This is a genomic window from Burkholderia sp. AU38729, assembly GCF_020419725.1.
Classification (GTDB): Bacteria; Pseudomonadota; Gammaproteobacteria; order Burkholderiales; family Burkholderiaceae; genus Burkholderia.
The window spans coordinates 688,655-803,997 of the sequence record NZ_JAIZQO010000002.1 but is presented as its reverse complement, the minus strand read 5'-3'; the positions used below and the strand labels follow the sequence as shown (position 1 = coordinate 803,997).

Sequence of the window (115,343 nt, the reverse complement as noted above, 5' to 3'; positions counted from 1 at the left end):
TGACAATGTCCACCTCACGCGCGATTCCTGCACGGGGGGATTTTATTCGGACGGAAATGCGGCCAATATGTCGGTTCGACCAAGGTCCGTCGCGTGAGACGGCGAGCCGGCGCGATACCAACGCGAAGCGGGGAACAACGATGGTTGCTAGGTCACCTGACGCAAACGGGCATGCGGTGCCCGAGATGTCGCATGTGTCCGTCACCGCGCCCGAGGACGGACGCAAGCTGTTCGTGATCATGCGTTCGCCCGATGAGCCGTTGCTTGCGCAACTGCGCGGTCTCGGCTGGGAAATCGCCGTCGCGAAGACGGCCGGCGCCGCGCAGAACATGACCTCCGGCGTAAGCGTCGCCGCCGGTCTGGTCGATTTCACCGGGTTCACGTCGCGCGACTATCCCGCGCTGAAGGCGTGCCTGAGCCAGCCGTCGATCGGCTGGATTTCCATCGCGCAGGCCGGCATCACGATCAGCCCCGCGGTGCGCGAACTGATCCGCAGCTATTGCTTCGATTACGTGACCCTTCCGTTGCCCTACGAATGGATTTCGCACGTGCTCGGCCATGCGCGCGGGATGGCCGCGCTCGATCGCGTCGATGGCGCGGCCTATGCGGCGTCGATCGGCGAACACGGGATGATCGGCAACTGCGAGGCGATGCAGCAGCTGTTCAGCACGATCCGCAAGGTCGCGAAGACCGACGCGAGCGTGTTCATCTCGGGCGAGTCGGGCACCGGCAAGGAGCTGACGGCGCTCGCGATTCACGAGCGCTCCGGCCGCGGCAAGGGGCCGTTCGTCGCGATCAATTGCGGCGCGATTCCGCATCACCTGCTGCAGTCGGAACTGTTCGGCTACGAGCGCGGCGCGTTCACCGGCGCGAACCAGCGGCGCGCGGGCCGGATCGAATCGGCGAACGGCGGCACGCTGTTTCTCGACGAAATCGGCGACATGCCGGTCGAAAGCCAGGCAAGCCTGCTGCGTTTCCTGCAGGAAGGGAAGATCGAGCGGCTCGGCGGGCAGGAATCGATTCCGGTCGACGTACGGATCATCTCGGCCACCCACGTCGATCTCGACGGCGCGGTCGAGGCCGGGCGCTTCCGCGCCGACCTGTATCACCGCCTGTGCGTGCTGCGCATCCACGAGCCGCCGCTGCGCGCGCGCGGCAAGGATATCGACATCCTCGCGCACTACGTGCTGCAGAAATTCAAGTCCGACAGCGGCCGCAAGATCAGCGGCTTCACGTCGGCCGCGCTCGATGCGATGCGCCGCTACGAATGGCCGGGCAACGTGCGCGAGCTGATCAACCGCGTGCGGCGCGCGATCGTGATGGCCGAGAGCCGGCTGCTGACGCCGCACGATCTCGGGCTCGAGACGCCGGGCGAAACCGAACCCGTGACGCTCGAACAGGCGCGGGCGCTCGCCGAGCGCACCGCGATCGAGAATGCGCTGCTGCGCAACGATCACCGCATCAACAAGGCCGCGGCCGAACTCGGCATTTCACGCGTGACGCTCTACCGGATGATGATCGAGCACGGGCTGAACGATCACGACAACAACGGCGGGAACGGCGACAACGGCGGCCACGACGGCACGCCGTCCGGCGACGCGGGGCATCAGCGGGTCGGCTGAGCGGCGCATGCGTGACGCGCGAGCCGGTTCAGCGATAGGTCCAGAGCCGGTGCAGCACGAACGTGACCGGCGGCACGCACAGCACGACCGCGACGATGCTCCACGCGCGGGCGAGGCCGAGCGTCTCGGTGGCGTGCGCCAGCAGCATCGTCATGCCGAGGCCGGCCAGCGCGACGGCGAGAAAGCGCACGAAGTTGCCCCACGTCACCGGCGACGAAAAACTCCACAGCGTGTTGGCGAGATACGAGAACGCGGTCGAGCACGCGAACGCGACCGCGTTCGCGCTCACCGGCGTCGCGTCGAACAGCGCGAACATCGCGGCCGCGATCAGCGCATGCAGCGCGGTCGAGCCGACGCCCGACACCCCGAAGCGAATCAGCCTGGCGCGTTCGGCGGTATAGAGGGTGCGGATCATCGGGGGCGGTCGTTCGGGTGATGGGGCGGCGTGTGGGGCGGTGTCGTGAGGTGCGTCACGCGCCGGCGAAGGGCGCCGGCGCAAACATGACGCGCGCCGGTTTCGCAGTATAGCGATGCCGTCGGCCGATGGATGTGCGGACAACCTGCGGCTCCCGTGCCGCCTGCGCCATGTAAAGCGCATGAAACATTTTCGCCTCGGCAGTCACGCAAATTGGCGCGGCAAATCGGGGTGAACGGCCGGCTACCCGTCGGTAAAAATGTCGCGGCGCATTGTTCAGCCTTATCCGGCAAGGCAGCGCCGCGACACGGCCAGCGCAGGCCGCGCGCCGTGTGTTTCAGTTTCGTAACTTCCCGCCTTCCGCACCCGTTCCGGCCACCACGCTGCCGGGTCAACCCCTTGTCCGGACGGGCTCGCGCGACGCTGGCCCGCTCCTTGCAATAGTGAGCGTGCGAAAGTCGACGATGCACGGTCCGTCCGGTTCGGCAGCGAACCCTGTCAGTACCGGCCTGGACACGGTCCGCGGGGATGCGGCGGCGGAGCGCGGCACGACAGCTGCGTTCCGGCGAGCACGGCGTGTCGTCGCCTGATCGTCGGGGCACCGGTCTCGTCCGGTTGCCGGAACAACCATCAGATTGAAACGGGGAAGAAAAATGATCGATCGCCACACGCCGCGGCCGGCAGGCCGCGATCGCAGTGAGTCGGAGCATCGCCGGTCGAACGCCGTTCTTGCAGCCGGCCGGCATGCATCGACAGGCCATCTCTCCGCGCCCGGTGCGAGGCGGATCCGGCTGATTGCCGGTCATCCGCGCCGGGTCGGCACTTTCCTGCACCCGAACCCGATTCGCAAGGGCATGTGCACACGGGCGCCGGTCCCTCGACGCCCGGTCTTCGCCTACTGACTGAAGCCGCACGATATCCGTTCGCGCGAGGCATCGTCCCCGTGAACGATCGATCTGCAATCCGAATGAAATGCGCAGCGTCGTGCGATGTGTGCGACGGATGAAGCATTCGATGCGACGGCAAACGGTGTAGCGCCGGTGCCGTCCGGTGGTGAGGGGAGGGGCGGTCGGACGCGCGCGACGGGAGTGGCGCCCGTACGCGCGCGACGCCGTTTCAACCGCCGTAGATGTCGAAGTCGAAGTACTTCGACGCGAGCCGCTTGTAGGTGCCGTCCTTGACCATATCGAGGATGGCGCCGTCGATCTTCGCCTTCAGGTCGGTGTCCTCCTTGCGCAGCCCGATGCCGGCGCCGATGCCGAGCACCTTCTCGTCGACGAGCTCGGGGCCGACGAACGTGTAGTTCGCGCCGCGCGGCGATTTCAGGAACCCGATGGCCGCCTGCACTTCATCCTGCAACGCCGCGTCGAGGCGGCCCGACGTCAGGTCCGCGTACACGCCGTCCTGGTTCTGGTACGACACGACGTTCGCGCCTTGCTTGCCCCAGTACGCCTTCGCATACGTTTCCTGCGTCGTGCCCTGTTCGACGCCGATCGATTTGCCCTTCAGCGATTCGGCCGTCGGCAGCAGCGGCGAACCCTTCTTCACGACGAGCCGCGTCGGCTGGTTGTAGATCTTCGTCGTGAAGCCGATCTGCTGCGCACGTTGCGGCGTAATCGACATCGACGACAGCACCGCGTCGAACTTCTTCGCCTTCAGCGCCGGAATCATCCCGTCGAAATCGTTCTCGAGCCACACGCACTTCGCCTTCAGGCGCGCGCAGATCTCGTTGCCGAGGTCGATGTCGAAGCCGACGAGCTTGCCGTCGGGCGCCTTCGACTCGAACGGCGCGTAGCTGGCATCGGTGCCGAAGCGGATCGTGGTCCAGTCCTTCGCGACGGCGGGGCCTGCGGATACCGCGAGCAGGGCGATCGAAACAGCGGCAATCAGTCTCTTCATGGTGCGTTCCTTGGCGGGGTGCTTCCGGTTTCTGTGCGACACGGTTTCACGGATACGAACCGCGTCTGCGCGCGGTGTCCGCACGGCCATTAACGCAGAAAATAAAATAAGAGTCCAGAATGGACAAAAAATATCGTTTGGTCGGAGGAGCGGATCGATCGGCGGTCTCGACCCTTGCAAAAATACGAAAATGGACTAATCTTGTTAGTAAATTCGTTTCGAGACTAACGATCATGTCACAGCCCGCCTATGAATCGCACTCCGCCCCGCCGCAGGCCTCGGTCGCGCAGATGTCGGCGGCCGGCCTGCGCGCGTTTTTCAACATCGCGCGCGACTGGGAACTGACGATCGACGAGCAGATCGTGCTGCTCGGGTCGCCCGGCCGTTCGACGTTCTTCAAGTGGAAGGCCACGCCGGAATCGGCGCGGCTGCCGCGCGATACGCTCGAACGGCTATCGCTGTTGCTCGGCATCTACAAGGCACTGCAGATCCTGCTGCCGCAGCCGGCCGCGGCCGATGCGTGGGTCAAGCGGCCCAACGACGCGGCGCCGTTCGGCGGCAAGCGCGCACTCGACCGGATGCTCGCCGGCAACGTCGGCGATCTGGTCGCCGTCCGGCAATATCTCGACGCGATGCGAGGTGGCTGGGCGTGACCATGCCGATCCAAGCACAACAATGGCCCACGACCGCGGTCGACTGGGCGCCAGCCTATCGTGTGATCCCCACCCGTTTCCCGGCGATCAACCTCTTCGACCGCGTGGCCTCGGCGGACGATTTCGACGCGCTTTACGCACTCGAATCGCTGACCAACGACCGCATCCGCAACGAAGTCGGCACGCTCGACCTCGTGCCGCCCGCCGAGCGCCGCTACGGGCAGGGCTGGGGACCGATCATGGCCGCGTTCACGCATCTGAATCCGCAGGGCAGCCGCTTTTCCGACGGCAGCTACGGCGTGTTCTACTGCGCGCGTTCGCGCGATACGGCGATCGCCGAAACGCGGTATCACAGCGCGTTGTTCCTGGAAGCGACGAGGGAGCCGCCGATGCGCCAGCAAATGCGGCTCTATACGGTGATCGCGCAGGGCGACGTGGCCGACATACGCGTGTGGCCCAAACGCGATCCGGCGCTGCTGCATCCGCTCGATTACAGCGCCGGGCAGGCGCTCGGTCGCGCGGTGCGCAATGCGGGCGGCGCGGGCATCGTCTATCCGTCGGTGCGCGACCCGCGCGGCGAGTGCCTGGCGGCGTTCCGCACCGCGCTGCTGCGCGACTGCCATCACGCGGCCTACCTCGAATACAACTGGAACGGCTCGGCCGTCGATGCGGTGTTCGAACTGAACCAGGTGGGCTAGGGCCTGCTCGCGGGCGTCAGCACCTATTAGCATCTATCAGCGCATATCAGCCGCCTCAAGGCAGCGGCCAGTCGCCCGCATGGCGCTCGCGTGCCTCGGCCTGCGTCATCGACCAGGTGCGCCCGGTGCGCGGCTCGGCGAGCGTGAGCCGCCCGGCCGGTGCGAACGCGCCCGTGTCGATGAACCACTGCGCGCCGATCCGCTGTGGCGCGCGCACCGGCGTGTGCCCGGTGCAGGTCAGCGACAGCCCGGCCTGCCGCGCCGGATCGGCGAGCCCCTGGACGAGATCGCGGCCCCAGATCAGCCGCTCGCGCACGTCGTGCGCATAGCTGCCGGTGTCGAGATCGGCGTCCGAGCCGAAGAATTCCGCGTGCAGTACGTTGAAGCGCCCGGGGCCGTCGCCGATCACGCGCACCAGTGGCAGCGCGTCGATGCGTGCCGCATGCGCGTGCAGCCGTTCCGGCGGCAGGTCGGCACCCCAGTCGCCGCCGATCCCGCGCCACGCGTCGGGCGACAGCTTGCCGCGCGCCACGAGGCTCAGCACTTCCTCGTGATTGCCGCGCACGACGTGGCACCACGGGCGGTCGAGCAGGTCGAGCGTGGTTTCGGAGGCCGGGCCGCGGTCGACGAGGTCGCCGACCGAGAACAGGCGGTCGCGGGCCGGATCGAAGCGGATGTCGTGCAGCAGCGCGCGCAGCACATCCACGCAGCCGTGCAGGTCGCCAACGACGAAGTCGCGGCCGACCGTGTTCGCCGGATGGCGGCAGAGGGGGGCGATGGCAGTCATCCCAATATCTTAGGCGCTTGCGTCCCCATCGCCACGTCACGATGGAATGGCGATAATCGGGACAATACCCGCCGGTGCGGCGCGGCGGGCAGTCCCGCGCGCCGGCCGAACCCTTTCCATTTGCTTTCGGAATCACATGATGACGATTTATCCGCAGGTATTACGCAACCGGCCGCGCATGGTCGCGGCGTTCGTCGCCGGCTTGCTGTGCGCGGTACTGCTGCCGTTTCCGCTGCGTCCGACCGTACGGGCGCTGATCGGCTGGGATTGCGCGGTCTGGCTGTATCTCGCGCTGATGTGGGTGCGCATGGTCACCGCGCATCATGACCAGGTGCGCGACATCGCGATTCGCGAGGACGAAAACGCGACGACCGTGCTGACCATCGTGTCCCTTGCGACCGTCGCGAGCGTGGCCGCGATCGCGATCGAGCTCGCGACCGTCAAAAGCGTCGGCTTTCGCGCGGGGCTCAGCCACTACGCGATCACGGGCGCGACGCTGTTCGGCGCGTGGTTCATGATTCCGACGATTTTCACGCTGCACTATGCGCGCCTCTATTACGGCTCGCCCGGCAACGACCGCGCGCTTCGTTTCCCGGACCGGAGCCCGGAGCCCGATTACTGGGATTTCCTGTATTTCGCGTTCACGATCGCGGTCGCGTCGCAGACGGCCGACGTGTCGATGACGAACCGCTCCGCGCGGCGCTCGGTACTCGCGCAGTCGATCCTGTCGTTCTACTTCAACATGGCCGTGCTCGGGCTGTCGATCAACGTCGCGGCGGGCCTGCTGAGCTGATGCAGGCCAGGGCGATTCGCCGCGTTACTTGAGCAGGTCGTACGGGCCGCCGCGTTCCAGCGCCCGCTGGTACGCGGGCCGCGCGTGGATCGCATCGAGGAAACGTGCGATTGCCGGATAGCGGCTGCCGCCCCCGCGCGCGGTCGCGGCTTCGAGCGGAAAGCTCATCTGGATGTCGGCTGCGCTGAAACCGTCGCCGACGAACCAGCCAGTGCGGCTCAACGTGTCGTTGACATAGCCGAGATGCAGCGCGATCTGCGGATCGACGAAGCTCGATTGCAGCGTGTCGGCGATCTTGCGTGCGATCGGCCGTGCGAAGAACGGCATCGGCGCGTGTGCGATCCGCAGCGCGACGAGCTTGAGCAGCAGCGGCGGCATCGCCGACCCTTCCGCGTAGTGCAGCCAGTACGTGAAGTCGTGCCGCTCGGGCGTGCCGGGCGGCGGCGCCAGGCGCCCGTTGCCGTAGCGTTCGACCAGGTATTCGATGATCGCGCCCGATTCGGCATACGTGCGGCCTTCGTCGGTGACGACCGGCGACTTGCCGAGCGGATGGATCGCGCGCAATTCGGGCGGCGCGAGCATCGTTTTCGGGTCGCGCGCGTAGCGCACGATCTCGTACGGCACATCCAGTTCTTCGAGCAGCCAGAGCACGCGCTGCGAGCGCGAGTTGTTCAGGTGATGGACGGTGAGCATGTCGACGCTGGGAGTGGGGGCGGGAACGACATCATACCCAGCGCATAGGGCGCGTACGCGAAACGCGCCGCGCGCCGTGACGAACGGCGTCTAGACGACCGCGTCTGGTCAGCCGCCCCGCACCGCGATCCAAGCACCCCAGAACAGGCTCGCGAAAAAGCGCAGCGGCGCATCGAAGCCCGCATCGCGCAGCAGGCCGAACACGGCTTCCTCTGACGCGGGCGGATCGGCGCCCTGCAGGATCTTCGCGAGTTGCGCGCGCACCGCGTCGGGCGTCGTACCTTTCATGCGCCAGCGCTGCTGCCACGCGCCGAGCAGGCGAGGGTGGTCCGCGTAGCGGCGATGGTTGCCGGCGAGCACGAGCGGCGCGCCGGGTTTCAGGCGCCGCGCGATCGCATGCAGCAGCGCCGCCTTCGCTTCGTCGCCGGGGACGTGGTGCAGCACGCCGATCAGCGTCGCGCCGTCGAACGCGGGCGTGTCGGGCAACGCCTCGACGCTGTCCTCGACGAATGCCGTGCGTGCGCCGAAACCCGCGGCCTCGACGTTCGAGCGCGCGAGCGCGAGCATCGGCGCGGACGGGTCGACGGCCGTGAATTGCCAGCCCGGCTCGAGCGCGGCCGCCACGCAGATTTCCTGCCCGGTGCCGCCCGCGCCGGCGACGAGGATTCGCGCGTCGGGCGCCGCGATCGCCGACGCGAGCATGCACGCGGTGAGTTCGTGGCAGGCATCGTAGCCGGCGAGTGCGATGCGGGATTGCTCGGCGTATTCGTGCGCGCGTGCCGGATCGAATTTGGCGGCGCTGGCGGGAAGCGACATGGCGGGTTCCTCGGGTCGGGCGCGGACGTCGTGTCCGCGAGCATGGCGCAGAGCGTAAGCGTGCGCGGCCGGTGCAACAAGGCGAGCAACCATTCCGGTATGGCGGCTACCCGACTCGTCGGGACCGGCGGGATTGCGGGTTTTCCCGGGGTCGATTCGTATTTAAAAATGTCCGGGCGCGATGCATCGCGGTAGCGAATCCGGCGCATACTCGTTTCTCTCCCCCCGCCTGGCCGTCGCATGCCGGGCCCCGATGCGCCGCGCCCCGCTGGCGCGGCCATGCCGCTCGGCACGCACGAGGAGTGCATGATGTCCGATTGTCCGCACGATCCGTATGCGCAGCACTACATTCACTGCTTGCCGTTCGGCGCCCAGCCCTGTGGCGCGCTCTGCGCGACGCCGCGCACGCATTTTCGCGTGTGGGCGCCGGGCAGCACGCAGGTCCAGCTCGAACTCGATACCGGCTTCGGCCCGTTGCTCGTCCCGATGACGGCGGCCGGCACGAACTGGTTCGAAGTCTTTGCCGATTGCGGTGCGGGTGCGCTTTATCGCTATCGCCTCGACGATGCGGTATCGATTCCCGATCCCGCGTCGCGCTCGCAACCCGAAGGGCTCAACGGCCCGAGCGAGGTCATCGATCCGCGCGCGTTCACGTGGCGCAACACGTTCTGGCACGGGCGCGCATGGGAAGACATCGCGCTCTATGCGATTCGCCCGCACGCGGTGGGCGGCTTCGACGGCGTGCGCCGGCGCCTGCCGCAACTCGCGCGGCTCGGCGTGACCGCGCTGGAGCTGCTCGCGTCGCCGCACGACAGCCTGCCGTTCGCGCCGCTCGCGGCGGAAGGCGGCCCCGACGCGCTGAAGGCGCTGATCGACGACGCGCACGGCTACGGTCTCGCGGTGCTGCTGGAGCTCGATTACGCGCGCTTCGGCAGCGGCACCGAGGCGCTGCGCCACTACGCGGCGCCGTTCTTCCATACGCGTGACGATCCGCTCCAGGCGCCGCCGCTCGCGCTCGATCATCCGGAAGTCTGCGATTTCTTCTGCGACAACGCGCTGTACTGGATCGACGAATACCGTTGCGACGGGCTGCGCCTGCGCGAAGCCGACCGGATCGGCGTGTCCTGGCTGCGCGAGATCGCGGATCGCGTGCGCGCGGCCGTGCCGGCCGACCGCCTGATCCATCTCGTCCTCGGCAGCGAGCGGCATCCGGCGCATCTTGCCGATACCCATTTCGATGCACAGTGGAACGGGTGCGGCGAACGCGCGCTGCACCGGCTGACGGGGCGCGATACGTCGGCCCACGAAGGCATTTCCACGCACCAGTCGATCCACACGCTCGCCCGCGCGCTGACCGCGGCCGGAGCCGCATTCCAGCCGGCCGGGTCGGGGGAAGGCATGGCCGCCGACGGCGGGCTGTCGTTGACGTCGCTGGTGCTGTCCGATGGCGCGTGGCGCGACTGCGGGCAGGGCGACCACGGGCAGGCGGCCGGTCTGGCCGCACTGGCGCTGTCGCTGCTCACGCCGCAGATCCCGTTGATATTCGACGAAACCGCGCGCGATGCCGATCGCGCGCATTTCGTGCAGTCGGCGCTCGCGGTGCGCGCGAAGCTGATCGCGCCGCGATTGTCCGATTGCCGGCCGCAGGAAGCGCGTGCGCTGAAGTCGGACGGCGACGGCGATGCCGACGCGCTGCTCGCATCCTGGCGGCTCGCCGACGACGAGACGCTGACGATCGCGTTGAACCTGTCGCCCGACGCGGTGCCGTTCGATGCGCCGAGCGGGCGAGTCGTGTTCGAGACGCCGGCGCGTGCGCGCGACCGGGTCGATGAAGGCGTGTTGCCGCCGTATGCGCTCGTCGCGTGGCTGACGGGTGACGTCAACCGGTATGCGCTCACGCACGACGCGCGTCGCATCGATGACGGTGCCTGGCGCGGCATGCGTCCGAACTTGAACGCATGACGACGTGAGCGGGCAAGCGTTTGAGCAGCCGGGCGCATCTGCGCCCGGCTGCACCGCAGGGCAATCTCCGAACTACCAGAACCCGCGAATGCCTGCGATGCCGTAGGCGCCGTGGCGGCGTGCATCGTCGAGGTGGAGACGTGTCATGCCGCCGAGCGCGAAGACGGGCATGGCGGCCTCGGCGGCCAGCGCGCCGAACCGTGTCCAGCCGAGCGCCGGCGCACCGGGATGGCTGAGCGTCGGCAACACGGGCGACAGCGTGACGAAATCCGCACCGGCGCGCGCGGCCAGCAGCAGATCGTCGCGCGTGTGACAGGCGGCGGACACCCATCTTCCGGCCGGCAACGGCCGCTGCGTGGCCGCGCGCAACGCGGTGCCGTCGAGATGCCAGCCGGCGCCGCCGAGTCGCATCACGCCGGCCGCATCGGTTGGCCCGTTCAGCATCAGGTGCGCGCCGGTCGCGTCGCAGCGCGCGAGCGCTTCGGTGGCGAGTCGCGCGAACGCGGCTGCATCGAGCGACTTCACGCGGAGTTGCACGAGCGTCTCGCCGCGCGCGAGCACGGCCGACAGCCGGTCGAGGAACGCCGCGCAATCGGCCGCCGACGCGGACGCCGGCTCCGGCGTGATCACGCAGCAGCGCGGCAGCGTGGCGTTCATCGCGTGCGGCGCAGCGCGGCCGTCATTCGTCGGCCTCTTTCGAGATCTTCGGGTAGACGCGCACGAGCACGATGCGCGGCCCGTTCATCTTCTTCACGACGACGTCGAAGCGGTCGAACGACACGCGCTGCCCTTCGGTCGGCAGGTCGCTGAGCGCCTGGATCACGAGGCCGCCGACCGATTCCGCGCGGCCTTCGTCGATGTCGATGCCGAGCGCCTGCTCGAGCGACACGACGGGCAGGCTGCCCTTGCCCATCAGCGTGCCGTCGTCGAGGCGGCTCCAGTCGGCGTCGCCCTGGCGGAATTCGTCGTGGATCTGGCCGACCAGCGCGCCGAGCAGGTTGTCGAGCGTCAGGAAGCCGATCGGCTTCTCGCCCTTGTTGCCGACCAGCGCGAAGTGCGGCGCGCCCTTGCGGAAGCGGCGGAACAGGTCGAGCGCGGGCGTGTCGGGCCGCACGTACTGCACGGGGCGGACGTAGTCCGACAGGTCTTCCAGCGCCGCGCCCGCGTGACGCGCGAGCAGCAGGTCCTTCAGGTGGATCAGCCCGCTCACCTGTTCGCGCGACGCATCCTCGAACAGCGGATAGCGGCTGAAGCGGTGCCGCGCGACGATTTCCATGTTGTCGGGCAGCGGCAGGTCGCGGCGCAGGCCGATCATTTCATGGGCCGGCCGCATCAGGTCCGACACCGTCATCGACGAAAAGTCGAGCGAATGCGCGAGCGTGTTCCATTCGTCGTTGCTGTACGTGCCGCGCGCCGGCTGGGCCGGATTGCCGGCCGTGCTGCGGCGGCTGCGCAGGATCAGCTTCAGCTCGTCGGTCGAGTAGTGGGCGTCGCTGCCGTGGTCGGCGGACAGCCCCGCGAGCCGCAGCACCGCGTTGGCGCTGTTGTTGAGCACCCAGATCGCCGGATACATCGCCCAGTAGAACGCATAGAGCGGCAGCGCGACCCACAGGCCGATCTTTTCCGGCTGGCGGATCGCCATCGATTTCGGCGCCAGCTCGCCGACGACGATGTGCAGGAACGAGATCAGCGAGAACGCGAACACCAGCGAGATCAGGTGCACGACGCGTTCGGATTCCACGCCGATCAGGTCGAGCAACGGGCCGAGCAGTTGCGCGAAGGCCGGTTCGCCGACCCAGCCGAGGCCGAGCGACGCAAGCGTGATGCCGAGCTGGCACGCGGAAAGATACGCGTCGAGCCGGCCGTGCACGATGCCGAGGATGCGGCCGCGCAGGCCGTGCTTGCGGGCCAGTGTCTTGACGCGCGTGGCGCGCAGTTTGACGAGGCCGAATTCGGCCGCGACGAAGAACCCGTTCAGGGCCACCAGGAACAACGCGCCGATGAGCGCGAAGATCTGTAACAAAGAAGCACTCCGGTTATGACAGGCCCGTCAGTATAGAGCCAGAAAGGAATTTGTAATGTGTCGGGCGGCCGATTGCTTACACCGGCGCCTCACCGGAAACGGAGAGCGTGATGGCGGCCGTGGCGCCATCGGCGAACGCGTCGTGCGCGAACGTGCCGCCGTGCGCGAGCGCGACGCGCTGGCAAAGCGCGAGCGTCCAGGCGACGCGCTTGGCGTCGCGCTCGCGCAGCATCTCGCGCCGCGCGAACGATTCGAATGCATGCGGTTGCGCGGGATCGGCGAGCGCGTCGGCGTTGACGGTACACGTGGCGCGCGCGGTGAACTGCAGGCCGTCGCGCGCGCACGCAAACGTCACGCGGCTGCCGGCGGCGCTGGCTTCGACCGCGGCCGTGAGCATCGTCCAGAGCGCCTGTGCGATGCGTTCGCGGTCGGCGGTCAGCGGCAGGTCGCCGGCCGGCAGCGTCGCGTCGAGCGCGACCTGCCGGGCGTCGGCGAGCGTGAAACGGGCGAGCGCGATCGTGTCGTCGAGCAGCGCGCGCAGCGCGAACGGCTGCGGCCTGACGGCGAGCGTGCGCGTTTCGGCGCGCGGCGCGTCGAGCACGTCGTCGATCAGCGCAACCTGCTGGTCGATGCCCGTGCGGATCCCCGCGAGCGCGCGCTGCAGGTTCGGATCGGCGTTGGCGAGCTGGCGCTCGAGCACGTACGCCCAGCTATGCATCGCGTTCAGCGGGCTGCGCAGGTCGTGCGACGCGGTGGAGAGCGCCTGGTCGCGCAGGAACAGCGCCGCCTGGGTGGCGTAATGCGCTGCGCGTTCGCGCAGCAGGTCGGCGGCGGGATCGACGGTAGTGGACGTCACGGAGCTGGCCTGTCGGAAGCGGTTGGCGTGGAAGTCACGCGAACCGTCATTATAGGGACGGTGCGTGTCACGCCGGCAGCGCGTCTTCGTCCTTTTTCCGGGCGTCGCCGTTCGGCAGCAGCTGGCACGCGAGCAGGCCGGCCAGCATCAGCGCGCAGCCGACGAGCGCGCGCAGCGTCAGCGTTTCGCCGAGCGCGGCCCAGCCGGCGATCGCCGCGAACACGCCTTCCATGCTGAAGATCACGGCCGCGTGCGCGGGCGCCGCGTCGCGTTGCGCGACGACCTGCATCGTATAGCCGACCCCGACCGACAGCAGGCCGCCGTACAGCAGCGTCGGCAGCGCGTTGCGCAGCATCGTGCCGCTGACCGGCTCGATGACGAGGCCGATCGCGAGGCACGCCGCGCCGCACACGACGAACTGCATGAACGCGAGCACGAGCGGATTGTGGCGCTTCGCGAAATGGCCGACGGCCATCACGTGCGCGGCGATGATCACGGCGCCGGCGAGCTGGAACCAGTCGCCGTACAGCACCGAGAATTGCTCGTTGATGCTGAGGAAATACAGGCCGATCGCCGCGAGCAGCGCGCCGAACCACGTGCCCGGGCCGATCCGGTGACGGGCGAACACGCCCATCAGCGGCACGATCACGACGTACAGCGAGCTGATGAAGCCCGCGTTGGCGATGCGCGTGTACTGCAGGCCGATCTGCTGCAGCGAAATCGATACCGCCAGCAGCCCGCCGAGCGCGAGGCCCGGCAGCAGCAGCGTCGGCTCGCGGCGGATCGCCACGAGTTGCGTGCGCGACGCCGTGTTCAGCATCAGCAGCGGCACCAGCACCAGCGCGCCGAGCAGGAAACGGAGCCCCGTGAACAGGAACGGCCCGATCACGTCGAGACTCAGGCGCTGGGCGACGAACGCCGAACCCCAGATCGCGGCGGCGGCGAGCATCAGCAGGTTGGCGCGGAGGTGCTTGCGGGCGTCGGGCGTCATGGAATTCTTCTGGAGATTGCGGGCGGCGAAACCCGTTAGTTTACGCCGAGATTGCAAGGCTGTCGGCAAACCTGCGCAATGCGGCGCCGGCACGTGCGTCGCGTACGCGCGAATACAGCACGACCTGCGACAGCGGCAGCGGCGGCAGCCCGAATTTCGCGCCGACGTCGACCAGCGTGCGCGGCGCGACCCGCCGCGCCAGCGGGCAGACGGCGAGCCCCGCGGCGGCGGCGGCCGTGACCGCCGCCACGCCGCCGCCCGTAAAGCGCTCGCGCCACGGCCGCCCCGCATGGTCGAGCGCGCGCAGCGCGGCGGCCCGCACGCCGCACGGGCCGGCCAGCACCGCGAGCGGCAGCGGCTCGCCCGCGCGCGGCACCCAGTCCGGCGCGGCGAGCCAGGCCAGCGGTTCGGAAAACAGCAGCGTGCCGTCTTCGCGCGGCGGGTCTTCGCCCGGCTCGTGCCGCACGATCACCGCATCGAACCGGCGTTCGTCGTATTGCGCGAGCAGGTTCGTCGACGTGCCGAGATGCATTTCGAGCGACAACCCGGGATCCTGCCGATGCAGGCTCGTGAGCACGGCCGGCAGGTCGGGCACGGCGACGTGCTCGCTGACGCCGAGCGACAGCCGGTGCGTACCGGCCGAGATCGCGCCCAGCGCGTGATCGTGCGCATCGAGCAGCGCGCGGGCGGCCGGCAGGAAATTCTCGCCGTCGGCGGCCAGCTTGACGACGCGCGGCGTACGCGCGAGCAGCGGCTTGCCGAGGTGGGCCTCCAGCCGCTTCAGCTTCAGGCTGACGGCCGATTGGGTGGTGCCGAGCGCATCGGCGGCGCGCGTGAAGCTGGCGAGATCGGCGACCAGCACGAACGCACGGACGGCATCGAGATCAAGGACTTTCATTTTCGATGTAAATGGATGAAATATTCATCGATGACTGTTCATTATAGTTCGGCGCGCCTAACCTGACGCTGTGTTTCCGTTCTTCAACGTCAACTTCACCGACAGGAGCAGGACCATGCCATTCACCCGTATCGCAGTGCGCGAAGGCAAGCCGGCCGCTTATCGTGCGGCGCTCGTCGACGGCGTGCATCGCGCGCTGATGCACACGTTCAACGTGCCCGAGGACGACATCTTCATGGTCGTCACCGAGCATGCGGCCGAGAACTTCGTGTTCGGTCGTCACTACCTCGATATCGAACGCAGCGACAATCTCGTGATGATCCAGATCACCGCGAACAACACGCGTACGCTCGAGCAAAAGCGGGCGCTGTACCGGGCGATCGCGGACAACCTCGCGCAGCAACCGGGCGTGCGGCAGCAGGACGTATTCATCAGTCTTGTCGAGGTGCTGAAGGAGGACTGGTCGTTCGGCAACGGCCTCGCGCAATACGCCGTTTGACCTGCGACAGCACGACAGGGCCGGATCGTCGCCGGCGAGTTTGGGCGACGTGTACTATGGAAGCAGCTTCACGGTCGACGCCGGCGCGGATGATGCGCCGGCGATTCTTCATGTGCAGGAGCCTCCATGTCGCGTGTGCTGGAAATCGTGTTGTCGCTGTCGCTGGAAGGGTGGCCGGTCAAGGCCGCGAGTCGCGCCCGCGGGGCGCAGCGTGATTTCGGCGCCGAACTCGTGCGGGCGTGGCGGATCTGCCCGCAGGTCCGGATGCGTCGCGGCCATGAGCGTGTGACGATCGAGCCGTGCCAGATCGAGGAGGCCGAGTCGAGCCCCGGCGCGAGCTGGTGGACGTGGGTCGAGTCGAATGCGCACGGCAGGCGGGTGGTCGCGTCGCGCACGACGGCATTTGCGCCAGGCGTCACGGCGCGCGAACTGTTCGACGCGGAGCATGCGGGTATCGCCGTCGCGATGCCGCTGCCCGTGCCCGCGGCGGCCGCTGCCGCCGCCGCCGATGCACCGGCAGATGAAGTGGATGCCGTCGCGCCCGACGCCGCAGTGCCCCCGGCCCCGAGCGTGCAGCCGGAATCGTCGGCGCTGCGTGTCGTCAGCGAACGGCGGCGCGGGCGCTGGGCCGACGACAGCGGCGTCGTGGTCGAGATGACGCTCGACGACGTCACGCTGCATCGCGGCAGCGAGCCGCCGCGCCGCTTCGTCGAGCTGCGCCTTGCGGCGCCCGACTGGGAGACGCTGCCCGCGCGTACCGCCGCGCTGCATGCGCTGTTTGCCGCGGCGCGCGAATTGAGCGGCGCGTGGCCCGCATTCGTGCAATTGACGAGCGTGATCGATCGCGCATGCGCGGCCGAGCCGGCCGCCGACGGGCCCGTCAAGGCCAAGCCCGTCGACCTGACCGGCGTGCGCTCGCAGCGCACCGCGCTGTTCGCGCTGGCCGGCGACATCACCGCGCAGTGGCTCGGCAACGAGGGCGGGGTGCTCGAGCACGACGATCCCGAATTCGTGCACCAGATGCGTGTCGCGCTGCGCCGCCTGCGTACGCTGATGCGCTTCTTTCCGCGCTTTACCGACCGCCAGTGGCGCGACACGCTCGGTGTCGACCTGCGCTGGCTTGCGTCGCTGCTCGGCACGGTGCGCGACTGGGACGTGTTCGCGACCGAAAGCCTGCCCGCGCTGATCGCGGCCGACGGCGGCGACGGCGAGTGGAACGGTACGCTCGACGCCGCGCGTGCGCAGTGCGCGGCCGCGCGGGCCGAGTTGCGCCAGGCGCTGCATTCGGCTCGCTATGCGCGGCTGACGCTCGGCTGGCTCGAGTGGCTGAGCTCGCTTGCGCTGCCGCCGGCCGAGGACGGCGACGCGCCTTCGCTGCGGCGCCACGCGACGAAGCGCGTGCGGCGGCTGTTCGGTCATCTGTACGCGTCACCGTCGCTGACGTCGCTCGACACGGCCGCGCGCCATCAGGTGCGGATCGATGCGAAGCGGCTGCGCTATGCGCTCGAATTCTTCGCGTCGCTGGCGTCGCGCCGCACGCGCACCGACACGGTCAAGACACTCGCGCGCGTGCAGAGCGTGCTCGGCGAAGCGAACGACACGATGGTCGCGCTGCAGCACCTCGAAAAATTGGCTGCGCCGCCGTACCAGCTCGGGTTCGTGCGCGGCTACGGCGCGGCGCTCGAGCAGCGCGCGGCGCGCGACGCCGAGACGTTGCTGGCCAGCCTGCGGCCGCCGAAGCTCGACGGCAAGCCGGGTTGAGCCGCACGCGCTGACTATAATGGCCGCCCGATTTCCCTACGCATCCCGATGACCGACGCACCGCATTCCTTCCCGTCCGCCGAACCGCTCGAACTGGGCGGCGAGCTGTGGCTGCGCGCCGGCGAGCAGACGCTCGGCGGCGCCACGCGCATCGCGTTGCTCGCGGCGATCGGCGACACCGGTTCGATCACGCGCGCGGCGAAGGCCGTCGGCCTCAGCTACAAGGCCGCGTGGGATGCGGTCGACACGATGAACAATCTGGCCGGCGAACCGCTCGTCGCGCGCTCGACGGGCGGCAAGGGCGGCGGCGGTACGACGCTGACGCAGCGTGCGACGTCGCTGATCGCCGCGTTCCGCACGATCGAGCGCGAGCACCGCCGGTTCATCGAGGCCGCGAGCGCGGCCGTGGCCGGGTTCGACGTCGACTGGGCGCTGATCGGCCGGATCGGGATGAAGACCAGCGCCCGCAACCAGTGGTTCGGCAAGGTCGCATCGATCGTGCGCGGCACCGTCAACGACGAGGTCACGCTCACGCTGCCCGGCGGGCAGCCGATCGTTGCCGTGCTGACGCACGAGAGCGCCGATGCGCTCGGCTTGCAGGTCGGCGCGGACGCCTGCGCGCTGGTGAAGGCATCGTGGGTCGTGCTCGCGGTCGACGATGGCGAACCCGAGTTGAAGGTGTCCGTACGGAACCAGTTGCGCGGCAGCGTGGAAACCGTCGCGGCGGGCGCGGTGAACAGCGAGGTGACGCTGGCGCTCGACGGCGGCGGGACGCTGACGGCCGTCGTGACCAACGACAGCGTCGAGGCGTTGCAACTCGACGCCGGCGAGCGGGCGATCGCGCTGTTCAAGGCGTCGAGCGTGATTCTTGCGGTGACGGGCTGACGAAGCAGGCCGGGCGGCGCGCATCGACGATCGTGTGACGGGCGGGGCGAAGCCGGCATCGCACAGCGCCTGCACGGCACCGGCTTCGTTTCCGCTTTCAACCTATGCCGCTATGCGCGGCTTCTCCCAGGCTCCAACCTGCCTGCCACGACCACGGCCTCGCGCGCTCAGGTGACGCGCGTCGGCCACTCGGCGTGCGGCGGAGTCGCCTGCACGCGTCCTTCGCTCAACTGCACGACCTGGTCGCCGAACGCGGCGACGTCGTCGGGGTCGTGCGAGATCAGCACCATCGGGATATCGAGCCGCGCCTGCAACTCGGCGAGCTCGTGACGCATGCGCTGGCGCATGGCGCCGTCGAGCGCCGCGAACGGTTCGTCGAGCAGCAGGATCCGCGGTTGCGCGACCAGTGCGCGCGCCAGCGCGACGCGCTGTTTCTGCCCGCCCGACAATTGCGACGGATACTGCCCCGCGAGCGCCTCGAGATCGAACGCCTGCAGCCAGTACGCGACTTCCGGCGGCACCGTCTTCGCGCGCGGGTTGCGCAGCCCCGACGTGAGCCCGAATGCAATGTTCTGGCGCACGTTCAGATGCGGAAACAGCGCGTAATCCTGGAACAGGTACGCGACGCGCCGCTCGCGGGTCGGCACGTCGATGCGGCGCGCGGCGTCGAACAGCGGCTCGCCGTTCAGCGTGATCGTGCCTTCGTCGGGCGACAGCAGGCCGGCGATCGCCTGCAGCGTCATGCTCTTGCCCGCCCCGGACGGCCCGAACAGCACGACGCGCTGCGTCGTTGCCGTGAACGACATGTCGAGCGTGAAGCGGCGCTCGGCGTTCGCGTAGGTCTTGCGGATGTCGACGACGAGGCTCATGCGTGCCTCCGTCGAAGCCGCCCGATAACGAAAGACGATGAACGAGGCGAGTGCATCATGTCAGCTGGCCCCGCCGGGCACGCGACGGCACGAGCCAGCCGGTCGCGAGCAGCACGAGCACGCAGGTGATCGACGTCACCAGCACGAGGAAGTTGGCCGTATTGTCGTCGCCGGCCTGGACGGCCGCGTAGATCGCGACCGACAGCGTCTGCGTGCGGCCGGGCAGGTTGCCCGCGATCATCAGCGTTGCGCCGAACTCGCCGAGCGCGCGTGCGAACGCGAGCAGCGCACCCGCGAGAATGCCGCGCGTGGCGAGCGGCAGCGTCACGCGGAAAAACACCGCGACTTCGCCGAGCCCGAGCGTGCGCGCCGCGCGTTCGAGGTGCGGATCCACACCTTCGAACGCCGCCCGTGCCGACTTCAGGATCAACGGAAACGCGACGACCATCGACGCGATCACCGCGCCTTGCCACGTGAAGACCAGTTCGATGCCGAGCGTGTCGAGCCACGCGCCGAACACGCCGCGCCGGCCGAGCAGCACGAGCAGGTAATAGCCGAGCACCGTCGGCGGCAGCACGAGCGGCAGCGTCAGCACGGAATCGACGACGTCGCGCAGCGGCGAGCGCCAGCGCGCGAGCATGAACGCGGCCGCGACGCCGAGCATGATGTCGAGCGCGGTTGCCCAGCCGGCAACCTTCAACGACAGCAGCAGCGGTACCCAGGCGTCTTGCATCGCGCTACGCTCACTTGCCCGCGGGCTTGAAGCCGAACGTCGACAGCACGGCCTGGCCCTGCGGCGACGCGACGAAGTCGATGAACGACTGCGCCTGCGCGGCGTGGCGGCTGTCCTTGACCACGGCGATCGGATAGGTGATGGCCGTCTTCGTCGGCACCGTCAGCGCGACCTTCACGCGGCCCGGCATGATCGCGGCGTCGGTGCCGAACACGAAGCCCGCATCGACTTCGCCACGCGCGACATAGTCGAGGCTCTGGCGCACGTTGGCGGCCAGCACGCCCTTCGCGCTGACGGCATCCCACACGCCGGCCGCGCGCAGCGCGCCTTCCGTGTAGCGGCCGACTGGCACCGATGCCGGGTCGCCGTACGCGATGCGCTTCACGCCGGGCGCGGTCAGGTCGTTCAGCGCCGTCGGCGCGGCGGCCTTGCTGTCCGCCGGCACGATCAGCACGAGCGAGTTCGCCGCGAAATCGCGACGCGTGGCGGGCACGATCACCTTTTCGTCCGCCGCGCGATCCATCGCCTTCTGGTCGGCCGACGCGAACACGTCGGCCGGCGCGCCCTTGGCGATCTGCTGCATCAGCACGTCCGACGCGCCGAAGTTGAACAGCACCTTGGTCTCCGGATGCTGCTTCTCGTACGCGTCACCGACGGCCTTGAACGCGTTCGTCAGGCTGGCGGCGGCCGACACGACCAGTTCGTCGGCAGCGGAAGCGGGCGCGCTGAACGCGATACCGGCAGCGGCAAGCGTGGCGATCGGCAGCAGGCGAAGCAGGGTGCGGCGAAGCGGACGGACGGTTGAGCGCATGGTGGATTCGTTTTGAATGGGTGGAAACCGTAATCGTAATATAGGGCGGGTTATAACGCTCGACATACCACTCATGCGACGGCGCGCATGGAATGGTCAGACGTGAAAAGTGGCGAACGCGACGGCCGGGTGGCCGGTCACGTACGGAGCGTGTGCGGCGACGATTGGGTGCGCTGCAGCGACGACGGCTGCGAAGCAGGGCGGTAGTTCGGGTTGGCCTTCCAGCGCGCGCGGACGAACGGACGCTCGTGGCCCGACAGTTGCAGCGCCACCTTGGTGACCCAGCGATGTGACGGCACCGTGATGCCGTGCAGCGCCACGGTCACGAGCGCGAGGCTTGCGACGACCGCGGGCACCGACCAGCGGTGCGGCACCGCGCGCCACGAACCGGCGATGAACGCGATCGCGGCGATCGCGCCGACGATGCAGCCGGTGATCGATTCGGACGGCGAATGGGCGTCGAGCGCGACGCGCGACACGCCGACCGCGACGCCGGCTGCGAGCCCGAGCGCGATGCCGGCGAGTCGCACCGGTGTGCGGGTGCGGATCAGCGCCAGGAAAATCGCGACCGGATAGACCGACGTCGACAGCATCGCATGGCCGCTGAACCCCGTGAAATCCCACTTGCGGATGCCGATCCCCCAGCCGAGGAACGCGATCTTCGTGAGCGCGACCACGCCGATCGCGGCCGCGAGCACGCCGAGCCACGCGGCCGCGCGCTCCCACGAATAGCCGAGCGCGAGCCAGACGGCGATCGTGATCGCGAGCGGCAAGGTCAGGCCGGCGCCGCCGAACGCGGTGATCATGATCCACAGGTGAGACGACAGGTCGAACATCGGGAAGGGGACGAACGAAGGCGGGAGGATGCTTAAATCAACGCGCGAGCCGGAAAGAACGACTACAACGGATACAAGCGGCGAAGCCCCAGTATAGCGCCGCGTGCGCACGAGCCCCGTTTTTTGCGCGGCCGGGAACGATCCGCATGCAGGAAAAGTCCGAGAAACAATGTTATGGTGCATTGCACAAAGACGAACGATGCATCCGCTGTGGTGCCCCTATTTTTCCTGACTGCGAGCCCGATCGATGACCAAAAGTCTGACCAAGGTGTGGCTGGGCGGCATGAAACGCATGCTGTCTCCTGCCGCCAAGCGCTCGGCGCGCGATGCGCAGCGCATCACACGCGATGCACTCGAGGCCGCGGCCTCCGCCGCCGTACCCGATCCGTCCCCGCCGCGCGAATCGCGCGTGCGACCGCGCGCGGCCGCATGGGCGGCCGGCGAATGGACGCGCGGCGAACATCCGATGGCGCCCGCGCTCGGGCGCCTCGTCCAGAATCTCGCGTACGGCCTTTATGTGCCGCCCGGCCGCCGGCGTGGCGCGATGCCGCTCGTGGTGATGCTGCACGGCTGCCAGCAGTCCGTCGACGAATTCGTGCAAGGCACGCGGATGAACCTGCTGGCCGACAAGCACGGCTTTGCGGTGCTGTACCCTGAGCAGTCGCTGCGCGCGCACGCGCACGGCTGCTGGCACTGGTATGAAGACACCGACCGCGCGGGCCGCGGCGAGGCGAACGCGGTGGCGTCGCTCGTCGACGCCCTCGTCGACGAACACGGTTTCGACGCGTCGCGTGTCTATGTCGCGGGGTTGTCGGCCGGCGCGGGTCTCGCGTCGCTTCTTGCACTGCACCATCCGGATCGTTTCGCGGCGGTGGCGCTGCATTCGGGCCCGGCGCTCGGCGAGGCGACCTCGGGCATTACCGCGATGGATGTGATGCGGCGCGGCGTGCGCCAGAACCCGGCGGCGGCCGTCGACGCGCTGGTCGATGCCGCCGCGTATCCGGGCATGCCGGCGCTGGTCGTCCAGGGCGACGGTGACCACGTGGTCGCGCCGAAAAATGCCGACCAGCTGACGGTGCAGTTCATGCGCCTGAACGGGCTTGCCGACAGCCGCGGCGCGTTGCGCGGCGGCGAACGGGTCGAGACGCGCGACGCGGGCGCGCAGATCACCGATGTCTGCCGCGACGGTGAGCCGGTCGTCCGGCTCTGTCATGTGAAAGGGCTCGACCATGCGTGGGCCGGCGGCGACGAAGCCGTGCCGTTCCACGCGGCGGTCGGCCCCGATGCGAGCGCGATGATCTGGGCCTTTTTCGAGACCCAGCGCCGCACTGTGGCGACCGAACGACGCACCGTCTGATCGACGCTGGCCAAAGCCTAGGGTTTTCCCTATAATTCGGGAAAACCCTAGTCAAAGAACCTTTGGATTGCGAGATCAACCATGTACCTGCTGAGCCACCTCTTCCTGATGCTGACCAAGAACGCTGAAAAGGCCTCGAAAGAGCGCGCCGACGCGTACCTGGCCGAAGCCACCGACATCTATGATCTCGAATTCCGCATGCGCAAGATCGATCGCGAAGCGGCGATGAACCGCCCGTACACGTTCGGTTCGCGCTAAGGAGCGCAGGGCGGGCAGTCAGGTCCGCCGCTCCGGCGAGTCACGCAGCAGAAAAGGGCGCGTGCGGCACCATGCCGCACGCGCCCTTTTTGCATTCCAGGCCGTGTGTCGCGTCAGACGACCGTCAGGCGCACCGGCACGTTGTTGCGCGTCGCGTTCGAATACGGGCACACGTGGTGCGCCTTTTCGACCAGCGCTTGTGCGTCGGCCTTGTCGAGCCCCGGCAGCGATACGCGCAGTTCGATGTCGAGACCGAAGCCGCCTGCGTCATTCGGGCCGATGCCCACTTCCGCCGTGACCTGCGTGTCGGCCGGCAATGCCTTCTTGTCCTGGCCGGCGACGAATTTCATCGCGCTCAGGAAACAGGCCGAGTAACCTGCGGCAAACAGCTGCTCCGGATTCGTGCCTTCCGCGCCCGTGCCGCCGAGTTCGCGCGGCGCGGCCAGCTTCACTTCCAGCTTGTTGTCAGCGGATACCGCGCGGCCGTCGCGGCCACCCGTGCTCGTGGCGCTGGTCTTGTACAGAATGTTCATCGTGCAGCTCCTGTCTGGAAAAGGGAGGAAAAGCGGCCCGGTCGAACGGGGTGTCGCCGGCCACGCACAAACAATAGAACACAAATCATTTGTGTGCAAATGAATTTTTGAAGAAAAGGCCCGACAGTGCCGGGCCGGTTGATCGAGGCTCGGCCGTCAGCGTTCGTTGGCAGCCGACAGTGCGTCGCGCAACTGCTGAAGATCGGCGCGCAGCCTGACCAGGAAGTCGGGCGATTGCTGCATCGCGCAAAAGAGATCGGCGGGCACGGAGCGCGCGCGCTCCTTCAACGCACGGCCTTCCGGCGTCACAAGCACGTTCACGATGCGTTCGTCGGCTGCGCTGCGCACACGCTCGACGTAGCCGAGCGCCTCCAGCCGCTTCAGCAGGGGCGTGACCGTGGCCGGGTCGAGGTCGAGCCGCGCGGCGATGTCCTTCACGGCGATGTCGTCGCGTTCCCACAGCACGAGCATCGCGAGATATTGGGGATAGGTCAGCGACAGCTTGTCGAGCAGCGGCTTGTACGCCTTCGTCATCGCGTGCGAAGTCGAGTAGAGCGCGAAGCAGAGTTGCTCGTCGAGTGTCTGAGGCAGCGGAGGCAGGCGGTCCATGATTCGGGCGGCGCGGCGAACGCGCGAACAATTTGTACGCAAATTATTTTGCGCGCAAAAGATCCGGATGAACAGGGGCGAGCGGGGGCTGCCGGAGGCGGGGGAAGGGCGGGGGCGCCGGGAGGCCACCCGCTGCGGAGAACGGCGGGCCGGCGCCGCGCGCCGGCCGGAGAGACTTCAGCGACCCGACGTGGTGGTCGTCGCGCCGGGTTCCTGTACGCCGAAGCAGCCGCGATAGGTCGCGTAGAACGAGCAGTACAGCATCGTGACGATGATGATCGTCACCGGCATCATGATCGTCAGCGCATAGGCGCCGGCGCCGAGCGCCTGCAGCAGCAGCGACAGCGCGAGCGACGTGCCGAGCGCGACGGCGAACCACAGCACGCCGTACACGACGAACGCGCCGCGATTGCGCCAGCAGCTCACGACGCTGAAGAACAGCGCCTTGGCGGGCGGGACGTCATGCCACGCGACCAGCACCGGCGCGAACCAGAACAGCATCGCGACCGGCAGGTACAGCAGCGTCGCGAAGAATAGTGCGCCGAGCGTGCCTTGCGCGGCAAGCGCTTCCGGCGTCGTGCTGGCTTCGTCGGCCGCGCCCATCATCACGTGGAACAGCGCGCCGCCGTCCACGAACGACGAAGCGGCGAACACGAGCACCATCGACGCGACGTAGATCACGCCGAGCACGAGCAGCCGCTGGGTCGCGACGGTGCCGTACGAGCGGAAGCCGTCGACGAGGATCGTCGGCATCACGGGCTTGCCGGCCACCGTGTCGCGGCACGCGGCCATGAAGCCGACCGCGACGCCGGGAATGAATACCAGCGGCAGCGCGGAGCCGATCACGGGCACCATCGATATCAGCGTGATCGCCAGCAGGTACGTGAAGAACAGCGTGATGAACGCGAGCGGGTTCCGGCGGAACAGCCAGACGCCTTGACGGAACCAGACATAGCCCGTTTTGGCGGGCACTTCGATCAGTTGCATGCGGTGTGGATCTCGGGAAGCGCGGGCGTATGCGCGATACGCTCGCGCAGGATGCGTTCGAAATGGCCGGGGTCGTGCGGCTTGAGCATCTCGGCCGCGCGCGGCAGGTAGAAGTCGTACAGGCGCGACACCCAGAAGCGGTACGCGCCCGCGCGCAGCATGTCGCTCCAGTGGCGGCGTTCCTCGGCCGTGAACGGCCGCACGGTCTGGTACGCGCGCAGCAGCGCGTCGGCGCGCGCGACGTCGAGCACGCCGGTCGCGAGGTCGACGCACCAGTCGTTGACCGTGACCGCGACGTCGAACAGCCACTTGTCGCAGCCCGCGAAATAGAAGTCGAAGAAGCCGCCGAGCCGCACGGCGTGGCCGGTGCCGGGCGCCGCGTGCGCGAACAGCACGTTGTCGCGGAACAGGTCGCAATGGCACGGCCCGGCCGGCAGCGCCGCGTAGTCGTCCGACGCGAAGAAGCTGGCCTGGTGCGCGAGTTCGCCTTCCAGCAGCGCGCGCTGCTCATCCGTGATGAACGGCACGATCGCCGGCACGTTCTCCTGCCACCACGGCAGGCTGCGCAGGTTCGGCTGGTTGCGCGGATAGTCGCGGCCGGCGAGGTGCAGGCGCGCGAGCATCTGCCCGACCTCGATGCAGTGTTCGACCCCCGGCGCCAGTTCGGCCGAGCCGTCGAGCTTCGTGACGATCGCGGCCGGCTTGCCGTGCAGCATGCCGAACAGCGCGCCGTCGTCGCGCGGGACCGGATCCGGCACCGGCACGCCGTGGCCGGCCAGATGGCGCATGAGGTCCAGGTAGAACGGCAGCTGTTCCGCCGTGAGCTTTTCGAAGATCGTGAGGACGTACTCGCCGCGCGTCGTCGTCAGGAAGAAGTTGCTGTTCTCGATACCGGACGGAATGCCGCGGAACGCAAGCACGTCGCCCAGTTCGTAGTGGCGCATCCATTGCGCGAGATCGGAGTCGGAAACAGCAGTGAAAACGGCCATGCGGGATGCGTCAGGTCAGGGTGTCGGCACGCGGGCGGCGTGCGTCGCGACATCGGGTGAAGGGAGGCGGCGCGCGGCGTTCGGTGCCGCGCGCCACGGAATCAGTAGCGCAGGTTCAGCGACGGCAGGCGCGTGATCGGGATGCCCGCGTCGTGCGGCTTCGGCGACGTGTCGGGCGTCGAGCTCATCTGGTAGCGCGTGCCGAAGTTCGACTTCACGTCGATCTCGACCGGCTTGCCGCGATCGCGGTACTCGGTGACTTCGGTGCCGTTCTTGCTCTTTTCGTGAAAGCTCGGCGTGCGGCGGATGTCGGCGAAGTCGACTTTCGACGTGACTTCGGCGCCCGGCCGGTTGATCTTGCGGAGATCGGGCAGGCCGGCGGCCTCGTTGGCCTCGGCCCGAGCCTGCGCGTCGGCGTCAGGCGTGCCGCCGGCGGCGTAAGCGGCGCTGGCGGCGGCAAACGCGGCGGCAGCGACGACGAGAATGAGCGGCTTCATGATGAGTCTCCAGTGAACCCACCGATTTTAGCAAATACTGCGCCCCATCCGGCCCTCGCGTGCGTAGGGGCAGCCATAAAGGCGACCGGGTTCCGTGGTAATGTCGTCGGATCAGACGAGGTAATCAAAATGAAGAACGACTTGAGCCGCCGGCACCGTGTGCTGACGCCCGAAAGCCCGTCGGTCGAGGCTTTCGACGATCCGATCGCCGCCGTCGCGCGGCTGTCCGCCATTTACGACACGAACACGGGCTTCCTGCGCGACGCATTCGCGCGCTATCGCCGCCACGAATCGATTACCGAGCACGTGCGCGCGTGCTACCCGTTCGTGCGGATCCGCACCGACGTCAACACGCACGTCGATTCGCGCCGCTCGTACGGTTTCGTCGCGGGCCCCGGCGTATTCGAGACGACGGTCACGCGCCCCGATCTCTTCGCGAACTACTATCGCGAGCAACTGCGCCTGCTGGCGAAGAACCACCATGTGAAGATCGAGATCGGCGTGTCGTCGCAGCCGATTCCGATCCATTTCGCGTTTCCGGAAGGCATCCATCTCGAGGGCGAGCTCGACCGCGACCGCCTGCTCGCGATGCGCGACATCTTCGACACGCCCGACCTGTCGTATCTCGACGATCGCATCGTCAACGGCACGTTCGAGCCGGCGCCGGGCGAGCCGCATCCGCTCGCGCTGTTCACGGCCGCGCGCGTCGACTTCTCGCTGCACCGGTTGCGCCACTACACGGCGACGTCGCCCACGCATTTCCAGAACTACGTGCTCTACACGAACTACCAGTTCTACATCGACGAGTTCGTGAAGCTGGGCCGCACGGTGATGACGGAGAGCGACGATCCCGAGGTGCGTGCATACCGGAGCCAGTACAGCGCGTTCGTCGAGCCGGGCGATGTCGTCACCTACAACGCGAACCTCGGCAGCGAGCCGGCCGAGGGCAACGCGCCGCCGCGCCTGCCGCAGATGCCCGCGTATCACCTGAAGCGCGCGGACGGCAGCGGGATCACGATGGTCAACATCGGCGTCGGTCCGTCGAACGCGAAGACGATCACCGATCACATCGCGGTGCTGCGTCCGCACGCGTGGGTGATGCTCGGTCACTGCGCGGGGTTGCGTAATACGCAGCGTCTCGGCGATTACGTGCTCGCACACGGTTACGTGCGCGAGGATCACGTGCTCGATGACGACCTGCCGCTGTGGGTGCCGATTCCGGCGCTGGCCGAAGTGCAGCTCGCGCTCGAACGCGGGGTGGCCGAGGTCACGCAGCTCGATGGCGTCGAACTGAAGCGCGTGATGCGCACGGGTACGGTCGCGAGCGTCGACAACCGCAACTGGGAGCTGCGCGATCATCGCGAACCCGTGCAGCGCCTGTCGCAGAGCCGCGCGATCGCGCTCGACATGGAAAGCGCGACGATCGCCGCGAACGGCTTCCGCTTCCGCGTGCCGTACGGCACGCTGCTGTGCGTGTCGGACAAGCCGCTGCACGGCGAGCTGAAACTGCCGGGCATGGCCGACACGTTCTATCGCGGGCAGGTCGACCAGCATCTGCAGATCGGCGTGAAGGCGATGGAAATCCTGCGCACGAACGGGCTCGACAAGCTGCATAGCCGGAAGCTGCGGAGCTTCGCGGAAGTGGCGTTTCAGTAACGTCGACGGCATCGCGCCGCGGCACCCGCAACGGCAAAGGCCGCACGCGAATGTGGGTTCGCGTGCGGCCTTTTGTTTTCTGCCAGTGCTTCAGTGCCGGGCTGAACGGCCCGGCGATCATGCGCTCAGCACTCACCCTTCTTCGCGTGTCCCGGCGGGCAGTGATAGCCGCGATCGCCGTGGCCGCGATGACGCTGATAGTCTTCCCACTCGCGGCGTTCCCAGTAGCGGCGGCCGTCCCAGTAGCGGTCGCCATGCCAGCCGACGATCACCGCGGGTGCCGGGGCGACCACGACGGGCGCGGGCGCGACGACGACCGGTGCGGGCGTGCCGATGTTGACGTCGACATTGACGGCGTGGGCGAGGCCGGACAGCGAAAGGCCGAGGCCGGCAAAGGCAAGGGCGATCAGCGAGCGTTGCATGTTCTTTTCCGTGGTGTCGTTATAAAAGGCCGGCGCGACGCGATGGAAGCGAGGGGGACCGTTCCACCGGGGGAACGCCGCACCGACACATGCAGTGTGCTGGCGCGCGACGGAAAATGCGAGGCGGGGTTGTTACGGAGGATTGCGGCCGGCAGGCGCCGGACGCGGGCGTCGGGCCGTGTCATTTGACAATGGCGGCCTTCGTGTGCGGATGACGGCGCGCCGCACGGCACCGGCTGCGCGGATTTGACATTCGGTGGCGCGCGGCCACGAAGCGCGATTAATGGCGCGTTACAAAGTGACACGCGGCAGGTGGCGGAATCGCCACGTCTGCCGCGCGGGAGGGGCACGCCGGCCGTCGGGCCGGCGGTCGTCATGGATGGATTACAGGTAGAACATCCGGTCTTCTTCGGGGCGCGGCGGATGGCCGTCATCGTCCGAACCTTCTTCCTCGCCACTGTCCTCGTAGAACGCGAGCACCGCGTCGAGCACCTGGTCGGGATCGTCGATCACCTGCATCAGATCCATGTCTTCCGGATTGATGAGGCCCATCGGAATCAGCTGGTCGCGGAACCACTGCAGCAGCCCCTTCCAGAACTCGCTGCCGACGAGAATGATCGGCACGAGGCGCGACTTCTTCGTCTGGATCAGCGTGAGCACTTCCGACAGTTCGTCGAGCGTGCCGAAGCCACCCGGCATCACGATCACCGCATCCGAATTCTTCACGAACGTGACCTTGCGCGTGAAGAAGTGGCGGAAGCGCAGCGAGATGTCCTGATAGTGGTTGCCGGCCTGCTCGTGCGGCAGCTCGATGTTCAGGCCGACCGACGGTGCTTTACCGGCGTGCGCGCCCTTGTTCGCCGCTTCCATGATGCCGGGGCCGCCGCCGGAGATCACGGCGAAGCCGGCGTCGGACAGCTTGCGTGCGATCTGCACGGCGAGCTTGTAGTGCGGCGTGTCGGGCTTGAGGCGGGCAGAACCGTAGATGCTGACAGCCGGGCGGATCTCCGACAGGTACTCGGTCGCCTCGATAAACTCTGCCATAATCGTGAACATCTGCCACGATGCGCGCGCCTTCTTGGCCGTCGCGCGTTCTTGATCTGCGAGCGAACGCAGACTCGGAATCACTTTTCTCTTGTTCATAATGCCTGAAGAACGAAATCTGGAAGGTAAGACCCTGCTATTGGTTGACGGTTCGAGCTATCTGTATCGGGCTTACCATGCGATGCCTGATTTGCGTGGCCCTGGCGGGGAGCCGACCGGAGCGCTCTACGGAATCATCAACATGCTGCGCCGTATGCGCAAGGAAGTCAGTGCAGAGTATAGCGCTTGCGTGTTCGATGCAAAGGGCAAGACGTTCCGTGACGACCTTTATGCCGACTATAAGGCAAACCGTCCGTCGATGCCGCCCGACCTCGCATTGCAGGTCGAACCGATCCACGGCGCGGTGCGCGCGCTCGGCTGGCCGCTGCTGATGGTCGAAGGCGTCGAGGCCGACGACGTGATCGGCACGCTCGCGCGCGAAGCCGAGCGGCACGGGATGAACGTGATCGTGTCGACCGGCGACAAGGATCTCGCGCAGCTCGTCACCGACCACGTCACGCTCGTCAACACGATGACCAACGAGACGCTCGACCGCGACGGCGTGATCGCGAAGTTCGGCGTGCCGCCGGAGCGCATCATCGACTACCTCGCACTGATCGGCGACACCGTCGACAACGTGCCGGGCGTCGAGAAGTGCGGGCCGAAGACGGCCGTGAAATGGCTGGCGCAGTACGACAGCCTCGACGGCGTGATCGAGCATGCGGGCGACATCAAGGGCGTGGTCGGCGACAACCTGCGCCGCGCGCTCGACTTCCTGCCGCTCGGCCGCAAGCTCGTGACCGTCGAGACGGCCTGCGATCTCGCACCGCATCTCGAATCGATCGAGGCGTCGTTGAAGACCGACGGCGAGGCACGCGACCTGCTGCGCGACATCTTCGCGCGCTACGGCTTCAAGACCTGGCTGCGCGAAGTCGACAGCGCGCCAGCGGAAGGCGGCGGCGCCGATGCGCCGGAAGGCGAGCCGGCGCCGGTGGTGGCGGCCGACATCGTGCGCGAATACGACACGATCCAGACCTGGGAGCAATTCGACGCGTGGTACGCGAAGATCGACGCGGCCGAGCTCACCGCATTCGACACCGAGACGACCGCGCTCGACCCGATGCTCGCGCGGCTCGTGGGCCTGTCGTTCTCGGTCGAGCCGGGCAAGGCGGCGTATCTGCCGGTTGCGCATCGCGGCCCCGACATGCCCGAACAGCTTCCGCTCGACGAAGTGCTCGCGCGTCTGAAGCCGTGGCTCGAGTCGGCCGATCGCAAGAAGGTCGGCCAGCACCTGAAGTACGACGCACAGGTGCTCGCGAACTACGACATCGCGCTGAACGGCATCGAGCACGACACGCTGCTCGAATCGTACGTGGTCGAATCGCATCGCACGCACGACATGGACAGCCTCGCGCTGCGTCATCTCGGTGTCAAGACGATCAAGTACGAAGACGTGGCCGGCAAGGGTGCGAAGCAGATCGGCTTCGACGAAGTCGCGCTCACGCAGGCCGCCGAATACGCGGCCGAAGATGCGGACATCACGCTGCAACTGCATCACGCGCTGTATCCGCAGGTTGCGCGCGAACCGGGCCTCTTGCGCGTGTACCGCGACATCGAGATGCCCGTGTCGCTCGTGCTGCGCAAGATGGAGCGCACGGGCGTGCTGATCGACGACGCGCGGCTGCAGGCGCAGAGCACCGAAATCGCGACGCGCCTGATCGAGCTCGAAGCGCAGGCGTATGAACTGGCGGGCGGCGAATTCAATCTCGGCTCGCCGAAGCAGATCGGGCAGATCTTCTTCGAAAAGCTGCAGTTGCCGGTCGTGAAAAAAACGCCGAGCGGTGCGCCGTCGACCGACGAAGAAGTGCTGCAGAAGCTGGCAGAAGACTATCCGCTACCGAAGCTGCTGCTCGAGCATCGCGGGCTGTCGAAGCTGAAGTCGACCTATACGGACAAGCTGCCGCGCATGGTGAACCCGTCAACGGGCCGCGTGCATACGAACTATGCGCAGGCCGTCGCGGTCACGGGCCGCCTGGCATCGAACGATCCGAATCTTCAGAACATTCCGGTGCGCACGGCCGAAGGCCGGCGGATCCGCGAGGCGTTCATCGCGTCGCCGGGCCACCGGATCGTGTCGGCCGATTATTCGCAGATCGAACTGCGGATCATGGCGCACATTTCGGGCGACGCGTCGCTGCTGCGCGCGTTCTCGCAGGGTGAGGACATCCACCGCGCGACGGCCGCCGAGGTGTTCGGCGTGACGCCGCTGGAGGTCAATTCCGACCAGCGCCGCATTGCGAAGGTGATCAACTTCGGGCTCATCTACGGGATGAGCGCATTCGGGCTCGCGTCGAACCTCGGCATCACGCGCGATGCGGCGAAGCTCTATATCGACCGCTATTTCGCCCGCTACCCGGGTGTCGCGCAGTACATGGAAGACACGCGCGCGGTTGCGAAGGAGAAGGGTTACGTCGAAACCGTTTTCGGCCGCCGCCTGTGGCTGCCCGAGATCAACGGCGGCAACGGCCCGCGCCGCCAGGCGGCGGAGCGCGCGGCCATCAATGCGCCGATGCAGGGCACGGCGGCCGACCTGATCAAGCTGTCGATGATCGCGGTGGACGACTGGCTCACGCGCGACAAGCTCGCGTCGCGGATGATCATGCAGGTGCACGACGAACTGGTGCTCGAGGTACCCGACGGCGAGCTGTCGCTGGTGCGCGAGAAACTGCCCGAAATGATGTGCGGCGTGGCGAAGCTGAAGGTGCCGCTGGTGGCCGAGGTGGGCGCCGGCGCGAACTGGGAAGAGGCACACTGACGCACCGTTGCGCGGTTCCCGATTCCTGCGGCATATTGTTGCAGGGATGCTGAATATCGAGATGGTTTGCTTGTGGTCAACGCGCAAGCTCCCGGACAATGCATGTCATTGACACGGGGGCAGCGCGCCCCGCGTTCCGGATTGGGCGCATCGAAGTGCTTCGAACTGCACATCGATGATGTCCGAACCGGTTAATCCACCGGGTCGCGCGAATGCATCGCGTTCGCATCGTCCGGCGGCAGCAGTTTCGAATCGCAAAGGGGGGAACAGATGCATCGGATCATCATCGTAGGTGGAGGCGCGGGCGGCCTGGAACTGGCGACGCGGCTCGGCGACCGTTACGGCGCACGCGGCAATCGTCCCGCGCGTGCGCTTGTCACGCTCGTCGACCGCAATCCGACCCACATCTGGAAACCGCTGCTGCACGAGGTCGCGGCCGGCAGCATGGATCCGTTCACGCAGGAGCTCGAATATGCGGCGCAGGCGCGCTGGCATGGCTTCGAGTTCCAGCAGGGCGGGTTGACCGGGCTCGACCGCGCGGCGAAGCGCATCACGCTGTCACCCATCAACGACAGCGACGGCGAGGAGTTGTTGCCGGCGCGCGAGCTGGAATATGACACGCTCGTGATTGCGATCGGCAGCACGACTCACTTCTTTGGCGTACAGGGCGCAGCGGAAAACGCGATCGCGCTCGATACCGTTGGCGAGGCCGAGCGCTTCCGCAAGCGGCTGATCGCCGCGTGCATGCGCGCCGAGCATCAGGCGCCGGCGCCGACCGCGCCGGGTGAAGCGGCCGAGCCGCGCATCCAGGTCGCGATCGTCGGGGGCGGCGCGACCGGCGTCGAGCTGTCCGCCGAACTGCGTAACACCGCGCAGGTGTTGTCGGCCTACGGGCTGCACAAGCTCGACCCGCGGCACGACGTCGGCATCGTGCTGATCGAATCGGGGCCGCGGATCCTCCCGGCGTTGCCGGAGCGCGTGTCGTCGGCGACGGCCGAACTGCTCGAAAAGATCGGCGTGCGGCTGATGCTCGCCGAGCGCGTGACCGAGGTGGCGCCCGGGGCCGTCCATACGGCGAGCGGCAAGACGGTGCGGGCCGACCTGACGGTCTGGGCCGCGGGCATCAAGGCGCCGGCCGTGCTCGCCAATCTCGATGGCCTCCAGGTCAACAAGCTCGGCCAGCTCGACGTGCGCCGCACGCTGCAGACCTTCACCGATGACAACGTGTTCGCGCTCGGCGATTGTGCGGCATGCGCATGGCCCGGCAACGAGCGCAACGTGCCGCCGCGCGCGCAGGCTGCGCACCAGCAGGCGAGCTTCCTGCTGAAGGCAATCGGCTGTCGACTCGATGGGCGCCCGCTGCCCGAATTCACCTATCGCGACCTCGGCTCGCTCGTGTCGCTTGGCCATTTCAGCGCGGTCGGCAACCTGATGGGCGGGCTGATCGGCGGCAACATGCTGATCGAGGGGCTGTTCGCGCGCTTCATGTACATGTCGCTGTACCGGATGCACATCGCCGCGCTGCACGGCTATCCGCGCATGATGCTCGACACGGTCGCGCACTGGCTGCGGCGTACGACGCTGCCGCGCGTCAAGCTGCACTGAGCGCGCGTTCGCGCGGGAAGCGGGCGGAGAGTGCGCATGTCGTGCGTGGTCTCCGCCCGTTGTTCCTTGCGAGTAGTTGGGCAGTCGGGCCCTCGTGCCGGTGTGTGACGGGCCAAATCGACCGCGTGTTGTTCGTTTCAATCGGCAAGCATCCGACCGCGCAACGGTGATCGGCATGCGGCCTGTTGCATCGCATTTCGACGGGTCGCCCACGGTGCTTGGCGTGACGATCGACGGGCCGAATCAACACGCCGTAATCGAGTCTTACATATCCGACAGTTGACGCGACAACGGATTATTGGGCATCTTGTCCGGGTTTCCGTTCGCGGCGGGGTGCCAACCGCCGCGACATCCGCGCTGCACGCCGGCGCGATGCCCCGTCATGCCGAGTCCGTGATCGTGACGGCGGCCCCCAATCGAGGAGTGCATTCATGTTGAAACCCGAAGTCGACAGCCTGGTTCCCCACGTTCCGTTCTCGCGCCGCAAGTTCATGCAGGCCGCGCTGGGCGGTGCCTTCGCGGCGGCCGTGCTGCCTGTGTCGGCACAGACGGTCACGACCGACAGCGAAGGGCTGGACGTCGACACCGTCGAGATCCGCTCGGGCGACGCGAGCGTGCCCGCGTATCGCGCGCAGCCGAAGGACAAGACGAACCTGCCGGTCGTCATCGTGATCCACGAGATCTTCGGCGTGCACGCGCACATCGCCGATGTCTGCCGCCGCTTCGCGAAGCTCGGCTATCTCGCGATCGCGCCGGACCTGTTCGCGCGGCAGGGCAATGCGGAGAAGTATCCGACGATCAAGGATCTGGTCGAGCACATCGTCAGCAAGGTGCCGGACCGGCAGGTGACCGAGGATCTCGATGCGACCGTCGCGTGGGCCGGCAAGAACGGCGGCGACCTGTCGCGTCTCGGCGTGGTCGGGTTCTGCTGGGGCGGCCGTCAGAGCTGGCTGTATGCGGAGCACAATCCGCACGTGCGTGCGGCCGTTGCATGGTATGGGTTCGTCGAAGGCAAGACCGACGAGATGACGCCGTTCAACCCGGTCGATCATGCATCGTTGCTGAAGGTGCCCGTGCTCGGGCTGTATGGCGAGAAGGATGCGAACATCACGCAGGCGTCGCTCGCCGACATGCGCAAGGCAATCCAGACGAGCGATTCGAAGCTCGCGCGCGAATCGGAGATCGTCGTGTACCCGGATGCCGGTCACGCGTTCTTTGCCGATTACCGGCCGAGCTATGTGAAGGCCGATGCGGAGGAGAGCTGGAAGCGCGCGATCGCGTGGCTCCGTAAGTACGGCGTGATGTAAACGGCAAGCGGCGGCATGGGCCGCCGCTTCGTTGCGACTGCGCCGTGCCGGCGCTTACGGCGTCGGGCCGGTTGCGATCGGCCGCGACGGATCGGCGCTCCATTCGCTCCACGAGCCGGGATACAGCGATGCGCCGTGCAGGCCTGCCACTTCCAGCGCCAGTGCGTTGTGGCATGCGGTCACACCGGAGCCGCATTGGAGGATCACGCGGTTCGGTTCGGTGCCCGCCAGCACGGCGGAAAACGCCTCGCGCAGTTCATGGCCGGTCTTGAAGCGGCCGTCGGCGGTCAGATTGTCCTTGAAGAAGCGGTTACGCGCGCCGGGGATGTGGCCACCCACGCGATCGATCGTTTCGTTTTCGCCGCGGTAGCGATCGGGTGCGCGCGCATCGATCACGACACGCGTGGGTGCGTTCACGTTGGCGAGCACGGCTGCCGCGTCGACCGTCGATTCGAGCGGCGCGGCCGCACGGAAATCGCCGGCGGCCGGGTGCGGTACGTCGGCCTTCAGCGGCTGGCCGGCCGCTTCCCAGGCCTGCAGGCCGCCGTCGAGCACGGCAACCGAATCATGCCCAAGCCAGCGCAGCAGCCACCACAGGCGCGCCGCATAGGCGCCGCCTTGCGCATCGTACGCGATGACCTGCTGGCCCTGCTTGAGGCCGCGGCTCGCGAGCAGCGTGGCGAGTGCGTCGCGGGTCGGCAGCGGATGGCGGCCGTTGGTGCCCGTCTTGCGGCCTGACAGGTCGCGGTCGAGATGGAGGTATTGGGCGCCGGGGATGTGGCCTGCCGCATACGCGGCTTCGCCGGCAGCGGGGTCGACGAGATCGAAGCGGCAGTCGAACAGTGCGACGCTGCCGGGCGCCGCCGCCAGGCGCTCGGCGAGATTGGCGGCGGAGATGAGCGTGGTGTAGTGAGTGTGTGGCATGACGGCTCCCTGGAGTGCGAATGGCCTGACATTCCAAGTCTAAACAAAAAAAGACGGGCCGAAGCCCGTCTTTTCGTCTGCCGGATACCGTGCGGCGTCAAAGCGCCGCACCGGTTATCAAATGTCGCCGAGGTGGCGGCGCAGGAACTCGTGGAAGTGCTGCATGCCGTCTTCCATCGGGCTCTGGTACGGGCCGACCTGCGACTCGCCGCGTGCCATCAGCGCACGGCGGCCTGCGTCCATCCGCATGGCGATCTCGTCGTCCTCGACGGCCGTTTCCATGTAGGCGGCGCGTTCGGCCTCGACGAACTCGCGTTCGAACAGCGCGATTTCCTCGGGGTAATAGAACTCGACGATGTTGGTCGTCTTTTGCGGGCCTTGCGGAATCAGCCACGACACGACGAGCACGTGCGGATACCACTCGATCATCAGGCCCGGGTAGTAGACCATCCAGATCGCGCCGAACTCCGGCGGCACGCCGTTGCGGAACTTCAGCACCTGCTCGTGCCATTTCTGGTAAGTCGCGCTGCCCGGTTTCGCGAGCGCGTTGTGCACGCCGACCGTCTGCACGCTGTACCAGTCGCCGAACTCCCACTTGAGGTCGTCGCACGACACGAAGCTGCCGAGGCCCGGGTGGAACGGGACGACGTGGTAATCCTCGAGGTAGACCTCGATGAACGTCTTCCAGTTGTAATCGCACTCGTGCACTTCGACGTGATCGAAGTGGTACTCGGAGAAGTCGAAGTGATGCTTCGTGCCGAGGTGGGCGAGGTCGCGCGCGACATTCCGGCCTTCGGCCTCGAACAGCAGCCCCTGCCAGTTCTGCAGTGGGCTCTTGCCGAGGTTCAGGCACGGCTTGTCGGGGAAGTGCGGCGCGCCGAGCAACTCGCCTTCCAGATCGTACGTCCAGCGGTGCAGCGGGCACACGATGTTCTGCGTGTGGCCGCGCCCATTGAGCATGATCGCCTGCCGGTGGCGGCAGACGTTCGACAGCAGTTCGATCTGGTTCGCCTGGTTGCGGACCAGCACGCGGCCTTCCTGCTCGGACGGCAGCGCAAAATAATCCCCCGCCTCGGGCACCATCAATTCGTGCCCGACGTAACGAGGTCCTTTCTTGAAGAGGGTTTCGATCTCGCGCTCGAGTAGCGCCTCATCGAAGTATGCAGTGACTGGAAGCTGGCTGTGAGCCGACTTCAACTGAAGCGCATCGCTCAGATTGGACATTCCCACTCCCGGTGTTAGCGTGAAAGCAGTGAACAACCCAACCATCGAAAAATCGATTTAGGGAAACGGGGAATTATACCCGGTTCGCCTCGCAAGGCTAGGATTAAGTGCCTGATTTGTGTCAATTTTTTGTCGGGCGACAATCGGCAGGCGCACAATGTGTGTCGAAGGTGGGGCCGGAATATGTACCCACGTGCCACGACGGCAGGTCGGAAAATTCTCTTTTGCCGTAGAATGTCCGACTTGTTTTGAAATTTGACACCCTCGTCCATGGCGAAAACCGCATCCCCAGGCGCCACGCCGCCCGGCAATGGTACCGAACCGTTGCCGGACAATTACGAAACGGCGCTCGCGGAACTCGAGACGCTGGTTGCCCGGATGGAAGGCGGCGCGTTGAGCCTCGAGGATTCACTGACGGCATATCGCCGCGGTGCGACCCTCGTTGCGTTTTGCCAACAGCAGCTCGAGAAAGTGGAGCAGCAGGTTCGCGTGCTCGACGGCGCGACGCTGAAGCCGCTTTCGTCCGGAACGGCCGCCACGGACGGCGAAGACGACGATCTATGACATTCGAACAATGGATGCGGTCCGTGCTTGACCGTGTCGAGGACGCACTCGGCCACTATTTGCCCGCTGAAACCGCGGTGCCGGAGAAACTCCACGAGGCGATGCGCTATGCGGTCCTTGGCGGCGGCAAACGCGTTCGCCCGCTGCTGTGCCATGCAGCAGGCGAACTGACCGGCGCGACCGAAGCGGCCCGCAATGCGGCGGCGGCCGCACTGGAGATGATCCACGTCTACTCGCTCGTGCACGACGACATGCCGTGCATGGACGACGACGCGCTGCGTCGCGGCAAGCCGACCGTGCACGTGCAGTACGACGAGCCGACGGCACTGCTCGTCGGTGACGCGCTGCAGTCGCAGGCGTTCGTTGCGCTGACCGATGCCGCCGCGCTGTCGCCGGTGCAGCAGGCCGCGCTCGTGCGCGAGCTGGCGCTGGCAAGCGGCTCGATCGGCATGGCCGGCGGGCAGGCGATCGACCTGGCGAGCGTCGGCCTCAAGCTGACGCTCGAGCAGCTCGAGACGATGCACCGGAAGAAGACGGGCGCACTGCTGCGCGCGGCCGTGCGGATGGGCGCGCTGGCCGGCGAGGCGCCGTCCGCGGAAACGATGGCGGCGCTCGATGTATACGCGGGGGCCGTGGGTCTGGCTTTCCAGGTCGTCGACGATATTCTCGACGTCACGACCGATTCGGCGACGCTCGGCAAGACGGCCGGCAAGGATGCGGCGAACGACAAGCCGACCTATGTATCGATCCTCGGCCTCGACGCGTCGCGCGAGCTCGCAGCACAACTGCGCGCCGAAGCGCACGACGCGCTGAAACCGTTCGGCGCGCGCGCACAGCGTCTGGCCGAACTTGCCGACCTGGTAGTGAACCGGGTCAGCTGACGCGAAAGCCCGCCGCCGCGCACATGCTACGGTGCGTGCATCAGAATGCGGGCGCGTTTGATTTCCTACAATGGAACGACGATGTACGACTTGCTGAAAACCATCGACGACCCGGCGGATTTGCGCCGCCTCGATCGTCGCCAACTGCAACCGCTCGCGGATGAACTGCGCGCGTTCGTGCTCGACAGCGTGTCGAAGACGGGCGGCCATTTGTCGTCCAACCTCGGGACGGTCGAGCTGACGATCGCGTTGCACTACGTGTTCAACACGCCGAACGATCGGATCGTCTGGGACGTGGGCCACCAGACCTACCCGCACAAGATCCTGACGGGCCGCCGCGACCAGATGCATTCGCTGCGCCAGCAGGACGGCATCTCGGGCTTCCCGCGCCGCAGCGAATCCGAATACGACACGTTCGGCACCGCGCACTCGAGCACGTCGATCTCGGCCGCGCTCGGCATGGCGATCGGCAGTCAGCTGAACGGCGACGACCGCTTCTCGATCGCCGTGATCGGCGACGGCGCGATGACGGCCGGCATGGCGTTCGAGGCGATGAACAACGCGGGCGTGTCGGAAGATGCGAAAGTGCTCGTGATCCTGAACGACAACGACATGTCGATCTCGCCGCCGGTCGGCGCGCTGAATCGCCATCTCGCACGCCTGATGTCGGGCCGCTTCTATGCGGCTGCGCGCGCAGGCGTCGAGCGCGTGCTGAGCGTTGCGCCGCCGGTGCTCGAACTCGCCCGCAAGCTCGAAGAGCACGCGAAGGGCATGGTCGTGCCGGCTACCCTCTTCGAAGAGTTCGGCTTCAACTACATCGGCCCGATCGACGGTCACGATCTCGATTCGCTGATCCCGACGCTGCAGAACATCCGCGAACTGCGCGGCCCGCAGTTCCTGCACGTGGTGACGAAGAAAGGCCAGGGCTACAAGCTCGCCGAAGCCGATCCCGTGCTCTACCACGGCCCCGGCAAGTTCAACCCGGCCGAAGGCATCAAGCCGTCGACCACGCCCGCGAAGAAGACGTACACGCAGGTGTTCGGCGAGTGGCTGTGCGACGAAGCCGAGCGCGATACGCGCGTCGTCGGCATCACGCCCGCGATGCGCGAAGGCTCGGGCATGGTCGAGTTCGAGAAGCGCTTCAAGGATCGCTACTACGACGTCGGCATCGCCGAGCAGCACGCGGTGACGTTCGCGGGCGGCATGGCAACCGAAGGCCTCAAGCCGGTCGTCGCGATCTACTCGACGTTCCTGCAGCGGGCATACGACCAGCTGATCCACGACGTTGCGCTGCAGAACCTGCCGGTCGTGTTCGCGATCGACCGCGCGGGCCTCGTCGGCGCGGACGGTGCGACGCACGCGGGCGCGTACGATCTCGCGTTCATGCGCTGCATCCCGAACATGACGATCATGGCTGCGTCCGACGAGAACGAATGCCGCCAGATGCTGCACACGGCGCTGCAGCAGCCGAACCCGACCGCGGTGCGCTATCCGCGCGGCGCGGGCACGGGTGTGCCGACGGTGAAGGAATTCACCCAGATCCCGCTCGGCAAGGGTGAAGTGCGTCGCCAGACGTCGCAGCCGGAAGGCAAGCGCGTCGCGATCCTCGCGTTCGGCACGATGGTCGCGCCGTCGCTCGCCGCGGCCGAGGAGCTCGACGCAACCGTCGCGAACATGCGCTTCGTGAAGCCGATCGATGCGGCGCTCGTGCGCGAACTCGCCGAGACGCATGACTACCTCGTCACGGTCGAGGAAGGCTGCGTGATGGGTGGCGCGGGCTCGGCCTGCGTGGAAGCCCTGATGGAGAGTGGGGTTATCCGACCCGTACTACAATTGGGCCTCCCTGACCTGTTCATCGATCACGGCGACCCCGCGAAGCTGCTGTCGCAATGCGGCCTCGACGGCGCGGGTATCGCGAAATCGATTCGCGAACGCTTTCTGAATCCGGCGGCCGACGTCGCCGGTCAGGCGAAGCGCGTCGCATAAGCTGGCGCCGCCCGCGGGCGATGTCGGTGCGACTGGCGCAACCGGTCTTCATTGATGCGGAAAACATGGGCCTGCGGGCCCATGTTGCTTTTCCGGCTGCCGCATGACGCGGCGTGCGCGTCGTCGAACGCGCGGCTTACAAGGATTGAACAAGATGAACCAGATGAATCCCGCCTTCGTGATGCCCGACGTGCAGAGCACGGTGGATACCCGCCAGATTCCGATTCAGCGTGTGGGCGTGAAGGCGGTCCGGCATCCGTTGACGGTGTGCACTGAAAGCGGCGACGTGCAGCCGACCGTCGGTGTCTGGAACCTCGATGTCCGCCTGCCGGCCGACCAGAAGGGCACGCACATGTCGCGCTTCGTCGCGCTGCTCGAAGAGAACCGTGCACCGCTGACGGTCGAGCGTTTTCGCGCGATGCTCGCATCGATGCTCGAGAAGCTGGAAGCCGAAGCCGGTCGCATCGAAGTCACGTTCCCGTACTTCGTGAACAAGACGGCGCCGGTGTCGGGCGTGCAGAGCCTGCTCGATTATGAAGTGACGCTCGCGGGCGAAAGCCGCAACGGCGATACGCGCCTGTTCCTGAAGGTGCTCGTGCCCGTGACGAGCCTGTGCCCGTGCTCGAAGAAGATCTCGCAGTACGGCGCGCACAACCAGCGTTCGCACGTGACGATCGACGCGGAGCTCGCGGCCGACCTGCCGGTCGAGGCGCTGATCCGCATCGCCGAGGAAGAGGCGTCGTGCGAGCTGTGGGGCCTGCTGAAGCGTCCGGACGAGAAGTTCGTCACCGAGCGCGCGTACGAGAACCCGAAGTTCGTCGAGGATCTCGTGCGTGACGTCGCACAGCGTCTCGATGCGGACGAGCGTGTGGCGGCATACGTGCTCGAAGCCGAGAACTTCGAGTCGATCCACAATCACAGCGCGTATGCGCTGATCGAGCGCGACAAGCGACAGGCTGCATAACGCCGCGGCGTTTTGTCGCGTCGATGAAGAAAGGCCGCTCAAAAATGAGCGGCCTTTCTGTTTGCCGGTGCGACGTTGCGTCGCGTGCGCGGCGCGGCTCAGCGCGCGAGCGACGCGAGATCCCAGCGCGGCTTCACCGTGAATGCGTAGTCGGCATTCGCCTGCTCGGGCCAGCGGCCGAGCCGCAACGCGCCCGCGAGCGCGATCATCGCGCCGTTGTCGGTGCAGAGCGCGAGATCGGGGTAGTGCACATCGAAGCCGCGCTTGGCCGCGGCGGCCGACAGCGCAGCGCGCAACTGGCGGTTCGCGCCGACCCCGCCCGCGACCACGAGGCGCTTGAGCTTCGTCTTCTTCAGTGCGGCGAGCGACTTGGCGACGAGCACGTCGACGGCCGCATCGACGAAGCCGCGCGCAAGGTCGGCCTTCGCGCGTTCGAGTGCTTCACCTTCGAGCCTGGCCGCTTCGAACTTCTTCATCTGCGTGAGTACGGCCGTCTTCAGGCCGCTGAAGCTGAAGTCGAGGTCGCCCGAATGCAGCATCGGGCGCGGCAGCACGACCGCACCCGGCGTGCCGGTTTCGGCGAGCTTCGACACTTCCGGGCCGCCCGGGTAGCCGAGGCCGATCAGCTTGGCCGTCTTGTCGAATGCTTCGCCGGCCGCGTCGTCGAGCGTTTCGCCGAGCGTCTCGTACACGCCGACGTCGGTCACGCGCATCAGTTGCGTGTGCCCGCCGGACACCAGCAGCGCGACGAACGGGAACGGCGGCGGCTGGTCGACGAGCAGCGGCGACAGCAGGTGGCCTTCGAGGTGGTGGATGCCGACGGTCGGCTTGTTCCAGGCGAGCGCGAGCGCATTCGCGATGCTCGCGCCGACCAGCAGCGCGCCGGCGAGGCCGGGGCCCTGTGTGAACGCGATCGCGTCGATGTCGTCGCGGCGCGTGCCGCTTTGCGCCATCACTTCCTCGAGCAGCGGCAGCGCGCGGCGGATGTGGTCGCGCGATGCGAGCTCGGGCACGACGCCGCCGTATTCGCGGTGCATGGCGATCTGCGAGTGGAGCGCGTGCGCGAGCAGGCCGCGCTGCGTGTCGTAGAGCGCGAGGCCGGTTTCGTCGCAGGAGCTTTCGATGCCGAGAACGAGCATGGGTACGGGCAGGGCACGCCGTATCGGGCGCGCCGCGGGAAGGTCAACGTAACCAGAAAGTATAGCAGGCGAGGGCCCGCCCCCGCTGGCAGCGGCCCGGGCCGCATGCCGGGCAGGTACAATCCGCGCCATGGAAACTTATGACATCGCCGTGATCGGCGCGGGCGCCGCCGGAATGATGAGCGCCGCGGTGGCCGGGCAACTCGGCCGCCGCGTCGTGCTGATCGATCACGCGCCGCGGCTCGCCGAGAAGATCCGCATCTCGGGCGGCGGACGCTGCAACTTCACGAACCTGTACGCCGGCCCCGACAACTATCTGTCGTCGAATCCGCATTTCGCGCGCTCGGCGCTGGCGCGCTATACGCCGCGCGACTTCCTCGGGCTGCTCAAGCGCCATCACGTGACCTGGCACGAAAAGCACAAGGGCCAGCTCTTTTGCGACCACGGCAGCGACGCGATCATCGACGTGCTGAAGCATGAGTGCGACGCGGGCGGTATCGCATGGCGTCGGCCCGTCGTCGTCGACGCGGTGCGCCACGCGCCGTCCGACGGCTTCACGCTCGACACGCAGCAGGCCGGGACGATCGGTGCGCGCGCACTGATCATCGCGACCGGCGGCCTGTCGATCCCGAAGATCGGCGCGACCGACTTCGGTTACCGGATCGCCAAGCAGTTCGGTCACAAGCTCATCGATACGCGGCCCGCGCTCGTGCCGTTGACGTTCGCGCAGCAGGACTGGGAGCCGTTCGCGGCGTTGTCCGGCGTGTCGCTCGAAGTGCGCGTCTCGACCGGCGACAGGAAGCGCGGCGGCGAATTCGTCGAGGATCTGCTGCTGACCCATCGCGGCCTGTCCGGGCCCGGGATCCTGCAGATCTCGAGCTACTGGCAGCCTGGCGACCCGATTCGCGTCGACCTGCTGCCGCAGCGCGACACGGTGGCCGACCTGCTCGACGCGAAACGCACGTCGAAGCGCCAGATCGGTTCGCTGCTCGCGGACTGGGTGCCGTCGCGCCTCGCGCATGCGTGGCTCGACACGCATCGCGTCGCGGCCGACGCACGGCTCGCGGATCTGCCCGACAAGACGCTGCGCCAGATCGGCGATGCGCTGTCCGGCTGGACGCTGACGCCGAACGGCACCGAGGGCTACAAGAAGGCCGAGGTAACGAAGGGCGGGGTCGATACGCGTGATCTATCGTCGACGACGATGATGAGCGCGCGCGTACCGGGGCTGTTCTTCGTCGGCGAGGCGGTGGACGTGACGGGCTGGCTCGGCGGCTACAACTTCCAGTGGGCGTGGGCGTCCGGCACGGCGGCCGGACAGGCCGCGGCGGAGTATGCGCGCGGCGCCTGACGGGGCCGGGCCGACGCCGTTTTGGCGGGGCCGGGCCCCGTGCCTTTAGGCAATCGCTCTGCTATACTCGGTAGTCTTTCCTTGCAAACCTTTATTCGTGTCGGATCATGACGATCATTCGCGTTAAAGAGAACGAGCCGTTCGAAGTTGCAATGCGTCGCTTCAAGCGCACGATCGAGAAGAACGGTCTGCTGACCGAGCTTCGGGCGCGCGAGTTTTACGAGAAGCCGACCGCGGAGCGCAAGCGCAAGAAGGCTGCTGCAGTGAAGCGTCATTACAAGCGCATCCGCAGCCAGACACTGCCGAAGAAGCTGTACTGAACGATTGGGCGCCGCGCGGTTCGCTGAGCGGCGCACCGGCGACTCCGTGCGATCAGGTGATCGCGAAAGATCGAGCATGATCGGGCGAGCCGCCGATGCCGGATTCGAGCAACCCGCTTGAGACATTGTCCCAAGCGGGTTTTTGTGTTGACGCCCTTGGCGGGCGTCGGATTCACGTTTCCTTCCCGGGTGAAAGATGAGTTTGAAAGAGCAGATCAGCGAAGACATGAAGGCCGCGATGCGCGCGAAGGACAGCGAGCGCCTGGCAACGATTCGCCTGCTGATGGCCGCGATCAAGCAACGCGAAGTCGACGATCAGATCACCCTCGACGATGCGGGCATCACGGCCGTGATCGACAAGATGATCAAGCAGCGCAAGGATTCGATCAGCCAGTTCCAGGCAGCCAACCGTGACGACCTCGTCGCGAAGGAGCAGGCCGAACTGGTCGTGCTGAGCGGCTACATGCCCGAGCAGCTGTCGGAGGCCGAGGTGGCCGCCGAAGTCCAGGCAGCGGTCGCGCAGACGGGCGCCGCCGGCCCGCAGGACATGGGCAAGGTGATGGGCGTGCTGAAGGGCAAGCTCGCCGGCCGCGCCGACATGACGGCCATTTCCGCGCTGGTCAAGGCCGCGCTCACGAAGTAACACCTGTTTCCCCGGCGCGTGCGATGCATGCGCGGGGGTGTCGTATTGTCTTTTTTCGCTCGATCCCACGGTGATTCCGCATTCGTTCCTGCAGGACTTGCTGAACCGCGTCGATATCGTCGACGTGGTGGGCAAGTACGTGCAGCTCAAGAAGGGCGGCGCCAATTTCATGGGGCTGTGCCCGTTCCATAACGAGAAGAGCCCGTCGTTTACCGTCAGCCCGACCAAGCAGTTTTATCACTGCTTCGGTTGCGGGGCTCACGGCACGGCGATCGGCTTCCTGATGGAACACGCGGGGCTCACATTCCCGGAGGCCGTGCAGGATCTCGCGCAGTCCGTCGGGCTGACCGTGCCGCACGAGCCGTCGATGCGCGGCGGCGGTGGGAGCGGCGGCGGTGGCGGTGACTTTCCGGCGCCCGTGTCGAAATCGGTCGCGACTGCGTTGTCCGATGCGATGACCGCCGCGTGCGATTACTACCGCAAGCAGTTGCGCGGCGCGACCGTCGCGATCCAGTACCTGAAGAACCGGGGCCTGACCGGTGAGATTGCCGCGCGCTTCGGGCTCGGCTACGCACCGGACGGCTGGCAGAACCTCGAAGCCGCGTTCCCTGACTATCGCGACGAGTCGCTCGTCGAGTCGGGGCTCGTGATCGTCAGCGAGAAGACCGATGCGCAGGGCGTCGCGCGCCGCTACGACCGGTTCCGCGAGCGGATCATGTTCCCGATCCGCAATGTGAAAGGCCAGGTGATCGGCTTCGGCGGGCGCGTGCTCGGCAGCGGCGAGCCGAAGTACCTGAATTCGCCTGAAACCCCGCTGTTCAATAAGGGCAGCGAACTGTATGGCCTGTTCGAGGCGCGGCTCGCGATTCGCGAGCGCAAGTACGTGCTGGTCGTCGAAGGCTACATGGACGTCGTCGCGCTCGCCCAGCTCGGGTTCCCGAACGCGGTCGCGACGCTCGGCACCGCGTGCACGCCGATTCACGTGCAGAAGCTGCTGCGCCAGACCGATACGGTCATTTTCAGCTTCGACGGCGATTCGGCCGGGCGGCGAGCGGCCCGGCGAGCGCTCGAGGCCTGCCTGCCGCATGCGGGGGACAACCGCACGATCCGGTTCCTTTTTTTGCCGGCCGAGCACGATCCGGACAGCTATGTGCGCGAGTTCGGCGAGGCGGCGTTCTCCGAGCAGGTCGAGCGCGCGATGCCGTTGTCGCAATTTTTGCTGAACGAAGCAATTGCCGGCAAGGCGCTCGATCAGCCGGAAGGCCGCGCGAAGGCGCTGTTCGATGCGAAGCCGTTGTTGCAGGCGCTGCCCGCGAACGCGTTGCGCGCGCAGATCATGCACATGTTCGCCGACCGCCTCGACATCCCGTTCGAAGAGGTCGCGGCGCTGTCCGACGTCGATACGCGGATCGCGGCACCGCCGCGCCAGGCGCCCCCGCGCAGCGAGCGGCGCCGCGTGACGGACAGTGAAAAGCGGGCATTGCGCACGCTGGTGATGCATCCGCGCATCGCGTCGCAGCTCGACGATGAGCAGCTGGCGACCCTGCGCGCATTGCCGCGCATCGGCGAGCTGTTCGCGGAAGTCGTCGATCATGCGCGCGCGCTGGGCGAGGGCGCGGAGTTCCGGCTGCTGTCGGATGTCCTGCGGACGTCCTCGAATGGAGCGACTTACGAGGAAATCTTCCGCGAAATTCTGGACTATGATGAAAACGTCCGCGACTTGCTGTTACAGAATCCGGAAGACGAGACGGTGCCCGAGCGGCAGCGTGAACAGGAACGGATCGCGGGGGAGGAACTGCAGGCGGCGGTACTCAAGATGCGTTACGACGCTTGCTGCGACCGGCTTGACAGGCTGGCGCGGCAATCTGCCTTCACACCCGAGGAATTGGCCGAATTGACGGAATTGAACCAGCAGCGGACCGACATGAAGCGTCGGCTCGGGCTGTAGGCGGCTGGAGAGCTTAGAGAGGGCTCCCCAGCGTGCTATAATATAAGGTTTCCAGCGGTTTGTTTTCTAAGCAGAGGCGAGAATCGCGATGGCAAAGACGACAGGCGGAAAGAAAGCAACAGGCAAGGGCTCGACGGAGCCGACCAAAAAGGTCACAGCGGCCAAGTCTGCTTCTTCCACCAGGACAACGTCTTCAGCCACGTCAGCCCCAGCAGGAAAGAAAACCGCGGCCGGCACTGCTCAGGCTGCGCCGGCGCCGGCAGCCAGAACACGGGCTGCCGCCAGACCCGACTCCGGGCCGGCCAAGCCGGCGGCGAAGCGGGCAAGTGCGAAAAGCGCAAGGGACACGACTGCCGCCGCGGACGAAACGGCAGTACGTACTACTCATGCACCCACGGTTCAACCGGCTGTCGTCCAGCAGCCGCGAGTCGATATAGCCGGTACGGCGAACTCCATGACCAAAAAGCTGAACGAAGTATCCGTCGAAGACGACGCAAATCAGAGCGACGAGCAGCCCGCAGCAGCGGCGGCTGCACCGGGCAAATCCAAGGTGCGCGATCGTCGCGCCAAGGAAAAGGCGCTGCTGAAGGAAGCGTTCGCGACGAGCACGCCGGGTACGGCCGAGGAGCTCGAAGAGCGCCGCGTGAAACTGCGCGCGCTGATCAAGCTCGGCAAGGAGCGCGGCTTCCTGACGTACGCCGAAATCAACGACCACCTGCCGGACAACTTCACCGAGACCGAAGCCCTCGAGGGCATCATCGGCACGTTCAACGACATGGGCGTGGCGGTCTACGAGCAGGCGCCGGACGCGGAAACGCTGCTCCTGAACGACAACGCGCCCGCCGCGTCGTCGGACGATGAAGTCGAAGAGGAAGCGGAAGTCGCGCTGTCCACCGTCGATTCGGAATTCGGCCGCACGACCGATCCGGTCCGGATGTACATGCGTGAAATGGGCACGGTCGAGCTGCTCACGCGCGAAGGCGAAATCGAGATCGCGAAGCGGATCGAGGACGGCCTGCGTCACATGGTGATGGCCATCTCCGCGTGCCCGACGACGATCGCTGACATCCTCGCGATGGCCGAACGCGTCGCGAACGAAGAGATCCGCGTCGACGAGCTCGTCGACGGCCTGCTCGATCCGAATGCTTCGGACTCCGCCGATACCGACGGCTTCTCCGCGAAGGAAGCGGAAGCCATCGAGAACGAGGACGAGGAAGCCGAAGAGGAAGAGGAGGAAGAGGAAGAGGAGGAAGATGACGGTGCCGCGCAGGCATCGGCCAACGCCGCCCAGCTCGAAGCCCTCAAGCGTGCGTCGCTCGAGAAGTTCTCGCAGATCAGCGAGTGGTTCGACAAGATGCGCCGCGCATTCGAAAAGGAAGGCTACAAGTCGAAGGCCTACCTGAAGGCGCAGGAAACGATCCAGACCGAACTGATGACGATCCGCTTCACCGCGCGTACCGTCGAACGCCTGTGCGACACGCTGCGTGCGCAGGTGGACGAAGTGCGTCAGGTCGAACGCCAGATCCTGCACATCGTCGTCGACAAGTGCGGCATGCCGCGCTCGGAATTCATCGCGCGCTTCCCGGGCAGCGAGACCGATCTCGACTGGGCCGAGAAGATCATGGCCGAAGGCCATTCGTACAGCGCGGTGCTGTCGCGTAACATCCCGGCGATCCGCGAACAGCAGCAGCGCCTGCTCGACCTGCAGGCGCGCGTCGTGCTGCCGCTGAAGGACCTGAAGGAAACCAACCGCCAGATGGCGGCCGGCGAACTGAAGGCGCGCCAGGCGAAGCGCGAAATGACCGAGGCGAACCTGCGTCTCGTGATCTCGATCGCGAAGAAGTACACGAACCGCGGCCTGCAGTTCCTCGACCTGATCCAGGAAGGCAACATCGGCCTGATGAAGGCGGTGGACAAGTTCGAATACCGTCGTGGCTACAAGTTCTCGACCTATGCGACGTGGTGGATCCGTCAGGCCATCACGCGTTCGATCGCGGACCAGGCGCGCACGATCCGTATTCCGGTTCACATGATCGAGACGATCAACAAGATGAACCGGATCTCGCGGCAGATCCTGCAGGAAACCGGTCTCGAGCCGGATCCGGCAACGCTCGCCGAGAAGATGGAGATGCCGGAAGACAAGATCCGCAAGATCATGAAGATCGCGAAGGAGCCGATCTCGATGGAAACGCCGATCGGTGACGACGACGATTCCCATCTCGGCGACTTCATCGAGGACACCAACACGGTCGCGCCGGCGGATGCCGCGCTGCATGCGAGCATGCGTGACGTCGTGAAGGACGTGCTCGATTCGCTGACGCCGCGCGAGGCGAAGGTGCTGCGGATGCGTTTCGGTATCGAGATGAGCACCGATCACACGCTCGAGGAAGTCGGCAAGCAGTTCGACGTCACGCGTGAGCGGATCCGTCAGATCGAGGCCAAGGCGCTGCGCAAGCTGCGTCACCCGAGCCGTTCCGACAAGCTGAAGTCGTTCCTCGAAGGGAACTGATTTCCAGCGTCTCTGCTGCGAACGCCGCCGGCATCCGCGTGATGCCGGTGGCGTTTCTCTCCTTTGTTGTTACAATGCCGGCCCGGCTTCTTCGTCGGGGCAGCGTGTGACACGCTTCGCTTCTCATCAGGGCTTGTAGCTCAGCGGTTAGAGCAGTCGACTCATAATCGCTGGGCAATGCCATCTAACATATTGAAAAATAAGGAAATTCGGTGGCATCAAAATTGCCGCGCTACACGTAGGCTACAAGAAGTCCCTTCTTAAACAGAGTCTAAGTGCGGTAAAATAGCTGGTTTTTCGGGCCTCTAGCTCATGCTTGGTTAGAGCAGCGGACTTAGCAAGTGCCGTCCTACAGCTCGCAAGAGTACGGACCGCACGGAATGGGTTGCCTTGGGGTAAGTTGGCTCTGCCCCTTGGTAGAACTGCTCAAATTCGGGGAAACCTCTGCTGCTCTGGCAGCGTGGCAATCCCGAGCGAAGCTCTCTCCGAGAGAACGTGTAGAGACTGTACGGGCAGGTCGTAAAGACAAGAGACAGTCCAGACCACAAACCCGAAAGGGGTGGCGAAAGCCATAGCTGGTAAGCATAATCCGTTGGTGCCGGGTTCGACTCCCGGGGGGCCCACCAAATACCCTAAGAAAGCTCCTTCGGGAGCTTTTTTTACGCCTGTATGTCCGGTAGTTTCAATGCTAGGTCTATGAAGAAGCTGGGCTATGATTGTGAATATCGACATACTCGCGCTTGTGTCACGGGTGAAGCTTATTGGCCTAAAGGCATGGACGGATTTGGTTGATATCAGCCTACTCCGCGAGGATTTGAGATCAAGATAGGAAAAAGCTGGCCTAGCTCAAAGACTGGGACGAAGACGCTGGCGAAAAATAAAAATCTCTTTGGAGGGGTGATGTCTGATTCGTCAAACAACGCAGGATTGCAGCAGGAAGACCTCTTCTATGAAGATCGCTTTCTTGAAAGCTGGGCAGGTGCAATTATCACCAATCCCAGCACGGCCATTGTCGAACTCGTTGCCAACTGCTGGGATGCCTACGCCACTGAGGTCAGAATAAGTTGGCCCGATCCGAAGAACAACAAGCAGTTCTCCATCTCGGACAACGGCAAGGGCATGACGAAGGCCGAGTTCGATTACATCTGGCGTGCGATGTCCTATGACCGCATCGCCAAGGGTGGTGCCACAACTGCACCGCCAGTAGGCGTAGAAGGTCTTCCTCGCTTTGTCTTCGGCAAGAATGGCAAGGGCCGATTTGCCAGCTTCTGCCTTACTAAGAACTATCAGATCACCTCGATAAAAGACGGCCAGAAGTTCGTCTACAAAGTCAGTAGGACACCCAACAAACCGCTAATCACTGAACTCGTGGAGTTCGTTGAGAAGGACGTGGAGGGGCATGGAACGACCATCACCGGTGAAGGTGAAATCCGTCAGATCAACCTCTCTGTGGAGCAGGCTAGAGAGCTTCTGGGTGGTCGGTTCCTCGCCAATCCGTCCTTCAAGGTCATCCTGAATGGGGCGCCGATTTCGTTTGCCGATATCAGCAAGTCATCCCTGTCCATTGTCGACGTTGATGTGCCAGGCTACGGTACGGTGAAGATCTACCACATTGATACCCGTAAAGCCGATAAGACCACCAAACAGCATGGGATCGCGTGGTGGGTGACGAATCGCGCAGTGGGTGACTGCAAGTGGCGCGGGACAGATGTGGAGCGCATTCTTGATGGCCGAACCGAGAAGGCGAAGCGTTTTACCTTCATTGTTCAGGCTGATTTTTTGAACAAGGAAAATGCGGTCAAGGAGGATTGGTCCGGCTTCCAGGACAACAACGAGGCATGGCTGAAGACCAGACCAATCGTTCAAGACAAGATCAAGGAGATCATTTCCAACACGAGCTATGCCGAACGCGAAGGGAAGAGGATCGCAGTTCTGGAACGTGTTGGCGAGTCGGTCAATCTTCTTCCGCTACTGAGCAAGGAGCGAGTTACCACCTTCGTCAATGAGGTTGTGGATACATGCCCGAACTTTGGTGAGCAGGAAGTCGTTCAGCTAACCTCCATCCTGGCGAAGCTGGAGAAGAGCAAATCGCAGTATGGTTTGCTGGAGATCTTGCACAACCAAGATCCGAACGACTTGGACGCCCTTCATGAAGTGCTGAGCCAATGGACAATTGGCATGGCGAAGGTAGTGCTTGATGAGATCCAAGGGCGATTGAAGGTCATCAACGAACTGCGGATCAAGATTCAGGTGGCAGGCATCGACGAGGTCAAGGAACTTCAGCCTCTGTTTGCCAAGGGTCTTTGGATGTTTGGCGACAAGTTTGAATCAATTCACTTCACGTCCAACAAAGGGATGACGACGGTCATCCGTGAGCTATTTGATGGCAAGGCGGAGAAGGCTTCGCTGAACCGTCCTGACTTTGTCATTCGTGGTGACGGCAGCACAGGCTTCTATTCCCTTCCGTCTTACAACGAAGATCACGAAGAGGCCGGCGTCGGCCACCTTGTAATCGTTGATCTGAAGACCACCAAGCTCTCACTCGGCTCCAAGGAAAAGGAGCAGATCTGGAAGTATGTGAAGGAGCTGAAGAAGAAGGGCTACATTCAGCCTGAGACGCGGGTAGACGGCTTCGTTCTTGGTGATCAGATTGAAAGTGGAGAAGGTGGGACCCGCACCGAAGACAATGACAAGGTCAAAATTCAGCCCTTGCTCTATAGCATCATTCTGAGCAGAGCAGAACAACGATTGCTCAAACTCTATGAACGAGTAAGGGAAGCCCCGTTCCTTATGGAGCAACAAGAAGAACTAAGTAAGTTCGTTGAACCTGTCGCTGTCGCGCAGCCATCGCTTGCCGAGGCGGCAGGTGCAAAATGAACCTCGGAGTTAATTGGACCGCATACCTATCCAGCATGTTGTCTATTGTTGGGCAGGCGTCAAGATCGCTGAAAAATGACTTTCTTCGAAAACTAAATGAGGCGGCAGGCAAGTGAAGATCAGAAAACTGGTAATCAAGAATCTTCGGGGTATCAAAGAGCTTGACTGGAATCTTCCAATTGGAGATATTTTTTGTCTCATCGGGAAAGGTGATTCATCTAAATCCACCATCTTGGACGCTATCAGATACGTTTTTTATCCTCAGTGGAATTTAACCCTGAGTGATTCAGATTTCTACCAATGCAAGACAGAAAATCCAATAGTGATTGAAGTATCTATTGGAGAGTTGATTGATGATTTTTGTTCATTGAATAAGTATGGTCACTGCCTACGAGGTTGGGATGCCACAACCCTAACTCTTTCAGATGAACCGGAAGATCATCTTGAGCGTATCTTGACCATACGGCTAACGATTGAAAAAGACCTTGAGCCGAAATGGGTTGTGATATGTGATCGCAATCCAGAAGGAATTCCATTTAAGCAGGCCGACAGAATAAAAGTTAGTGTCGGCATGATCGGGGCATACAGTGAGAAGCAACTTTCATGGGCAACGGGGACGGCCCTGGCAAAACTCACAGAAGCTCAAAGCTTGAATGAGCTTCTGGCGAATGCGTCTAGAACCGCCAGAACCTCTCTTGATGCTGACCGTGCAGTATCCTTAAAGAATTTCGATGAAGCAGCTCAAAAATCTCAAGAAAAAGCAAAGCTTCTTGGTGTTCCTGTCCTAGACGCATACAAAGCCCATCTTGATCTCAACTCAGTCAATCTAAAGATCGGTGGGTTGGCCTTGCATGATGGTGATATTCCTCTGCGACAATTGGGGCTAGGCTCACGTAGAATGCTTTTATGTGGCATTCAGCAACTGGGGCTTGAAGATGGTCACATTACCCTATTTGATGAAGTAGAGTTCGGATTGGAACCTCATCGAATTGCTCGCCTTCTTAAGCACGTGAGAGAAGACAAGCGTGGACAGTACTTTCTGACTACGCATTCCCCTATTGTTTTGCGAGAACTCACTGTCAAGGAGCTTTTTGTTGTCCATAACAAGGTGGGAGTTGTCAGGATAGTCTCCGCTTCGGACAAAAGTCTTGAAGAACATGAGGTGCAGGGAAAGATTCGGTCTAGTGCAGAGGCGTTCTTAGCCAAGAAAGTTGTGGTGTGCGAAGGCGCTACCGAAGTGGGTTTTTTGAGAGGGCTGGATGATCACCAGATGGGTGAAGGCAAAGATCCCCTCTCATTTCATGGTGTGGCACTTCTGAACGTCATTGGCGGAAGCAAGGTAAAAGCGATGGCGAAAGCCTTCAATTCACTTTGCTACGAGGTGACAGTCCTTGCTGATGCGGATGCTGACGATCAGTTTTCCCAAGCCGACATGGACGAACTGACTGCATTGGGAGTTACTGTCCACGTCTGGAATGACAAATGTTCTCTCGAAGAGAGAGCCATTCAGGATCTTCCGTGGGCGAATGTCTTGATTAGTGTGAAGCTTGCACAAGATGAGTTGGGGTTTCCAGCATATGACCAAGTTCGCTCAAAGCTCGAGGAAGAACTTGATAAGGACATTGGGAAATGGCAGGACTCGCCAAAGCTCAGAAAAGCTATCGGTGCAGTAGCAAAAAAAGCGGGATGGTTCAAAGACACCACTAGAGGTGACTTGTGGTTTAAGGCAATCGCCCCGGCTTATAAGGATGCTGATTTCGTGAAAACGGATTTAGCTACCAAACTAAACAAACTTTGGGCGTGGGCAGAGCATGCCTGACGAGCTCCCAAACACTCTTGCCAGGTGCGTATCGAAGGGATACGTAATCGCCCCTGCTGGATATGGGAAAACCCACCTTATTGCTTTGGCTGTGAAAGCTGGAAGCAATCGGCAACTGATTTTGACTCACACGTTTGCTGGTGTGAATTCGATCAAATCAAAGATGACTTACCTTGGTGTTCCATCATCAAGGTACCAAGTCGATACGATAGCGAGCTGGTCACTTCGCCTGTGTTTGGCATACCCTAAAACTTCTGGATGGAAGGTCGAGAACCCAACGAACAAGCAATGGAACAAGCTATACGAATCCTGCCGTGACCTGCTTGGCAAAGAGTTCATTCGCCACGTCGTAGCATCTACATACTCTGGTGTCTATGTGGATGAATATCAGGATTGCTCTGATCTCCAGCACACCCTTGTATGTGCCTTAGCTGATTTCCTCCCCTGTCGGATTCTGGGTGATCCCTTGCAGGCTATCTTCGATTTTTCTGATAAACCTGTGGACTGGGATGCCAGCATCTATCCACATTTTGAATGCTTGGGGCAACTAGAAACACCTTGGCGTTGGGACAACGCCGGAGCCCATGAACTTGGTGCTTGGTTGAAAGCGGCGAGAGCGACTTTGCAGGCCGGGCAGAAGGTTAACCTGAATGGCGCCTTGCCCAAGGGTGTAAAAAGAATATCAGTCGATCCTCAGTTTCTTTCCGCAAAACAGTATTCCATTCTCTGTGATTTTTTAGGCGACGATGCTACCGTAATTGCATTACATGGAGGCGATCAACAGTCCAAGAACAAGACACATCTTCTTGCTCGCACAATGGCTGGGAAATTCTCTTCAATTGAGGAGGTAGAAGGGAAGGACCTGCTTTCGTTTATCCAGAAGTTACAGGCGGCAAAGACCGTCAATGCGGGTTTCTTACTTGTCTTGGATTTTGCGAAAAAATGCTTCACTGGCATTGACAAAACTCTTGTCGCCGGAACCAAGAGAGGGGAAGTGGCCAAGCAAACAAAGACCACTAAATATCCATTAGTACTAGCCTCAGCGAATCGGTACCTTGGTGAGCCATCCAGCAGTAACCTTCGAGATTTTCTTTGTGTAGTTAGGGACAATCCCGAGACGTCCACTTATCGAAGGGATTTGCTCAATCGATTCATGAACATCCTGAAGATACATGTTGATGAAGAGGCTGCGACGCTACTTGAGTCGGCTAACAATTATCAAAGAGAATTGAGGCAAACAGGAAGACCTCTAAGGCACAAGAAGTTGATCGGAACGACCTTGCTAGTGAAAGGTTTGGAATATGATCATGCCGTTTTGCTCGATGCCGACTCTCTGGATCTGAAGGAGCTATATGTTGCTCTTACTCGTGGTTCGAGGTCGCTGACCATCATTAGCAACAGTAGCATTCTTCCTAGATCTTGATCTAAATGGTGTTGGAGGTGGGGCGGAAATGTCCAGTATCCATACTATAAATGCTCGCGGGAATGTGCTTCTTCCCGTCATGAGGCAACATTTCTCTTGGACTGACGCACGCACCTTCTACGAAATTCAAAGATTTCATCAAGACTGCGTACAGATTCTGAAGAACAAGAAGATCAGCTATGCAGATTTAAGAGCAGCACTTACCCCGCAACAAGCAAAGCATGAGGCTGCCTTTCTTTTTGACGAGAAAAGGTGCGCTTCGAAATTTATTCCCGGGGTAGAGGTTGCTGATGCATTGTTCAAGCTACTTGATCTCAAGACCACCCATAGTGTTCTTGGTGGTGAGCTGTGTGACGACAAAGACGAACTTGCGCGTCCACTTCTAGCGGATGCGGCCGTGATAGCAAAGGATCTTGTATTCAGTCATCCATGCTTTTGCTATGTTCTCTATGTCAATAATCTATCGCAAGAAGCTCTCGGTAGAATTCATGAGGGTTTGAAGAAAAATCCCGCCTATTTGGGTTATGTGCCCTGCACCTTCTCCAGCATAGCAAAGACGTTCGTATCAATGGGGTTGGTGAATCTGGCTATCAAGCACAAGGACGTGGTCATCCTTGGGCACGAAGATGATAGAGATAACTCGGAAAATAGTAACCTACACCTCCACGACTACGAGACGTTGGGGCTCAAAATTAGGAGTCTTAAATCTATCTATTTCGGCACCTTTCTTTCATACAAGCCAGAGCGGATGCTTTTGGAAGAGACGGATGATGATCTTGAGATTGCCATTCGTGCAATGTCTCAAACGGTAGCGCCTTTGGATTTAGGCAAGTTCTCAGTCGTCGTTGACGAGAATAAATTTGAAAAATATCTGAGAACCCATAAGCTTGGGAAATTGACGAACGCTGGACTTGATCAACTAAGCAAGGGTGATCTTGAGAATGCGATCCGTGAGAAGCTAAGGTCAAGCTATATTTACAACCTGGATTGGCGAGACGAGCCAAAATATCAAGCCAGTTTATTCAACATCATGTTGGAGTTCCAAAAAGAAGGTGGGTATCCAGAGAGGATCGTTGCTTCACTAGAGTACAAACCAGCCGAGCAAGTGCTAAGGCTTGTTACCATGACGTGACAGGGGATGAGAGTGGCCGTCAAACGAATCAAAAGGAACCCTGAGAAATTTGAGGTTATTGATCTGTACACTGCTCTTGGGCGTGATAGCAACTATAAGCTGTCCGTAGAGGGGGATGTTGACGCCTTCATGGAACGCATCCGCGTATCCCTTCAGGGTTCATTTGACAACCCTATTCTTCTGCACGGCAAGCGAGTGGAGGCCATGTTTGCTCATGTGGCCGGAGCATTGGGACGATGCCGACTTATAAAGCAGGAAGATAGTGGGGATTTTTATAGCGATGAAACGGATATTCAAGCACCAGACTATAGCTTGGTAACAAAGGATGGGAGGCGCCTCTTCGTCGAGGTAAAAAATTGCAATCACAATAATATTCGCTCGCCATTCACGATTTCGCGTGAATACTTTGCAAAGTTGGAAGCCTATTCTGCTTTGCAGGGAGCTGACCTCAAGATAGCCATCTTCTTCTCACGCTTTCAGACATGGGTGCTACTCTCAAAGGAATCATTTCAAGAGCAGCGGAAGAAATATGCGATCACCTTTCCTAATGCGCTGGCTCGGAATGAAATGAGTCTACTTGGCGATAGAATGATTGGTACGACTCCGAGTTTGGAAGTTCAACTACTTGCAGATCCGAACAAAGAAGCTGCTATCAACGACGAGGGGGTGGCTCGGTTCATAATTGGTGGTTTGCGGTTCTTTTGTGAGGGAAGGGAACTGTCATCTGACATGGATCGGCAGATTGCCTTTTACCTGATGAGATACGGCAAGTGGTGTGAGAGTGCGGCTGAGGCAATTCTAGATGGGGAAAAGCTTGCTGGCGTTCGATTTGAATATGAGCCTGAGGCTCCATCAGAGGGCCAGAATTTCCAAATGATTGGAACGTTAAGCACGATGGTTAGCGCTGCTTACTGCGAGCATACTATTTATCAAGAAAATGTTGTTGCTCTTGATGTGAATGTTGACCCCGAGGTTTTCTCCCTCGTGATCCCGGAAGGCTACAAGAGCAAAGACTTGCCATTGTGGCAATTCATAATCGAGCCTAACCCAGATTTCATTCCTAATATTGCTCCCTTCGAGTGAGTCAAAGAGAAGGTGATGCATGGAGAAATTTAAAGCACCCTGAGGTGCTTTTTTTGTGCTTATAGAGATGGGCTAGTACCCGTTAACTCCAAAGAGCTGTCGGGCCATGTTGTGAGGTGCAACCATGTTGATTCCGATGCCTTTGGTTCTGTCACTATGGCTTCGCAATAGGTCCATTGCTTGATCCAGGATATCGGAAGTCTCTTCATTTTGTAGATGAGTCCAATACCAGCGCATGGCTAAGCCTGTAACGATGTCTGCGAGCTGTATCCCAGTGCTTTCTGGCGATGCTTTGAAAAATAAGCTGGCAGGCTGAGTAATGTTGTAGTCTGAGAAAGGCGGCTTGTAGCCGAATTTCTCCATTTCGATGCCTTCCATTTGCATTTTTGCAAACGCAATGATCTCATCGAAATGAGCTTGCTCATCATGGAATATCTTGCAGCCAGTCAGGTTTCCTGAAAGGCAAAGATTTATTCTGGCATAGATGTTGGTAAATGACGAGAAGTTAGGAAGGACCCAAACCTTTTGATCGCGTTTGCCAGCATCAGGAACAGGTAAAAATCGCTTGTAGGCTCCTTCACCTTCCTCTTCGATAATCAAGCGAAAATCATCCTTGCTTTCCTCTACCTGCGAGGCGATTCCTTGTGCCACCTCATGATCGTGCGTGCTGACGCCGTCCTTCAATAGATCGAAGAACGCATTGGTTTTTTCATTGGATGGATTATCCATGCATTGAACAAACCTGAAAAATATCTCATCAGGAATCTTGTGATAGATATACTCTGCGAAGATATTCTTCAGCCATACTGTTTGCTGGGATTCTTCGGTGTTGAAGTATGGTGGCCAGATAAAACCGTTTGTGATGCTGACGGCTAACAGATACTTCTTGTCGACAATTTCTATGAAAAATGGAAAACCATTGTTGACCACAAGCTCAGTAGCTTCAAGGGCAAAATCTGGCTTTTTCTTTATAACCTTGCTTAGTTTGAGCTCGTTGGCGTGAATGGTGTGCTTCTTTCTAAGTGAGTTTAGCTCTTCCGTAAGTTTTGCCTCATCGGAAATCCCTATGGCGGCTAGGCTAAAAACTGGCTGTCCCCCGAAGCTAAGATCGGATTTTGTTCTGCTGAGATCTCCAGTATTTCCGCTCTCATCAATATAAAAATTGATATTTTTCATGATGGTTGTGAAAACGAAGCCTGTCTTTTGGGTGGAATAAAATCATCTGCGCAATGCTACCTATGCCTTTTGCCACTCAGGGGAAAGCTTTTCAATTCCCAGAACCTTGGCTCCATAGGTTTTCTTTACTTCGCCCACCATTCTCATATTTTCAATGGTGAGTGGGAGTGCTTCCTTGGCTTCACCCTTGTACACGATGGCGATGATGTCTCGGAGGCACATGGGATCGTCTGTGTGTTCCGCAAGACCAAAAATAAACCTGTGTACGTTCTCGGGTGATTCAATCAACTTGGTCGCTTACCTTGGGTGTTGCTCAGCCTATTGACAAAAATATAAATTTCGTTATCTATTAAATGTTAATGGGGGAGAATATGAAAAATTACGAAAAAATGAGGCAGAGTAGGAATCTCCACCTTATCCTTTGGTTAATTTCTACTGTAGGTTTTTTTGCGGCACTCTTGACTCCTAGGCATGCCACAACATGCCAACCAGAGCCGCAACCACTAAAACTAGAGGTACGATAAATCCCGGTTTGTCATTATTTAGGCGCTCCCTGTTGTCCCAGCAATAGATCAATGCGGCGACAATGGAAATCAAAAAAATAGATTTAACCAGATTATCACCAACGGTTGAATTTATTTTGAAGAGCCAGCCCGCAATTGTGATAACTAATCCGGAGATTAGAATCTTGTCGGACCAAGTTATTTTTGTTTTTTTCTCCTGTGGCGCATTTTTTTGATTGCTTGAGCTTTGTTTTTTATTAAGTAAAAATTCTTCTTTTTCTGGCTGATTTCCCATAGCATTTCTCCTCTCAGATTTTTCTAGCCACCTTCTTCGTAGGTATGTTACGCGTTTAGCACTTTCCTATTGGATGCTTTGCTGGAGAGGGTGGGTAAAGATTTCAATTGGATTTGTCAAGCCAAACTTGTAGACATAAAAAGATACCGCCCCCACAATCATAATCACCCCAACTAGGCGCTTCATTTTCTTGTCGAATCGTGCTTTCCCAAAGGGGTCTTCGGAGCAGCATTGTGGATTTCCGCATTTTTTTGCCATGGGGCTCAACTGATTACCGCAATCCACGCATTCCTTGAGATTTCTGGCCATGTACTTGTTTGCTTGGTTAAGGTGGTGTCTACTTTGACATCGGGCTTTTGATTTGACAAGCAATCTGCCCCATCAATCGCTGTGGAGGATGTCCGAACGAGATTGGCTCCTGCCGAGAATCAATCATTCCCACTGCTTACCTTTGGCGGCCAAGGTATGTCCGCGAGCTCTCAGTTCTTCCCGAGCTTGCTCATGGGTGATCAAGCCTTCCTCCTTTCGCCTGAGAAGGTCATGGCCAAAATCAGACACCTTAATATTGTCCACAGCAAGTATTGCAACAGCCTGACGTGAGGCCCATGATTTCAGTGGTTTGCGCCTCTCACTCATTTGGCTGTAGTCGAAAATCTTACTTATCAGTGGCAGTTACGAGCAACTTCCACGAATGAGGCTTCCTGTCGCAATTTGCGCATGGGGGAAGGGTGTCGCACTCTCTGTTGATTACGTCCTCGTAACCACATGACTGACACTTGTAGATGCCGGGGCTTGATGGTTTTTCGCCAGGCTTTCGTGCTACTTGATATTTTGCAGGTTTGTCAGTTTTTTGGACTGCTTTTTCATTGTCATAGAACGCCACGAACTACCCCTCTAAAGAAATTCGCTGAAGGACGAGACCCCTTGCTGAGCCTGAGGATCAGGATGAACAAGAGAGATGTCCAGGCTCACCATTCCTCGGAAGCGGCCCCCTCTCGTCACCAGGAGGTTTGGGCGCTTAATCCTCAGCTTACAACGAAATCGAATAGGTCCGAAGAGCTTTGTCTAGGCTACGCCAGATTGGCAAACAATGGTCTAGAGCAGTGGACTTCAGTGTCTGAGCATCCAAAATCTGGTTCGTCCACAGAGATATGAAAGCAGGTCAAACGTATAACTGGTAAGCCTCGGATGGGAGGCGAGACGCGAGGCTGAAGAGCATCGAGCAGTGGACTCTTGCAGTGAGCAGTGGATTCTTTGTCGTCTGGTCACGCAAGGCTACTCCTAGGCTACACGAGAAGCGTTATCTCAATAAAAACAGCAACTTGCCTCGCGTAAGTGGTTGATTTTTAAGGAGCCGAAATTAGACCAGTAACCTCATAATCGATTGGTCGCGGGTTCGAACCCCGCCGGGCCCACCAGATTTCATGCGCGCGTTCGCGCGGCATGCCGAAAACCCGCGATGGCTTCATGCGTCGCGGGTTTTTCTTTGTGCGGATGCGAGACGAACGTCGTAATCAGGAAAGTACCGAGAGGGTGCCGCGTCGTCGTCAATCGAAGTATGCTGTAGCGCGGCCGTTTCACACGCGATACCGATTGCGGCCCAAGGCAAGCCAAACAGCCCCGCGATCCATCCGGCGGCGAGAACAAACAGACTTCGGCCGGGAGTGGGACGGCAATCATGACCATGCTGCGTTCGTGGGGTGCGCTTCTTTCGTTGCTGGCGCTCGTTGCATGCGCGAGCCTGCCCCCGCAGGCCGAGCGCGTGCCGACGCACGCGTACACCGATACGGACAACACGCGGCTGGGCGTCGCGTTCCAGAAGCAGGCCCGTGTGCACCCCGGGCAGGACGCGTTTCATCTGCTGACCGATCCGGTCGATGCGCTGGATGCGCGCGTGCTGCTCGCCGATCGCGCGGACCGCTCGCTCGACCTTCAGTACTACATCTGGCATGACGACCTGACCGGGCACGAGTTGGCCGACGCGATCATCCGCGCGGCCGATCGCGGCGTGCGCGTCCGCGCGCTGCTCGACGACCTCGGCACGAACGCGGACGACCGCAAGCTGCTCGAGATCAGTTCACATCCGAACATCGAGATCCGGCTCTTCAACCCGGTTGCCACGCGCCGGTTCAAGAAGATCGGCACCGTGTTCGAGTTCTCGCGCGTCAACCGGCGCATGCACAACAAGGCGATGATCGCGGACAACCAGGCGGCGATCGTCGGTGGCCGCAATATCGGCGACGAGTATTTCGGCGCATCGTCGATGCTGGAGTTCGGCGATCTCGACGTTGTCGTTCACGGCCCGGTCGTGAAGGACATCTCGACCGAATTCGATACGTTCTGGAATTCCCCGTACGCGTATCCGATCAGCGCGCTGGTCGGGCATGATGCGGCGCCGGGCGGGCTGGACCGCGAGCGCGAACGGTTGCGCGACTACCTGAGAGCCATGGAAGACAATCCGTACGTGCTCGAGGCCAGGCAGCGGCTCGACCGGATCGTTCATGGGCAGGGCACCGAACTGTCGTGGGGGCACGCGACGGTGCTGTACGACGATCCGTCGAAGATCGCACATGCGCCGAAGGACAGCGACGGACACCTGATGCCGCAATTGCGGGCGCTCGCATTGCAGCCCGAACATGACCTGCTGATCGTGTCGCCGTACTTCGTGCCGGGCAAGGAGGTCGTCGAGCGGCTGCGCGCGCTCACGGCGCGCAGTGTGCGCGTCACGGTGCTGACCAACTCGCTCGCGTCGACCGACGTGGCGGCCGTCCATGCGGGCTACCGGCACTACCGAAGCGATCTCGTGGCCGCCGGCGTGCGGCTTTACGAGCGGCGGCCGTCGGGTGACAAGAGCATTTCGAAGCAGGTCATCATCGGGTCGTCGCGTGCGTCGTTGCATGCGAAGACCTACGTGTTCGATCACAAGAGTATTTTCATCGGGTCGATGAATCTCGATCCGCGCTCGCTGAACCTCAATACGGAGATCGGCGTTTACTGCGAGAGTCCGGCGATTGCGTCGCAGGTGGCCAACGATCTGGAGGCACGGCTCGATCGCATCGCGTGGCGGGTAGAGCCGAGGACCGATCCGGCGGGCAAAGGGCGGCTCAAGTGGATGCAGACCGATTCGGACGGGAAGGTCACCGAGCTCGATCACGAACCGGAAGTGTCCGCGGCGCGGCGGATGGAAGTCTGGTTCCTCGGGCTGTTTCCGCTCGAGTCGCAACTGTGAGCACCGATGCCGCGCGCACCATTCAGCAACGCGTGCGGCCGTGCTGCTCGATGACGGCCGCGAGCTGCCTCGTCGCGGTCTCGATCGTCGTGTCGCTCAGCCCCGAGTATCCGAGCACGAAGCCGTTGTACGGCCGGCCGTCGCCGACCCGATAGCGGCTCAGCGGCTGTAGCAGCAGGCCATGCGCGGCTGCGGCGCGGGCGACGTCGGTATCCTGCAGCGGCATCGCGAGATCCGCCGACAGATGCATGCCGCCCGGGCTTTCGCGAACGCTCAGCACGGCGCCGAGGTGGCAGGCGAGTGCGGCTTCGAGGCTGCTCCGCCGCTCGGCGTACAGCGTCCTCATTCGGCGCAGGTGTCGTGCAAAGAGGCCGGTGTCGATGAATTCAGCCATCGCCAGTTGATCGGCCGAGTGGCCGCGATGGACGAGTTCGCGCAGCGTGCGGGTGAAGCGGTCGACCAGCGTCGGCGGTACCACCATGAAGCCGAGTCGAAGGGCGGGAAACATCGTCTTGCTGAAGGTGCCGAGATAGCAGACCGGTGCGTCGGCATCGAGGCCCTGGATCGCGGGCAGCGGCTGGCCGCCGTGGCGGAACTCGCTGTCGTAATCGTCCTCGATGATCCACGCGCCGCACGCACGTGCGCGCGTGACAAGCGCCGTGCGCCGCTGGGGGCTCATCAGTGCGCCAAGCGGGTATTGGTGCGACGGTGTCGTATAGATCAGCCGGGGCGGCCGGGTGTGCCATTGTTCGTCGGTTGGCGCCATGCCTTCGTGATCGACCTCGATCGGCACGAGATCCAGGCCGGTCGACCGGAATGCGGTTCGGGCGCCGTTGTAGCAGGGGTTCTCGAGCCAGCCATATTCACCGGGATTCGCCAGCATGCGCGCGCACAGTTCGAGGCTGCTCTGCGTGCCGTCGGTGATGAATACCTGGCCTGTTTCGCAGCGCACGCCGCGCGAGACCCGGATGTAGGCGGCCACGGCACGCCGCAATTCGGGCAGCCCTTCGACCGGGCCGTAGGCGAGCTGCGCGGGCTTGATGACTTTCCATGCGCGCTCGATGCAACGGCGCCATTGGGCGACGGGGAATTCATCGAGCGAAGGGAGGCCGGACACGAACGGCAGCATGCATTCGGGTTCGGGGTCGGCGTTCTCCAGCCCGTGCACACGCTCGGACAATCGAACCGAGGCCGGGCCGCGTTCGGGCTCTGTGCTGGAACGGTCGCACCCGTCCCATAGTGTGATCGTCCCGTTGCGCGTGGCCGCCACGAAGCCTTCCTCGGCAAGGCGCTCGTACGCATAGACCGCCGAGTTGCGCGCGATGCCCAGCTCGGCCGCGAGCACGCGCGTCGATACGAGCCGCGTGCCGGGCGGGATGTGCCCGTCCAGCAGCATGTTGCGCAGGCTCCGGTACAGGGCTTCCTGCTGGCTGTGGCTTGTCGTGCCGTCCTGTCTGGAAAGCGATGAGACGAGCAGCGCGAGATCCATGGGCTGGTTCCAGAATTTTTTGGTGAGCTGGTTCTTTTGAAGATCCGATGCGCGTCGTATCGTTCACGTTCCCGTGGCGCCAGTCGGTGCGCGGGCATGTGCAGCGATCGTCACGGATAGGCGCGTGTGCGTATTTTGATCGATTTGGAAAGCGACTGTCGATGGGCCGATCGACCGGTCATTCGCGCGTGCAAGCTGTAGTGTTCGATGTCGTTAACTTCGTAGTGCAAATATATTTGGAGTGAACGCCTGCGCGTTGCCGAAACGCGGGCCGCTCGATGCGCGCAAGGGCGTGCAAACAGGAAAACGAAACATGCAAGACCAGACCGTCATCTCCCCCACATCCCGCACCACCATTCGCCGCCTGCCGGAGCTGGCAAGCCGCGATCGCGAGGTGCTTCATCGCATCGTGGACGAGGCTTACGTGTGCCACATCGCATTCGGTTCGGGCGAGGACATACACTGCATCCCGACCGCGCACTGGAGACGGGGCGATTACCTCTATATTCACGGGTCGAACGGCAGCCGGATGATCAAGGCGCTGGCGGCGGGCATGCCGGCCTCCGTCGCGGTGACGTTGCTGGACGGTCTCGTGTTGGCCAGGTCGGCCTTCAACCATTCGATGAATTACCGATCCGCCGTGATCTACGGGCGGTTCGAGATGGTGGAGCGTAGTGCGGACAAGCTGGCGGCGCTGGATGCATTGATGGACAAGATCGCTCCGGGTCGCAAGCATGACGCGCGGCCCGGCAACGACAAGGAAATCAATGCGACCAGCGTGCTGCGGATTGCGCTTGCGGAAGCAGCCGTGAAGGTCAGCGACTCAATGCCGTCCGACAAGGACGAAGATCTCGCGCTTGCTGTCTGGACGGGGATCCTGCCGCTGAAGATGACGCGCGGTGCGCCGGTCCATGCCGAGGGCAGCGTGCCGGTGCCGGATTATGTCCGGAACTGGGAGGAGTAAGTTGCACGGCACCGCCGTGCGGTTTCGCTGAAAACGGTGGCGCGCGGAATGTCGTGCCGAGCGGGGTTCGCACGCCAACGAGACGCGGTGTCGCCAGCCGGCAGTGCGAAACCCGCGCTGCCGGCTGGCGTGCATTTCACTCGGCGCGATGCTCATGCGTCTCGTGTGGCGGATGCGACGCCGCAGGGTGCGGATGCGGTGCCGGTGCGTGCTCGGGGGCCGGTTGCCGCGGCTGCGCTGCCGCGTGTTCCTGCGGCTGCGCTTCGTTGTGCGGTGGCGCCTCTTTGCGCACTTGCTGCTGAGTCTCGTTGCGTTGCTGCATGGCTTCGCGCTGCCGTTGCTGTTCCGCATTGTGTTGCTGCAACGCCTCGCGCTGCTGTTGCTCCGCTGCGTTGTGTTGCTGCATTTCCTCACGTTGCTGCTGCTGCGCGGCGTTGTGCTGTTGCATCGCCTCGCGTTGCTGCTGAGCTTCGTTGCGCTGTTGCTGCTGCTGGGCGGCCGCACGATTTTCCTGCGCGGCGTGTGCCTGCTGCATGGCCTGCTGCCGCTCTTCGCGCATCGCGCCGGGCGCATGCTGCGCGGGTGCCTCGGCATGCGGTTCGCTCACACGGTTCTGTGCGAACGCGCCAGGCGACGGGCGCGCGCCGGGGCGCGCGTCGTTCGCGCCGAAGTGCGGCATCGTCATCGGCACGGCGCCCGGGCGTTGCTCCATGGCCTGCCCGCGCATCGGCGCCGCACCCGGCTGCATCGTGTTGCGTTCGATCGTCGTGTTCGTCGTATTGTTGGTGACGTTGCCGCCGTAGTTGTTCGTGATTCGCGTGTTGCGGATGTTGGTGATGTTGTTGATCACGGTGGTCGACTTCGACACGTACGTGGTGTGGTTGTACACCACGGCCGGGCGCTCCCAGCCGTCGTTCCTGCGGGGGCCTTCCGGACGCGGCGCGCCCCAGTTCATGCCCCATGCATGCCAGCCCCAGTCGTGGTGCCCGAAGATCGCGGCGCCGACGGCGATGCCGACGCCGAACGTGATCACGCCGGCCGCAACGACTTCCCCCGTGCTGTATGAAGGCGGCCGGTACACGTAGCCGGGGTACGCCGAAACCGGTTCGCCGTAGACGACCGTCGGGTTGTACGACGGGACATAGACGACGTCGGGCTGTGCCGACTCGATCTCGATGGCCTGCGCGGGGGGCGGCACGATCGCCGGCCCGGCGTAGACGACGGGCGCATCGTTGGCCGGCGTATAGCCGGTCGGTGCGGCCTGCGCGACTTGCGTGACCCGCATCTGGCCGCCCGAGCGGAGATGACCGGACGTCTGCGCGCGCTGGCGCATCACCTGGATCGCGTTCATCACGTCGGTGGGGTCGTTGTAGTAGGCCTGACCGAGCGACGTGGTCCAGGCCGGGTTCGATGCCATCTGCGACAGCACCGCTGGGAACGCGGTCAATGCCTTGACGGAAGGATCCCACGGCTGCGTATCGGCGGCGGTGGCGAGTGGCTGTCCCTTCAACGACGGATTCTGCATGACCCAGTTATTGGCGGCCGTGACCTGGTCCGGATACGTTGCACCCGCCAGCACCAGCGCGACGAGCTTGTCGGGGAACAGTGCGATCGGCGCGACCATCTGGTAGAGCTGGTCGGCAGTCGGCGGCGTGTAGGCGACGGGCGTCGAGGCGGGCTGGGCCGCGGCGGCCGCGCTTGCGTCGCTGGCCGGAGCGGCGGCGCTGCTGTCGCCGTTCTTGTTGCAGGCCGAGAGGCCGAGCAGCGACACGATGAGGGACGACGCGAGCAGCGTTCTGACGGGGCGGTGTGCACGTGTGTTGTTCATGTTGTTCGTTCAGGGTTGTGTCGGCGTTGGCAGGCACGCGGGCCGCGCGATCGGCTTGAGCACTGTGCCGCGGCCGTCAGCGCATGCTCCGGGGGCATCGGCCGGGGCCGGCGGCAGGGTCGTGCTCGCAGGGTGGTTGTCCCGCGACGAATCGATATATCCAGTTAAACGCACGACACGCGCGGAAGTTGTCTGCGTGTTGTGTAACAGTGTGTACCTTGCAGTCCGTAAGCGGGTCGATGCTGCCCGGGTAATGGACATGAAAGTTGCTTGCGCAACGATTGCAAGGTTGGCGAGGGCATCGCCGCGCCGAAGGCTGCGCCTCGAGACTGCGCGGAATACAAAAAACCCGCGAAGGCCTTGCGGCCCCCACGGGTTGTTCAAGCGATCACATCCGGTTCCATGCATGCGTTGCGGTGCGCACGCGGAACCGGGGCAGTCATCGATCCATCAGCGTGCGAAATCCGACGTGCTCTGGATGAACGTGTTCAGCTTCGAGATGTTCACGCTGCCGAAGCCCGTCGTCGCGTCCCAGCCGGCCTTTGCCTTGTAGCCGTAGGTGCCGCTGCCGTTGTTGCCGGACGTGACGTCGTGCAGCAGTGCCGCGTTGCTCGGGAAGTACTTGTAGAAGCTCGACGCGGGAAACCCGAGCGCATTGTTGTTGGCGGACTGCAAGCGCGCCCAGATGCCCGTGAAGATCGGCGCGGCGAGGCTCGTGCCGCCTTCGTTGTTGAGGTAGCCCGAGCCCCACAGCGTGTTGGACGTCTGGCCGTTGACGACGAGAATCGCGCCGGTGCGCAGGTCCGCGTCGAAGCCGACGTCAGGCAGTGCGCGCTTGGTCGAGCCCGTGAGGCTCGACGATTGCCACGACGGCGCGGCTTCGTACTTGCTGTACCCGCCGCCCGTCGACCACACGGTGCCCGGCTGCCAGCTCGGATCGTTCCAGACGATCTCGCTGTTGTACGCGTTGGTCGACGTATTGGTGAACAGCGTCGTGCCGCCCACGGCGATCACGTACGGCGACGTTGCCGGCTCGCTCACCGTGTAGGTCGAGCGCGACGGCGTGCCGCTCGCACATTCGTACGCGCCATGGTCGCCGGCGGATACCGAGAAGGTCTGCCCCTGCGCGACTGCCTGCTTGAAGATGGTGTCGTCGGTGGCCTGCGAGCCGGTGCTGTTCGCGGACGATTCGCACACGCCGAGCGACACGTTGATCACCTTCGCGACGTTGTCGGTCACGGCCTTGTTGTACGCGGCGGTGATCGCCGTGAGCGTCATCGACGGTGCGACGTAGAACACGACCTGCTTCACGCTGCCGCCGGCCGCGCCGACGATCGACTGGCTGTCGAGGTTCCATTCGACGGTGCCGTCGGTGTCGGTGTACGAGCTGCCGGACGGGCCCGTCTTCACGATGCTGCTGCTGATCGTGCCGAGGCTGTTGTTTGCGGCGAACGTATTGAGGTCGCTTACCGTCTGCGACAGGTCGCCTTCGGAGATGATGCCGACGGTGGTCTGCGAGGCGGTCGGCGTGCCGTCGCCGCCGTAGATCGACGAGAATTCGGTCGGGTTGTGCGGCACCGCCGATGCGCCGGCCGGAATCGTCAGGTTGCTGGTGTTGCCTTGCGGCTGGCTGCCCGCGCCCGTGTGCATCAGCTCGACGTTCTGCAGGCCCAGTACCGAACCCACGACGCCGCCGATCGCGTTCGGCACTTGCGCGGCGTCGGTATTCGCGTAGACGCTGCGGCCGTTGCGCGTGAAGCTCTTGAGCGTCGTGCGGAACGCGGACTTGATGGTGGCCGCGGTGCCGGACGCGGAGACCAGCAGACGGTTCGGCGCGACGACGATGTTCACGAAGCCTGCCTTGCGCAGATGCGCGACGACCGAGGCGACCTGCTGGTCGGTCGGCGCATATTGCGACGCGAACTGCGCCGGCGTGAGGAACTGCCGGTAGTGCGGCGAACCAGGCGTATGCAGGTCGTGCAGATACTGGTCGAGTTGCGCCTCGTTGCGCAGGTTCAGCCCGAGCACGATGTCCACCGACTCGCCCGGCGCCATCTCGACGGCTGCTGCTGCAGCCGCCGCCGTGCTCGCGGCGGGCGCGCCGGCCGTACCGGCTTCGCTTTGCTGCACGAGCGGCAGGAAACCCTTGGTGTGCGTTTCCGTCCAGCCGGCCGCAGGCGCGGCGTGGGCCGTCGCCATGCCGAACGATGCGGCTGCGGCGGCGAAGGCGAGTTTGACGAAGCGATTGTGCTTTTGATTCTTGTCTGCAACCTGATTCATTTGAATTACCCCTCCGGTTGAACATCGAACAGCACGAACAACAACGGTCGACAGCGGTGCGGGTCATGCACCGCCGATTTCTGTCGCGCGCGTGCGGGTGGCACGGATGCGACAGGGCCTTTCGCCCGATCCGGAAAAGTGTCTTTTCTCCGGAGGCGAAATACGGAAAACGCGGTAATGGGAAGGCTGCGCCGCGATACGACGCAACTGCGCCGGACGTGACGCGGGCGAGATTGCTAGAGCAACAGTTTCGTTGTCCTGCTCATTTGATTCAATCCTTCGGCCCGCTGCCGAATGGCAGTTGTCCAATGAGATGCATCGGGATGTTGCATGCGTCGGCGCGCGAACGATGCGGCCGGCGGCGAGCATTGCGGTGCGGCGGAACCAAAAAAACGTAGAGCGGAAGCGATTGCGTAGTGAGTAATTCGTCAGATTGCTTGCATCGGACGGTATCAAGAATGAAAGCGAGGTGTCAAACTTTTTTTGATTATATGAAACTAAATTAAAGCGGATAGATGCAATGTTTTTGAAAATATTGGCAGTGTTTTGTAATATTCGGGGCCGCTAAAGAAAGTAATGCGGAATGCGATTTGCCGATCGTTTCCGGTTTGATGCGTAATGGGGCAATTGGCCGATCGTATTCGAGGCGGGACTCGAATCGCCGGACGCGGTGAAGCGAGGCGAGTCCGCGGGCATCAGGAAGCGGGGCATGAAGCTACTGCCTCGCACCTGCATGCCGCAGCGCATCCACGGCTTCCGTGTTGTCGTGCGACCGCGCGAGCTGCAGCAGCGACTGACCGCGCCGATCGACATGATTCGGATTCGCGCCACGCGCGACGAGGAGCGGAATCAGGTCGAATCGATTGAACAGCGTGGCGAATCCCAGCGCGGTTTCCCCGGCGCCGTTCGTCTGGTCGATCGGGCATGGCGTGTCGATCAGGCGCCGTGCGATGTCGGGTTCGTTCTTGAAGAGGGCACCCATCAGCGCCGTGTTGCCGTGGCGGTCGCCGGCGCATGCGTTTGCGCCGGCCGACAGTAGGTAGTCGAGCGCTGCCGGCTGGCCGTCGTAGGACGCGAGTATCACGGCCGTAAAGCCATGGCTGTCGGTGGCATCGACGGGATAGCCGGCGTCGTGCAATGCGCGCAGGATGTCGACGCGTCCGACGCGGGCGGCGTCGAACCAGTCGCCGTCGTAGCGGCGCAGCGCGGCGGGGTCGGCCGGCGCATACGCCGGCTGCTCGGGAAGGTGCGCGCAACCGGCGAGCGCGGCCAGCGCCAGGACTGCTGCGGTGGCGCGGATCGCGCGCGTCAGGCGTTCGGATTGCATGAGGATGTCCTGATGGGTGGGTAAGGTCGACGTGCGCGGCGCAACCCCGCACGTCGACGGCGACCGGAGTCGCGGGATCAGTTCTCGCTCAGCTTCGCGGCGAGCGCCTGCACTTGCCCGACGTCGGCGTGCACGGCCTGCGCGAGACGCGTGCCGTAGTCGGCATCGGCCTTGTAGAAGTACGACAGCATCGCGTACTGGTTGTGCGCGTTCGTCACCTTGCCGAGGTCGCCGGACAGCGCGGTGATCAGGTCGTCCCTATCCTGCTGCGACAGGCTGCGGTAGTACTCGCCCGCCTGACGGAACCGCAGCTTCTTGTGGATCGCTTCCTGCTGCGTCGTGCCGTTGAGCGTCATGCGCACGGACTTGTATTGCGGATCCGGCGCGAGTTCATGCAGCGTCGACGGTTCGTAGTTCACCTCGCCCTTGCGGTCGCCGGCGTTCATCTTGCCGTCCTGGTTGTTGTTGACCACCGGCACGACGGGCCGGTTGATCGGCAGGTCCATGTAGTTCGCGCCGAGCCGGTACATCTGCGTGTCGGCGTACGCGAACAGTCGGTCCTGCAGCATCCGGTCTTCGGACGGCTCGATGCCGGGCACGAGTCGCGACGGCGCGAACGCCGATTCCTCGGTCGACTGGAAGTAGTTGTCGGGCACGCGATTCAGCGTCATCGTGCCGATCTTGCGCTCGGGCACACCGGTCCAGACCTTCGTGTCGTCCAGCGCATCGAAGTCGAAACGGTTCAGGTCCTGCGGCGTGAGCACCTGCACGTACAGATCCCACTTCGGGAAGTCGCCTTGCTTCAGCGCGCCGTACAGGTCGTTCGTCATCATGTTCCAGTCGCGCCCGATCGATGCATTGATGTCTTGCGGACGCAGGCCGTGCACGCCTTGCTGGCTCTTCCAGTGGAACTTCACGTAGTGCACGTCGCCGTGCGCATTGACGAACTTGAACGCGTGCACCGCGAAGCCGTCCATGTGACGATACGAATCGGGCATGCCGGCGTTCGTGTACAGCATCGTCAGCATGTTCGTCGCTTCGGGCGTGTGCGCGAAGAAGTCGAATGCGAGGTTCGGATCCTGCACGCCGGTCACGGCGCTTGGCTTGTTTGCGTGAACGAAGTCGGGGAACTTGATGCCGTCGCGAATGAAGAACACGGGCCAGTTGATGCCGACCATGTCCCAGTTGCCCTGTTGCGTATAGAACTTCACCGCGAAACCGCGCGGATCGCGCGCCTGTTCAGGCGAGCCGCGATAGCCCATCACGGTGGAGAAGCGCACGAACACGGGCGTGCGGGTGCCGGGTGTGAAGACCTTCGCTTTCGTCAGGTTCGAGATGTCGGCGGTCGGCACGAACTCGCCGAATGCGCCGGTGCCGCGTGCATGCACGACCCGTTCCGGAATGCGCTCGCGATCGAAGCGCTGCAGTTTCTCGATGAGTGCGGAGTCTTGCAGGAGCACGGGGCCGGCAGGGCCGGCCGTCTGCGAATTCTCGTTGTCGCCGACGGGGGCGCCCGTGTCTCGCGTGAGTTCGGCGGCATGGGGGGACGCGGAAAGTGCAACGCAGATCGCGGCGACCGCGTGTCTCAGCACGCGATGGGAGGATGAGGACATGACGATGGAACTCCTTGAATCCGATCGGTGGTGGGGAAGCCGACTGAATTAGAAGAGATCGTCAGACGATTGGCTAATTGATATTCGATATGTTTCCGATAGCGACGGCGTCGATGCGGCGTGGGTGCGGCTCTCATCGACGCAGGCGATGAATATTGTTGCGTGCGCAATGAGTTGTTGCGTCGCGCGCCGTGAGGCGATCCACAAGTATCGAACGCGGGCGCTTTGGACTTGCGATCCACATTTCGAGCATCGGCGCCGCCGCAGTCTCGACAAACCTGGCCGTGCGGCACCGATCAACCGGACATCAACCCGCGCCCGCCTGCCACCCGAGCCCGAGGTTCTTCTGCAACGACACGTAGTCCTTGATCAGCTCGGCCTGCCCGGCGATCACGTTCTGCTGCGCGGCCAACGCTTCGCGTTGCGTATCGAGCAGGTCGATCATCGATGCGACGCCCGCGCGATAGCGCTCGTCCATCAGCGATCGGGAATGCATGGCCGACGTCTGCACCTTGGTGAGTGCAACGACGTGTTCGCGCTGGTGCCCGTAACGCTGCAATGCCGTGTTGGCATCCTGCAGGGCGCCGAGCACCGCCTTCTGATAGTTCGCTTCCGCCTCGTCTCGCGATGCCTCGGCCGCGCGCACCGCACCGCGCGTGCGCCCGAAGTCGAGAATGTTCCATTGCAGATACGGCGCGCCGACCCAGGTGAAGTTCTGCTTGCGGAACAGGTGGCCCGGGTCCGTCGCGCTGAAACCGAGATCGCCGAGCAGCGTCACTTTCGGGAAATAGTCGGCGACGTGCTCGCCGATCTGCGCATTGCTCGATGCGAGCCGGCGCTCGGCCGCGCGAATGTCGGGGCGCTGTTTCAGCAGCGCGGCCGGATCGCCGATCGCGACGCTGCCGGGCAGCGTCGGCAGCGTCGCATCCGATGTCGACAGTGCCGCGTCGAGCGCACCGGGCGCGCGGCCCGTCAGGATCGCGAGCCGGTCGAGCGATTCCGTCACCTGCGCGTCGAGCGGGATCAGCGATGCGCGCGTGTTTTCGACTTGCGTCGTCAGGCGCTCGATGTCGGCATCGGCGGCAACGCCACGCGCGCGACGCTGCTGCGTGAGTTCGAGCATCTTCTGCTGCAGCTCGGCAGTGCGCCGCGACAGCGCAAGCCGCCGCTGTTGATCGCGCAGGTCGATGTACGCGTTGGCGACTTCGGCCGTGATCGACACCTGCGTGTCGGCGAGATCGGCGTCGACCGCTTCCGCTTGCGCGGATGCTGCTTCGACCGCGCGGCGCGTGCCGCCGAACAGGTCGATTTCCCAGGTTGCGTCGAAGCCTGCCGAATAGAGCTGCAGCGGGCCCGAGCCACCCAGCGACGGCGAGATGCCACTCGATTGGCTCGAACCGTTCGACGGCAGCAGCGAACCGAGCGCGCTGACGTCCGGCTCGCGCATGCGGATGGCGGCGACGGTGGCCGACGACTTCGGCCGCTGGGCCGCACGTTGTTGCGCGAGCTGCGCGCGCGATGCGCGCAAGCGGGCTTGTGCCGCGTGCAGATCGGGGTTGTACGCGAGCGCGGCGGTGATCAGGTCGTCGAGCTGGCGATCGTTGAGCGCATGCCACCATGCGCTCGGCGCGGGCGCAGCGAGATCGACGCCGGTGGCCGGCGCGCGCACGAAGGTCGGCGCATCCGGCGCGGCGGGTGCGCCGCGATAGTCGGGGCCGACCGTGCAGCCGGCGAGCAGGCACGCAGCCGCGCACAGCGTGAGCGCGGGGCGGCGGGGCAGGGAGAAGGGCTTCATTGCGTAAGACGGTTCAGTGGCCGGACGACATCGGCTGCGGCCCGCGCGGCGTTCTCAGCAGCAGCGCGAGCGGCACGCAGGCAAGCAGCGCGAGGCCCAACAGATAAAAGGTTTCGGAATAAGTCATCACGACCGCCTGGATCTGGATCTGCTGGGCCAGCTGTCCGAGCGCGCGCATGTTCGAATACGCGAGGTCGCCGGTGTGCGAGAACCAGTTGGCCGCGTAGGCCGACAGCCGGTCCTGCCCGATCAGCGAGTTCGCCGTCACCGATTCGCGGAGCGCGGCCGTATGGAAGGTCGTGCGCCGGTCGATCACGGTGCCGATGATCGCGAGCCCGATCGAGCCGCCGAGATTGCGCGCCATGTTGTAGAGCCCGGCCGCATCGCCCGAGTCTTCGCGTGCGACGGCCGCCATCGAGGCCTGGTTGAGCGGCATCATCGCGAGCATCTGCGCGACGCCGCGGATCAGTTGCGACCAGACGAAGTCGTGGCCGACGCTCTGCGCGGTCAGGCTGATGTCGAGCATGCAGCTCAGGCAGAACAGCAACAGCCCCGAGATCACGAGGATGCGGAAATCGACCTTGCCGAGCAGGCGCGGCAGGATCGGCATCACGAGGAACGCGGGCAGCCCCGACAGCAGCATGATCGCGCCTGCCTGTTCCGCGTTGTAGCCGGCGACGATCGCCAGGAACTGCGGCAGCAGGTAGGACACGCCGTACAGCCCGGCGCCCACCGCGGACACGATCACGATCACGCTCGCGTAGCGCGGGTTGCGCATCAGCGACAGCCGCATGATCGGCCGCTTTGCAAAGAGCTGCGACAACGCGATCAGGATCATTCCGGCAAGCGATACGAGGCTCAACGTGACGATCATCTGCGATTCGAACCAGCGCTCGCGCTGGCCTTCCTCGAGCACGACGGTGAGCGAGCTCAGACCGATCGCGAGACCCAAGATCCCGAGCCAGTCCGCGTTCAGGAACGCATGCCATTGCGGGCGGTCCGACGGCAGCCCGAATATCAACAACGCCATCAGCAACAGGCACACCGGCAGGTTCAGGAAAAAGCACCAGCTCCAGCTGACGTTCTCCGCGAGCCAGCCGCCGAGCACGGGGCCGAACAGCGGCCCGAGCAGCACGATCAGGCCGAACAGCGTCATGCCGACCGGCAACTGCGACAGCGGCAGCCGCGTGCGGATGATGGTTTGTGCAGTCGGTATCAGCGCACCGCCGGTGAAGCCCTGGCCGATCCGGCCGGCGATCATCATCGGCAGCGAGTGCGACCAGCCGCACATCATCGAGAAGGCAATGAACAGCGCGGAGTTCGTCAGCAGGAAATTGCGCAGCCCGAACACGCGCGTGAGCCATGCGGCGAGCGGGATCATCACGATCTCCGACATCAGGTAGCCGGTCGAGATCCACGTGCCTTCGGTGCCGGTCGCGCCGATTTCACCTTGGATCTGCGGCAGCGCGGAGTTCGTGATCGAGATGTCGAGGGTCGCCATCAGCGCGCCGAGTGCGCCGGCCGCGACCGCGATCCAGTCGGTCACGCTCGCACGGCCCTCGTGCGGCGGCATGGGCATCATGGCGGACGGTTCAGCCATGATGCGTCTCGTCGCGGGCCGAGCGCGTATCGACGTCGACCGTCACCGACAGCCCCGGCAGCAGCATGCGCTGCGCGCGGGCGTCCGCGGCGAGACGGATGCGTACCGGCACGCGCTGGACGATCTTCGTGAAGTTGCCGGTCGCATTCTCGGGCGGCAGCAGCGCGAATTGCGCGCCCGTGCCGGGGGCGAAACTGTCGACGACGCCGGACAGCGCGCCGTCCGGCAGCGCGTCGACGTGCAGTTCGACGGGCTGGCCGATGCGCATGTTGCCGATCTGCGTTTCCTTGAAGTTCGCGACGAGGTAGATCGCGTCGACGGGCACGACGGTCAGCAGGCGCGTGCCGGGCTGCACGTATTGACCGACGCGCACGGTGCGATCGCCGACGCGGCCGGCGAGGGTGCTGCGCACGATCGTGTTGTCGAGGTCGAGCCGCGCCTGTGCGGCGCTGGCCTGCGCGGCTTCGAGCTGCGCGCGCGCCTGCTGGAGCTGCGCTGTGTACGACGCGATCTGCGTGCGGGCGGCAGCGATCGACGCATTGTTCGCGGCGAGCGTCGCGGCCGCCTGATCGCGCGTGCTCTTCAGGTCGGCCACGCGTTCGTGCGTTTCCGCGCCGGTCGCGGCGAGCGGCGCATAGCGCGTGTATTCGTCGCTGGCGTGCTGCGCATTGATGCGCGACACCTTCGCCTGTGCATCGGCCTGTTCGAGATTCGCATGCTGCTGGCTGATGTCGGCCTCGGCGCGTGCGATGTCGGCGCGGCGCGCGTCGACGGTCGCAAGCGATTGCGCGAGCGCGACCTGGTACTGGCGGACGTCGAGCCGCACGAGCGGATCGCCGGCCTTCACGGCCTGGTTGTCGCGCACGTACACGTCGGTCACGTAGCCGGCGACCTTCGGCGCGGCCGTCATGCTGTCCGCCTGCAGGTACGCGTCGTTGGTGCTTTCGATGAAGCGGCCGACCGTCCACCAGCGGCCGAGCCAGACGGCGCCGCCGATCGCCGCGAGTACGGCGACGACCAGCAGGATGCGCCGTTTCGATCCGTTGCCGTTGCGCGGGGTTGTTCCGTTTTCCTGACGATCTGCTTTCGGTGGCGGGTCTTGCGGCGTCGACATGCTGGCATCCAATTTATTCCAAGTGGAAGAATTATTCCAGTTGATAAAATTGTGTCAAGTAGAATGTCGGTCGATCGAATGACGAGGAAGGCATGAACGAAGCGAAGAAGCTGCGCCGTACGTCGGCGGGCGGCTACGCCCGCGGCGACGAAACGCGCCAGCGGATCATCGAGGCGGCGATCGAACTGTTCGGCGAGCGCGGGTTCGCGGGGGCATCGACACGCGAGATCGCGGCGATGGCCGGCGTGAACGCGCCGGCGCTCCAGTACTACTTCGAGAACAAGGAAGGCGTGTACCGCGCGTGCGTGGAGACGATCGCGGAGCTCGGCCGGGAAGCGTTCGCGCCGGCGGTCGGCCATGCATGGGCGATGCTCGATGCGGACGCGGACGTCGACGTGCTGATCGATGCGTTCGTCGGGCTGCTGCGCGCGCTGGCGGACCGGATGTTCACGACGCCGAAGACGATGAACCAGCGGATGTTCTTTGCACGCGAGCAAGGCGGCCAGGAGCCGGCGAGCGCGAGCGAAATCCTGATGAAGCGCATGCGCAAGCCGCTGAACGACGTGAGCGCCGAGCTGATCGGCCGCATCTCGGGGCGGCCGGCCAACGATCCCGTCACGCGCTTGCGTGCACTGAGCCTGTTCGGGCAGATCACGGTGTTCCACATCGCGCAGCGTTCGGCGCTGCAGTTGCTCGAATGGGAGGCATTCGAAGGCGAGCGCGCGAAATTGCTGATTGACACCATTGCCGAGCAGACGCGGGTGCTGCTCCAGCAATGGCACGTGCAGCGCGACGCCCTGGCGGCCTATCCTGCAGCCAGCTCGAAGCGCGAGCCGGGCGCGGCGGCGAAACGGACGGCGAAGGCGGGGGCGTCGACACCCGCCGCGAAAGGCGCCCGGCGCGGGAGCAAGCCTGCCGCGCGTTGAATGCGGTGCGCGGTGTGCCCCGGCCGGTCAACCCGGCTTGCGCGCCGGTGCGGCCGGCGACGGCGGCCGGGCTGTCCCTTCGGCAGCATGGCTGCTGTCGCCGTGGGTGTCGTTTTCGTCATCGCCCCCAGGCCGCGATCCGTCCGCGTACGCAACGACGCTGCGCTGCGGATTGGCGATCCGGATCCCGCGTTCGAGGAACGTCTCCGCGATCCGCCGGTTGAATTCACGCTGCACGCTCCAGCGCGTCGAGTCCGTGCACTGCATCTGTCCGGCCAGCGCGAGCGTCGCGCCGTCGACCTGGTCGATACCCCAGTAGCTGAAGTCCGACAGGATGCCGTCGCGGTATTTCGGATCGTCGCGCAAGGCCGCACCGATCTCCTTCAGCGTCGCGATCGCGCGATCGATATCCTCGCCGTAGGCAATGCTGATCTTGACGGCCGCGTTGCCGAGCCCGCGATTCGTATTGTTGACGGTCGTCACCGAGCTGAACGGAATCGTGTACAACGACCCGTCGCCGGCGCGCAGCCGCACGGTGCGGATCGACAGGTACTCGACCGTGCCCGACACACCGGCGAGCGTGACCCAGTCGCCCACCTGCATCGCGTTTTCCATCAGCAGGAAGATCCCGGTGATGAAATCCTGCACGAGCTTCTGCGAGCCGAAGCCGAGCGCGACACCGAAGATGCTGGCGCCGGCAAGCAGCGGGCCGACGTTCACGCCGAGCTGGCTGAGGCCCGTCAGCACGACGACGAGCGCGATCATCACGAACAGCAGCGTGCGCAGCATCGGCAGCAGCGTGCGCAGCCGCGCCGCGCGCATGAGATTGCCTTCGCGCGTCCAGCGTTGCAGGCGGCGCTCGATGGCGATGTTCGCGGCTTCCCATACGACGAGCGCGACGATGGCCGCGATGGCGATCGTTACCAACGCCGACGCGAGCCGGTGGCCGATCGTGCCGGTCTCGAACGCGCGGAAGATCGGTACGCCCCAGATCTGCAGCAGCAGCACGATGGTCACGATGCCGATCGCGCCCGACACGAACTGGCGCAGCAGCGGGTAGTAGCGGTATGCGTGCGCATGGACGAGCGTGCGGTCTTCGTCGCGGCCCTGGAACAGCCGCGCGAGCGCGCCGAACACGACGATCGACACGATCCGCATGCCGATCATCACGGCGATCGAGCGGCCACCGAGCGTGATCAGCACGCGGTAGCCGTTGTGGACGTCGAGCGCCCACACGAACCACAGGGCCATCACGATGAAGACCGAGACGGGCGCCCACGCGTCCGCGAGCGCGTTGGCGATCATCGCGAAGGACGGGCGATCCGCGCCGGCCGCGCGGATCCGCGCGGCGACCGGCAAGCGGCACTGGACGATCAGCGCCGAGATCATCAGGTGCCCGACGAGCGCGACGGCTTTCAGCAGCGCGACGTGACCGGCGTCGCTGAGGCCGAAGCTCGCGGCGATCTCGACCGCGGCCGTGCAGGCGCCGACCACGATCACGATCCGCGCGATCGAGCGTTGCGCGAAGTCGGCCCACGCGTCGCTGATGTGCAGCAAGCGCAATTGCCGCGCATCGGGCTGGAAGAACAGCCGGCTGACGATCGTGACGAGCCGGCAGATCACGTAGATGTCGATCAGCGCTTCGAGTGCGGATTCGACCGGGGCGCCCGTATCGCCGATCACCGACATCGTCAGGCTCGCGACGCCGACGAACACGAGCAGCGGCACGGCACGCAACGCAAGGCTGACGAGCGCGCGCGGCATCCGGTGCAGCAGCGTGGTGTGGCGGCGCGCGTGGCCGCGGCCTTGCGACGATGCGGGCGCGGCGTCGGAGATGTGGGAAGCGTCTGGCGGGGCGGCTGCGCCCGGTGGTGCGTTGCCGTCGTCGAGCGTCGCGGAGTCGGGCGTAACGGATTCAGACTCAGACTCAGACTCGGACTCGGACTCGGACTCGGACTCGGACTCGGACTCGGACTCGGACTCGGTGCGGCGCGACGTGTCGGCGCGCCGAGCAGCCACTGCGGCCAGCGCACGTCGCAGCAGCCGCTTCGCGAACCATTCGACGACGAGCGCGGGGACGAGCACGGCGATGATGATCCAGAGCGCGTGTGCAAGATCCGCGCGCTCGTCGGCGCGCACCAGCTTGTCGTGCCACCAGTTGCCGACCGAGCCGACATCGAGCAGCGAGTGCAGCGATTCCTTCAGCGCACCGCCGATTTCGATGGTCCAGCGCGATCCCTGCCGGACGAGCATCGATGCGAGCCCGTTCGACGTCAGTGCTGCCGGAGCCGCGGCGGCCGACGCGGCGCTGGCCGCAGCCGCATCGCTCGCCGCGATCGCGGGTGCGCTCAACGCGCCGACGGCCGCGATCGCACGCAGCGTCGTTTCGACCTGCGCGCGATCGCGCGGATTTTCGAGCACATTGAGTGCCTGCTGCGCCTGTTGCGGCGTCAACGCGGGCGCGGTGCCGGAAGCGGCCGACGCGGCGGCCGGGGCGGGAGCGGCCGCATGGGCGGCCGATACGACGGCGGCCAGCAGCCAGCCGAGGAGGAAATGTCGCATGGAGTAGGCATGCGGGCGCGCTTCGGCGCGCGGCCCGCCAGGCTGAACGATGGACGGAAGTTAACATGATTGCGATTGGAACCGAATAGTTCCGTCGACGATCATTCGAATCGGGCATACCCGACGCGGCGCGGGCGTTTGCGGCGCGTTTGCGCAGTCATGTGTCCGACGCGGACTGTGGGTCGCCAGACAGGTCGGGCGTTTCAATTGTCGGCGCGCAAGACATTTGTAATGTCGGCTCGTCGACTACGATGCACCACGCACGCATCGGATCGAATTAATCTGGAATCCTGCCGAATTAAGCTGGCTCGTCGTGAAAAACCGGCAGAACGTGTTCCGCGATTTCCTCGATGACTTCGCGCACGGGCCGGTCCGAGCCGGGATTCAGCGTGACGTGGTGCGTGCCCGCCGCGTGCATGTCCCGCAGGATGTCGATTAATGCCCGGCGTCCGGTTGCATAGCCGAGCGGCAACGCGGTGGCCGGCGCATCGGGATCCGCGAGGAGGTCGAGCCGCATCGATACGCCGAATGCGCGAAAGGCGGGCGTCGCGAGCCGGTCGACCGCCGCGCGCCACATCGAATAGCGTGCGCGCTGCGTGTCCGGATCGCGGTGGTACGTCATCCAGCCGAGCGAGTGCCGCGCGATCCAGTCGACGCTTTGTCCGCCCGAGCCGACCGCCAGCATCGGCACGGCGTCGGCGCCGCGCGGCAGCAGCGTGAATTCGGGCGCATCGGGCGGCGCTTCGTCGGGCAGCACGCGCGATGGCACGCCGAGCGCGGCCGCGACGACGTCCCAGTGGGCGCGGTAGCGGTCGCGCCGCGTCTCCGCATCGACACCGAACGCCGCATATTCGGGCGGCCGGTCGCCGGAGCCTAGCCCGAGGATGAAGCGGCCGCCCGACAGCGTCGCGACCGACAGCGCGCCTTTCGCGATATGCAGCGGATGACGCAGCGGCAGCACGATCGCGCCGCTGGCGAGCGTGATCCGGCGCGTACGCGACGCCAGTGCGCCGAGCAGGACCCACGGGTCGAGGTGGCCGACCGGATCGGGGTAGTCGGCGCTGTTCAGCGGCACGTCGCGAACCCACAGCGCGCGAAAGCCGAGCGCGTCGGCCAGCGCCGCGAGTTCGAGCTGCTCGTCGAAGTCGGCGACGATATGGCCGGTGCGAAGCAGCGGAAGCGTGAGGCCGATCGACAACCGTCCGTCCGAAAAGACGCGATGCGCGACATCGGGGCGGGCAGGGGCGGGCGTGGTCATGTCGAGTCCTTGGAGGCAGCGCGAAGCGAACGCGCGACGTTGCGTGTTCGAATGCTAGCGTGTTTGCACGACGGTTGCCCGGTATGGCATGCGCGGTGACCGGTTGACGTCGAGGCAACGCAGGTCATGCGGGCTGCGGGCCGGGCATAATCGGGGCCTTCCGTCATTGAAAACAACAAATCCGGATGAACATGCTTCGACACATGGCGATCGGTCTGGCGGCAAGCGCGATGCTTTTCGCGGTCGCGTCGGACGCGCTCGCGGACGATGCGCAGCGCGCCGCTATTTGCAAGACCGCCGAGGAAACGGGCTACACGGCCGACATCCGCAATTGCCTCGGACTGAAATACGAAGCAGCCGACAAGCGCTTGAATGCGGTCTACAAGACGAAGATGGCGAGCCTGGATGCGCAGGGGCAGGCGAGACTGCGCAACGACGAGCGCCGTTGGCTCAAGGCGCGGGACGCGAAGTGCGCCGAATCGCGGCAGCCCGATGCGGGCGGCACGCTCGGGCTCGTGGAGGTCGACAGTTGCTTCGTCAACGAAACCGAGCGTCGCATCAAGGTGATCGACACCTTTCGTTGAGGTGTCGCGCTGGCTCCAGTGCTATGCCACTCGCAGCGTCGTGCCGCGCAGCGTGAGGCCGAGGCGCGACGCCACGCGTCGTGACGCGCGGTTGTCGCTGTCGGTGCTGTAAAACAGCGTGCGCGTTTGAAGCGACGGCAGTCGCGACCACGCCGCGGTCACCGCCGCCGCGAGCCCGCGCCCACGAAATGCAGGGGCCGTCGCGAGACCGAGTTCGGCACCGACTTCGGACAGCCGCGCGGCAAACGCGACCGACGCGACTTCTCCATCGACGACAGCCGCGCACCACGGCGCCCACAGATCGGCGGCGCTTCGAAATCCCATCGAGTACAGGCCTTCGGGCATCCCGTGCGTGGACAGCGCATGCAGCAGATGCCGGCCCGCGTCGCTGTCGCCGTCGATCAGCGCGACGCGCGCGTCGGTGTCGAAACCGAGTGCGTGCGGCAGCGGGTAGACGAGGCCGATATTCCAGTGCGGAACAGGGGCGAGCAGCGCGAGATAGCGATCGAGGTGCGCGGGCTGCATGTGGTCCGCCAACGGCGGTTCGCTGCCGGCCAGGTGTGCGAGTTCGTCTGCAACAGGAGTGGGCACGTCGGCGCGTATGCCCGCCAGGTTGCCGTCGGTGCTTCGGCCAAGCCAGAAGCGCGGCCCGGGCGAGCAGTCGGGATCGTTCTCGCGTTCGATCCGGCGATCCGGATGCAGGCGGAACAGCGTGCGGTAGTCGGTATCCAGCCAGTCGTGTGCGTCAGGCATGCGTCGGGTAGTGGGCTCCGGTCGGGTGGTGGGCTCCGGTCGGGTGGTGCGCGCCGCGCGCCGGTTCATGCGGCACTGTGGGGCGATTGTAAGCCGTTCGGCGGTCGCTCGCAGAGGCGACGTCGCGCTGTTTGCCCGGGCCGGGCGGGTGCGGCGTGACGGCTCGGCCGGCCGACGGCAGCCGATCCGGCAGGCGTTTCAGTTTCGAAACGTTCGCGCTGCTTGCCGGTGCGCGATGCGCGTCGATGGCCCCGTTTTGACCCGCGCGGCCTTGCGGCGTGAAGCATGGTGCGCTCCTTGCATATCTGTGCAGGCCGTGAGCGCGGTCGCGGACGCAGTCGGTCCGGCGATCGCTTCAGTGGGTCGGACGTATCGGAGACGGGGACAAGAGAATGAAAACAGACCGAATCGCAACGTGTCGTGTTGCAAACATGAATCGCCGACCTGCCGGGCCATTCGCTTCGCCGTTTATCGAGGCGACTTGAGCGCGCGGCTTTCCGTTCCATCCGCGCAATCGGGTTTGTTCTGAACGACGACGTGCAGGCATGACGCACGAGGCCGACTGGTGCCGGTCGGCCGTCGGGGATGAACCGTGAATGCCTGCGGATGGCCCGGCCCGGATCCCGGATCGTCAATCTGCCGCGCGCAACGCAAGTCGTCGTGCGGCGTAGACGTGTGCGTGCCGTGCATTGCGGTGGCGCGACGGGGCCGAACCGGCACGCACCGGAAAGCCGGCAGCGCATCGATGCATTCGGCATCGCGGAACACATGGAGTCCAGGGGAAGCGTTCACCCGCCGCAGCAAGGCGGACGCCGCGAAATTGTGCTGTCAGTTGATCCACTACCCCGATGGATCAATTGTTGAAGCGCCCATCGCCGAGTGGCGGATGGGCGTCTTTTTTTGTGCGCCGATGTGCGACGCGGGCCATCGGCCCGATCGCGCGGCGTTCTGTATCATGTGCTGGCGTGTCTGGCCGCCCGTGCGGGCGCACGGCTTGCCGACGCGCCCGATCACGCGTTGCCAACATGAACGACACTGCTCAGAACGATCCCTCAACCGCCGACGTCGAACCGGCCGCACTCGATGCGCTGCACACGTTCGTCGAGCGTCATCCGCGCCTGCTGGTACTGACCGGCGCGGGCATCAGCACCGACTCCGGCATTCCCGGCTATCGCGACCGCAACGGCCAATGGATGCGCTCGCCGCCGATCCAGCTCCACGAATTCCTCGGCTCCGATGCCGCGCGGCGGCGCTATTGGGCGCGCAGCATGATCGGCTGGCCCGTCGTCGGCCGCGCGCAGCCGAACGGGTCGCACGTGGCACTGGCGCGGCTCGGCAGCGCGGGACGGGTCGAGCGGCTCGTCACGCAGAACGTCGACGGCCTGCACCAGCGCGCGGGCAGCGGCGACGTGATTGAACTGCACGGAGGAATCGACGGCGTCACGTGCCTCGGCTGCGGCGCGCATCATGCGCGCGCGACGATCCAGGTTATGCTCGAGGCCGACAATCCCGAACTGCTGGGCGCGCAGGCCGAGCCGGCCGCGGATGGCGATGCGCACCTCGAATGGGCCGCGCTCGACACCTTCCGCATTCCGGCGTGCCCCGCGTGCGGCGGGCTGCTGAAGCCGGCGGTCGTGTTCTTCGGCGAAAACGTGCCGCGCGAGCGCGTGGCGCTCGCGTCGCAGGCGCTCGAGGCGGCCGATGCGCTGCTGGTCGTCGGCTCGTCGCTGATGGTGTATTCCGGCTATCGCTTCTGCGTGTGGGCGCAGGCACAGAACAAGCCGGTCGCCGCGCTCAATCTCGGCCATACGCGCGCCGATCCGATGCTGACGCTGAAGGTCGAGGCGCGCTGCGCACCCGCGCTCGACGCGCTGACCGCGCGGCTGGGCCTCGCGAACCACGCACCGGAGCAGGCATCGTGACCGATCCGACCTCTTCGCCCGATCCGTCCGCGCGGCTGTCGGCGCCGGCGGCCGAACGCAATCGCGGGCCGATCCTCGACGTCTTGCGCCGCGTGCTGCCGGCGAGCGGCCGCGTGCTCGAAATCGCGAGCGGCACGGGGCAGCACGCGGTCCACTTCGCGCAGGCGCTGCCGGGCCTGCACTGGCAGCCGAGCGATCCCGATGCGCAGGCGCGGCGCTCGATCGCCGCGTGGGTTGCCCATGCCGGCCTCGCCAACCTTGCCGGGCCGCTCGCGTTCGACGTGCGCGACGCGTCGTGGCCGGTCGACACGCTCGATGCCATCGTCTGCATCAACATGATTCACATCTCGCCGTGGGCCTGCACCGACGCGCTGTTCGCGGGTGCGTCGCGCCTGCTGCGGCCGGGCGGCGTGCTGTTCCTGTACGGGCCGTATCGCCGCGAGGGCCGGCATACGGCGCCGTCGAACGAAGCGTTCGACCTGCAGCTGCGCGGCCGCGACCCGTCGTGGGGCGTGCGCGATCTCGAGACCGTCGTCGCGCTCGGCCTCGATCGCGGGCTCGACTGCATCGAGGTGGTCGAGATGCCGGCGAACAACCTGAGCGTCGTGTTCCGGCGGCTGCCGCACGCGGAGCAATGACAGGCAAGCGCGCATCGCCGCCGGGTTTCCACTATCCTTTCGCCTGTGCGCGCGACCCGGCTCGGGTCGCGCCCCGTTTTTTCCGGAGAATTGACTAATGGGCAAACAAGCAATCGGTGTGATCGGGCTCGCGGTGATGGGCCGCAATCTCGCACTCAATATCGAGAGCCGCGGTTACGCGGTGTCGGTGTATAACCGCAGCCGCGAGAAAACCGACGAACTGATCGCCGAATTCCCCGGCCGCAATCTGGTGCCGACCTATACGCTCGAGGAATTCGTCGCGTCGCTCGAAACGCCGCGCCGGATCCTGATGATGGTGAAGGCCGGCGAGGCGACCGATGCGACGATCGCGTCGCTCAAGCCGCTGCTCGAGAAGGGCGACGTGCTGATCGACGGCGGCAATACGCACTTCACCGACACGATCCGCCGCAACCAGGAGCTCGCGCAATCGGGCCTGCACTTCATCGGCACGGGCGTGTCGGGGGGCGAAGAGGGCGCGCTGCGCGGCCCGTCGATCATGCCCGGCGGCCAGCGTGATGCGTACGACCTCGTCGAGCCGATCCTCAAGCAGATCGCCGCCAAGGCGCCGTCGGACGGCGAGCCGTGCGTCGCGTACATGGGCCCGGACGGTGCAGGCCATTACGTGAAGATGGTCCACAACGGCATCGAATACGGCGACATGCAGCTGATCGCCGAAAGCTATGCGGTGCTGAAGGACGTCGCGGGCCTGACCAACGACGAACTCGGCGCGGTGTACACCGAGTGGAACCAGGGCGAGCTCGACAGCTACCTGATGGAGATCACGTCGAAGATCTTCGGTAAGAAGGACGAGGAAACCGGCAAGCACCTGGTCGACGTGATCCTCGATCGCGCCGCGCAGAAGGGCACCGGCAAGTGGACGAGCCAGAATGCGCTGGATCTCGGCGTGCCGCTGCCGCTGATCACCGAATCGGTGTTCGCGCGCGTGCTGTCGTCGCTGAAGACCGAGCGCGTCGCGGCCAGCAAGGTCCTGGCGGGCCCGGCCGCCGCGCCGTTCGAAGGCGATCGCGCCGCGTTCGTCGAAGCGGTGCGCCGCGCGCTGTACCTGAGCAAGGTGATCTCGTACGCGCAGGGCTTCGCGCAACTGCGCACGGCGTCGGAAGAGTACGGCTGGAACCTCGATCTCGGCACGATCGCGAAGATCTTCCGTGCGGGCTGCATCATCCGCGCGCGTTTCCTGCAGAAGATCACGGACGCGTACGCGAAGGATTCGGCGCTCGCGAACCTGCTGCTCGACCCGTACTTCAAGGACATCGCCGCGAATTACCAGGCATCGCTGCGCGACGTCGTGGTCGCCGCGGTGAAGGCCGGCGTGCCGGTACCGGCGTTCGCGTCGGCGGTCGCGTACTTCGACAGCTACCGCTCCGAGCGGCTGCCGGCGAACCTCGTGCAGGCGCAGCGAGATTTCTTCGGCGCGCACACGTTCGAGCGTACCGACAAGCCGGGCAGCTTCCACGCGAACTGGTCGTAACCGGCTGGCGAGGGCGGCATTGTTGCGAAAATCTATTCTATCGATAGGGTTTTTCGATACCGGATGCCGGGATTGTTGGTTCCTGGGAAATAGTGTTTTCGTGGTTTCATGGTTTTCCCTAGGTGCTGCCGGGACTAAACTCTGTTCCATCGCTGCAGACATGGTGTGTGCGGCGGAGCAAAAAAATCCCGGAGGTAATCATGAAATCGCTGATCGCAACGTTCGCCGCAGCTGCCGTCCTCGCCGTTCCCGCCGTCTCGTTCGCCCAACAGAACGCGCCCGTCACCCGTGCACAAGTGAAGGCCGACCTGGTCGCCGTGCAACAGGCCGGCTACAAGCTGGGCAGCGACCGTACGAACTACCCGGAAGGCATCCAGGCTGCTGAAGCCCGCCTGAACCCGCAACAGAACGTCGCCACTGCCGACACGACCGGCTACGGCGCGCAACCGGCTGCCGCGCAAGAATCCGGCGCGCCGGCCAAGGCCAAGACCGGCTGGCAAGTCAAGCGTATCGCTGACGACGCCCCGATCTACAAGGGTCGTTAATGGTGCGGCCGCATCGGCGGCCTGATCCGACCCTGGAAGTACAAACAGCCCGTCGTACCGTCATGCGGAACGGCGGGCTGTTTTCATTGGCGGCGCGCCTATCGTGCCAGCCGCCAGTTCAGTGCAGCGCGTGCCGGCGGTGCCCGATATCCCGGAACAGCGCTTCGGCCGGTTCCAGCACCTGCAGCCACGTTTCGTCGTAGCCGCTCAACGTGTCGAGCGCGTCGCGCAGCCGCTCGATCGCGAGGACCGGCAGCTCGACGCTGTGGCGCGTGGCGCCCGTCATATGCGCGACACTCGCCAACTGGACGAGCGCATCGGCCGCCTCGGCGACGTCGGTCGCGAACAGCAGGTGCCGGTTGAGCAATTCGACCAGGCCGCTGGAACCGGAGAAGTCGTCGGCGTTGAGCTGCACGGAAAGAAACGTCGCGTTGTTCATTGTCATGCTCCTCGTTGTCGTTGGATCGCGCAGTGCATCACCGAGTATAGGTGGCGAACGACGGGGAGAATGTGACGGAATCGATACCGCCCGCGACGGCGGCACGGCGTGCGGAAGCGCCGCCACAGCCCGCCCGACGGCCCGCGCGGCGCGGCTTGCAGGCCACCGGCACGCCGGTGCGACCCCGCAAGATTGTTGCCGGATCAGGCACCTGACGCGGCCTCGACCGCCACAAATGGTATCTTTGCCGGTCGGGACGAAGCGAAAAAGGGGCCGGTGAGCTCATTCGCACCCACGTCCCGCTGTGGAAACTGACGACCGCGAGCGCGGTCGGATACTGGTTGATCCGGCCGTTCGGCCGGACATCGTGCGTCGCGCGCCGGGGGGCGGTGGGCGGCGCAACGACGCAAATCCGGGAGGACCCTTGAGAGAAACTATTCCCATCCACGATGCGCTGACGCGCTGGCTGCCGCAGGCGGCGCTCGTTGCCGCAGCCATCGCGCTGACGGGCTGCACGATGACGCCGTGGACCGACAGCTGGCAGCCGGCGCGCCAGCCGGCACCCACGTCGGCCGCGACGCCGGGCGTGATAGCCGGCTATTACCGCGTGAATCCGGGCGATACGCTCGCGGGCGTCGCGAACGCCTACGGGCAGCGCGTCCAGGACGTGGCCAGCTGGAACCACATGGCGCCGACCGATGCCGTGTATCCCGGTCAGGTGCTGCGCGTCGCGCCGCCGCCTGCCGCGACGTCGCTCGGGCAGCCGCCCGCGGCGGCCGCGCAGCCGGGCTCGCTCGCGTGGCCGGCCACCGGTGTCGTGGCGACGCCATTCTCGGCCGGCAAGACGCGCGGCCTCGTGATCGCTGCGTCCGGGCCTGACCATTCGGTGCGGGCCGCGGCGGCAGGGCGCGTGGTGTACGCCGGATCCGGCGTCAAGGCCTACGGGCCGCTCGTGATCCTGAAGCATGAGAACGGGCTCATCACGGCCTACGGACACAACGGCAAGCTGCTCGTCAACGAAGGCGACGCGGTGCGCCAGGGCCAGCCGGTCGCTGAAATGGGCACCGACGCGAGCGGCCGTTCGACGTTCGAGTTTGAAGTCCGCCAGAACGGCAAGGTCGTCGATCCGATGAACTTCCTGCCGCGCAACGGCGGCTGATCGTCCGCTTCATCCCGTGTGCGCCGGGCGGCGCACACGCTCCCGCCATCATCCTTTCCTGAGCGTCACCGCGCCGGATTGCCTCGCGTGATTGCCGAGCCAGCGTATACCCATTGCGAGCGCCACCGCGCCCAGCGCGATCAGCGAACACTGAATCGCGACCGGCAGGTAGCCGTGCGGCCGCGGATCGACGAACGGATAGGGATACCAGTTCTCGAATGAGCCGCGCACGAGCGTATAGCTGAGATAGACGATCGGGAAGCCGAGCCACGCGAACGCGCTGCGCCGCGGGATCGGCAGGCGCGGCTCCACGTACAGCCAGTCGCACAGCACGACGAGCGGCACGATCCGGTGCAGCACCCAGTTGTTGAACGCCGGCGTGACGTGGTGCAGCGCATCGAGCCGCGCGAGCAGGAGTTCATAGACGATCGCGGTGATCAATACGTACAGCACCGCGGCGCCGCGCATCGATTCGTAGCGGGCCGAGCCGGGGCGCGCGATGCGCCAGAGCCCGACGGCGAGCATCGCGGCCGCGTAGAGGCTGCTCAGTTGCGTGAAGTAGCTGAGGTAGTTGCCGAGATGAAAGCCCGGCAGGTGCCAGTAGTCGGCGACACTGTGCAGCGTGGTGGATACCGCGAGCAACGCGGCGGTCAGCCGATAGGCCGCAACGAAGAACGCCTTGCTCATGATGCCCGCGCGCCGTCGCACCAAAGCTTCATCGTGCCACAGCCGTTCTGGCGCGCGATGCGGACTTTCCATATGAAGCCCCGCTCGGCGCGCGTGGACGATTCGTCGGATATTTGCGCGCGTCGTGCAAAACGGGACGCCCGTGCGGCTACAATCGGGGCAGTTTTGCCGGGCGCCGGCCGGTGGCTGCATGCGCCCCTCCCCGCATACAACACGAGACGAAGCATGAGAAACATCCTCGCGAAACAGACGCGCTACAGCTCGCCCGCGATCTTCTTCCACTGGGCCGTCTTCCTGCTGGTGGCGCTGGCCTACCTGGCCATCGAGATCCGCGGGCCGAAAGGCAGCGACAGCCGGGTGTTCTGGATGAACGTGCATCTCACCGCGGGCACGCTCGTGCTCGTGCTGTCGGTGCTGCGCGTGCTGTGGCGAGCCGTCAGCCGGGTGCCGCAGGCCATTCCGCAAGCGGCGCTGCTGCGCTGGCTGTCGAAGCTCGCGCATGTCGCGCTCTACGTGTTCATCATCGCGCAGCCGCTGCTCGGCATCATGATGATTAACCTGGGCGGCAAGCCAGTGTCGCTCGACTGGCTCGGCGTCTCGTTCACGCTGTTCGGCCCCGACAAGGCGCTGCGGCCGACGATCAAGGCAGCGCACGAGCTGATCGGCAACGCGTTCTACTTCGTGATCGGCCTGCACGCGCTGGCCGCGCTTTACCATCATTTCATCCGGCGCGACGACGTGCTGCGGCGCATGGCGCCCTGAGCGGCGCGTTCCGGAAGCATGCAGCAGGCGGGGGGCGCATGGTTGTGTTGACAACCATGCGCCCCCGGTTCGTTTACCGCCATCCGTGCTGGCCATCGTGTTGAACATTCTGTAACATCTCGGCTGTTTTTACATTCCGCTTACTCGTTGCCGAGCATGCTGCACCGACATCGTCACCTGACCGCCTGGCTTGGCGTGCTCGCGATCTGGTTCGCGATCGCGGCGCCGCTGGTGTCGCAGTGGCGCGTCGCGCAGGCGGCCACGCCCGACGCAATCGTCTGCAGTACGGAGCATGGCGCGCACCCGTCGCCCGACGCGGGCCGCATGCACGATCATGCGCTGCATCTCGATGCGTGCGGCTACTGCGGTTTCTTCGCGCACAGCCCCGCGATCGGCGCGCCAGCCGCCGCGGCACTCGCTTCCATTCCCGTCGTTTCCGTTTCCGCCGTCGCGTCGCCTGCCGTCTCGGCGCGCGCCGACCGCTATCCGCGCGCATACCCGCGCGCCCCGCCCGAGCGCGCCTGACGCGCTGTTTCCGTTCCATTCATCGCCGATATCCGTGCGGCCCGTCGAGGCCGCGTGGAGGGCGTCACTCGGGCTTTCGATCATGACCATTTTCCAGTTGCGTACGCCGCGGGCGTCACGCAATCCCGGTGCGCGGCGCATGCCGCGCGTGCTGAAACTCACCGTTCCCGCGCTCGCTGTCGGCGCATTGGCCGCGAGCGCCGCGGCCGCCGAAACGGCGCGCGCATCCGGCGCGCCGACCGGCGAGACGGCCGCGCCGTTGCCGGCCATCGAAGTCGTCGCATCGCCGCTGTCGACGCCGCTCGTCGTCGTCACGGATCCGAAGACTCCGCGTCAGCCGCTGCCCGCCAGCGACGGCGCGGATTACCTGAAAACGATCCCCGGTTTCACGTCGATCCGCAGCGGCGGCACCAACGGCGACCTCGTGCTGCGCGGGATGTTCGGCTCGCGGCTGAACATCCTGGCGAACGGGATGTCGACGCTCGGCGCATGTCCGGGCCGGATGGACGCGCCGACGTCGTATATCGCGCCGGAAAGCTATGACAAGGTCACCGTCGTGAAGGGGCCGCAGACCGTGCTGTACGGTCCCGGCGGGTCGGCCGGCACCGTGATGTTCGAGCGCGTGACGCCGCGCTTCGACAAGCCCGGCATGCGCTTCGACGGCAGCCTGGTCGGCGGGTCGTTCGGCCGCAACGACCAGAACATCGACGTGACGGCCGGCACGCCGGACGTCTATGGCCGCGTGACCGCGAACCACGCGCATTCGCAGGACTACAAGGACGGCAACGGCAACACCGTGCCGTCGCAGTGGGACAAGTGGAACGCCGATGCGGCGCTCGGCTGGACGCCGGACGACCATACACGCGTCGAGCTGACCGCCGGCACCGGCGACGGCTATGCGCGCTACGCGGGGCGCGGGATGGACGGCGCGCATTTCCGCCGCGAGACGTTCGGCCTGTCGTTCGACAAGCAGCATCTCGGCGACGTGCTCGACCGGATCGAAGCGCGCGTGTACTACAACGAAGCCGATCACGTGATGGACAACTATACGTTGCGGCAACCGGACCCGACCAGCAGCATGCCGATGCGGATGGCGTCGGAAGTGCGGCGGCGCACGTTCGGCGCGCGCGCGGCCGCGACGTTCCGCTTTGCCGACGACTTCAAGCTCGTGACGGGCGTCGATGCGCAATCGAACCGGCTCGACTCGCGCTCGGCGATGGGGCGGCAGAACTACGGCGACAAGCCGTGGGATGCGCAGGCGACGATGTGGAACGCAGGCGTGTTCGGCGAGCTGACGTGGTATGCGAGCGACGTGTCGCGCGTGATCGGCGGCGCGCGCGTCGACTATGCGAGCGCACGCGACAAGCGCGCGACGACGAGCGGCATGATGAAGCGCATGCCGAACCCGACCTTCGACGACGATCGCACGCGCGTGCTGCCGAGCGGTTTCGTCCGCTACGAGCGCGATCTCGCGTCGCTGCCGGTCACGTGGTACGCGGGCGTCGGCCATACGGAACGCTATCCCGACTACTGGGAGCTGTTTTCCGCGAAGCGCGGGCCGGCCGGTTCGATCAACGCGTTCTCGGCGGTGCAACCGGAGAAGACCACGCAGCTCGACATCGGCGCGCAATACAAGAGCGAACGGCTCGATGCGTGGGTGTCGGCGTATGCGGGTTATGTTCAGGACTTCATCCTGTTCAACTACGCGGCCGGCATGATGGGCCCGACCACGCAGGCAACCAACGTCAACGCGCAGATCATGGGTGGCGAAGCGGGCGTGTCGTGGAAACCGGTTTCGCCGCTGCGCGTCGAGACGTCGCTCGCGTATGCGTGGGGGCGCAACGTCGCAACCGGCGAGCCGTTGCCGCAGATGCCGCCGCTCGAGGCACGCATCGGGCTCGAATACACGCGGGGCGCGTGGTCGGCGGGGGGGCTGTGGCGCATCGTTGCGCCGCAGCATCGCTATGCCCTGAACGAGGGCAACGTGGTCGGCAAGGACTTCGGCCCGAGCGCCGGATTCGGTGTGCTCTCGCTGCATACGCAATACAACGTCAGCAAGACCGTGCAGATCTCGGTCGGCGTCGACAACGTGCTGAACAAGGCCTACACCGAGCACCTGAATCTCGCCGGCAACGCGGGCTTCGGCTATCCGGCGAACTCGCCGGTGATGGAGCCGGGCCGGACCGCATGGGTGCGTGTGAGTGCGAAGCTTTGACGCATCGCGCGTGTGCATTGCAGCATGCGCACGCATGAACGCGGCCCCGCCCGAACCGGTGGGCCGCGTCAACCGATTAGAGAACCGTGTCTAGTCAGGGCGCAAACGTTCGCGACTCGTGATTCACTCCCGCATTCGACGCACACGGTGGTCGCGATGTGGGCGACGCATAGTGCGTATCGATCCGGCTTCATTCGCACCGGCAGCACAATAATCAGGAGAACATGCATGGCCAATACGATGCGTTCCAGGGTGGTGGCAGGGGCAGTGGCATGCGCGATGAGCATCGCGCCGTTCGCGGGGACGACTGCGGCAATGACGCTCGCGACGACGCACGCGGCGATGGCGGCGACCGCGCCCGCCGACGGCTACGCGGCGACGCGTTATCCGATCATCCTCGTGCACGGGCTCACCGGTACCGACAAGTACGCCGGCGTGCTCGATTATTGGTACGGCATCCAGGAAGACCTGCAGCAGAACGGGGCGACCGTCTACGTCGCGAACCTGTCGGGTTTCCAGAGCGATGACGGCCCGAACGGGCGCGGCGAGCAGTTGCTCGCTTACGTGAAGACGGTACTCGCGGCGACGGGCGCGACCAAGATCAATCTCGTCGGCCACAGCCAGGGCGGCCTCTCGTCGCGCTATGTCGCGGCCGTCGCGCCCGATCTCGTCGCGTCGGTGACGACGATCGGCACGCCGCATCGCGGCTCCGAGTTCGCCGACTTCGTGCAGAACGTGCTTGCGTACGATCCGACCGGACTTTCGTCATCGGTGATCGCCGCGTTCGTCAATGTGTTCGGGATCCTGACGAGCAGCACCCACAACACGAACCAGGACGCGCTCGCCGCACTGCAGACGCTGACCACCGCACGCGCCGCCACGTACAACCAGAACTACCCGAGTGCGGGCCTGGGTGCGCCGGGCAGTTGCCAGACCGGCGCGCCGACCGAAACCGTCGGCGGCAACACGCACCTGCTGTACTCGTGGGCCGGCACGGCGATCCAGCCGACACTCTCCGTGTTGGGTGTCACGGGCGCCACGGACACGAGCACCCTTCCGGTCGTCGATCCGGCGAACGCACTCGATCTGTCGACGCTCGCGCTGCTCGGCACGGGCACGGTGATGATCAACCGCGGCTCCGGGCAGAACGACGGGGTCGTGTCGAAGTGCAGTGCGCTGTACGGCAAGGTGCTGAGCACGAGCTACAAGTGGAACCATCTCGACGAGATCAACCAGCTGCTCGGCGTGCGCGGCGCGTATGCGGAAGATCCGGTCGCGGTGATCCGCACGCATGCGAACCGTCTGAAGCTGGCGGGCGTGTAATCGATGACGGCACGTGAAGGACGCGCGCCGCTGGCGCGGCGTGCCGTGGTCTACGGTGTCGTGGGGCTGGCGGCGATTGCCGGTGTGGCGATGTGGAGCGGCGCGGGCTGGCATCGAGGGACAGGCGCCGGCGGCGAGTCGCCGGATGCGGCGGCGGTGGGTAGCGTGGCTGCCGCACCGCCGCAGGCCGCCATGCCGGCAAGCGCGGGCCTGCCGCCGTCGCTCGCCGGCTCCAGCGCGCCCCGGTTGCCGCTCGATGTCGGCGGCCATCTCGCGAAGTCGCGCGCGGTGCGCGACTTCTTCGACTACTGCCTGACCGCGCAGAGCGACCTGAGTGCGACCGCGCTCGATGCGTTCGTCGCGCGGGAGATTGCCGCGCAACTCGACGGCACCGTGGCGCAGGCCGAGGCGCTCGACGTATGGCACCGCTATCGCGCCTATCTCGACGCACTCGCGAAGCTGCGCGATGCCGGCGCGGTCGACAAGTCCGATCTCGGCGCGCTGCAGCTCGCGCTCGACCAGCGTGCGTCGATTGCATATCGCACGCTCGGTGACTGGAGCCAGCCGTTTTTCGGCGCGGAGCAGTGGCGGCAGCGCTACGACCTCGCGCGGCTGAAGATCACGCAGGATCGGACGCTGACGGATGTGCAGAAGGCCGAACGACTCGCGGCGCTCGAACAGCAGATGCCGGCCGACGAGCGCGCCGCGCAGCAGCGCATCGATAAGCAGCGCGCCGCGATCGACCAGATCGCGCAATTGCAGAAGAGCGGGGCGACGCCCGATGCGATGCGCGCGCAACTGACGCAGACGCTCGGCGCCGAAGCCGCCGCGCGCGTCGCGCAGTTGCAGCAGGACGACGCATCGTGGCAAAGCCGCTATACGGACTATGCGGCGCAGCGTGCGCAGATCGAGTCGGCGGGCCTGTCGCCGCAGGATCGCGACGCGCAGATCGCCGCGCTGCGGCAGCGCGTGTTCACGAAGCCCGGCGAAGCCGTGCGCGCGGCATCGCTCGATCGCGGGGCGGGCAGCGCGCGGTAAGGTGAGAAGCGCGGGCGGCGCGGCGCATGAGCGCCGCTATGCCGCGCGCGTGAGGTCCCGCGGCAGGTGTCGCTCGATGGTATTCGCGAGCGTGTCGAACGCGGGGCCGATGCCTTCGTGCGGGACGCACGCATAGCCGAGCAACAGGCCGCGCCGCGCGGTGTCGAGGCTGCTGTAGTAGCTGGTGAGCGGGCGCACGATCACGCCCGCATCGAACGCGCTCTGCGTGACCGCGCGATCGTCGCAGGCGTCGGGCAGGCCGAGCACGAGATGCAGGCCTGCCTCGTCGCCCATCACGGGCAGCGCGTCGCCGAAGCGCGCGCGGATCGCATCGATCATCAGTTGCCGGCGCTCGCCGTACAGCGTGCGCATTCGTCTGACGTGCGAAGTCAGGTGGCCGTCCATGATGAATTCGGCGAGCACGGCCTGCTGCATCAGCTGGCCCTCGCGGTACAGCTCCGACAGCCCGGTGCGGAACGTGTCGACCAGATGCTCGGGCACGACCATGTAGCCCATCCGCAGCCCCGGGAACAGCATCTTGCCGAGGCTGCCGACGTAGATCACGCGGCCGCCGTCGTCGAGCCCCTGCAGCGACGCGAGCGGGCGGCTGCCGTAGCGGAACTCGCTGTCGTAGTCGTCCTCGATGATCCAGCAGCGGTGCTGGCGCGCGTATTCGAGCAGCATCCGGCGTCGCGCGAGGCTCATCACCATCCCGAGCGGGTACTGATGCGACGGCGTGACGAGCACGAGCCGCGGCGGATGCTGCATGTCGCTGGCACGCGGGTCGAGCCCTTCCTGGTCGACCGGCACCGGCGTCAGCGTGAGGCCGGCCGCCTGCAATACGCTGCGCACGCCCCAGTAGCACGGCTCCTCGACCCATGCGCGATCGCCGATGTCGGACAGCAGCCGCACCGCGAGATCGATCGACTGGTGGATGCCCGTCGTGATGATCACCTGGTCCGGCGAGCATTTGACCGAGCGCGCGACGCGCAGGTAATCGGCGAGCGCCCGCCGCAACGGCCGGTAGCCGCCGCCCGGCGCATAGGTCAGCAGCTCGGGATTCGCCTCCTTCCACAGCCGCGCCTGCAGGCGGCTCCACGTCCGGCTCGGGAATTCCGACACGTCCGGCACGCCCGGCATGAACGCACCCCACTGGCGCCGCGACACGCCCGCATGCTCGATCAGTTGCCGGCCCCGCATCGACAGGCCGCCCTGCGCGTCCGGCAGCGGTGGTTCATCGGCGCTCGACGGCGGCGGCGCGGCGCCCGGCACGTGGATCGCGGCGGCGTCCGGCCGCGTGTCGGCCACATAGGTGCCGCTGCCGGTGGTCGTCAGCACGTAGCCTTCGGCCGTCAGCTGGTCGTACACGTGCAGCACGGTATTGCGCGCGATCGACAGGTCGGCCGCGAGCGTGCGCGAACTCGGCAGCTTTGTCCCTGGCCCCAATTCCCCGGTCAGGATGGCCTGCTGCATCTGCTGCAGCAACTGCCGGTACATCGGCTCGGGCGAGCTGCGGTCGAGGCGGGCGGAAAGCCAGTCGGCGAGGATCACGGTATCCAAAGTGGTCCTACTAGTAATATTGAAATGGTTCCCTATTGTAGAACCGTGGGCGCCGTATAGTGGCTCGCATCTCAAAATCAATTGTCGCGAAGCAAGGGGACAGCCACGATGAAGTCCGATGATGTGATCGTCAGCTTTCGCGGCGTGCGGAAGACCTACGACGGCGAGACGCTGGTCGTCAAATCGCTCGACCTCGATATCCACCGCGGGGAATTCCTGACGCTGCTCGGGCCATCGGGCTCGGGCAAGACCACCTGCCTGATGATGCTGGCCGGCTTCGAATTCCCGACCGGCGGCGAGATCCGCCTCGACGGCGAGTTGCTGAACAACGTGCCGCCGCACAAGCGCAACATCGGCATGGTGTTCCAGAACTACGCGCTGTTTCCGCACCTGACGGTCGAGCAGAACGTCGCGTATCCGCTGACCGTGCGCAAGCTGCCGGCGGCCGAGCGCGCGGAACGCGTCGCGCACGCGCTGAAGATGGTGCAGATGGAGCGCTTCGCGAAGCGCTACCCGGCGCAGTTGTCGGGCGGCCAGCAGCAGCGCATCGCGCTGGCGCGCGCGCTCGTGTTCGAGCCGAAGCTGGTGCTGATGGACGAGCCGCTCGGCGCGCTCGACAAGCAGTTGCGCGAACACATGCAGTACGAACTGAAGGCGCTGCACGAAAAACTCGGCGTGACTTTCGTGTACGTGACGCACGACCAGGGCGAGGCGCTGACGATGTCCGATCGCGTCGCCGTGTTCGACAAGGGCATCGTGCAGCAGCTCGACACCGTCGACCGCCTGTACGAATCGCCGTGCAACGAATTCGTCGCGAACTTCATCGGCGACAGCAACCGGCTGCGCGGCACCATCGCGCGCGTCGACGGCGAATTCTGCGAATTCCGGCTCGACGACGGCACGAAGCTCGTCGGCCGCCGCATCGGCGATGCGGCCGAGGGAGCGCCGGCCGTCGCGTGCATCCGCCCCGAACGCATGAGCCTCGCCGCGCACGGCGCGAACGGGCACGCGAACGGCGCGGCCGCCAACCAGCTGAGCGGCGAGGCGCGAAGCCTCATCTATTTCGGCGACCACGTGCGCATGCGCTGCGCGCTGCCCGGCCAGGACGAATGCTTCGTGAAGGTGCCGCTCGGCACCGGCGCGCTCGATGCGTTCTCGCCCGGCGCACCGGTCGCGCTCGCGTTCTCGCCCGAACACCTGCGCGTGTTCGCTTGAGCAGGGTTTCCCCCGATTTTCCGTAGCACGTCGTCAACAACAACTGCCCACTTCCACCACGAGAGGAGAGGAACCACCATGAACCGAGCACGCATTACCGCACGGCGCACCGCGCTGGCATTGGCGCTCGCCGTCGTCGGCGCATCGGCATCGGCTGCCGAACTCACGGTCGTCAACTTCGGCGGCGCGAACGGCGACGCCCAGAAGGCCGCGTTCAACCAGCCGTTCGAGAAGGCGACCGGCAACAAGGTCACGGCCGTCGAATACAACGGCGAGCAGGCGAAAGTGAAGGCGATGGTCGAGGCGAAGCACGTCAACTGGGACGTGGTCGAAGTCGAATCGGGCGACCTGAACCGCGGCTGCGACGAAGGGCTGTACGAGAAGCTCGACTGGTCGAAGATCGCGAAGAAGTCCGACCTGATTCCGGAAGCGCCGCAGGTGTGCGGCGTCGGCTTCTTCGTGTGGTCGACGGCGCTGTCGTACAACGCGGACAAGCTGAAATCGGCGCCGACCGGCTGGGCCGATTTCTGGAACGTGAAGAAATTCCCCGGCAAGCGCGGCATGCGCAAGGGCGCGCGCTACAACCTCGAATTCGCGCTGATGGCCGACGGCGTTGCGCCGAAGGACGTGTACAAGGTGCTCGGCACGAAGGCCGGCCAGGACCGCGCGTTCAAGAAGCTCGACGAGCTGAAGCCGAACATCCAGTGGTGGGAAGCGGGCGCGCAGCCGCCGCAGTTCCTCGTCGCCGGCGACGTCGTGATGTCGACCGCGTACAACGGCCGCATCGACGCCGCGCAGAAGGAAGGCAAGAACCTGAAGGTCGTGTGGAACGGCAGCATCTACGACCTCGACTACTGGGCGATTCCGAAGGGCTCGCCGAACAAGGCGCTGGCCGAGCAGTACATCGCGTACACACTGACGCCGAAGCCGCAGCAGGGCTACGCGCAGCACATCGCGTACGGCCCGACGAACATCGCGGCGATCAAGTCGCTCGACGCGAAGACGCTCGCGAACCTGCCGAACTCGCCGGCCAACGGCAAGAACGCGGTGCTGGAAGACATCGGCTTCTGGACCGACCACAGCGACGAGCTCGAGCAGCGTTTCGCCGCGTGGGCGACGAAGTAACCGTCGTTCAGGCATCCTGATGCAACCGGCCGCGCGACGCGTCGATCGTGTCGCGCGGCCTTCCGCCGGATCGTGCCCGGCCGGAGAGAACCGTTGAATACGATGACGATCGCGCCTTCCTCGCCGTCGAACGCCGCGCTCAAGCGCGAGCTGAAGGCCGCCGAGGCCCGCAAGCGCACGATGGCACTGCTGCTGGTCGCGCCGCTCGCGATTTTCCTGCTGCTGATTTTCGTCGTGCCGATCGGCACGCTGCTCACGCGCGCGGTGCAGAACCCCGAGATCGCCGCCGCGCTGCCGAACACGATCCGGGCGCTGTCGGGCTGGGACCGCAAGGCGCCGCCGGTCGACGCCGCGTATGTCGCGCTCGCGGCCGACATGACGAAGGTGGCCGACAGCGAGGCGATGGGGGCGCTCGCGAGGCGCCTGAACACCGAGATTCCCGGCTATCGCTCGCTCGTCGCGAAGACGGCGCGCGCGATGCCGCTGAAGGGCGACAATGATGCCGCACTGACACCCGCGCAGACGCGCGACAAGCTGGTCGAGCTCGATTCGCGCTGGGGCGATGCCGCATACTGGCAGGCGATCGCGAAGAACGGCAGCGCGTATTCGCCGTTCTACCTGCTCGCCGCGCTCGACCACAAGCAGGACGGCTTCGGCCACATCGTGCAGGCCGACCCCGACCAGTCGATCTATCTCGCGATCTTCGGCCGCACGTTCGTGATCGGTGTCGCCGTCACGCTGTTCGCGCTGCTGCTCGGCTATCCGCTCGCGTACTGGATCTCGACGCTGTCGGAGCGGCGTGCCAACCTCGTGATGATCCTCGTGCTGATTCCGTTCTGGACGTCGGTGCTCGTGCGCGTCGCCGCATGGATCGTGCTGCTGCAGAGCGAAGGGCTCATCAATACGGCGCTGATCGGCAGCGGGCTGATCTCGCATCCGCTGACGCTGCTGTTCAACCGCGTCGGCGTGTACATCTCGATGACGCACATCCTGCTGCCGTTCATGATCCTGCCGCTCTACAGCGTGATGAAGTCGATCCCGCCGACCTACCAGCGCGCGGCCGTGTCGCTCGGCAGCCATCCGTTCGCCGCGTTCTGGCGCGTGTACGTGCCGCAGACCTACCCGGGCGTCGGCGCGGGCGCATTGCTCGTGTTCATTCTCGCGATCGGCTACTACATCACGCCCGCGCTGCTCGGCGGGCCGAACGACCAGATGGTCAGCTACTACGTCGCGTACTTCACGAACGTGACGATCAACTGGGGCATGGCGTGCGCGCTCGGCGGGCTGCTGCTCGCGGCGACGCTCGTGCTGTACGCGGTGTACGGGCGCTTCACGCGCACCAACGTGAGCCTCGGCTGAGCGCCGCGTGCAACGAAACGGGAAGGGGAATCCGACCATGAAACTCGCCAGGCCGCTGTTCGCGCCGCACATGTCGTTCGTCGAGCGCGCATGGTACGTCGCATTGCGCGTGCTCGTCGTGCTGACGCTGCTGTACCTGATCCTGCCGGTGCTCGCGATCGTGCCGCTGTCGTTCTCGTCGAGCACGTTCCTCGTCTATCCGATCCCGGGCTTCTCGATGCGCTGGTACGAGAACCTGATCGCATCGGACGAGTGGCGGATGGCCGCGAAGAACAGCTTCATCGTCGCGCCGTCGGCGACCGTCGTCGCGACGGTGCTCGGCACGCTTGCCGCGATCGGTCTCACGAAGGCCGACTTCCGCGGCAAGGCGCTGCTGATGGCCGTGCTGCTGTCGCCGATGATCGTGCCGGTCGTCGTGGTCGGTGTCGGCATGTACCTGTTCTTCGCGCCGCTCGGGCTCGCGAACACCTACACGGGGCTGATCGCCGCGCACGCGGCGCTCGGCGTGCCGTTCGTCGTGACGACGGTTGCGGCAACCCTGCAGGGCTTCAACCAGAACCTCGTGCGCGCGAGCCTGTCGCTCGGCGCCAATCCGGTGTCGACGTTCTTTCGCGTGACGCTGCCGGTGATCGCACCGGGTGTGATGTCCGGCGCGCTGTTCGCGTTCGCGACGTCGTTCGACGAAGTCGTCGTCACGCTGTTCCTCGCGGGCGCGGACCAGACGACGCTGCCGCGCCAGATGTTCACCGGCATCCGCGAGAACATCAGCCCGACGATCGCTGCGCTCGCAACGATCCTGATCATCTTCTCGACGAGCCTGCTGCTGGCGCTCGAATGGCTGCGCGGCCGCAATGCGCGGCGCGCGGTGACCTGACGCGGCGAGCCTGCGTGGCCGTGCATCCTGCGCGGCCATGCATTTGCTTTCATTTCGCTGACCGACGAGGCGGCCGCCTGCACGTTCGATGGGGCTCTGCAACAATACGGGGCGCGGCGGCGCGCGTTCCGAGCGGTGCGTCCGGAACGCCGCCGCGAGTCCAATCCGCGACGCGGCGCAACGCGTCGCTCGTCAGCCGAGCCGCATCTTGTCCGAATTCGCTTCCCCCGCCGGCGCGCATGAGCCGGCCGTCAACTGGCGTGCGATGTCCGCCGTGCTGCTGGCCGTCGCGCTCGCGACGCTCGACACCGCGATCGCGAACACCGCGCTGCCCGCGATCGCCGCCGACCTGCATGCATCGCCGGCCGCGTCCGTATGGATCATCAACGCGTACCAGCTCGCGATGGTCGCGACGCTGCTGCCGTTCGCGTCGCTCGGCGACATCGTCGGCCACAAGCGCGTGTATGTCGCCGGGCTCGCGGTGTTCACGGTTGCGTCGCTCGGCTGCTCGCTCGCGTCGACGCTGCCGATGCTGACGGCCGCGCGGATCGTGCAGGGCTTCGGCGCGAGCGCGATCATGAGCGTGAACGTCGCGCTGATCCGCGGCCTGTTTCCCGCGCACCGGCTCGGGCGCGGCGTCGGCTTCAACGCGCTCGTGGTCGGCGTGTCGTTCGCGGTGGGGCCGACCATCGCGTCGCTGATCCTGTCGGTCGCCGCATGGCCGTGGCTGTTCGCGGTGAACGTGCCGCTCGGCGTGTTCGCGCTTGCCGTGGCGATTCCGTCGCTGCCGCAGACGGCGCGCGGCAAGCATGCGTTCGATCCGGTCGCGGCGTTGTTCAACGTGATCACGTTCGCGTCGCTGATCTTCGCGCTCGGCGAGTTCGCGCAGCGCGGGCCGCTTTCCATCGTGTTCGCGGCGGCCGCGGTCGCGCTCACCTTCGGCTGGCTGCTGATCCGCCGTCAGGCCGGGCACCCGGCGCCGATGCTGCCGGTCGACCTGTTTCGCCGGCCGGTGTTCACGCTGTCCGCGCTGACCGCGGTGTGCGCGTTTGCCGCGCAGGGGCTCGCGTTCGTGTCGCTGCCGTTCTATTTCGAAACCGTCCAGCATCGCAATGCGGTCGAGACGGGCTTCCTGATGACGCCGTGGTCGGCGATCGTCGCGCTCGCCGCGCCGATCGCGGGGCGCTTGTCGGATCGCTATCCGCCGGGCCTGCTCGGCGCGATCGGTCTGGCGTTGCTGAGCGCGGGCATGGTGTCGCTCGCCGCGTTGCCGGCGGCGCCCGGCGTCATCGACATCGGCTGGCGGATGATGCTGTGCGGCGCGGGCTTCGGTTTCTTCCAGTCGCCGAACCTGAAGGCGCTGATGTCGAGCGCACCGCCCGAGCGCAGCGGCGGCGCGAGCGGGATCATCGCGACCGCACGGCTGATCGGGCAGGCGACGGGCGCGGCGCTCGTCGCGCTGTCGTTCGGGATCGCGGGGCGCCACGGGCCGACGCTCGCGCTGATGCTCGGCGCGGGCTTCGCCGGGGCCGCGAGCGTCGCGAGCGGATTGCGGCTCTTTGCGCCGTCGCATCGGGCCGGTGTGCCGGCTGCGCCGGAGCGCGTGGGCGAGCAGGCGACGGAGTAGGGTGGCGCGCGGTTGCGGCGCAAGCCGATGGCCGAACGACCATCGCGGGAAATTTTCGAGCCGGCACGCAACGAACCACCGCCGCGCGCCGGCCTTTACGCTTCGCTTAGAACCCGCCCGACTTGATCAGCTGGTTGAGGTTCGCGATGTTCAAGCTGCCGAAGCCGGTCGTGTAATCCCAGCCGGTGCCTGCGTTGTAGCCATACCCCTGATAGCCGTTGTTCCCCGACACCACGTCGTAGCGCACGAGCGACGGGTTCGACGGAATGTCGGCGTAGAACTTGCCGGCCGGGAAGCCGAGGCCCGTGCCGTTCGCTGCGAGCAGGCGCGCCCAGAGGCCGGTGAAGATCGGTGCGGCGAGGCTCGTGCCGCCGATCTGCTGCAACTGGCCGTAGTTGTAGATGTACGCGCCCGTGCTTTGCGCGGCGTCGAACGCGACGTCCGGCAACTGGCGGTTGCTGCCCGACTGCCACGACGGCGCGGGCAGGATCGTGCTGATGCCGCCGCCCGTCGCCCACAGCTTGCCGTTGCCGTCGAGCCCTTCGTTCCACACCGTCTCGCTCGAGAATGCGCCCGACGACGTCGTGTAGAGCGTCGTGCCGCCGATCGCGAGCACGTGCGGCGACGATGCCGGCCACGACACCGTGTAGTTCGAGCCGTCCGGATAGCCGCGGTTGTTGCACTCGTACACGCCTTCGTCACCCGACGAAACGGAGAACGTCTGGCCTTGCGCCGCGGCAGTCGTGAAGATCTGTTCCTCGGCGTCGAGCGTGCCGTCCGCGTTCGCATCGGTCTCGCACCAGCCGAGCGATACGTTGATCACCTTCGCGGTGTTGTCCGACACCACGCGGTTGAACGCCTGCGTGAGGCCCGTGTTGCCGCTCGCATTGAGGTCGGCCATGTAGAACACGAGCTTGCCGACCTGGCCGCCGGCCGAGCCGACGATCGACTGGCTGTCCAGATCCCATTCGCCCTGGCCGTCCTGGTCGTCGGTGTAGCTGCCGCCCGAGCCGTTGGTCTTGATGGTCTGCGTCGACACCGCCCCGTATCCGTTGCTCGACGTGAACTGCTTCAGGTCCTGCAGCGTCTGCGACACGCCGCCGATCGTGATGATGCCGACGGTGACGCCGGCTGCGGTCGGCACGCCGGTTGCGTTGTAGAGGCCCGGGAATTCCTTCGGATAGTGGCCGGTCGCCGTGCCGGCTGCCAGCGCCTGCGGCTTCGACACGTTGCCGATGCGCAGCAGCGGCCGCGCGTGTGCAACGTTCTGCAGCCCGAGCACCGAGCCGACGACGTCGCCGAGCGCGCGCGGCACCTGCGCAGTCGACGTGTTCGCGAAGCCCGAGTGACCCGCGTAGTCGAAGTGCACGAGCGACGTGTTGAATGCGGTCTTCACCGTGGCGGCCGTGCCGCTGGCGGAGACCAGCAGGCGGTTCGGCGCGACCTCGACGTTCACGAAGCCGCTCTTGTGTAGATAGTCGACGACCGACTTGACCTGCGCATCGGTCGGCGCGTAGTTGGCGAGGAACTGCTCGTGCGTGAGGTACTGGCGGTAATGCGCGCTGCCGGGCCGGTTCACGTCGCGCGCCAGTTGCTTGAGCTGCGCGGCGTTGCGCAGTTTCAGGCTGACGACGACGTTGGTCGTTTCACCGCCTGCCAGTTCGAGCGACGGCGCCGCGCTGCGCGCCATCAACTGCGGGCCGGTCAGAAAGGCCTTCGTATGCGTATCGACCCAATCCGTCGTCGCATGCGCCGCGGCGGCGGCGAACACGAACGGTGCCACGCACGCGAGGCGGCGGGGCGACGGAAGGGGAAGGGCAAACCAGGTGTTCCTTTTCATCGGGAGTCCTTTTTTAGGAGAGGCGACGTTACTGGAACCCCCGGCCCTTGTGGGGCCGCGAGCGGTGACGAGCGTAGGGCGTCGGTGTCGTTGGGGTAGCTGCCATTTTCCATAGCTGTCAGTTCTGACATCGGCGCGGGTGCACGCATGTGCTGCGTCATGCGCATATGCGAATTGCGGCAGCGGCGAGCGGAACCGGTTCGCGATACGGCGGCGCAGCGACGCGCGACGCTCGCACGCACGAGTCGCTCGTCACGACGCCGGAACGTGCGCGATCGCGGAGCGGATCGCCGGGTGAACGCATCGTGCGCGACCGGTCGTTGTCGCGTGCCGCGTCGCACTATGTGGTCAAACGCCGCGACACGGCAGGAACGGATTCGCGCGTGCACAAAAATGGGATCGCTCGGCCGCAAACGTTTCCCGAACTGTGGAACGGTGCTTCCGGCAGTCTTGCGGGTGTCTTTCGGATTGCATGCGGCAATTGCGGATTAGAGGAAGGGCTCGAATTCGGGGGCGTGGATACCCCGTACGGCGGATAGCGGGCCCGCGCAAGATTGCGCGGCGTCGTTCGCGAAATTCCGCCTTGACGTGCGTCGATCAGCGGATATGCTTCAATTCATAACCATCGGGTTATGAATTTGGACATGCAGAACGCACACGACATGCTTTTCAGGACACTGGCCGATCCCACGCGCCGCGCGCTCTTCGAGCGGCTGTGCGCGGACGGCGAGCTGACGGTTGCCGCGCTGACGGCCCATGCGGGCGTCTCGCAGCCGGCCGTCTCGAAGCATCTGGGCGTCCTGAAGCAGGCCGGGCTCGTGAGCGACCGTCACGAAGGCCGGCAGACGCACTACAGCGCGCAGCCTCAAGCGCTGGCCCCGTTGATCGACTGGACGAGCCAGATGGCCGGCTTCTGGCAGACCCGGTTCGATGCCCTCGAAGATCTTCTCAAAAGGATGGACCAGTAATGAACCAGGCCACCACCGAAACGCGCTCAGTCGTCGTCGACCGGGAGCTGCCCCATCCGCCGGAGAAGATCTGGCGCGCGCTCACGCAACCGCACCTGATCGAGGCGTGGCTGATGAAGAGCGACTTCGAGCCCGTCGCGGGCCGCGCCTTCAGCTTCCGTGCGGACTGGGGCTCGGTCGACTGCACGGTCCTCACGATCGAGCCGCCGCATGCGTTGTCCTATACGTGGGCCGCATACGGCCTCGAAAGCGTCGTCACGTGGACGCTCACGCCGACACCGCACGGCACGCACCTGCGGATGGAGCAGGTCGGCTTCCGGACCGACCAGGAGCAGGCGTACCGCGGTGCGCAGCACGGCTGGGTCCGCTTCTTCGACTCGCTCGAACAGGTGCTGGCTGGCCCCGACGAACGCACGGAGGCTCGCGCATGAGCCCAACCGACCTCACGCCGTCGGAGCGTATCGACGCGCTGATCGCCGGCATCGCCGACTGGCGCGGCAAGACCTTCGCCGACCTGCGCCAGACGATCCTCGACGCGCAAGCGGGCATCGTCGAGGAATGGAAATGGATGGGCAGCCCCGTATGGTCGTGCGACGGGATGATTGCGGTGGCGAACGCGCACAAGGGCAAGGTGAAGCTGACCTTCATGCACGGCGCGCAACTGCCCGATCCCGACAAGCTTTTTAACGACGGCCTCGACGGCAATGCGCGGCGCGCGATCGATTTCTTCGAAGGCGACAAGCTCGACAAGCGGGCACTGAAGAATCTGGTGCGCGCGGCGATCGACTACAACCGCACGCATCTGCAGAAGAACACCCGGCGAGCGGGCGCAGGCACGAAGGCGCGGGCCGACAAGGCGGCATGACGCGCCGCACGACCGGTCACGCGGCGTAGCGCAGGCAAAAAAAGCCCGACACGAGGTCGGGCATCCAAATCGGCCGCAACCGCCCGCGAGGCGGCTGCGGCACCTGCAAGGTGCAGGGCGCTTACGCTGCGAGCAGCGAGCGCAGCACGAACGGCAGGATCCCGCCGTGCTTGTAGTAGTCGACTTCGATCGGCGTATCGATGCGCAGCAGCACCGGCACGCGCTGCGATTCGCCGTTCTTGCGGTGGATCACGAGCGTGACGTCCTGTTGCGGCTTGAAGTCGTCGCCGAGGCCTTCGATGTCGTACGTTTCTTCACCGGTGATGCCGAGCGACTGGACGCTGTCCGCGCCCTTGAACTGCAGCGGCAGCACGCCCATGCCGACCAGGTTCGAGCGGTGGATGCGCTCGAAGCTGCGTGCGATCACGGCCTTCACGCCGAGCAGTTGCGTGCCCTTCGCGGCCCAGTCGCGCGACGAGCCCGTGCCGTACTCTTCGCCGGCGAACACGACCGTCGGCGTGCCGGCGGCAACGTACTGCATCGCTGCATCGTAGATCGATTGCTGTTCGCCGCTCGGCTGGTGGATCGTCAGGCCGCCTTCGACGCGCGTGCCGTCTGCCTTTGCCGGGATCATCAGGTTCTTGATCCGGACGTTCGCGAACGTGCCGCGCATCATCACGTCGTGGTTGCCGCGGCGCGAGCCGTAGCTGTTGAAGTCGGCCTTCTGCACGCCGTTCTCCTTCAGCCACTTGCCTGCCGGCGAGTCTTCCTTGATCGAGCCTGCCGGGCTGATGTGGTCGGTCGTGACCGAGTCACCGAAGATGCCCAGTGCGCGCGCGCCCTTGACCGTCGGGATCGATGCAGCCGGTTCCATCGAGAAGTCGTTGCCGAAGAACGGCGGCTCGGCGATGTACGTCGACTTCGGCCAGTCGTAGACCTGGCCCGATTCGCCCTCGATCTTGCTCCAGAGGTCGCCCTTCTTGGTCAGCTTCGAGTAGTTGTCCTCGAACTTCTTCGGGTCGAGCGCGAACTTGAGCAGCGCGTGGATTTCTTCGCTCGTCGGCCAGATGTCGCCGAGGTAGATGTCGCGGCCGCCCTTGCCCTTGCCGACCGGTTCGGTCATCAGGTCGCGCGTGATGTTGCCGGCGATCGCGTAGGCGACGACCAGCGGCGGCGACGCGAGGAAGTTCGCACGGATGTTCGGGTGGATACGCGCTTCGAAGTTACGGTTGCCCGACAGCACGGCTGCCGCGACGATGTCGTTCTTCGTGATCGCTTCGTTCAGCTCCGGCGTCAGGTCGCCCGCGTTGCCGATACAGGTCGTGCAGCCGTAGGCCGCGACTTCGAAGCCGAGCTTCGACAGGTAGGGCAGCAGGCCCGTCTTCGTCAGGTACTCGGTGACGATGCGCGATCCCGGCGCGAGCGAGGTCTTGATCTTCGGATCGACCGTGAGGCCGGCCTCGACCGCCTTCTTCGCGAGCAGGCCGGCGGCCAGCAGCACGCTCGGGTTCGACGTGTTCGTGCACGACGTGATCGCGGCGATCAGGATGTCGCCGTTCTTCACGTCGACGCCGTTGCTCGTCGTGTATTGCGTGGCCAGGTCGTCCGCCTTCTTCGCGAAGCCGTTTTCCGCGACCGGCTTCGAGAACAGGTCGGTGAACGTCGACTTGACGTGGCCGATCTCGATGCGGTCTTGCGGGCGCTTCGGGCCGGCCAGCGACGGCGCGACCGTCGTCAGATCGAGCGTCACGACCTTCGTGTAGTCGATGTCGCCGGCCTTCGGGATGCCGAACAGCTTCTGCGCCTTGAAGTAGTTTTCGAACGCGGCGATTTCGGCCTTCGTGCGGCCCGTGCCTTCGAAGTAGTCGATCGTCTTTTCGTCGACCGGGAAGAAGCCCATCGTCGCGCCGTATTCCGGCGCCATGTTGCCGATCGTCGCGCGGTCCGGCAGCGACAGCGACTTCGTGCCTTCGCCGAAGAACTCGACGAACTTGCCGACGACCTTCTCCTTGCGCAGCATTTCGGTGATTGTCAGCACCAGGTCGGTGGCCGTCACGCCTTCGCGCAGCTTGCCCTTCAGCTCGACGCCGACGACGTCCGGCGTCAGGAAGTACACCGGCTGGCCGAGCATGCCGGCTTCAGCCTCGATGCCGCCCACGCCCCAGCCGACCACGCCGATGCCGTTGATCATCGTCGTGTGGCTGTCGGTGCCGACGAGGGTGTCCGGGTAGTACACGGTGTCGCCGCCGTCCGCCTTCTTGTGGACGCCGCGCGCGAGGTATTCCAGGTTCACCTGGTGGACGATGCCGACGCCCGGCGGCACGACCTTGAACGTGTCGAATGCCTGCATGCCCCACTTCATGAACTGGTAGCGCTCGTTGTTGCGCTGGAATTCCAGTTTCATGTTCAGGTCGAGCGCGTCCTTCTGGCGGAAGTAGTCGATCTGCACCGAGTGATCGACGACGAGATCGACCGGGACCAGCGGCTCGATCTTCTTCGGGTTCTTGCCGGTACGCTCCGCGACGCCGCGCATGGCCGCGATGTCGGCGAGCAGCGGCACGCCCGTGAAGTCCTGCAGCACGACGCGCGACACCACGAACGGAATCTCGTCGACGCGCTTGTCGTTCGGCTTCCAGTTCGCGAGCTGCTGGATGTGCTCTTCGGTGATCTTCTTGCCGTCGTAGTTGCGCAGCACGGACTCGAGCACGATACGGATCGACACCGGCAGGCGTTCGATCTTCGTCTTCAGTTCCTTGCCGAGCTGCGGCAGCGAGTAGAACTTGCCTTTGCCGGAACCGCTGTCGAATTCCTTGAGGGTCTTGTGGAGATTGTGGGCCATGGTGATTTTCCTGGGTTTAAGGCTAGGAAACTACGTGTCCTGTAAATGACGGCTATATCACGTACAGATCGACGTACTCATCGACCGGCATCGCTTCGAGCTTTGCCTGGTCCAGCGACACGTCGAGAATCGCTTGTTGCTGCTTGGCCGGGAAGCGGCGGGCAAGGTTGGTCCTGAACTTCTCGACCAGGAGCGGGATGCCTTCGGCCCGGCGCCGCCGGTGGCCGAGCGGGTATTCGACCGCCACCTCGGCAAGCGTCGACCCGTCCGTGAACTCGATCGTCAGTGCATTCGCGATCGAGCGTTTGTCCGGGTCGTGGTAATCCTGCGTGAACTGCGGATCCTCGACGCACACGGTCTTCGCGCGCAGCGCGTCGATGCGGGGATCGGCGGCGGCCGAATCCTCGTAGTCGGCCGCGGTCAGCCGGCCGAACAGCAGCGGCACGGCGACCATGTACTGGATGCAGTGGTCGCGGTCGGCCGGATTGGCGAGCGGGCCCTGCTTGTCGATGATGCGGATCGCGGCCGCGTGCGTGCGGATCGTGATCCGGCTGATGTCGTCGGTCGTGCGGCCCGCGGCGGCGAGCTGCGCGTGCAGCTGCAGCGCGGCCTCGGCGGCCGTTTGCGCGTGGAATTCGGCGGGGAACGCGATCTTGAACAGCACGTTTTCCATCACGTACGTGCCGTACGGGCGCTGGAAGCGGAACGGCTTGCCGTCGAACAGCACGTCGTAGAAGCCCCAGGTCCTGGCGGTGAGCGCCGACGGGTAGCCCATTTCACCCGTTTTCGCGATCAGCGCGAGGCGCACCGCGCGGGAGGTTGCGTCGCCGGCCGCCCAGGACTTGCGCGAGCCGGTGTTCGGCGCGTGGCGGTAGGTGCGCAGCGCGTGGCCGTCGACGAACGCGTGGGACACCGCGTTGATCAGCTCGTCGCGCGTGAGCCCGAGCAGCCGGCCGACGACGGCCGTCGACGCGACCTTCACGAGCAGCACGTGGTCGAGCCCGACCGCATTGAACGAATTCTCGAGCGCGAGGCAGCCCTGGATCTCGTGGGCCTGGATCATCGCGACCAGCACGTCGCGCATCGTGAGCGGCTTGCGGCCGGCCGCGCGGGCCGTGCGGGAAAGCCAGTCGGCCGTCGCCAGGATCCCGCCGAGGTTGTCGGACGGATGACCCCATTCGGCGGCGAGCCAGGTGTCGTTGAAGTCCAGCCAGCGGATCATCGCGCCGATGCCGAAAGCGGCCTGGACGGGATCGAGCTGGAAGGACGTGCCGGGCACCTTCGCGCCGTGCGGCACGATCGTGCCGGGCACGACGGGGCCGAGCAGCTTGGTGCAGGCAGGGTAGGAGAGCGCCTCGAGTCCGCATCCGAGCGTGTCGATCAGGCAATGACGCGCCGTCTCCAGCGCGAGCGCGCTGTCGATGCCGGCATTCAGCACGTAGTCGACGATATCGACGAGTACCGTATCCGGAGCAGGGCGGACGTTGGAGACCGGGGCGGACATCGAGGGGCCGATGGGAACGCGCTTAGTTCGTTGCCGGCTTCAGTTCGTTCGACTGCGTCGGTGCCGGCGTGCCTTGCGCCATTTCCGGCGTCACGCATTCGTCCGCGAGGCGTTCGCCGCCGTTCGCGTCGGAGAACAGCATCGCCTTGGTCGGGATCACGACCAGCTTGAAGCCTGCGGCCGGATCGTAGAACGTGTCGGCGCCCGTCGTCGTGGCCTGACGCGGCAGCTTGTAGTTCTTCTTCGCCCAGTGAACCGTGACGACCTGGTCGCGCTTCATGTCACCGGCGAGGTCGAACGACAGACCTTCCTTGCAGGACCACTTGACTGCGCCGTCCGGTACCGGATCGACCTTCGCCGCGGCACGTGCCTGTGCCTTCTTGCTGCGCGGGATGATGCGCTTGGCCGGCGCCGGGCGCTTGGCCGCTGCCTTCTTCGCGGTCGTCGTGGTCGTACCCTGGGCAAACGCGCTCGGAGCCGACACCAGCATCGTGGCGGACAAGGCGCCGATGGCGGTAGCGATCAGGAGTTTCTTCATGGAGTCAGAACCTTTCGATAATCAGTTGACAAGGGCCGGCAATCTGCGCCGCCGGCCGGTTTGAAACTGCACGCGCCCCGAAAGCGCGCAGCGGCCGCTATTTTCACCTATTTGGCCGCGTGTATATCAGGTTTTCGGGCTCCGTTACGTTTTTTGTCGTTTCGCAAACCTCTATCCGGTTCGCGCGTCGTCGAATGCATGAAACTCGTGTATCGGCCGGCGGCGCGCGCTTACGGTGCGCTGCCCGCGGCGGCCGGGCCGAACAGCGGCGCGGCCTCGGCCGGCACAGGCTGGCCGGTGGCCCGTGCGCGGCGCAGTACCGACCAGTAATAGCGGTAACTCGCGCGATCGTGCAGCGTATCACCATGGCGCGTCGGGCCCCAGTCGGCGGCCTGCGCGGCCAGCAGGATCTCGGCGGCCAGCGCGACCTCGTCGGTGCGCGGCGCGAATGCGTCGACGATCGGGCGGATCTGCGCGGGGTGGATGCTCCACATCCGCGTGAACGCGAATTCGTCGCGGGCGCGGCGCGCATCGCCAGCGACGATGCTCATGTCGCGCACTTCGGTCGTCACGTTGTGCGACGGCGTCTTGCCGTGCGCGTGACAGGCCGCGGCGATTTCCAGCTTCGCGCGGCGCACGAGCGGGTGCTCGAACTGGCCGGGCGCGCGCATCGCGGAATCGGGAATCGCGCCGTGGTGCGCGGAGACGAAATCCATCAGCCCGAAGCTCAGCGTGCCGACCGTCGGCAGCGCGGCGAGAGCGGCCGCCTGTGCGAGCGCGCCGTGCGTCTCGACCAGCACGTCGACGGGAATCGGCTGCGCGATGCCGAGCTCGCGGCGCGTGCCTTCGATGAACGCGGTCATTTCGGCGGCGTCAGCGGCACTCGCGATCTTCGGGAGCGTGATGTAGGCGGGGGCACGCGATGCGCGCAGCACGATGCGTACATCGTCGCGCCAGTGCGGGTGGGAAAAGTCGTGGATGCGGACGCCGACGCGGCCGAAGCGGTTCTCGTCGCTGCCGAGGATGTCGGTGACGAGTGCCGCGTGCGCGGCTTCCTGGCCGACGGCGGCGCCGTCTTCGCAGTCGAGCGTGATGTCGAACACGGGGCCCAGCTCGGCCTGCAGCGCGAGCGACTTGCGCATCAGCTTTTCGCTGCCCGCGTAGTGATCACAGCAGGGCAGGATCGCGGGCGGGGACGCCCCGTCGTACAGCACTTGTGCGGGAGTGAGCGCGGCCATCTCGTCTACGTCAGGGGAGCGGGTCAACGTGGAGAAAATCGGATTCGGACGCGTTCTGGGCCGGTGCGCGGCAAGCGCGGGGCGGCAAAACGTGCGCGGATCGGATCGGTCGGCCGGGCCGGCGGCATGCCGGCCCAGGCCGAAACCGGGCTGCCCGAGGGCCGCCCGGCGAGGTGCTTGATGCTTAGTTCTTCAGCAGGTGGGCGACGCCATCGCGCTCTTCGAGCAGTTCGGCCAGCGTGCCGTCCATCTTCTCGCGCGAGAATGCGTCGATTTCCAGGCCTTCGACGCGCTTGTATTCGCCGTTTTCGCAAACGACCGGCACGCCGTAGATGATGTCTTCCGGGATGCCGTACGAGCCGTCCGACGGGATGCCCATCGTGACCCACTTGCCGTTCGTGCCGAGGACCCAGTCACGCACGTGGTCGATCGCTGCGTTCGCCGCCGACGCTGCCGACGACAGGCCGCGCGCTTCGATGATCGCCGCGCCGCGCTTGCCGACGGTCGGGATGAACGTGTCGCGGTTCCACACGTCGTCGTTGATCAGCTTCAGCAGCGATTCGCCTTCGGCGGTCGCGAAGCGGAAGTCGGGGTACATCGTCGGCGAGTGGTTGCCCCACACGGCGAGCTTCTCGATCGATGCGACCGGCTTGCCCGACTTCGCTGCGAGCTGCGACAGCGCGCGGTTGTGGTCGAGGCGCAGCATCGCCGTGAAGTTCTTCTTCGGCAGATCCGGCGCCGACTTCATCGCGATGTAGGCGTTCGTGTTCGCCGGGTTGCCGACGACCAGCACCTTCACGTCGCGGCTCGCGACTTCGTTCAGCGCAGCGCCCTGAACCGTGAAGATTTCGGCGTTTGCCGACAGCAGGTCCTTGCGCTCCATGCCCTTCGAGCGCGGACGTGCGCCGACCAGCAGTGCGACATCGGCATCCTTGAATGCGACCTTCGGATCGTCGGTGATCACGACGCCCGCGAGCAGCGGGAACGCGCAATCGTCGAGTTCCATCACGACGCCCTTGACGGCGCCTTGGGCTTGCGGGAGGTCGAGCAGTTGCAGGATGACCGGCTGGTCCTTGCCGAGCAGGTCGCCGTTCGCGATGCGGAACAGCAGGGAGTAAGCGATTTGACCTGCGGCGCCGGTGACGGCAACACGCTTTGCGGGCTTAGCCATTGAAAATCTCCAGGACGGGTGAAGCGTTGGACACTCGCGAAAACGCCATTCTATGCGCGTTGTGCTGAGTGTTGCATTGAAGCAGGGCGGAGGACTCGCGATGGCAGACGCGGTGAACCTGGAGACGGCCGTGGCACGTAGCCGGGGACGCGCTTT

The 115,343-nt window shown here is 64.9% G+C and carries 98 protein-coding genes; 50 read left to right on the top strand and 48 right to left on the bottom strand.

The features are described 5' to 3' along the window. Positions 1-140: 140 nt before the first annotated feature. Positions 141-1,622 carry a sigma-54 dependent transcriptional regulator gene (locus LGM56_RS08575; RefSeq protein WP_089497426.1) on the top strand — a complete coding sequence of 494 codons (1,482 nt, stop codon included), beginning with the start codon at positions 141-143 and terminating at the stop codon, positions 1,620-1,622. A gap of 28 nt (positions 1,623-1,650) precedes the next feature. Here the strand turns inward: LGM56_RS08575 and LGM56_RS08570 are convergent, their stop codons facing one another. Then, positions 1,651-2,037, bottom strand: a complete 387-nt coding sequence (locus LGM56_RS08570; protein ID WP_089497425.1) for a GtrA family protein — start codon at positions 2,035-2,037, stop codon at positions 1,651-1,653. Between the two features lie 1,116 nt (positions 2,038-3,153). Further along, on the bottom strand, positions 3,154-3,936 hold the full coding sequence (locus LGM56_RS08565; protein WP_069251060.1) for an ABC transporter substrate-binding protein: 783 nt from the start codon (positions 3,934-3,936) through the stop codon (positions 3,154-3,156). A gap of 233 nt (positions 3,937-4,169) precedes the next feature. Here LGM56_RS08565 and LGM56_RS08560 point away from each other — a divergent pair, with 233 nt between their 5' ends. Both LGM56_RS08560 and LGM56_RS08555 read left to right on the top strand, forming a co-directional pair. Then, on the top strand, positions 4,170-4,589 hold the full coding sequence (locus tag LGM56_RS08560; RefSeq protein WP_011355846.1) for an MbcA/ParS/Xre antitoxin family protein: 420 nt from the start codon (positions 4,170-4,172) through the stop codon (positions 4,587-4,589). A 2-nt stretch (positions 4,590-4,591) separates the two neighbouring features. Beyond that, positions 4,592-5,287, top strand: coding sequence for an RES family NAD+ phosphorylase (locus LGM56_RS08555; protein WP_089497423.1), 696 nt, complete (start codon positions 4,592-4,594; stop codon positions 5,285-5,287). A gap of 55 nt (positions 5,288-5,342) precedes the next feature. On the opposite strand, the gene LGM56_RS08550 is transcribed toward LGM56_RS08555, so the two are convergent. Beyond that, on the bottom strand, positions 5,343-6,074 hold the full coding sequence (locus tag LGM56_RS08550; RefSeq protein WP_089497422.1) for a metallophosphoesterase: 732 nt from the start codon (positions 6,072-6,074) through the stop codon (positions 5,343-5,345). Positions 6,075-6,213: 139 nt separating this feature from the next. Between LGM56_RS08550 and LGM56_RS08545 the strand changes: the two genes are divergently transcribed. Next, positions 6,214-6,867, top strand: coding sequence for a DUF1345 domain-containing protein (locus LGM56_RS08545; protein ID WP_039360521.1), 654 nt, complete (start codon positions 6,214-6,216; stop codon positions 6,865-6,867). Positions 6,868-6,891: 24 nt separating this feature from the next. Here LGM56_RS08545 and LGM56_RS08540 read toward each other — a convergent pair whose 3' ends face one another. Next, positions 6,892-7,560 (bottom strand): glutathione S-transferase, encoded by a 669-nt coding sequence (locus LGM56_RS08540; RefSeq protein ID WP_089497421.1) that lies wholly within the window; start codon positions 7,558-7,560, stop codon positions 6,892-6,894. 108 nt (positions 7,561-7,668) lie between these two features. Continuing rightward, positions 7,669-8,376 carry a class I SAM-dependent methyltransferase gene (locus LGM56_RS08535; RefSeq protein ID WP_226204123.1) on the bottom strand — a complete coding sequence of 236 codons (708 nt, stop codon included), beginning with the start codon at positions 8,374-8,376 and terminating at the stop codon, positions 7,669-7,671. Between the two features lie 309 nt (positions 8,377-8,685). On the opposite strand from LGM56_RS08535, the gene LGM56_RS08530 reads away from it, so the two are divergent. After that, entirely contained in the window at positions 8,686-10,338 is a 1,653-nt protein-coding gene (locus LGM56_RS08530) for a DUF3459 domain-containing protein (protein WP_226204238.1), read from the top strand. Positions 10,339-10,410: 72 nt separating this feature from the next. Here LGM56_RS08530 and LGM56_RS08525 read toward each other — a convergent pair whose 3' ends face one another. From LGM56_RS08525 to LGM56_RS08505, 5 genes are all read right to left on the bottom strand, one after another. After that, positions 10,411-10,995, bottom strand: coding sequence for a thiamine phosphate synthase (locus LGM56_RS08525; RefSeq protein ID WP_226204121.1), 585 nt, complete (start codon positions 10,993-10,995; stop codon positions 10,411-10,413). Between the two features lie 22 nt (positions 10,996-11,017). Then, positions 11,018-12,361, bottom strand: a complete 1,344-nt coding sequence (locus LGM56_RS08520) for a hemolysin family protein (protein ID WP_089497418.1) — start codon at positions 12,359-12,361, stop codon at positions 11,018-11,020. Positions 12,362-12,437: 76 nt separating this feature from the next. Further along, positions 12,438-13,217, bottom strand: coding sequence for a sensor histidine kinase (locus LGM56_RS08515; protein ID WP_226204118.1), 780 nt, complete (start codon positions 13,215-13,217; stop codon positions 12,438-12,440). Positions 13,218-13,284: 67 nt separating this feature from the next. Then, complete coding sequence (locus LGM56_RS08510; RefSeq protein ID WP_089497416.1) at positions 13,285-14,208, bottom strand: DMT family transporter; 924 nt, start codon at positions 14,206-14,208, stop codon at positions 13,285-13,287. 40 nt (positions 14,209-14,248) lie between these two features. After that, a complete protein-coding gene (locus LGM56_RS08505; RefSeq protein ID WP_039358052.1) occupies positions 14,249-15,106 on the bottom strand; it encodes a LysR family transcriptional regulator in 858 nt (285 codons plus the stop codon). A 115-nt stretch (positions 15,107-15,221) separates the two neighbouring features. Here LGM56_RS08505 and LGM56_RS08500 point away from each other — a divergent pair, with 115 nt between their 5' ends. The 3 genes from LGM56_RS08500 to LGM56_RS08490 all read left to right on the top strand — a co-directional run bounded on the left by LGM56_RS08500 (position 15,222) and on the right by LGM56_RS08490 (position 18,251). Then, positions 15,222-15,605, top strand: a complete 384-nt coding sequence (locus tag LGM56_RS08500; protein ID WP_089497415.1) for a tautomerase family protein — start codon at positions 15,222-15,224, stop codon at positions 15,603-15,605. Between the two features lie 126 nt (positions 15,606-15,731). Further along, entirely contained in the window at positions 15,732-17,366 is a 1,635-nt protein-coding gene (locus tag LGM56_RS08495) for a CHAD domain-containing protein (RefSeq protein WP_226204115.1), read from the top strand. A 48-nt stretch (positions 17,367-17,414) separates the two neighbouring features. Beyond that, the gene (locus LGM56_RS08490; RefSeq protein ID WP_226204113.1) at positions 17,415-18,251 is read left to right on the top strand and encodes a TOBE domain-containing protein; all 837 of its coding nucleotides are present in this window, start codon (positions 17,415-17,417) and stop codon (positions 18,249-18,251) included. A gap of 167 nt (positions 18,252-18,418) precedes the next feature. On the opposite strand, the gene LGM56_RS08485 is transcribed toward LGM56_RS08490, so the two are convergent. The 4 genes from LGM56_RS08485 to LGM56_RS08470 all read right to left on the bottom strand — a co-directional run bounded on the left by LGM56_RS08485 (position 18,419) and on the right by LGM56_RS08470 (position 21,500). After that, positions 18,419-19,120 carry a sulfate/molybdate ABC transporter ATP-binding protein gene (locus LGM56_RS08485; protein ID WP_089474419.1) on the bottom strand — a complete coding sequence of 234 codons (702 nt, stop codon included), beginning with the start codon at positions 19,118-19,120 and terminating at the stop codon, positions 18,419-18,421. Positions 19,121-19,175: 55 nt separating this feature from the next. Next, a complete protein-coding gene (gene modB / locus LGM56_RS08480) occupies positions 19,176-19,853 on the bottom strand; it encodes a molybdate ABC transporter permease subunit (RefSeq protein ID WP_226204109.1) in 678 nt (225 codons plus the stop codon). Between the two features lie 10 nt (positions 19,854-19,863). Beyond that, positions 19,864-20,664 (bottom strand): molybdate ABC transporter substrate-binding protein, encoded by an 801-nt coding sequence (modA, locus tag LGM56_RS08475; RefSeq protein WP_089432359.1) that lies wholly within the window; start codon positions 20,662-20,664, stop codon positions 19,864-19,866. 137 nt (positions 20,665-20,801) lie between these two features. Further along, entirely contained in the window at positions 20,802-21,500 is a 699-nt protein-coding gene (locus tag LGM56_RS08470; protein ID WP_089497411.1) for a phosphatase PAP2 family protein, read from the bottom strand. 247 nt (positions 21,501-21,747) lie between these two features. Between LGM56_RS08470 and LGM56_RS08465 the strand changes: the two genes are divergently transcribed. Continuing rightward, complete coding sequence (locus LGM56_RS08465; RefSeq protein WP_226204106.1) at positions 21,748-22,857, top strand: PHB depolymerase family esterase; 1,110 nt, start codon at positions 21,748-21,750, stop codon at positions 22,855-22,857. A gap of 81 nt (positions 22,858-22,938) precedes the next feature. Next, complete coding sequence (locus LGM56_RS08460; RefSeq protein WP_069251078.1) at positions 22,939-23,115, top strand: DUF3563 family protein; 177 nt, start codon at positions 22,939-22,941, stop codon at positions 23,113-23,115. Between the two features lie 113 nt (positions 23,116-23,228). Here the strand turns inward: LGM56_RS08460 and LGM56_RS08455 are convergent, their stop codons facing one another. From LGM56_RS08455 to LGM56_RS08435, 5 genes are all read right to left on the bottom strand, one after another. Beyond that, a complete protein-coding gene (locus LGM56_RS08455; protein WP_039358076.1) occupies positions 23,229-23,648 on the bottom strand; it encodes an organic hydroperoxide resistance protein in 420 nt (139 codons plus the stop codon). 156 nt (positions 23,649-23,804) lie between these two features. Beyond that, positions 23,805-24,257 (bottom strand): MarR family winged helix-turn-helix transcriptional regulator, encoded by a 453-nt coding sequence (locus LGM56_RS08450; RefSeq protein ID WP_089428013.1) that lies wholly within the window; start codon positions 24,255-24,257, stop codon positions 23,805-23,807. Positions 24,258-24,434: 177 nt separating this feature from the next. After that, on the bottom strand, positions 24,435-25,244 hold the full coding sequence (locus LGM56_RS08445; RefSeq protein WP_089442995.1) for a BPSS1780 family membrane protein: 810 nt from the start codon (positions 25,242-25,244) through the stop codon (positions 24,435-24,437). Further along, positions 25,235-26,233 carry a homoserine kinase gene (locus tag LGM56_RS08440; RefSeq protein ID WP_089497409.1) on the bottom strand — a complete coding sequence of 333 codons (999 nt, stop codon included), beginning with the start codon at positions 26,231-26,233 and terminating at the stop codon, positions 25,235-25,237. The genes LGM56_RS08445 and LGM56_RS08440 overlap by 10 nt, the downstream gene beginning before the upstream one ends. 101 nt (positions 26,234-26,334) lie before the next feature. Next, positions 26,335-26,730, bottom strand: a complete 396-nt coding sequence (locus tag LGM56_RS08435; RefSeq protein WP_021160838.1) for a hypothetical protein — start codon at positions 26,728-26,730, stop codon at positions 26,335-26,337. A 129-nt stretch (positions 26,731-26,859) separates the two neighbouring features. On the opposite strand from LGM56_RS08435, the gene LGM56_RS08430 reads away from it, so the two are divergent. Next, positions 26,860-28,386, top strand: a complete 1,527-nt coding sequence (locus tag LGM56_RS08430) for an AMP nucleosidase (RefSeq protein ID WP_089442993.1) — start codon at positions 26,860-26,862, stop codon at positions 28,384-28,386. A 125-nt stretch (positions 28,387-28,511) separates the two neighbouring features. Here the strand turns inward: LGM56_RS08430 and LGM56_RS08425 are convergent, their stop codons facing one another. Next, the gene (locus tag LGM56_RS08425; RefSeq protein ID WP_089474425.1) at positions 28,512-28,808 is read right to left on the bottom strand and encodes a hypothetical protein; all 297 of its coding nucleotides are present in this window, start codon (positions 28,806-28,808) and stop codon (positions 28,512-28,514) included. A gap of 384 nt (positions 28,809-29,192) precedes the next feature. Next, positions 29,193-29,951, bottom strand: coding sequence for a TIGR00730 family Rossman fold protein (locus LGM56_RS08420; protein WP_069259466.1), 759 nt, complete (start codon positions 29,949-29,951; stop codon positions 29,193-29,195). A 1-nt stretch (position 29,952) separates the two neighbouring features. Here LGM56_RS08420 and polA point away from each other — a divergent pair, with 1 nt between their 5' ends. From polA to LGM56_RS08405, 3 genes are all read left to right on the top strand, one after another. Then, positions 29,953-32,706, top strand: coding sequence for a DNA polymerase I (gene polA / locus LGM56_RS08415; RefSeq protein ID WP_226204103.1), 2,754 nt, complete (start codon positions 29,953-29,955; stop codon positions 32,704-32,706). A gap of 270 nt (positions 32,707-32,976) precedes the next feature. Beyond that, positions 32,977-34,311, top strand: a complete 1,335-nt coding sequence (locus LGM56_RS08410) for an NAD(P)/FAD-dependent oxidoreductase (RefSeq protein WP_089442990.1) — start codon at positions 32,977-32,979, stop codon at positions 34,309-34,311. 431 nt (positions 34,312-34,742) lie between these two features. Next, the gene (locus LGM56_RS08405) at positions 34,743-35,618 is read left to right on the top strand and encodes a dienelactone hydrolase family protein (protein ID WP_069251089.1); all 876 of its coding nucleotides are present in this window, start codon (positions 34,743-34,745) and stop codon (positions 35,616-35,618) included. Between the two features lie 54 nt (positions 35,619-35,672). Here the strand turns inward: LGM56_RS08405 and LGM56_RS08400 are convergent, their stop codons facing one another. Both LGM56_RS08400 and LGM56_RS08395 read right to left on the bottom strand, forming a co-directional pair. Beyond that, on the bottom strand, positions 35,673-36,542 hold the full coding sequence (locus LGM56_RS08400; RefSeq protein ID WP_226204100.1) for a sulfurtransferase: 870 nt from the start codon (positions 36,540-36,542) through the stop codon (positions 35,673-35,675). Positions 36,543-36,659: 117 nt separating this feature from the next. Beyond that, the gene (locus LGM56_RS08395; protein WP_089497404.1) at positions 36,660-37,766 is read right to left on the bottom strand and encodes an aromatic ring-hydroxylating oxygenase subunit alpha; all 1,107 of its coding nucleotides are present in this window, start codon (positions 37,764-37,766) and stop codon (positions 36,660-36,662) included. A 270-nt stretch (positions 37,767-38,036) separates the two neighbouring features. Here LGM56_RS08395 and LGM56_RS08390 point away from each other — a divergent pair, with 270 nt between their 5' ends. From LGM56_RS08390 to folE2, 4 genes are all read left to right on the top strand, one after another. Then, entirely contained in the window at positions 38,037-38,330 is a 294-nt protein-coding gene (locus tag LGM56_RS08390) for an exodeoxyribonuclease VII small subunit (protein ID WP_027791079.1), read from the top strand. Beyond that, positions 38,327-39,211 carry a polyprenyl synthetase family protein gene (locus LGM56_RS08385; protein WP_226204097.1) on the top strand — a complete coding sequence of 295 codons (885 nt, stop codon included), beginning with the start codon at positions 38,327-38,329 and terminating at the stop codon, positions 39,209-39,211. The genes LGM56_RS08390 and LGM56_RS08385 overlap by 4 nt, the downstream gene beginning before the upstream one ends. A gap of 81 nt (positions 39,212-39,292) precedes the next feature. Next, positions 39,293-41,197, top strand: a complete 1,905-nt coding sequence (gene dxs / locus LGM56_RS08380; RefSeq protein WP_226204094.1) for a 1-deoxy-D-xylulose-5-phosphate synthase — start codon at positions 39,293-39,295, stop codon at positions 41,195-41,197. 154 nt (positions 41,198-41,351) lie between these two features. Then, the gene (gene folE2 / locus LGM56_RS08375; protein WP_011355803.1) at positions 41,352-42,161 is read left to right on the top strand and encodes a GTP cyclohydrolase FolE2; all 810 of its coding nucleotides are present in this window, start codon (positions 41,352-41,354) and stop codon (positions 42,159-42,161) included. A gap of 98 nt (positions 42,162-42,259) precedes the next feature. On the opposite strand, the gene tsaD is transcribed toward folE2, so the two are convergent. Beyond that, entirely contained in the window at positions 42,260-43,300 is a 1,041-nt protein-coding gene (gene tsaD / locus LGM56_RS08370; protein WP_089497402.1) for a tRNA (adenosine(37)-N6)-threonylcarbamoyltransferase complex transferase subunit TsaD, read from the bottom strand. A 130-nt stretch (positions 43,301-43,430) separates the two neighbouring features. Here tsaD and LGM56_RS08365 point away from each other — a divergent pair, with 130 nt between their 5' ends. The 10 genes from LGM56_RS08365 (at position 43,431) to LGM56_RS08320 (ending at position 58,405) form a co-directional block, all read left to right on the top strand. Beyond that, positions 43,431-44,651: an NAD(P)/FAD-dependent oxidoreductase gene (locus LGM56_RS08365; protein ID WP_089497401.1), complete on the top strand. Its 1,221-nt coding sequence runs from the start codon at positions 43,431-43,433 to the stop codon at positions 44,649-44,651. A gap of 107 nt (positions 44,652-44,758) precedes the next feature. Next, entirely contained in the window at positions 44,759-44,971 is a 213-nt protein-coding gene (rpsU, locus tag LGM56_RS08360; RefSeq protein ID WP_006479415.1) for a 30S ribosomal protein S21, read from the top strand. Between the two features lie 196 nt (positions 44,972-45,167). Next, on the top strand, positions 45,168-45,614 hold the full coding sequence (locus tag LGM56_RS08355) for a GatB/YqeY domain-containing protein (RefSeq protein WP_089497400.1): 447 nt from the start codon (positions 45,168-45,170) through the stop codon (positions 45,612-45,614). Positions 45,615-45,684: 70 nt separating this feature from the next. After that, positions 45,685-47,562, top strand: coding sequence for a DNA primase (gene dnaG, locus LGM56_RS08350; protein ID WP_226204091.1), 1,878 nt, complete (start codon positions 45,685-45,687; stop codon positions 47,560-47,562). A gap of 88 nt (positions 47,563-47,650) precedes the next feature. Beyond that, on the top strand, positions 47,651-50,071 hold the full coding sequence (rpoD, locus tag LGM56_RS08345; RefSeq protein WP_089427997.1) for an RNA polymerase sigma factor RpoD: 2,421 nt from the start codon (positions 47,651-47,653) through the stop codon (positions 50,069-50,071). 900 nt (positions 50,072-50,971) lie between these two features. Then, a complete protein-coding gene (locus LGM56_RS08340) occupies positions 50,972-52,948 on the top strand; it encodes an ATP-binding protein (RefSeq protein ID WP_226204088.1) in 1,977 nt (658 codons plus the stop codon). A 112-nt stretch (positions 52,949-53,060) separates the two neighbouring features. Beyond that, a complete protein-coding gene (locus LGM56_RS08335) occupies positions 53,061-54,767 on the top strand; it encodes an ATP-dependent nuclease (protein WP_226204086.1) in 1,707 nt (568 codons plus the stop codon). Continuing rightward, on the top strand, positions 54,760-56,190 hold the full coding sequence (locus LGM56_RS08330; RefSeq protein ID WP_226204084.1) for a UvrD-helicase domain-containing protein: 1,431 nt from the start codon (positions 54,760-54,762) through the stop codon (positions 56,188-56,190). Before LGM56_RS08335 ends, LGM56_RS08330 begins: the two co-directional genes overlap by 8 nt. A gap of 28 nt (positions 56,191-56,218) precedes the next feature. Next, positions 56,219-57,322, top strand: a complete 1,104-nt coding sequence (locus LGM56_RS08325; RefSeq protein WP_226204081.1) for a hypothetical protein — start codon at positions 56,219-56,221, stop codon at positions 57,320-57,322. A gap of 6 nt (positions 57,323-57,328) precedes the next feature. After that, positions 57,329-58,405 (top strand): hypothetical protein, encoded by a 1,077-nt coding sequence (locus LGM56_RS08320; RefSeq protein ID WP_226204078.1) that lies wholly within the window; start codon positions 57,329-57,331, stop codon positions 58,403-58,405. Between the two features lie 72 nt (positions 58,406-58,477). On the opposite strand, the gene LGM56_RS08315 is transcribed toward LGM56_RS08320, so the two are convergent. From LGM56_RS08315 to LGM56_RS08300, 4 genes are all read right to left on the bottom strand, one after another. After that, the gene (locus LGM56_RS08315) at positions 58,478-59,581 is read right to left on the bottom strand and encodes a DUF3800 domain-containing protein (RefSeq protein WP_226204075.1); all 1,104 of its coding nucleotides are present in this window, start codon (positions 59,579-59,581) and stop codon (positions 58,478-58,480) included. A gap of 60 nt (positions 59,582-59,641) precedes the next feature. Then, positions 59,642-59,869 (bottom strand): hypothetical protein, encoded by a 228-nt coding sequence (locus LGM56_RS08310; protein WP_226204072.1) that lies wholly within the window; start codon positions 59,867-59,869, stop codon positions 59,642-59,644. A gap of 177 nt (positions 59,870-60,046) precedes the next feature. Further along, on the bottom strand, positions 60,047-60,379 hold the full coding sequence (locus tag LGM56_RS08305; RefSeq protein WP_226204069.1) for a hypothetical protein: 333 nt from the start codon (positions 60,377-60,379) through the stop codon (positions 60,047-60,049). Positions 60,380-60,445: 66 nt separating this feature from the next. Continuing rightward, a complete protein-coding gene (locus tag LGM56_RS08300; RefSeq protein ID WP_226204065.1) occupies positions 60,446-60,688 on the bottom strand; it encodes a hypothetical protein in 243 nt (80 codons plus the stop codon). Between the two features lie 1,369 nt (positions 60,689-62,057). On the opposite strand from LGM56_RS08300, the gene LGM56_RS08295 reads away from it, so the two are divergent. Continuing rightward, complete coding sequence (locus LGM56_RS08295; protein WP_226204062.1) at positions 62,058-63,608, top strand: phospholipase D family protein; 1,551 nt, start codon at positions 62,058-62,060, stop codon at positions 63,606-63,608. 22 nt (positions 63,609-63,630) lie between these two features. Here the strand turns inward: LGM56_RS08295 and LGM56_RS08290 are convergent, their stop codons facing one another. Then, positions 63,631-65,097, bottom strand: coding sequence for a PLP-dependent aminotransferase family protein (locus tag LGM56_RS08290; RefSeq protein ID WP_226204060.1), 1,467 nt, complete (start codon positions 65,095-65,097; stop codon positions 63,631-63,633). Between the two features lie 313 nt (positions 65,098-65,410). Here LGM56_RS08290 and LGM56_RS08285 point away from each other — a divergent pair, with 313 nt between their 5' ends. Continuing rightward, positions 65,411-66,061 (top strand): pyridoxamine 5'-phosphate oxidase family protein, encoded by a 651-nt coding sequence (locus tag LGM56_RS08285; RefSeq protein WP_089497396.1) that lies wholly within the window; start codon positions 65,411-65,413, stop codon positions 66,059-66,061. Positions 66,062-66,197: 136 nt separating this feature from the next. Here LGM56_RS08285 and LGM56_RS08280 read toward each other — a convergent pair whose 3' ends face one another. From LGM56_RS08280 to LGM56_RS08250, 7 genes are all read right to left on the bottom strand, one after another. Continuing rightward, a complete protein-coding gene (locus LGM56_RS08280; RefSeq protein ID WP_226204057.1) occupies positions 66,198-67,889 on the bottom strand; it encodes a DUF3300 domain-containing protein in 1,692 nt (563 codons plus the stop codon). A gap of 450 nt (positions 67,890-68,339) precedes the next feature. Beyond that, positions 68,340-70,169: a protease pro-enzyme activation domain-containing protein gene (locus tag LGM56_RS08275; RefSeq protein ID WP_226204055.1), complete on the bottom strand. Its 1,830-nt coding sequence runs from the start codon at positions 70,167-70,169 to the stop codon at positions 68,340-68,342. A gap of 715 nt (positions 70,170-70,884) precedes the next feature. After that, entirely contained in the window at positions 70,885-71,496 is a 612-nt protein-coding gene (locus tag LGM56_RS08270; RefSeq protein ID WP_226204052.1) for an ankyrin repeat domain-containing protein, read from the bottom strand. Between the two features lie 77 nt (positions 71,497-71,573). Beyond that, complete coding sequence (locus tag LGM56_RS08265; protein WP_226204050.1) at positions 71,574-73,109, bottom strand: catalase; 1,536 nt, start codon at positions 73,107-73,109, stop codon at positions 71,574-71,576. 307 nt (positions 73,110-73,416) lie between these two features. Next, positions 73,417-74,904, bottom strand: coding sequence for an efflux transporter outer membrane subunit (locus LGM56_RS08260; protein ID WP_226204047.1), 1,488 nt, complete (start codon positions 74,902-74,904; stop codon positions 73,417-73,419). Between the two features lie 13 nt (positions 74,905-74,917). Continuing rightward, on the bottom strand, positions 74,918-76,504 hold the full coding sequence (locus LGM56_RS08255; RefSeq protein WP_226204044.1) for an MDR family MFS transporter: 1,587 nt from the start codon (positions 76,502-76,504) through the stop codon (positions 74,918-74,920). Further along, positions 76,497-77,618, bottom strand: coding sequence for an HlyD family secretion protein (locus LGM56_RS08250; protein ID WP_226204041.1), 1,122 nt, complete (start codon positions 77,616-77,618; stop codon positions 76,497-76,499). The genes LGM56_RS08255 and LGM56_RS08250 overlap by 8 nt, the downstream gene beginning before the upstream one ends. A 92-nt stretch (positions 77,619-77,710) precedes the next feature. On the opposite strand from LGM56_RS08250, the gene LGM56_RS08245 reads away from it, so the two are divergent. Next, entirely contained in the window at positions 77,711-78,544 is an 834-nt protein-coding gene (locus LGM56_RS08245) for a CerR family C-terminal domain-containing protein (protein ID WP_226204038.1), read from the top strand. A gap of 27 nt (positions 78,545-78,571) precedes the next feature. Here LGM56_RS08245 and LGM56_RS08240 read toward each other — a convergent pair whose 3' ends face one another. Both LGM56_RS08240 and LGM56_RS08235 read right to left on the bottom strand, forming a co-directional pair. Next, positions 78,572-81,106 carry a mechanosensitive ion channel family protein gene (locus LGM56_RS08240; protein ID WP_226204036.1) on the bottom strand — a complete coding sequence of 845 codons (2,535 nt, stop codon included), beginning with the start codon at positions 81,104-81,106 and terminating at the stop codon, positions 78,572-78,574. A 298-nt stretch (positions 81,107-81,404) separates the two neighbouring features. Next, positions 81,405-82,364, bottom strand: a complete 960-nt coding sequence (locus tag LGM56_RS08235; protein ID WP_226204033.1) for an LLM class oxidoreductase — start codon at positions 82,362-82,364, stop codon at positions 81,405-81,407. A gap of 185 nt (positions 82,365-82,549) precedes the next feature. Between LGM56_RS08235 and LGM56_RS08230 the strand changes: the two genes are divergently transcribed. Continuing rightward, positions 82,550-82,948: a lysozyme inhibitor LprI family protein gene (locus LGM56_RS08230; RefSeq protein ID WP_226204030.1), complete on the top strand. Its 399-nt coding sequence runs from the start codon at positions 82,550-82,552 to the stop codon at positions 82,946-82,948. A gap of 21 nt (positions 82,949-82,969) precedes the next feature. Here LGM56_RS08230 and LGM56_RS08225 read toward each other — a convergent pair whose 3' ends face one another. Then, positions 82,970-83,701: a GNAT family N-acetyltransferase gene (locus LGM56_RS08225; protein ID WP_226204027.1), complete on the bottom strand. Its 732-nt coding sequence runs from the start codon at positions 83,699-83,701 to the stop codon at positions 82,970-82,972. Positions 83,702-84,726: 1,025 nt separating this feature from the next. Between LGM56_RS08225 and LGM56_RS08220 the strand changes: the two genes are divergently transcribed. The 4 genes from LGM56_RS08220 to LGM56_RS08205 all read left to right on the top strand — a co-directional run bounded on the left by LGM56_RS08220 (position 84,727) and on the right by LGM56_RS08205 (position 88,316). After that, positions 84,727-85,623, top strand: coding sequence for an NAD-dependent protein deacetylase (locus LGM56_RS08220; RefSeq protein WP_226204025.1), 897 nt, complete (start codon positions 84,727-84,729; stop codon positions 85,621-85,623). After that, positions 85,620-86,261 carry a DUF938 domain-containing protein gene (locus LGM56_RS08215; protein ID WP_175237044.1) on the top strand — a complete coding sequence of 214 codons (642 nt, stop codon included), beginning with the start codon at positions 85,620-85,622 and terminating at the stop codon, positions 86,259-86,261. Before LGM56_RS08220 ends, LGM56_RS08215 begins: the two co-directional genes overlap by 4 nt. Before the next feature lie 97 nt (positions 86,262-86,358). Continuing rightward, positions 86,359-87,771 carry an NADP-dependent phosphogluconate dehydrogenase gene (gene gndA, locus LGM56_RS08210; RefSeq protein WP_089474452.1) on the top strand — a complete coding sequence of 471 codons (1,413 nt, stop codon included), beginning with the start codon at positions 86,359-86,361 and terminating at the stop codon, positions 87,769-87,771. A 200-nt stretch (positions 87,772-87,971) separates the two neighbouring features. Then, the gene (locus LGM56_RS08205; protein ID WP_226204023.1) at positions 87,972-88,316 is read left to right on the top strand and encodes a DUF4148 domain-containing protein; all 345 of its coding nucleotides are present in this window, start codon (positions 87,972-87,974) and stop codon (positions 88,314-88,316) included. A gap of 118 nt (positions 88,317-88,434) precedes the next feature. Here LGM56_RS08205 and LGM56_RS08200 read toward each other — a convergent pair whose 3' ends face one another. Next, on the bottom strand, positions 88,435-88,755 hold the full coding sequence (locus LGM56_RS08200) for a hypothetical protein (protein ID WP_089497384.1): 321 nt from the start codon (positions 88,753-88,755) through the stop codon (positions 88,435-88,437). Positions 88,756-89,179: 424 nt separating this feature from the next. Here LGM56_RS08200 and LGM56_RS08195 point away from each other — a divergent pair, with 424 nt between their 5' ends. After that, on the top strand, positions 89,180-89,914 hold the full coding sequence (locus LGM56_RS08195) for a peptidoglycan DD-metalloendopeptidase family protein (RefSeq protein WP_089427977.1): 735 nt from the start codon (positions 89,180-89,182) through the stop codon (positions 89,912-89,914). Positions 89,915-89,962: 48 nt separating this feature from the next. Here LGM56_RS08195 and LGM56_RS08190 read toward each other — a convergent pair whose 3' ends face one another. Next, entirely contained in the window at positions 89,963-90,601 is a 639-nt protein-coding gene (locus tag LGM56_RS08190; RefSeq protein ID WP_124576341.1) for a Pr6Pr family membrane protein, read from the bottom strand. Positions 90,602-90,826: 225 nt separating this feature from the next. Between LGM56_RS08190 and LGM56_RS08185 the strand changes: the two genes are divergently transcribed. From LGM56_RS08185 to LGM56_RS08165, 5 genes are all read left to right on the top strand, one after another. After that, complete coding sequence (locus LGM56_RS08185) at positions 90,827-91,363, top strand: cytochrome b (protein WP_226204021.1); 537 nt, start codon at positions 90,827-90,829, stop codon at positions 91,361-91,363. A gap of 156 nt (positions 91,364-91,519) precedes the next feature. Further along, positions 91,520-91,888, top strand: coding sequence for a DUF2946 domain-containing protein (locus LGM56_RS08180; RefSeq protein ID WP_226204020.1), 369 nt, complete (start codon positions 91,520-91,522; stop codon positions 91,886-91,888). Positions 91,889-91,970: 82 nt separating this feature from the next. Continuing rightward, the gene (locus tag LGM56_RS08175) at positions 91,971-94,103 is read left to right on the top strand and encodes a TonB-dependent copper receptor (protein ID WP_226204018.1); all 2,133 of its coding nucleotides are present in this window, start codon (positions 91,971-91,973) and stop codon (positions 94,101-94,103) included. Between the two features lie 228 nt (positions 94,104-94,331). Then, entirely contained in the window at positions 94,332-95,426 is a 1,095-nt protein-coding gene (locus LGM56_RS08170; protein WP_226204016.1) for a triacylglycerol lipase, read from the top strand. Between the two features lie 3 nt (positions 95,427-95,429). After that, positions 95,430-96,464 (top strand): lipase secretion chaperone, encoded by a 1,035-nt coding sequence (locus LGM56_RS08165; RefSeq protein ID WP_089497378.1) that lies wholly within the window; start codon positions 95,430-95,432, stop codon positions 96,462-96,464. 36 nt (positions 96,465-96,500) lie between these two features. On the opposite strand, the gene LGM56_RS08160 is transcribed toward LGM56_RS08165, so the two are convergent. Further along, the gene (locus LGM56_RS08160) at positions 96,501-98,024 is read right to left on the bottom strand and encodes a PLP-dependent aminotransferase family protein (RefSeq protein WP_089427972.1); all 1,524 of its coding nucleotides are present in this window, start codon (positions 98,022-98,024) and stop codon (positions 96,501-96,503) included. A 108-nt stretch (positions 98,025-98,132) separates the two neighbouring features. Here LGM56_RS08160 and LGM56_RS08155 point away from each other — a divergent pair, with 108 nt between their 5' ends. The 5 genes from LGM56_RS08155 (at position 98,133) to LGM56_RS08135 (ending at position 104,224) form a co-directional block, all read left to right on the top strand. After that, positions 98,133-99,239, top strand: a complete 1,107-nt coding sequence (locus LGM56_RS08155; RefSeq protein ID WP_089427971.1) for an ABC transporter ATP-binding protein — start codon at positions 98,133-98,135, stop codon at positions 99,237-99,239. 78 nt (positions 99,240-99,317) lie between these two features. Further along, positions 99,318-100,364: an ABC transporter substrate-binding protein gene (locus LGM56_RS08150; protein ID WP_089427970.1), complete on the top strand. Its 1,047-nt coding sequence runs from the start codon at positions 99,318-99,320 to the stop codon at positions 100,362-100,364. 102 nt (positions 100,365-100,466) lie between these two features. Further along, positions 100,467-101,723: an ABC transporter permease gene (locus LGM56_RS08145; RefSeq protein WP_226204234.1), complete on the top strand. Its 1,257-nt coding sequence runs from the start codon at positions 100,467-100,469 to the stop codon at positions 101,721-101,723. A gap of 37 nt (positions 101,724-101,760) precedes the next feature. Further along, the gene (locus tag LGM56_RS08140) at positions 101,761-102,597 is read left to right on the top strand and encodes an ABC transporter permease (protein ID WP_226204012.1); all 837 of its coding nucleotides are present in this window, start codon (positions 101,761-101,763) and stop codon (positions 102,595-102,597) included. Positions 102,598-102,805: 208 nt separating this feature from the next. Then, positions 102,806-104,224, top strand: coding sequence for an MFS transporter (locus tag LGM56_RS08135; protein WP_226204008.1), 1,419 nt, complete (start codon positions 102,806-102,808; stop codon positions 104,222-104,224). Positions 104,225-104,330: 106 nt separating this feature from the next. Here LGM56_RS08135 and LGM56_RS08130 read toward each other — a convergent pair whose 3' ends face one another. After that, the gene (locus tag LGM56_RS08130; protein ID WP_226204005.1) at positions 104,331-106,064 is read right to left on the bottom strand and encodes a protease pro-enzyme activation domain-containing protein; all 1,734 of its coding nucleotides are present in this window, start codon (positions 106,062-106,064) and stop codon (positions 104,331-104,333) included. A gap of 644 nt (positions 106,065-106,708) precedes the next feature. Here LGM56_RS08130 and LGM56_RS08125 point away from each other — a divergent pair. Genes LGM56_RS08125 through LGM56_RS08115 form a run of 3 tightly spaced genes read left to right on the top strand, consistent with a single transcriptional unit; the run spans position 106,709 to position 107,897 of the window. After that, a complete protein-coding gene (locus LGM56_RS08125) occupies positions 106,709-107,032 on the top strand; it encodes an ArsR/SmtB family transcription factor (RefSeq protein ID WP_069252885.1) in 324 nt (107 codons plus the stop codon). After that, on the top strand, positions 107,032-107,463 hold the full coding sequence (locus LGM56_RS08120; RefSeq protein WP_226204003.1) for an SRPBCC family protein: 432 nt from the start codon (positions 107,032-107,034) through the stop codon (positions 107,461-107,463). Before LGM56_RS08125 ends, LGM56_RS08120 begins: the two co-directional genes overlap by 1 nt. After that, entirely contained in the window at positions 107,460-107,897 is a 438-nt protein-coding gene (locus tag LGM56_RS08115; protein WP_226204001.1) for a DUF1801 domain-containing protein, read from the top strand. Before LGM56_RS08120 ends, LGM56_RS08115 begins: the two co-directional genes overlap by 4 nt. Before the next feature lie 121 nt (positions 107,898-108,018). On the opposite strand, the gene acnA is transcribed toward LGM56_RS08115, so the two are convergent. The 5 genes from acnA to LGM56_RS08090 form a co-directional block, all read right to left on the bottom strand. Then, positions 108,019-110,736: an aconitate hydratase AcnA gene (acnA, locus tag LGM56_RS08110; RefSeq protein ID WP_226203999.1), complete on the bottom strand. Its 2,718-nt coding sequence runs from the start codon at positions 110,734-110,736 to the stop codon at positions 108,019-108,021. Between the two features lie 52 nt (positions 110,737-110,788). After that, positions 110,789-112,240 carry a bifunctional 2-methylcitrate dehydratase/aconitate hydratase gene (locus LGM56_RS08105; RefSeq protein ID WP_226203997.1) on the bottom strand — a complete coding sequence of 484 codons (1,452 nt, stop codon included), beginning with the start codon at positions 112,238-112,240 and terminating at the stop codon, positions 110,789-110,791. A 22-nt stretch (positions 112,241-112,262) separates the two neighbouring features. Beyond that, positions 112,263-112,778 (bottom strand): hypothetical protein, encoded by a 516-nt coding sequence (locus LGM56_RS08100; protein WP_089442945.1) that lies wholly within the window; start codon positions 112,776-112,778, stop codon positions 112,263-112,265. A 230-nt stretch (positions 112,779-113,008) separates the two neighbouring features. Continuing rightward, positions 113,009-114,016, bottom strand: a complete 1,008-nt coding sequence (locus LGM56_RS08095; RefSeq protein ID WP_226204232.1) for an HpcH/HpaI aldolase/citrate lyase family protein — start codon at positions 114,014-114,016, stop codon at positions 113,009-113,011. Positions 114,017-114,200: 184 nt separating this feature from the next. Further along, positions 114,201-115,187, bottom strand: a complete 987-nt coding sequence (locus LGM56_RS08090) for a malate dehydrogenase (protein ID WP_046549914.1) — start codon at positions 115,185-115,187, stop codon at positions 114,201-114,203. Positions 115,188-115,343: the final 156 nt, after the last annotated feature.

Coding starts and splice junctions, on each gene's coding strand:
- LGM56_RS08575 (WP_089497426.1), top strand. CDS start 141: ATGGTTGCTAGGTCACCTGACGCAAACGGGCATGCGGTGCCCGAGATG.
- LGM56_RS08570 (WP_089497425.1), bottom strand. CDS start 2,037: ATGATCCGCACCCTCTATACCGCCGAACGCGCCAGGCTGATTCGCTTC.
- LGM56_RS08565 (WP_069251060.1), bottom strand. CDS start 3,936: ATGAAGAGACTGATTGCCGCTGTTTCGATCGCCCTGCTCGCGGTATCC.
- LGM56_RS08560 (WP_011355846.1), top strand. CDS start 4,170: ATGTCACAGCCCGCCTATGAATCGCACTCCGCCCCGCCGCAGGCCTCG.
- LGM56_RS08555 (WP_089497423.1), top strand. CDS start 4,592: ATGCCGATCCAAGCACAACAATGGCCCACGACCGCGGTCGACTGGGCG.
- LGM56_RS08550 (WP_089497422.1), bottom strand. CDS start 6,074: ATGACTGCCATCGCCCCCCTCTGCCGCCATCCGGCGAACACGGTCGGC.
- LGM56_RS08545 (WP_039360521.1), top strand. CDS start 6,214: ATGACGATTTATCCGCAGGTATTACGCAACCGGCCGCGCATGGTCGCG.
- LGM56_RS08540 (WP_089497421.1), bottom strand. CDS start 7,560: ATGCTCACCGTCCATCACCTGAACAACTCGCGCTCGCAGCGCGTGCTC.
- LGM56_RS08535 (WP_226204123.1), bottom strand. CDS start 8,376: ATGTCGCTTCCCGCCAGCGCCGCCAAATTCGATCCGGCACGCGCGCAC.
- LGM56_RS08530 (WP_226204238.1), top strand. CDS start 8,686: ATGTCCGATTGTCCGCACGATCCGTATGCGCAGCACTACATTCACTGC.
- LGM56_RS08525 (WP_226204121.1), bottom strand. CDS start 10,995: ATGAACGCCACGCTGCCGCGCTGCTGCGTGATCACGCCGGAGCCGGCG.
- LGM56_RS08510 (WP_089497416.1), bottom strand. CDS start 14,208: ATGACGCCCGACGCCCGCAAGCACCTCCGCGCCAACCTGCTGATGCTC.
- LGM56_RS08505 (WP_039358052.1), bottom strand. CDS start 15,106: ATGAAAGTCCTTGATCTCGATGCCGTCCGTGCGTTCGTGCTGGTCGCC.
- LGM56_RS08500 (WP_089497415.1), top strand. CDS start 15,222: ATGCCATTCACCCGTATCGCAGTGCGCGAAGGCAAGCCGGCCGCTTAT.
- LGM56_RS08495 (WP_226204115.1), top strand. CDS start 15,732: ATGTCGCGTGTGCTGGAAATCGTGTTGTCGCTGTCGCTGGAAGGGTGG.
- LGM56_RS08490 (WP_226204113.1), top strand. CDS start 17,415: ATGACCGACGCACCGCATTCCTTCCCGTCCGCCGAACCGCTCGAACTG.
- LGM56_RS08485 (WP_089474419.1), bottom strand. CDS start 19,120: ATGAGCCTCGTCGTCGACATCCGCAAGACCTACGCGAACGCCGAGCGC.
- modB (WP_226204109.1), bottom strand. CDS start 19,853: ATGCAAGACGCCTGGGTACCGCTGCTGCTGTCGTTGAAGGTTGCCGGC.
- modA (WP_089432359.1), bottom strand. CDS start 20,664: ATGCGCTCAACCGTCCGTCCGCTTCGCCGCACCCTGCTTCGCCTGCTG.
- LGM56_RS08470 (WP_089497411.1), bottom strand. CDS start 21,500: ATGTTCGACCTGTCGTCTCACCTGTGGATCATGATCACCGCGTTCGGC.
- LGM56_RS08465 (WP_226204106.1), top strand. CDS start 21,748: ATGACCAAAAGTCTGACCAAGGTGTGGCTGGGCGGCATGAAACGCATG.
- LGM56_RS08460 (WP_069251078.1), top strand. CDS start 22,939: ATGTACCTGCTGAGCCACCTCTTCCTGATGCTGACCAAGAACGCTGAA.
- LGM56_RS08455 (WP_039358076.1), bottom strand. CDS start 23,648: ATGAACATTCTGTACAAGACCAGCGCCACGAGCACGGGTGGCCGCGAC.
- LGM56_RS08450 (WP_089428013.1), bottom strand. CDS start 24,257: ATGGACCGCCTGCCTCCGCTGCCTCAGACACTCGACGAGCAACTCTGC.
- LGM56_RS08445 (WP_089442995.1), bottom strand. CDS start 25,244: ATGCAACTGATCGAAGTGCCCGCCAAAACGGGCTATGTCTGGTTCCGT.
- LGM56_RS08440 (WP_089497409.1), bottom strand. CDS start 26,233: ATGGCCGTTTTCACTGCTGTTTCCGACTCCGATCTCGCGCAATGGATG.
- LGM56_RS08435 (WP_021160838.1), bottom strand. CDS start 26,730: ATGAAGCCGCTCATTCTCGTCGTCGCTGCCGCCGCGTTTGCCGCCGCC.
- LGM56_RS08430 (WP_089442993.1), top strand. CDS start 26,860: ATGAAGAACGACTTGAGCCGCCGGCACCGTGTGCTGACGCCCGAAAGC.
- LGM56_RS08425 (WP_089474425.1), bottom strand. CDS start 28,808: ATGCAACGCTCGCTGATCGCCCTTGCCTTTGCCGGCCTCGGCCTTTCG.
- LGM56_RS08420 (WP_069259466.1), bottom strand. CDS start 29,951: ATGAACAAGAGAAAAGTGATTCCGAGTCTGCGTTCGCTCGCAGATCAA.
- polA (WP_226204103.1), top strand. CDS start 29,953: ATGCCTGAAGAACGAAATCTGGAAGGTAAGACCCTGCTATTGGTTGAC.
- LGM56_RS08410 (WP_089442990.1), top strand. CDS start 32,977: ATGCATCGGATCATCATCGTAGGTGGAGGCGCGGGCGGCCTGGAACTG.
- LGM56_RS08405 (WP_069251089.1), top strand. CDS start 34,743: ATGTTGAAACCCGAAGTCGACAGCCTGGTTCCCCACGTTCCGTTCTCG.
- LGM56_RS08400 (WP_226204100.1), bottom strand. CDS start 36,542: ATGCCACACACTCACTACACCACGCTCATCTCCGCCGCCAATCTCGCC.
- LGM56_RS08395 (WP_089497404.1), bottom strand. CDS start 37,766: ATGTCCAATCTGAGCGATGCGCTTCAGTTGAAGTCGGCTCACAGCCAG.
- LGM56_RS08390 (WP_027791079.1), top strand. CDS start 38,037: ATGGCGAAAACCGCATCCCCAGGCGCCACGCCGCCCGGCAATGGTACC.
- LGM56_RS08385 (WP_226204097.1), top strand. CDS start 38,327: ATGACATTCGAACAATGGATGCGGTCCGTGCTTGACCGTGTCGAGGAC.
- dxs (WP_226204094.1), top strand. CDS start 39,293: ATGTACGACTTGCTGAAAACCATCGACGACCCGGCGGATTTGCGCCGC.
- folE2 (WP_011355803.1), top strand. CDS start 41,352: ATGAACCAGATGAATCCCGCCTTCGTGATGCCCGACGTGCAGAGCACG.
- tsaD (WP_089497402.1), bottom strand. CDS start 43,300: ATGCTCGTTCTCGGCATCGAAAGCTCCTGCGACGAAACCGGCCTCGCG.
- LGM56_RS08365 (WP_089497401.1), top strand. CDS start 43,431: ATGGAAACTTATGACATCGCCGTGATCGGCGCGGGCGCCGCCGGAATG.
- rpsU (WP_006479415.1), top strand. CDS start 44,759: ATGACGATCATTCGCGTTAAAGAGAACGAGCCGTTCGAAGTTGCAATG.
- LGM56_RS08355 (WP_089497400.1), top strand. CDS start 45,168: ATGAGTTTGAAAGAGCAGATCAGCGAAGACATGAAGGCCGCGATGCGC.
- rpoD (WP_089427997.1), top strand. CDS start 47,651: ATGGCAAAGACGACAGGCGGAAAGAAAGCAACAGGCAAGGGCTCGACG.
- LGM56_RS08340 (WP_226204088.1), top strand. CDS start 50,972: ATGTCTGATTCGTCAAACAACGCAGGATTGCAGCAGGAAGACCTCTTC.
- LGM56_RS08330 (WP_226204084.1), top strand. CDS start 54,760: ATGCCTGACGAGCTCCCAAACACTCTTGCCAGGTGCGTATCGAAGGGA.
- LGM56_RS08325 (WP_226204081.1), top strand. CDS start 56,219: ATGTCCAGTATCCATACTATAAATGCTCGCGGGAATGTGCTTCTTCCC.
- LGM56_RS08320 (WP_226204078.1), top strand. CDS start 57,329: ATGAGAGTGGCCGTCAAACGAATCAAAAGGAACCCTGAGAAATTTGAG.
- LGM56_RS08315 (WP_226204075.1), bottom strand. CDS start 59,581: ATGAAAAATATCAATTTTTATATTGATGAGAGCGGAAATACTGGAGAT.
- LGM56_RS08305 (WP_226204069.1), bottom strand. CDS start 60,379: ATGGGAAATCAGCCAGAAAAAGAAGAATTTTTACTTAATAAAAAACAA.
- LGM56_RS08300 (WP_226204065.1), bottom strand. CDS start 60,688: ATGGCCAGAAATCTCAAGGAATGCGTGGATTGCGGTAATCAGTTGAGC.
- LGM56_RS08295 (WP_226204062.1), top strand. CDS start 62,058: ATGACCATGCTGCGTTCGTGGGGTGCGCTTCTTTCGTTGCTGGCGCTC.
- LGM56_RS08290 (WP_226204060.1), bottom strand. CDS start 65,097: ATGGATCTCGCGCTGCTCGTCTCATCGCTTTCCAGACAGGACGGCACG.
- LGM56_RS08285 (WP_089497396.1), top strand. CDS start 65,411: ATGCAAGACCAGACCGTCATCTCCCCCACATCCCGCACCACCATTCGC.
- LGM56_RS08280 (WP_226204057.1), bottom strand. CDS start 67,889: ATGAACAACACACGTGCACACCGCCCCGTCAGAACGCTGCTCGCGTCG.
- LGM56_RS08275 (WP_226204055.1), bottom strand. CDS start 70,169: ATGAATCAGGTTGCAGACAAGAATCAAAAGCACAATCGCTTCGTCAAA.
- LGM56_RS08270 (WP_226204052.1), bottom strand. CDS start 71,496: ATGCAATCCGAACGCCTGACGCGCGCGATCCGCGCCACCGCAGCAGTC.
- LGM56_RS08265 (WP_226204050.1), bottom strand. CDS start 73,109: ATGTCCTCATCCTCCCATCGCGTGCTGAGACACGCGGTCGCCGCGATC.
- LGM56_RS08260 (WP_226204047.1), bottom strand. CDS start 74,904: ATGAAGCCCTTCTCCCTGCCCCGCCGCCCCGCGCTCACGCTGTGCGCG.
- LGM56_RS08255 (WP_226204044.1), bottom strand. CDS start 76,504: ATGGCTGAACCGTCCGCCATGATGCCCATGCCGCCGCACGAGGGCCGT.
- LGM56_RS08250 (WP_226204041.1), bottom strand. CDS start 77,618: ATGTCGACGCCGCAAGACCCGCCACCGAAAGCAGATCGTCAGGAAAAC.
- LGM56_RS08245 (WP_226204038.1), top strand. CDS start 77,711: ATGAACGAAGCGAAGAAGCTGCGCCGTACGTCGGCGGGCGGCTACGCC.
- LGM56_RS08240 (WP_226204036.1), bottom strand. CDS start 81,106: ATGCGACATTTCCTCCTCGGCTGGCTGCTGGCCGCCGTCGTATCGGCC.
- LGM56_RS08235 (WP_226204033.1), bottom strand. CDS start 82,364: ATGACCACGCCCGCCCCTGCCCGCCCCGATGTCGCGCATCGCGTCTTT.
- LGM56_RS08230 (WP_226204030.1), top strand. CDS start 82,550: ATGAACATGCTTCGACACATGGCGATCGGTCTGGCGGCAAGCGCGATG.
- LGM56_RS08225 (WP_226204027.1), bottom strand. CDS start 83,701: ATGCCTGACGCACACGACTGGCTGGATACCGACTACCGCACGCTGTTC.
- LGM56_RS08220 (WP_226204025.1), top strand. CDS start 84,727: ATGAACGACACTGCTCAGAACGATCCCTCAACCGCCGACGTCGAACCG.
- gndA (WP_089474452.1), top strand. CDS start 86,359: ATGGGCAAACAAGCAATCGGTGTGATCGGGCTCGCGGTGATGGGCCGC.
- LGM56_RS08205 (WP_226204023.1), top strand. CDS start 87,972: ATGAAATCGCTGATCGCAACGTTCGCCGCAGCTGCCGTCCTCGCCGTT.
- LGM56_RS08200 (WP_089497384.1), bottom strand. CDS start 88,755: ATGAACAACGCGACGTTTCTTTCCGTGCAGCTCAACGCCGACGACTTC.
- LGM56_RS08190 (WP_124576341.1), bottom strand. CDS start 90,601: ATGAGCAAGGCGTTCTTCGTTGCGGCCTATCGGCTGACCGCCGCGTTG.
- LGM56_RS08185 (WP_226204021.1), top strand. CDS start 90,827: ATGAGAAACATCCTCGCGAAACAGACGCGCTACAGCTCGCCCGCGATC.
- LGM56_RS08180 (WP_226204020.1), top strand. CDS start 91,520: ATGCTGCACCGACATCGTCACCTGACCGCCTGGCTTGGCGTGCTCGCG.
- LGM56_RS08175 (WP_226204018.1), top strand. CDS start 91,971: ATGACCATTTTCCAGTTGCGTACGCCGCGGGCGTCACGCAATCCCGGT.
- LGM56_RS08170 (WP_226204016.1), top strand. CDS start 94,332: ATGGCCAATACGATGCGTTCCAGGGTGGTGGCAGGGGCAGTGGCATGC.
- LGM56_RS08165 (WP_089497378.1), top strand. CDS start 95,430: ATGACGGCACGTGAAGGACGCGCGCCGCTGGCGCGGCGTGCCGTGGTC.
- LGM56_RS08155 (WP_089427971.1), top strand. CDS start 98,133: ATGAAGTCCGATGATGTGATCGTCAGCTTTCGCGGCGTGCGGAAGACC.
- LGM56_RS08150 (WP_089427970.1), top strand. CDS start 99,318: ATGAACCGAGCACGCATTACCGCACGGCGCACCGCGCTGGCATTGGCG.
- LGM56_RS08145 (WP_226204234.1), top strand. CDS start 100,467: ATGACGATCGCGCCTTCCTCGCCGTCGAACGCCGCGCTCAAGCGCGAG.
- LGM56_RS08140 (WP_226204012.1), top strand. CDS start 101,761: ATGAAACTCGCCAGGCCGCTGTTCGCGCCGCACATGTCGTTCGTCGAG.
- LGM56_RS08130 (WP_226204005.1), bottom strand. CDS start 106,064: ATGAAAAGGAACACCTGGTTTGCCCTTCCCCTTCCGTCGCCCCGCCGC.
- LGM56_RS08125 (WP_069252885.1), top strand. CDS start 106,709: ATGCAGAACGCACACGACATGCTTTTCAGGACACTGGCCGATCCCACG.
- LGM56_RS08120 (WP_226204003.1), top strand. CDS start 107,032: ATGAACCAGGCCACCACCGAAACGCGCTCAGTCGTCGTCGACCGGGAG.
- LGM56_RS08115 (WP_226204001.1), top strand. CDS start 107,460: ATGAGCCCAACCGACCTCACGCCGTCGGAGCGTATCGACGCGCTGATC.
- acnA (WP_226203999.1), bottom strand. CDS start 110,736: ATGGCCCACAATCTCCACAAGACCCTCAAGGAATTCGACAGCGGTTCC.
- LGM56_RS08105 (WP_226203997.1), bottom strand. CDS start 112,240: ATGTCCGCCCCGGTCTCCAACGTCCGCCCTGCTCCGGATACGGTACTC.
- LGM56_RS08100 (WP_089442945.1), bottom strand. CDS start 112,778: ATGAAGAAACTCCTGATCGCTACCGCCATCGGCGCCTTGTCCGCCACG.
- LGM56_RS08095 (WP_226204232.1), bottom strand. CDS start 114,016: ATGGCCGCGCTCACTCCCGCACAAGTGCTGTACGACGGGGCGTCCCCG.
- LGM56_RS08090 (WP_046549914.1), bottom strand. CDS start 115,187: ATGGCTAAGCCCGCAAAGCGTGTTGCCGTCACCGGCGCCGCAGGTCAA.